Below are 113,781 nucleotides of genomic sequence, written 5' to 3' on the forward strand. Positions count from 1 at the left end.
CTGCGCCGACACGCTCGCGCCTTCGGAGTTCTTGATCTGCGGATCGGTCGCGAAGGCGGCGTCTTCGGCGCGGCGCGCGATTTCGACCGCTTCGTCGGCGGACAGATTCCACGGGTGATACAGATCGAGGTCGCGCGGCGCGGTTTCGAGCAGCTCGGCTTCGGCGAGGCCCGCGCAATCGTCTTCGGCGGTGAAGCGCGCGATGTTGTAGGCGGCAGCGACCGTGTCCTTCAATGCCTGCGGCGAGAAGTCCGAGGTGCTCGCATTGCCGCGTTTGTTGCCGATGAACACCGTCACGCCGACCATCTTGTCGCGGTTGTGCTCGATGGTCTCGACTTCGCCGCGCCGCACGGAGACGGACAGGCCGTCGCCCTCGGAGATCTCGGTCGCGGCGTCGCTGCCGCCGAGCGCTTTCGCGTGACGGAGGATGTCCGAGGCGATTGCCTTCAGCTCATCCTGGGTATGCGGAAAAAAGCGCTGCTTGACGTCCATGTCTGCTGCCATTGTGGTTGCCGTCCTGTTGGGGCCGCGCGGCCCTGATATGCGCACCGTATTCGGTGCGCCACGCGGGTGCGGGATGATTGCATCCCGCGATCATAGCAAGGTACGAGCCGCCGCGGGTCGGGCCGCCGCGGCAAGTTACAATACCGGCATGACACGCAAAACCCGCATTCAACCGATCGAATCCGTCGTCACGGAAGTCGATGAAAACGGCTACGATCGCCCGAGCAAGTCCCAGCTCAAGCGCGACATGCAAGCGCTGCAGGATCTGGGCGCGGCGCTCGTCGCGCTGCCGAAAGACGCGCTCAAGCGCATGCCGATGACCGACAAGCTCGACGATGCGGTGCGCGAAGCGCGCCGCATCACCGACCACGAAGGCAAACGCCGCCAGATCCAATACGTCGGCCGCGTGATGCGCTCGCTGCTCGACAGCGAAACCGCCGCGCTGCGCACCGCGCTCGACACCTACAACGGCGTCAACAAGAGCGAGACGGCGAAGCTCCATTGGATCGAACGCACCCGCGAAAAGCTGCTAGCCGACGACGCCGCGCTGACCGAGTTCATCCGCCAGCACCCGAGCGCGGACCCGCGGCAGGGCCGCACGCTGATCCGCAACGCGCGCAAGGAAGCGGAGCAGAGCAAGCCGCCGCGCTATTTCCGCGAGCTGTTCCAGTGGATCAAGAACGCGGCCGGCACGGACGACGAAGCCGAAGACGCGCATGGCGCCGACCTCGCTGCGGAAGACGACGATGACGACCGCGACGCCTGATCAACCTAAGCCACGTAAGCACCCCGACGAAATCGTGATCGGCCTCGTGTCGATCAGCGACCGTGCGTCGACCGGCGTCTACGAGGACAAGGGCATTCCCGCGCTGCGGGAGTGGCTCGGCGCGGCCTTGACGTCACCGTGGCAGGTCGTCACGCGGCTGATCGCCGACGACGCGCCCACCATTTCGGCGACGCTCATCGAACTGGTCGACGAAGTGGGCTGCGATCTGGTGCTCACGACCGGCGGCACCGGCCCGTCGCGCCGCGACGTGACGCCCGAGGCGACGCTCGCGGTCGCGACGAAGGAGATGCCCGGCTTCGGCGAGCAGATGCGGCAGATCAGCCTGAATTTCGTGCCGACCGCGATCTTGTCGCGCCAGGTCGCGGTGATCCGCGAAACCGAAGGGCACGCGGCGCTGATCATCAACCTGCCCGGCCAGCCGAAATCGATCAGGGAAACGCTGGAAGGCCTGCGCGATGACGGGGTGGTGAAGGTGCCGGGGATTTTCGCCGCGGTGCCCTACTGCATCGACCTGATCGGCGGGCCTTACGTGGAAACCAACGCCGAGGTGGTCAAGGCGTTCCGACCGAAGAGCGCGCAACGCGCACCGCGGCAGGACTGAGGTGCGAGGTTCGGGGCCTGCTCGTGCGGGCCCGCGCGTTTATTGAGCGCTCGCGGCGGCATCCGGCGCCGACGGCACGAGGAAATGCTGGCGGTAGTACTTGAGTTCGTCGATCGACTCGTGGATATCGGCCAGCGCCGTGTGCATCGCGCGCTTCTGGAAGCCCTTGTAGATGACCGGCTGCCAGCGCCGGCACAGTTCCTTCAGCGTGCTCACGTCGAGGTTGCGGTAGTGGAAGAAGCTCTCCAGTTCTGGCATCCAGCGCGCCATGAAGCGGCGGTCCTGACAGATCGAGTTGCCGCACATCGGCGACTTGCCCGGCGGCACGTACTGGCCGAGGAACTCGCGGATCTGCGCGGTCGCGTCAGCCTCGCTCACCGTCGACGCCTTCACGCGCTCGATCAGCCCCGAGCGGCCATGCGTGTTCTGGTTCCACTCGTCCATCTTCGCGAGCGTTTCATCGCTCTGATGAATCGCGAGCACCGGACCTTCGACCATCCTGTCGAGCGTCGAATTCGTCACCACCACCGCGATCTCGATGATGCGGTCGGTATCGGGCTCCAGCCCGGTCATTTCCATGTCCAGCCAGACGAGATTCATGTCGCTGCGCACGAGCGGCGGCTGTTCGGTGGATGCGAGGATGTCAGTCATGAAGGCAATCCTGATGGCCGCGCGGCGGGCTTTGCTCGAAACCCCGCCGCGCGGTTGTGTCCGTTTGGAATCGATTCGCGCGGCTCGAGCCGGGCCGGCCGCGCCGAAGCGCCGCCTGGAACGGTTGCGTTGAACCACTGCGTTAAACCGTATCTCCGCCGCGAGGCGCGAAGAAACATATAATTCTCGCATAGATACCACGGAATCCCGGATGCCTACCCTGTACTTCACCACGCTGTTCGTCATCGCCGTCGTTGCGATGGTCGGCACCAAACTCTGGCTCGCGTCGCGGCAGATCCGCTTCGTCGCCGCCCATCGCGAACAGGTGCCGAGCCAGTTCGCGAACACGATCGCGCTGACCGCACATCAGCGCGCGGCCGACTACACGGTCGAGCGCACGCGGCTCGCGATGGTCGAGATCGTCGTCGGCGCGGCCGTGCTGATCTGGCTTACGCTGCTCGGCGGCGTGCAGATGCTCGATCTCGCGCTCTCCGACTGGCTCGGTCGCGGCTATGTCGGGCAGATCGCGCTCGTTGCCGCAGTGATCGCGATTACCAGCGCGATCGACCTGCCGTTCGAGTACTACCGGCAGTTCGTCGTCGAGCAGCGTTTCGGCTTCAATCGGATGAGCAAAAGCCTGTTCTTCTTCGACCGCCTGAAGGGCGCGCTGCTCGGCATCGCGTTCGGTCTGCCGCTGCTGTTCGTCGTGCTGTGGCTGATGAACCGCGCCGGCAACCTGTGGTGGCTATGGGCGTGGGTCGTGTGGGTCGGGTTCCAGATGTTCGGTCTGCTGATTTTCCCGACCTTCATCGCGCCGCTCTTCAACAAGTTCGAACCGCTGAAGGATGAGGCGCTCGTGACCCGCATCGAGGCGCTGATGCAGCGCTGCGGCTTCGCCGCGAAGGGTCTGTTCGTGATGGACGGCAGCCGCCGTTCGGCGCACGGCAACGCGTACTTCACCGGCTTCGGCGCGAGCAAGCGCATCGTCTTTTTCGACACGCTGCTCGCGCGCCTGTCGGGCCGCGAAATCGAAGCGGTGCTCGCGCACGAGCTCGGCCACTTCAAGCGCCGCCACGTGATGAAGCGCATGCTCGTCACCTTCGCAATCAGCCTCGCGATGCTCGCGCTGCTCGGCTGGCTGACGCAATGCGTGTGGTTCTACGAAGGGCTCGGCGTGCGGCCGTCGCTCGTTGGCGGCAATAGCGGACTCGCGCTCGTGCTGTTCTTCCTGGCGCTGCCGGTGTTCCTGTTCTTCGTTACACCGCTTGGCAGCCTCAGCTCGCGCAAGCACGAGTTCGAAGCCGACGCGTTCGCGGCGACCCAAACCGATGCGCACGATCTCGTCAACGCGCTCGTCAAGCTGTATGAGGACAATGCGTCGACGCTGACGCCCGATCCGCTGTACACCGCGTTCTACTACTCGCATCCGCCGGCCTCGCAGCGGATCGACCGACTGCTGCGGCACGCATGAGCGGCCGCGCTCCCAAGAAGGCGTCGCGCGGCGCGCGCGCCGCCGGGTCCGGCATGCACGGCGCGCGCACGGGCGGCCTCGTCGTCGCCGCGCACGGCCGCCACTATCTGGTCGCTCCCGAAGACGGCGGCGCGCTACTGCAGTGCTTCCCGCGCGGCAAACGCAGCGAGGTCGCGGTCGGCGATCGCGTGATCTACGAGCCGGCTTCGGCGGATCAAGGCGTGATCGTCGAAATCGGCGAGCGACGCAACCTGCTGTATCGCTCGGATCAGTACAAGTCGAAGCTGTTCGCCGCGAACCTCGACCAGTTGCTGATCGTGCTCGCGACCGAGCCGCATTTCAGCGAGGATCTGCTCGGCCGCGCGCTCGTCGCCGCGGAGGCAAACGAGCTCAAGCCGCTGATCGTGCTGAACAAGATCGACGTCACCGATGCTCTGGAGGGCGCACGCCAGCGGCTCGAGCCGTATCGCGCGCTCGGCTATCCGGTGCTCGAAGTGTCGATCCGCATGCAGCCTGAGGCGGCTCGCGCCACGTTGACCGAACATCTGCATGCTCACGCGACGCTGCTACTCGGCCAGTCCGGCATGGGCAAATCGACGCTCGTGAACCTGCTGATTCCCGATGCCGAAGTGGCGACGCGCGAGATCTCGACCGCGTTGAACAGCGGACGCCATACGACGACGTTCACGCGGCTTTATCCTTTGCCGCAGCCGCAGGGTATGACCGGCGCGAATGACATCAACGGCGCGGCCGGCGCGCTGATCGACTCGCCGGGCTTCCAGGAATTCGGCCTGCACCACCTGACCGAAGGACGGCTCGAACGTGCGTTCCCCGAGTTCCGGCCGCTGTTGCCCAATTGCCGCTTCTACAACTGCCATCATTTGCACGAGCCTGGCTGCGCGATTCTCGAAGCGGTCGCCGACGGCCGCATCCGCCGCCAACGGCATGCGCTTTACGCGCAGCTCGTGCACGAGGCGAGCCAGATGGTCCGCTGACATGAAACTGATGCGCGCGCCGAACCTGATCATCGGACAACATTGGGTCAACGTCTTGGAGACCGCGGGCATCGCGTGCGAGTTGCATAACCGTTACTTGAACGGCGCGCTCGGCGAGATTCCGGCCGATCAGTGCGCGCCGGAGCTATGGCTCGTCGATGAACGCGATGAGACGATCGCGCGGCGGCTGATCGAAGCGGCGTCGCGAGGACCGGCGCCCGGTGCGCCGCTATGGCAGTGTCAGCAGTGCGGCGAAAGGCTCGAGGCGCAGTTCACCGTGTGCTGGCAATGCGGGACCGCGCGCGATCCGTTGAAAGGGTAGAGCGCAGTCGGCAATTAAAGAAGCCGGGCAATGCCCGGCTCTTTTGCGCGTTGTTACGCTAAGCGCATGGCCGCGTCACGCGAGCCAGACTGCGATGGTCAGCATCAACAGCAGGATCATCCACAGCACGACCGCGCGCCACACGAGCCCCACCGCCGACTGCAGCGTGCGCGGCGTGCAGTCGTCGCCGACCTGCAGCGGGCCGCCGTCGCCGGTGGCGAGTGCGTCGAGGCTCGACGGCTCCGCGAGGGGTCCGGCCAGGCGTGCGCCGAGCGCGCCGCTGCCCGCGGCGAGTAACACGCCGTCGTTGGTATCGGGCCACTGCCGCGCATGGTTGCGCCATGCGTAAATCGCATCCTCGAAATTGCCGACGATCGCAAAGCCCAGCGAGGTCAGCCGCGCCGGTATCCAGTCGATCACGAAGAACGCGCGCTGCGCGAAACTTGAAAACGCAATGGTGCGGTCGTCGGCCGGCCGCGCCCATGCGCGCGCGAGGTATTCCGCGCAACGGTACAGCACCGCGCCGGCGGGACCGACCGGAATCAGGAACCAGAAGAACACGCCGAACACATGGCGGTGCGACGCGACCACCGCATGGATCAACGTGTGACGCACGATCTCGCCGACCGGCATGTCGACAGTCTCGAGCCCGGTCCATTCGTTCAGAATTTCGCGCGCGCGGGGCACGTCGTCGTTGTTCAATGCAAGATGGATGTCGGTGAAGTAATGGCTGAACTGTCTGAAGCCGAGCGTGAAGTACAACACCACGACGTTCCACAGGAACGCGAGCATGAAATGAATCTGATACAGCACGTAGTAGACGAGCGCGACCGCGAGCGTCCAAGGCACCACCACGACGAGCCACGCGAGCAGACCGTGGCGTTGCTTGCCGGCATCGAATCCGTGCGCCGCCGACTCCGCATGGTATTGAAGCAACGCGGACACCGGATTGTTCGGCGACAGCGCGCGTACCTGTTCAATGATCAGAGCCAGCAATACGGAGAAAAAAGTCATGCGATGCGCCGTGCTTTTTAGGTTTTTACGATTGTCTTATAACGATAGCACAGGGTCGGATGAGTCTGAGCGCGGAGGCTGACAAAGCGCCGACGAGTGCGTCGTTCACGCAACTGCGCATCGTCGACGCATCGATGCGAGTCGTGTCACTCATGCGGCAAGAAAGCGGTACAGGTTGCGCAGCATCGCGGCCGTCGCGCCCCAGATGAAATGATGGCCGCCTTGCGCGGCTGCTGGCGTGGCTGTTCGCGTGCGTTGCCCGCCGCGCTGCTCGGCGGCTTCCGGAGCCACCGTCAATTCGCCGCGCGGATACGGCATCGCGAAGAAGCGGCGCTCGCCGCCCTCGTAGCGCAACAGGCGCTCTTCATGGTTGGCCGGGTCCATCAGAAACGCGAGCGGCACTTCGAACACCTCGGCCACTTCGAGCGTATCGATCTCCAGCGAGAATGGCGGGTGCACAAGCGCGATGATCGGGGACACGCGAAAGCCGGTGCCGGTCAGATAGTCGGGCAAGGCGCCGAGAACTTCGACGCGCGACGCGTCGAGGCCAACCTCTTCATGCGCTTCGCGCAGCGCCGTGGCGGTCGCATCGGCGTCGAACGGTTCCTGGCGGCCGCCGGGGAAACTCACCTGGCCCGCATGATCGTTCAGATGGTCAGCGCGCTGCGTGAGCAATACGGTAAGGCCGCGCGCACGCACGACGAGTGGCACCAGCACTGCGGCCACGCGCGGATCGAGGTCGGTATTGCGCCACGGCGCATCGGCAATTTTCTCTGGCGTCCAGGCGAGCTGCCGTTCGAAGCGGGCTCGCAGCGCATCGGGCGTTAGACGCTCGCCCGCGACCGGTGGCAGATCGGCGCCCGTCGCGATGACAGGCAAAGTTTCGGGCTCAAAGACGGGGCGGATCAATGGGTCTCTCGGATTACGGGGACATGCCGCTATTTTGACCTGGCCAACAAAAAAGCACCCGCGAGGGGTGCTTTTTCTTACAGCATTTACGCTTAGGAAGCAGCGCGGTCCTTGTAGACCAGCTTTTCCTTGATTCGAGCCGACTTGCCCGAACGCTCGCGCAGATAGTACAGCTTCGCACGACGCACATCGCCGCGACGCTTGACGACGATGCTTGCCAGCAGCGGCGAATACGTCTGGAACGTACGCTCGACGCCTTCGCCCGACGAAATCTTGCGGACGATGAACGACGAATTCAGACCACGGTTACGCTTGGCGATCACGACGCCTTCGTAAGCCTGCACACGCTTACGCGTGCCTTCAACCACGTTCACGCTGACGATGACCGTATCGCCCGGACCGAAATCCGGAATGGTCTTTTCGCCGAGAACGCGCGCGATTTCTTCCTGCTCGAGTTTTGCAATCAGATTCATCACTGACTCCTAGATCCATCTTGTCGGCGTTCGTACCTGCCTCACGCGCTTACCGTGTTCGGCTACGGCCCCGACAGAGGATGGGTTCACATCTGGCACCGCACACGCATGTACGGCACCGCCTTGTGTCCGCTCGAAAGACCGGGGCCTCACGCCTTCGGCTCTTCCTTCGCGAGACTTGCGAGCCACGCCTCGTCGGCACGGCTCAGCATTCTGTTCTTTCTGGCCTTCACGATCAGATCGGGCCGTTTGTTCAATGTGTTGCGCAATGCTTCGCGCCGCCGCCACGCTTCGATTTCCGCATGATGGCCGCCGAGCAGCACGTCAGGCACCCGCACGCCCTCGTATTCCTCGGGACGCGTGTAGTGCGGACAATCGAGCACCACGTCCGCGAAACTATCCTGCACCGCCGACTGTGAGTCGTTCAGCACGCCAGGCAACTGACGCACGACCGCATCCATCAACGCCATTGCCGGCAATTCGCCGCCCGACAGCACGAAGTCACCGAGGCTGACTTCTTCGTCGACGACACGGTCGAGGAGACGCTGGTCGACCGCTTCGTAACGCCCACACAACAGGATGAGACCGGGTTCGGCCGCGAACTTCATCACGCGCTCGTGATTCAGAGTGGCGCCTTGCGGTGACATCATCACGACGCGCGAGGCGCCGATGCCCTGCTCCAACTGCGCTGCTTTCGCGGCCCTGATCGCGTCTTCCAGCGGCCGGGCCAACATGACCATCCCGGGGCCGCCGCCGTACGGGCGATCGTCGATTGTGCGGTAGTTGTCGGTCGTGAAATCGCGTGGATTCCACGTACGCAACTCATAGCGCTGCTGCTTCGCGGCCCGGCTGGTGATACCCCAGTCGATCAGCGCGCGAAACATTTCGGGAAAGAGCGTCACGACATCGAACTGCATCGCTCTCCCCATTCAACGAAAGATTTCAAAAGTCAGCTTCCCAGTCGACGACGATCTGCTTTGCCGCCTGGTCCACCGTTTTGACAAAGACGCCGACGAACGGGATCAAGCGCTCGCCAGCGACCGGCTTGCCGTTTTTATCGATAACCGGATATTCGATGCGCAGCACCGACTGCGCGCCGTTGTCGATCATGCTGGCGACCTTGCCAAGGCGGACTCCGGCGAGATTCACCACGTCCAGCCCGATCAGATCGATCCAGTAAAATTCGTCGGCTTCGAGCGTCGGAAACTCGCTACGGCTGATGTACACGCGAGTGCCTCGCAAAGCCAGCGCCGCATCGCGGTCAGCGACGCCACCCAGACGGGCGACCACACTATCGCTATGCGTTTTGGCCTGTAAGGACGCCGCCGATTTGCGCTCCTGGCCTTTCAGCAGCCACCAGCGCTTCGCGCTCAGCAAGGCGTCGCCGCCCCGCCCGGCATCCGCGTGCGCGGCTACCTTGACCCAGCCTTTGAGGCCATAAGCGTCGACGATTGCGCCGACCTCGACCGCATCGGCCGGCCAGCTTGCCGCCGTTTCGATGCGCATTTCTGCCACGTCGGAACCGGCGTTCGCGACGTCGGTTTGCACCTCTTTCGCCTTGCCGTCGGTACGTTCGGCCGGTTTGCGGACGAAAGCGCCGAACGACGCCTGACCAGACGCCTTTGCGTGTGAAGCTGCCTTGGCGCGATCAGAGCTGCTGGAATCACGCTCGGACATCGAATACCCTCGATAACAACTTCGCAGCCTGCGTTGGCGTCTGCTTCAGTAAAACACGTTGCGCATCGCACTGCTCACGCAAACTGCGTGAGCCGCCGGCCGTACCGACGACGATACGCATCCCGGCCGCCATATCAAGCAGCCGGCTGCGCCTTTTGCGCTTCCTTCACGAGACGCTCGACGGTCGGCGACAGTTGTGCGCCAACACCTTGCCAGTACGTCAGGCGGTCCTGAGCGATACGCAGGGATTCGCCCTTCGTAGCGACCGGGTTGTAGAAACCCACGCGCTCGATGAAGCGGCCGTCGCGACGGCTGCGCGAATCGGTGGCGACGATGTTGTAGAACGGGCGCTTCTTGGAGCCGCCACGAGCCAAGCGGATGATGACCATACTAGAATCCTTGAAAACCGGGGTTCGGAACGACTGAAACACGCGATTATAGCGGGAAACTGACGCCATAACAAACACTTACCGGGATAAACTGAGGAACGGGGCTGCGCCGGCCTCCCACGAGAGGTGCGTGAATCCTCCCAAACGCCCGAATCACCTGAAGGAGCGCTTGTGCAACGCCAGCCGAACCTCCCATTCCCATTCGTTCTTTTTATCCTTTTCCGGCGCTTTGCCGGATCTGATCGCCCGGCGCGGAGCCGGATTCTACTGGTGGTGGCGGCCGCGTTGCTCGCCGCGCAGGCGTTAACGGCAAACGCCGCGCTACCCATCGCAAAAATCAAGCTGCCGCCGGGCTTTCACATCGGGGTGTTGTCGGATGACGTGCCCAGCGCGCGGGCGATGACGTTGTCGCCCAAGGGCATTCTCTATGTGGGCAGCCTGGATGGACACGTCTATGCGCTCGAGCTGCAGAGCGGTCGCGCAACGGGCCGCCACGTGATCGCGTCGGGGTTGGAGATGCCGGCCGGCGTCGCATGGCACGACGGCGCGCTGTATGTGTCGGCGGTGTCGAAAATCGTGCGCTTCGATGCGATCGACGCGCATCTGAACGATCCACCCAAAGGCGTCGTCGTCACCGACAAGCTGCCCGCGGACACGCATCACGGCTGGAAATTCATCGCGTTCGGCCCGGATGGCAAGCTCTATGTGCCGCAGGGCGCGCCGTGCAACGTTTGCCAGAAGGATCCGGACCGCTTTGCGCTGATCGCCCGCATGGATCCAGACGGTAGCCACTATCAGGTCGTCGCGCGTGGCATCCGCAATTCGGTCGGCTTCGCGTGGCATCCGGTCACGCACGAACTGTGGTTCACCGACAACGGTCGCGACCTGCTCGGCGATGACATTCCGAGCGACAAGCTCAACCGCGCGCCACGGGTCGGCATGAATTTCGGCTTTCCGTACTGTCACGGCGGCGACACGCCCGACCCCGAATTCGGCAAGGATCATTCGTGCAGCGAATTCACACCGCCGGTGGTCAAGCTCGGCGCGCACGTGGCGGCGCTGGGCATGCGCTTCTACGACGGCCCGATGTTTCCGGCCGACTACCGCAACAATATCTTCATCGCCGAGCACGGCTCGTGGAACCGCAGCAAGAAAGTCGGCTACCGGATCGTGCGCGTCATCACCGATCCGGACGGCAAGCACGCGCGCCAGCAAGTCTTTGCCGAAGGCTGGCTACAACCCGGCGAATCGGTCTGGGGCCGCCCCGCCGACGTGCTGCCGTTGCCAGACGGTTCGCTACTGATCAGCGACGATACTGCCGGCGCGATCTATCGCGTCACGTATGCGGCGCCGTAGCACGTGGATGCATGCGTATTCGGCTGACGTTCAGGCTTACTGTGAGCCAGGTCTGGCGCGTCCCGCCGCCCCCGCCTTCAGCCCGGGCGTCCGCCCTCCACGTGACCACGCGCCGGCCGCAGGCGTAGAATGCGCGTCGGTCCGCGCCCGCGGCGCGCCGCTCCTTTCGACTGCCTGTCACTCTGCCCACGCGTTCATGTCCACCGTCGCCTCGAGTTCCCCGCGCTTCAGATCCAAGACGCTCACCGCCGCGCTGGCGTTCCTGTTCGGCAGCCTCGGCGCCCACCGCTTCTATCTGTACGGCACACGAGACATCTACGGCTGGGCGCACCTGCTCGGCACGCTGATCGGCATTCCCGGCCTGATGCTGCTGATCGCGTCAGAGCGTGCGTCGATCCTCGGCTGGGTGCTCGCGTCGATTGGGGCGGTCTCGTTGTTTGCCGCGTTTCTGGCGGCGCTCGTCTACGGGCTGCGTCCGGATCAGAAATGGGATGCGCAATTCAACGCTCACACAGAACGCAAAAGCCGCTCGGGTTGGACGGTCGTTTTCGTCGTGATTTTTTCGCTGCTGATCGGTGCGTTTCTACTGATGACCAGTCTCGCGTTCGCCTTCCAGACCTACTTCGAAAGTCAGCTTGAAGCGGCCAGGTCGATTTCGCAGTAATTCCCCGTATCGGGACCAGCAGGCGTTCCAGCGCTAGAAAAGCCTAAGTTGCGGATTGTCGCGCGCCTGTGCGCTTGCCTGCTCGGGGCGTGGTGGCCCGATCCGGCGAAAGTGGGACATGTCGAGAATGCCGCGCTCGCGCCCGTTTAGCCCCAAGCGGCACACGGCCTTTTGAAAGCGCTGCCTGAGCAAATCCGCCCATAAGCCCTCCCCCTTCATGCGGGTCGAAAACGACGAGTCGTAATCCTTGCCGCCCCGCATGTCGCGCACACGGCTCATCACGCGCTCGGCCCGTTCCGGAAAATGAGCGCTCAGCCAATCCTTGAATAACGGCGCGACTTCCCACGGCAGCCGCAGCACGATATAGCTCGCATTGCTGGCGCCCGCTTGCGTGCAGGCTTCGAGCACGCGCTCCAGGTCCGGTTCGGTGACGAACGGGATCACCGGCGCGATGCTGACGCCGACCGGAATGCCCGCCTCGCTCAGCGTACGGATCGTTCGCAGCCGGCGCGACGGGGTGGCCGCGCGCGGCTCGAGCGTGCGTGCGATATCGGCGTCCAGCGTGGTGATGGTGATCGCCGCCATGAATTGCCCGCGCTCCGCCATCGGTGCGAGCAAGTCGATGTCGCGCTCGATCAGCGACGATTTGGTGATCGCCGCGAACGGATGGTTGCGCTCGCTGAGCACCTCTATCACCCGACGCGTAAGACGCAGGTCTCGCTCGGCCGGTTGCCATGCGTCGGTCGCGACGCCGAGTGCGATCGGCTCCGGTACGTAGGATTTCTTCGATAGGTCCCGCTCGAGCAGTTCCGGCGCGTTGATCTTCGCGTAGATGCGGCTTTCGAAATCAAGTCCGGGCGACAAGCCCAGATAGCTATGCGTGGGCCGCGCGAAGCAATAGATGCAGCCGTGCTCGCAGCCGCGATACGGATTGAGCGACACGTTGAACGGAATGTCCGGCGACGCATTGCGCGTGAGGATCGTTTTCGCGCGCTCCTCGAACACTTGCGTGCGCAGGACCTTCGGCTCACCGTCTTCGTCGGCTGTCTGCCAGCCGTCGTCGACGGCCTCGCGCTGGTCGACTTCGTAGCGGCCTTGCAGGTTCGTGACCGCGCCGCGCCCCTTGCGAGGCGCCGGCGGCGCGATCGGAAATTCGGGAATGTCAGAGGTGTCGGCGTCATCCACGGCGGGCCACGCAAGCAAAAGCATTGAGGAAGCGCTAAAAAGAAACTGCGTAAATACTGTACAAATATACAGTATTTACGCAGTTTGTCGAGCACTTGGTTTGCTCGCGTAATGCGCGGCTAGCCCGGTCAGCGGGCACGCAGTTACTCGCCCACTGCAATCGTCAGCGTTTCCTTGATTTCCTCCATCACCACGTAGCTCTTCGACTGCACCGCGCCCGGCAGCTGCAGCAGGATGTCGCCGAGCAATTTTCGGTAGTCGGCCATTTCGCCGATGCGCGCCTTGATCAAATAGTCGAAATCGCCCGACACCAGGTGACATTCGAGCACCTCGGGGATCTTCTGCACCTCGCGCCGGAACTGGTCGAACATATTGCCGCTCTTGTGATCGAGCGTTATCTCGACGAACACGAGCAACGCCGCGCCCAACTCGGCCGGGTTCACGCGTGCGTAGTAGCCGGTGATCACGCCGTCGCGCTCCATCCGCTTGACGCGCTCGATGCACGGCGTCACCGACAGTCCCACCCGCTCCGCCAGATCCTTCATCGCCATTCGGCCGTCCTGCTGCAGAAACCGCAGGATCTTGTGATCAAGCTTGTCGAGAGCCCGCACGGGCTGGCGCTGGGTCCGCATAGTCTTTTTTCTGAAAACGATGAAAATACGATAACAAAACCTGCCTCACTGCCAATAGTATAGCCGTTAACACTGGGCAAACGGCATTTCACCTTGCGTTGCAGCTCGTTGAATGGAGTCACATCGAATTCAGCGGCGAGCTCGCTGCCCTCACTCAATTTTCGAATACCTGGAGCAGCTATGCGAGTCGTCGTTTTGGGCAGTGGCGTCGTCGGCGTGACGAGTGCGTATTACCTCGCGCGCGCCGGTCACGAAGTGACCGTCATCGATCGCGAAGCTGGCCCAGCGCTGGAAACCAGCTTCGCCAACGCGGGCCAGATCTCGCCCGGCTATGCGTCGCCGTGGGCCGCGCCGGGCGTGCCTCTGAAGGCGCTCAAGTGGATGTTCCAGAAGCACGCGCCACTCGCGATCCGCCTCGACGGCACCGCGTTCCAGTTGCAATGGATGTGGCAGATGCTGCAGAACTGCACGGCGGCGCGCTATGCGGTCAACAAGGGCCGCATGGTGCGGCTCGCCGAATACAGCCGCGACTGCCTGCAGGCGCTGCGCGCCGACACAGGCATCCGGTACGAAGGCCGCACCGGCGGCACACTGCAGGTGTTCCGCACGCAGCAGCAGTTCGACGGCGCCGCGAAAGACATCGCCGTGCTCCAGGAAGCGAACGTGCCATACGAGCTGCTGACGGCCGACGAACTCGCGAGGGCCGAGCCGGCGCTCGGCGCGGTGTCGCACAAGCTGACCGGTGGGCTGCGCCTGCCCGGCGACGAAACCGGCGACTGCCAGATGTTCACGACGCGCCTCGCGGCGCTCGCCGAAGAGCTGGGCGTCAAGTTCCGCTATAACACGTCGGTCGACGCGCTCGCGATGGCGGGCGGCCGCGTCGCGGGCGTACAGTGCGGCGGCGAGCTGGTGCGCGCGGATTCGTTCGTGGTCGCGCTCGGTTCGTATTCGACGCGCTTCCTCGATGGCATCGTGAAGATCCCGGTCTATCCGCTAAAGGGCTATTCGATCACCGCACCGATCGTCAACGCGGCTGCCGCGCCGGTATCGACCGTGCTCGACGAGACCTACAAGATTGCGATCACGCGCTTCGACGACCGCATTCGCGTCGGCGGCATGGCGGAGATCGTCGGCTTCGACAAGTCGCTGCGCAACGCGCGCCGCGAGACGCTCGAGCTGTCTGTGAACGAGCTTTTCCCGGGCGGCGGCGACACGTCCAAGGCGACGTTCTGGACCGGTCTGCGGCCGATGACACCGGACGGCACGCCGATCGTCGGCCGCACGCCAGTGCCGAACCTGTTCCTGAACACCGGCCATGGCACGCTCGGCTGGACGATGTCGTGCGGCTCGGGTCAACTGCTCGCCGACCTGATGTCGGGCAAGCAGCCGGCGATTCGCGCGGACGATCTGTCGGTGCATCGCTATCTCGGCGAGACCACGGGCGAGCATCGGCCGGCTTATGCGTGAGTTCAAGCGCGTGCGCTGACGCGCCCTTGGCCGCAGCGCGGCCCGCAACAAACAGCTCCAAAAGCAAACGGCGCCTCACGAGGCGCCGTTTGCTTTTCAACGTGCTGCCGCGCTCGCGGCCGGCGTCAACACAGGTTCAGAACTGATCTTCCGACAAAGCCAGCATGCCCTCGCCTCCCTTCGCGCTGACGATCGCCACTTCGAGCGCCGCCGCTTGCGGCAGCACATGCTCGGCGTAAAACCGCGCGGTCGCAATCTTCGCGTCATGAAACGCGGGATCCTCGGCGTGCTTCGTCGCCGCGGCAAGCTGCGCACGCGCCATCTGCCAGCCGCCTAACACGATGCCCGCAAGCTTCAGATAGGGCACACTGCCCGCGAACACCGCATTCGGATCGCTCTTCGCATTCGCGACGACGAAATCGACGACTGCGCCGAGCGCGCGCTGCCCCTGCGCGAGTTGCGTCTTCATCGACGCGAACGCCGCGCCCTGCTCCACGCCAAGCGCTTCGACCGTTTCACCGATGCCGGCAAGCAGCTCCTTCGCGACCTTGCCGCCGTCGCGCAGCGTCTTGCGACCGATCAGGTCGTTGGCCTGAATCGCGGTCGTGCCTTCGTAGATCGGCAGAATGCGCGCGTCGCGGTAGTACTGCGCCGCGCCGGTTTCCTCGATGAAGCCCATGCCGCCATGCACCTGCACGCCGAGGCTCGTGACATCGATCGACAGTTCCGTGCTCCAGCCCTTGACGATCGGCACCAGGTATTCGTAGATCGCCTGATGCTTCGCGCGCGTCGCCCCGTCCGGATGACAATGCGCGACGTCGCAATGCGAGGCCGCGACGTATGCGAGCGCGCGCGACGCCTCGGTGAGGCTGCGCATCGTCGACAGCATGCGGCGCACATCCGGGTGCTGGATGATCGCCACGGACTGCTTCGCGGAGCCATCAACAGGGCGGCTCTGCACGCGCTCCTTCGCATACCCGAGCGCCTTCTGATACGCGCGATCCGAGATCGCGACACCTTGCATGCCGACCGCGAAACGCGCGGCGTTCATCATGATGAACATGTATTCGAGGCCGCGATTCTCTTCGCCGATCAGCTGACCGAGCGCGCCGCCGTGATCGCCGAACTGCAGCACCGCGGTCGGGCTCGCCTTGATGCCGAGCTTGTGCTCGATCGACACGCAATGCACGTCGTTGCGCTCCCCGAGCGAGCCATCCTCGTTGACGAGAAACTTCGGCACGAGAAACAGCGAAATGCCCTTCACGCCTTCGGGCGCGTTCAGTGTGCGCGCCAGTACGAGATGGACGATGTTCTTCGCCATGTCGTGCTCGCCCCACGTAATGAAAATCTTCGTGCCGAACAGCTTGAACGAACCATCGCCCTGGGGCTCGGCGCGCGTGCGCACGAGCGCGAGATCGGAGCCAGCCTGCGGCTCGGTCAGGTTCATCGTGCCCGTCCACTCGCCAGAGATCAGCTTCGGCACAAAGGTCTGTTTCTGCGTTTCGCTGCCGGCGGTCAATAGTGCTTCGATCGCGCCGTCGGTCAGCAAAGGACACAACGCGAACGACAAATTCGACGCATTGAGCATTTCGACGCACGGCGTCGCGATCAGCTTCGGCAGCCCCTGCCCCTCATAGTCGAGCGGATGCTGCACGCCCTGCCAGCCGCCCTCGGCGAACTGGCGGAACGCGTCCCTGAAACCGGGCGTCGCGGTGACGACGCCATCCTTCCAGCTGCTCGGATTGCGATCGCCGTCGACGTTCAGCGGTGCGAGGACTTCGCCGCATAGTTTCGCCGATTCGTCGAGCACGGCTTGCGCCGTGTCGAGGTTCGCGTCTTCGAAGCCGGGCAGCTTCGCGATGTCTTCGAGTCCGGCCAGTTCTTTCATCACGAACAGCATGTCCTTGATGGGCGCCGTATAGCTCATTTCGGTTCTCCTCCCTTGATATGAAAAAAGGGCGCGGGACTCGGTCGGTCCTGCGCCCTTCGCTTGCTGTCGACGACCTCTTTCAGTCGCCGCGGCGCTTAGCCGAGTTCGCTCACGAGTTCCGGCACGAGCGTGAACAGATCGCCAACGAGACCGTAATCCGCGACGCTGAAAATCGGCGCTTCTTCGTCCTTGTTGATCGCGACGATCACCTTCGAATCTTTCATGCCCGCGAGGTGCTGGATCGCACCCGAGATGCCCACCGCGACATACAGTTGCGGCGCGACGATCTTGCCCGTCTGGCCGACCTGATAGTCGTTCGGCACGAAGCCCGCATCGACGGCCGCGCGCGACGCGCCGAGCGCCGCGCCGAGCTTGTCCGCCAGCGGTTCCAGCACCTTCGTGTAGTTCTCGCCGCTGCCCAGACCCCGGCCACCCGACACGATGATCTTCGCACTCGTCAGTTCCGGACGGTCGAGCTTCGTCACTTCGCGGCTCACGAACTGCGAGATGCCTGCGTCGGCTGCCGCCTCGATCTTCTCGACCGCTGCGCTGCCGCCTTCCGCCGCCACTGCGTCGAAACCGGTGGTCCGCACCGTGATGACCTTGATCGGATCAGCCGATTGCACGATCGCGATCGCATTGCCTGCGTAGATCGGACGCTCGAACGTGTCGGCGCTATCCACTGCCGTGATGTCGCTGATCTGCGCGACGTCGAGCTTCGCGGCGATACGCGGCGCGATGTTCTTGCCGTAGGCGGTGGCCGGCGCGAGGATGTGCGTGTAGTGCTTCGCCGCATCCTGCACCAGCGTCAACACCGTCGCTTCGACGTTTTCCGCGAGGCCTTCGGCCAGTTGCAGCGCGTCGGCGAGCAGCACTTTACCGACGCCGGCGATTTTCGCGGCTGCGTCCGCTGCGGCCTGCGCGTTGTGACCTGCGACCAGCACGTGGATATCACCGCCAATCTTCTGTGCCGCCGCGATCGTGTTCAGCGTCGCGGCCTTGATCGACGCGTTGTCGTGTTCTGCTATTACCAGATTCGTCATTTGCCCTGTCTCCCTCACAGCACCTTGGCTTCGCTCTTCAGCTTCTCGACCAGCGTCTTCACGTCCGGCACCTTCACACCGGCGGCGCGCTTCGGCGGCTCGGCGACTTTCAGCGTCTTCAGACGCGGCGTGACATCGACGCCGAGCTCTTCGGGCCTGAGCGTTTCCAGCGGCTTTTTCTTCGCCTTCATGATGTTCGGCAGCGTCACGTAGCGCGGCTCGTTCAGGCGCAGATCGGTGGTGATCACAGCGGGCAGTTTCAGCGATAGCGTCTCGGCGCCGCCGTCCACTTCACGCGACACCGTTGCCTTGCCGTCTGCAACCACCACCTTCGACGCGAAGGTCGCCTGCGGCAGGTTCGCGAGCGCGGCGAGCATCTGACCCGTCTGGTTCGAATCGTCGTCGATCGCCTGCTTGCCGAGGATCACCAGCTGCGGCTGTTCCCTGTCGACCAGCGCCTTGAGCAACTTCGCGACCGCGAGCGGCTGCAGGTCTTCGTTCGACTCGATCAGGATCGCGCGGTCCGCGCCGATGGCGAGCGCGGTGCGCAGCGTTTCCTGCGCCTGCGTCACACCGGCCGACACGGCGATCACTTCGGTCGCCACGCCCGCTTCCTTCAGACGCACGGCTTCTTCCACCGCGATTTCGTCGAACGGGTTCATCGACATTTTCACGTTCGCGATGTCGACGCCCGTGCCGTCCGATTTCACGCGGACCTTCACGTTGTAGTCGACCACTCGCTTGACTGGCACCAGAATTTTCATGCACACGCTCCAAAGTTACGAATACGTCAACCCGACGAACATTATAGCGACTGCCCTGTCACAGCCGTGTCGCGGGCGCTTTGCTGGAGGATAACGCTCCTCAGCGGCGCTGACGGCATTATCGAACGATCGTTCTATTTTAAGCTCCAAAAAACCCGGCAGACAACCCCGGGTTCCGACTCGGACCTCTAATTTCGCATCGCCGTCGTGTTCCGCGAGGTTCGTGGGCCGTTAGCTCACCAGGAGGTGATCACCGAGCCGCCGAATTTGCTGTCGACGAACTGCTTCACTTCCGGCGAGTGGTACGCCCCGACGAGCTTCGCGACCCACGGCTTGTTCTTGTCCGTTGCGCGAATCGCGATCACGTTCACGTACGGGCCCTTCGGGTCTTCGATGGCGATGGCGTCCTGCTTCGGCTTGAGGCCCGCTTCCATCGCAAAGTTGGTATTGATCGCGGCGGCGTCGACGTCGCCCAACGAGCGCGGAATCTGCGCCGCGTCGAGTTCGACGATCTTCAGTTTCTTCGGGTTGTCGACGATATCGAGCGGCGTCGCCTTCAGGCCCGCATCGGCGCGCAGCTTCAGCAAGCCCTGCTTTTGCAGCAACAGAAGCGCGCGGCCGCCGTTGGTCGGATCGTTCGGCACCGCGATCTTCGCGCCGGGCTGCAGTTCGGCGAGCGACTTCACTTTCTTCGAATAGATACCCATCGGGTACGTGACCGTATCGGCGATGCGGATCAGCTTGTAGCCACGATCCTTCACCTGTGCCTGCAAGTACGGGTCGTGCTGGTAGCTGTTCGCGTCCAGATCGCCGCTCGCGAGCGCCGCGTTCGGCTGCACGTAATCGGAGAATTCGACGATCCTGATGTTCAGGCCGTTCTTCGCGGCGACCGTCTTCACGACGTCCATGATCTGCGCGTGCGGGCCGCCGGTGACGCCGACCTTGATCGTGTCGTCGGCATGCGCCGCGGTGGTGGCGAAGAGCGTTGCCGCGCCGAGCACGGCGGCCAGCTTGAGAATGAAGCGACGTTGCATGATGACCTTTTACGAATTTCCATTGGCGGGCTTCCGAACGCCCTTGTTTATTTGTGGCTCAACCGGCGCACGAGCCAATCCCCAAACGACTGCACGAGTTGCACGAACACGATCAAAATCAGCACGACCGCGAGCATCACTTCTGGCAGGAAGCGCTGATAGCCGTAGCGGATACCGAGATCGCCGAGACCGCCGCCGCCGATCGCGCCGGCCATCGCCGAATAGCCGACCAGCGACACGAAGGTGATCGTCAGACCGGCGACCACGCCCGGCAGCGATTCCGGCAGCAGCACCTTGAAGACGATCTGGCTGGTGGTCGCGCCCATCGCCTGGGCCGCCTCGATGAGCCCGCGATCGACCTCGCGCAGCGCCGTCTCGACCAGCCGCGCGATGAACGGCGCGGCGGCGATCGTCAGCGGCACGATCGCGGCCGCCGTGCCGATCGAGGAACCGACGACGAGCCGCGTAAACGGAATCACCGCGACCAGCAGGATGATGAACGGCGTCGAGCGCACCGCATTGACGATCACGCCCATCACCCGATTCACCGCGACGTTTTCGAGCACGCCCTGGCGGTCGGTCAGATACAGCAGCACGCCGAGCGGCACGCCAAGCACAGCGCCAATCAGTCCGGAGATGCCCACCATGATGAGCGTCTCCCAGAAGGACTGGACGAACATATCGAACATTTCACTCAACATGGGAGAGCTCCTCCACGACGACACCCTGCTCGCGCAGAAACGTGATCGCCTGCGCGACTTGGGCCGGATCGCCGCCCGCCAGAACCGCCAGCGAGCCGAACGCCTGCCCCTGGATTTCGTCGATCTGGCCGTGCAGGATGTTGAAGTCGAGCTCGTAGCGGCGAATCGTCTCCGACAGGATCGGCTGATCGACGCCCGAACCGGTGAACGCGAGGCGCAGCAGATGGCCGCTGCCGGTCTTCAGCCGCTGCGCGACGCGCGCCTTCATGGCGGGCGGCAGTTCCTGCGCGATCACGTCGCCGATCAGCGCGCGCGTGACTTCGTGGCGCGGCTGCAGGAACACGTCGATCACCTTGCCCTCTTCGACGACGCGGCCCGCGTCGAGCACCGCGACGCGATCGCAGACCTGCTTGATCACGTCCATCTGGTGCGTGATCAGCACGATCGTCAAATTCAATTCGCGGTTGATGCGCTTGAGCAGATCGAGGATCGCGCGCGTGGTTTCGGGGTCGAGCGCGGAGGTCGCCTCGTCCGACAGCAACACCTTCGGCTTGCTCGCGAGCGCACGCGCGATGCCCACGCGCTGCTTCTGCCCGCCGCTGATCTGCGCGGGATAGCGGTCCTTTTGCGCCGACAGACCGACAAGGTCGAGCAGCGGCAGCACGTTCGCCTCGATTTCGTCGCGCTTCATGCCGGCCAGCTCGAGCGGCAGCGCGACGTTCTCGTACACGGTGCGCGACGACAACAGATTGAAGTGCTGGAAGATCATGCCGATCTCGCGACGTGCGTCGCGCAGTTGCGCGGCCGGCAACGTCGTCAAATCGCGGCCGTTGATGACGATGTTGCCCTCGGATGGGCGCGTCAGCAGATTGATCGTGCGCACGAGCGTGCTCTTGCCCGCGCCGCTGCGGCCGATGATGCCGAACACCTCACCCGCCGGAATCGTCAGATTGACGTTGTGCAGCGCCTCGACCCAGCCCCGGGGCCCGGCGAACCGCTGGGAAACATTGCGTATTTCGATCATGGACAAACGAAAACGGCGGAGGCTGCCGGCGAGCATGTGCTCCCGACAAGCGGCCGCCGTTTATTTAATTGGGATTTGAGGGCGCCATTCTACCGCAGGGCCGACATACGCTTTAATAATCGATTTCGATCTTTTCATAACTGGAGGGCATTAGAGCGGTACCTTTTCTTTCGGGCACGCGGGCCTCGCGCTACTGCGGCTATGATCGGGCCATCCTTGTTCAACGCAGGCCGCCGCCATGCAGACTTCGCCGAGCCACACCGTGCGCGCGAGCGCCGCCGGTCTCAGTAAGGACGCGCCGCAGCGCGCGTCGGTCATGTCCGGCGACGGCATCGCGTTACCGCTATACCGCTGGCGGCCGCGCGGGCCGATACGCGCGACGGTCGCGCTGCTGCACGGCCTCGCCGAGCACGCCGGCCGATACGCCGCGGTCGCAAGCCGGCTCAACGCGTCGGGCATCGAGCTGGTCGCGATCGATCTGCGCGGCCACGGCCACGCGCCCGGTAAACGCGCCTACGTGAAACGCTTCGACGACTACCTGCTCGATGCGCAGGCACTGCTCGACGCCGCCGCGCAAAGCTGTGCGCCGTTATTCCTGATGGGTCAAAGCATGGGTGGGGCGGTGGCGGCGCTGTATGCAATCGAGCGCCTCGACGCGAGTGGCCGGCGCCTCAGTGGGCTGATCCTGTCGAGCCCCGCCCTCGCGCCGGGACGCGACATGCCCAAGTGGATGCTCGCCCTGAGCCAGGTGATCAGCCGGGTCTACCCCGGGTTCCCGGCGATGAAGATCGACCCCGCGCTGCTCTCGCGCCTTCAGCCGGTGGTCAATGCCAACCGCAACGATCCGCTTGTGCATCACGGCGCGATTCCGGCGCGCACGGGCGCCGAGCTGCTGCGCGCGATGGCACGCATCGAACGCGGTCGCGCCGAACTGCGCATGCCGCTGCTGGTGTTTCATGGCACCGACGACAAACTGACCGAGCCCGACGGCAGTCGAGCGTTCGGCGAGCACGCTGGCTCGCCCGACAAGACGCTCACGCTGCATCAGGGCAGCTACCACGAGACGATGAACGACCTCGATCGCGATCGGGCGATCGAGGCGTTGGTCGAGTGGATCGAAAAGCGCGCGGTGGGACGGAGTTGAGGGAGGTGCAGCGCAGGCAGCCGTCGACTATCGCTTCCACTGCGGCGCGCGTTTGTCGATGAAAGCCTGCACGCCTTCGAGTGCCGATTCGTCCATCATGTTGCACGCCATCGTCTGCCCGGCCAGTTGGTACGCGGCTTCGATGCCCATTTCGAGCTGCCGGTAGAACAGGCTCTTGCCCGCGCTGACCGCTTCGACCGGCTTCGCGCAGATGCTCGCGGCAAGCCGCGCGACTTCGTCGTCGAGCGCATCGGCTGGGGCGACGCGGTTCACGAGTCCCTGTTTGCGCGCTTCGGCGGCGTCGATGAAATCGCCGGTCAGCAGCATGTCGAGCGCGGCTTTGCGCGACAGGTTGCGCGACAGCGGCACCGACGGCGTCGCGCAGAACAATCCGAGGCTCACGCCCGACACAGCGAAGCGCGCTGTGTCAGCGGCGACCGCGAGATCGCACATCGCGACAAGCTGGCAGCCGGCCGCCGTCGCGATGCCCTGCACGCGCGCGATCACTGGCTGCGGCATGCGCTGGATCGTCATCATCAGCTTCGTGCAGCGCGCGAACAGCTGCTGGTAGTACGCGAGCGACGGCGCCGCGCGCATTTCCTTCAGGTCGTGCCCCGCGCAGAACGCGCGGCCCGCGCCGGCGATCACGACCACGCGGGCATCGGTCTTCGCGATCTCGGTCAGCGTCTGCTGCAGTTCGTCGAGCAGCGCTTCGGACAGCGCGTTGAACGCATCGGGCCGGTTCATCGTCACGCGCACGACGCCCGCCGCGCGATACGCGTCGTGCTCGATCGTGACCAGCGTTGCGTCGCCGGTGTTGGCGGGGCTGGCGTTCATGATTCGCTCCTCGGTGCGTGAATGTGGGTCTTCGCTCGCTGGCTTGCGAGCCGCTGGCGCCGCGCGTCGGTTGGCGAACTCAGATCTCCGCCAGCGACCGCACGTGCGCGACCACGCTGCGTCCGAGCGCCGACAGGTTGTAGCCGCCCTCGAGACAACTGACGATGCGCCCGCGGGCGTAGCGCCGCGCGATGTCGCGCATCTGGTCGGTGATCCACGCGTAATCGTCTTCGACGAGGCCCATGTTGCCGAGGTCATCCTCGCGGTGCGCGTCGAAGCCGGCGGAGATGAACAGCATTTCCGGCCTGAACTCGTGCAGGCGCGGCAACCACAGCATGTCGACCGCTTCGCGCACGGCCATGCCGTTCGAGCGCGCCGGCATCGGCACGTTGCACATGTTGGACGCCTGGTTGTCGGCGCCGGTAAACGGATAGAACGGGTGCTGGAAGATGCTGCACATCAGCACGCGCGGGTCGCCCGAGAACGCGGCCTCGGTGCCGTTGCCGTGATGCACGTCGAAATCGATGATGGCGACGCGCGCGAGGCCATGCACGTCGAGCGCATGGCGCGCGGCGACCGCGACGTTGTTGAAAAAGCAGAAGCCCATCGCGCGCGCCGGCTCGGCGTGATGGCCCGGTGGCCGTACGCTGCAGAACGCGTTGTCATAACGGCCTTCGATCACCGCGTCGGTGGCGGCGACTGCCGCGCCCGCCGCGCGCAACGCGGCCTGCCACGTGTGCGGGTTCATCGACGTGTCGGGATCGATTTCGGCGACGCCCTCGACGGGCGCGCGGCCACGGATGTAGTCGACGTGCGCCTGCGTGTGCACGCGCAGCAGCGCGGCCTCGTCGACGAGCGGCGGCGACTCGCGCTCGATCAGCGCGTCGATGCGGCTCGCGATCAGCTGATCTTCGATCGCCTGCAGGCGCGCGGGACACTCGGGATGCCACTGTCCCATGTCATGCAGCAGACAGTCGGGATGGGAATAGAAGCCTGTTGCCATAGTTTGTGTTGTGCGTGTTTTCTACGGCGCGGCGCATGGACTGCGCGCGCGGCGTGTCTCCGTCGAGCGGCGCACGCTCGCGCGCGCCAATATTCGTCAAGTTACCACAGGGCGCCGCTGTCGCTCATTCGGCACTGTTTTGCACAAGCCGTCGGGTATACTTCCCCGACCCATTACTCGCCGTTTCATTCCTGCCGCTTTCCGCCTGCTCCCAGCCTTTCACGCATCGCGCTCACTGCTCACCATGACCGTCAAGCTTGCTCTGTCCGCACGATCCCCACGCAACCGGCTTCGCCTCCGCATCTTCGCCGCTTCACTGACCGTCGCATCGTGCATGTTCGTCGCAGCAAGTCACGCGAGCGCGCAAAGCGCCAGGAAGAAAGCCCCGGTGCTGGTCGCGCAGAGCCAGCCGCAGCAGCCGGTACCACAAGGGCAAACGTTCGAGGAAGAGATCATTCCGCAGCGCTACGCGCACAACGCGAACGTCGATGCGTTCATCAACGAGATGGTGGCGCGCTACGATTTCGACGAAGCGGCGCTGCACGCGTTGTTCGCTAGCGTCAGCTATTCGGCGACCGCAGTAAAGCTCGTCACCCCGTCGCCGACGCCTTCGATCAAGAACTGGCGCTCGTATCAGGCGCGCTTCCTTGACCCGGTGCGTGTCAACGCCGGCGTGCAGTTCTGGCGCGAGAACCGGGCCACGCTGCAGCGCGCGTATCAGGAGTTCGGCGTGCCGCCGGAGACGATCGTCGGCATCATCGGCGTCGAGACGATCTACGGTCGCTACATGGGCAACTTCCGCGTGCTCGATGCGCTGACCACGCTCAGCTTCGATTACCCGAACACCGCGAATCGCGCGGACCGCCAGGCAACCTTCCGCAAGAATCTCGAAGACTATCTGGTGTGGACGCGCGACGCGCAGATCGACCCGAACACGGTGCTCGGCTCGTACACGGGCGCGATCGGCATTCCGCAGTTCCTGCCGAGCAGCATCGTCCAGTACGCGGTCGACTACGAGGGCAACAAGCGCGTCGACCTGCGCACGAGCGATGCCGATGCGATCGGCAGCGTCGCGAACTATCTGCGTCAGAATGGCTGGGAAAGCGGCCGGCCGGTGGTGTGGGGAATCGGCTCGGACGCGGGCAGCCTGGGTGTCGCACAGGCGGCCGCCAATGGTCAGCCGGAGCCGCACTGGCCGCTCGACCAGTTGCTGCGCGCCGGGCTCGTGCTGAACGAGCCGAACGTCGATATCGCTTCCGAAGCGGGCACGCCGGTCACGGTGGTCGATCTGCCGACGCCGGGGCGTGGCACCGAGTTCGTACTAGGCTTGAAGAACTTCTACGTACTCACGCGCTACAACCGTAGCTTCTTCTATGCGCTCGCGGTGTATCAGCTGGGCCAGAAGGTCAAGGCGCAGATGGAAGCGATCGACACGGCGAATGCCGCGAAGGCGGCCAACAACGGCAGCGCGCCGCAAGGTCAGCCGGATCAGTCGAACCCTGATTCGCAGTGAGTCGCGCCGCGAGTCGCCATGCGCGTCTCGGTGAAAGGACGTAAAAAAGCGCCGGCTCGACCGGCGCTTTTCATTGGCTCGCACGCCCGCGAAGGCCCCAGCCAACCGCTTACGCGGGAAACACCCCGGTGGACAGATAGCGGTCGCCGCGGTCGCAGACGATGAACACGATGGTCGCGTTCTCGACCTGATGCGCGATGCGCAGCGCCACTTCGCACGCGCCGCCCGACGAAATGCCCGCGAAGATACCTTCGACCGACGCCAGGCGGCGAGCCATCGCCTCGGCCGCGGATTGACCGACGTTCTCCACGCGGTCGACGCGGCTGCGGTCGAAAATCTTCGGCAGATATGCTTCCGGCCATTTGCGAATGCCCGGAATGCGCGAGCCCTCTTCGGGCTGCGCACCGATGATTTCTATCTGCTGGTTCTGCGTTTTGAGATACGTGGACACGCCCATGATCGTGCCGGTCGTGCCCATCGACGACACGAAGTGTGTGATGCGCCCTTCCGTGTCACGCCAGATTTCCGGGCCTGTGCCCTCGATATGCGAGGCCGGATTGTCCGGGTTCGCGAACTGATCGAGGATGATGCCCTTGCCTTCGCGCTGCATCTGCTCGGCCAGATCGCGCGCGTACTCCATGCCGCCTTTGACCGGCGTCAGAACGATTTGCGCGCCGTAGGCGGCCATGCTCTGACGGCGCTCGACCGACAGATCTTCCGGCATGATCAGCACCATCTTGTAGCCACGGACCGCTGCGGCCATCGCAAGCGCGATACCGGTGTTGCCGCTCGTCGATTCGATCAGCGTGTCGCCCGGCTTGATGCGTCCGCGCGCTTCCGCCTTCTTGATCATCGACAACGCCGGGCGGTCCTTCACGGAGCCCGCCGGATTGTTGCCCTCGAGCTTCGCAAGGATCACATTGTTGCGGCTGCGGATCTCGTCGTCGGGAAGCCGGACGAGTTGTACGAGCGGCGTATTGCCGATCGTGTCTTCAATCGTTTTGTATGCCATATGGGGTCTAGCGATCGATGCGCGAAAGAGGGTCTTTAATGCATCGATTCTAAACCACGATGTCCGACGTTGCCCTGCAGCCCTGGTGCGCGCATGGATGCATGCGGGTTGCTACGCAAAAAAACGCCCGCGGCTTCGAGCCGCGGGCAATCGTGTGTATCAATCGAAGGAACGGACCTTCGCGAACCTCGCGCATTGCAAACCGCACGTCAGCATGGCATGCACAAGGCCCGCGACCGCTTACTTCTTCACCGCCACGGCGGCAGCGCCCTTCTGCGCGGCGCCCGCAGCGGCCGTAGCGGCCGGCTCCTTACCCGTTGCAGCTGCCGCAACCTGCGTGCTAGCAGCCGCGCCAGCCGGTCCGATAGCGAGACCCTCCGCCTGCAGGCGCTCGATGGTGTGGCCACCCATGCCCTTGACGCGCTTGCCGAGATCGGCCGCGTCCTTGAATGGGCCGTGCGCATTGCGTTCGTCGAGAATCGCTTTGGCTTTGGAAGGACCGATGCCCTTGATGCCGCGCAGCGCGTCTTCGTTAGCCGTGTTGACGTCGACCGCCGCATAGGCGTGGCCGAAAGCGGCAAGCATCGCCGCGGTAACCAGTACTTTTCGAAACATATTGGAATCTCCCTGTTGCCACTGCCCGGCGACCATCACCGGCCAGGAGATTCCAGTTTAAAGAGGATGCCGTACAAATTACACCTGGCCGAACAGCCAGCGCACGTAACGATCGACACCTTCCTGCACGCTCAGAAACGGCGCGTCGTAGCCGGCCGCGCGCAGCTTCGACTGATCGGCCTGGGTGAAGCACTGATACTTGCCGCGCAGCGCGTCGGGGAACGGAATATAGTCGATGAGCCCGCGTTGCACCTGATCCGCGAGCGACAGCGCCGGCTCGTTGTTCAGCGCGCGCAGCGTGTTGACCACGGTGCTCGCGATGTCGTTGAACGGCTGCGCGCGGCCGGTGCCGAGATTGAAAATGCCCGACTTCTCCGGATGATCGAAGAAGAACAGGTTGACCTTGACGACGTCTTCGACCGAGATGAAATCGCGCGTCTGCTCACCGGCCGCATAACCGTTGTATTCGCCGAACAGTTTGACCTTGCCCTCGGCGCGGAACTGGTTGAAGTTGTGAAACGCGACCGACGCCATGCGCGCCTTATGCGTTTCGCGCGGACCGTACACATTGAAATAACGAAAGCCCGCTATCTGGCTTTTCGCGGTGGGCAGCACGCGGCGGATCACCTGGTCGAACAGGAACTTGGAATAGCCGTATACGTTGAGCGGCTGTTCGACCTCGCGCTCCTCGACGAAGCGGCTCGAGCCGCCATACGTCGCTGCCGACGACGCGTACAGAAACTGGATGTTCTGCGCGAGGCAGACGTCGAGCACGTCGCGGCTATAGCGATAGTTGTTGTCCATCATGTAGCGGCCGTCGGTTTCCATCGTGTCCGAGCAGGCGCCTTCATGGAAGATCGCGCGCACCTTGCCGAAGTCGCCGCGCCGGAAGCGCTCGACGAATTCGGTTTTGTCGAGATAGTCGTCGATTTCGCAGTCGACCAGATTCCTGAACTTGTCCGCGCGCGTCAGGTTATCGACGGCGACGATGCGTTGTTCGCCGCGCTCGTTGAGCGCCTTGACGAGATTGCTGCCGATAAAACCGGCCGCGCCGGTGACGATTACGGTCATGATGATCCTGCGATAGTGAGCTTCGTTCGGTCAACACCGCGCGGGGTGCACTGGCCCGTCAGGACGACGGGGCCCCGCGGGCTGCATCAGGAAAAGAGTTCGTCGTAGTCGACGGTGGCGGTGCCGAGTTTGCCGACCACGATGCCGGCCGCGCGATTCGCGAGCCCGACGGCGTCGACCAACGAAAGACCCGCGCCGAGCATCGCGGCGAGCGTCGCGATCACGGTGTCGCCGGCGCCCGAGACATCATACACTTCGCGCGCAACGGCCGACGCGTGGAGGATGCCGTCGTCTGAGAAGAGCGTCATGCCCTCCTCCGAGCGCGTGAGCAGCAACGCCTTGAACTGAAGTTCGGCGCGCAGCTTCGTGACGCGAGCGATCAAATCTTCCTCGGACTTCCATTGTCCGACGACCTCGCGCAATTCCGCGCGATTCGGCGTGATCAGCGTCGCGCCGCGATAGCGCTCCCAGTCGTCGCCCTTCGGATCGACGAGCACCGGTTTGCCGGCCGCATGCGCCTTCGCGATCATTTGCGTCACGTGCGTGAGGCCGCCCTTCGCGTAGTCGGACATCAGGATCACGTCGTATGTCGGCAGCAGTTCGTCGAAACGCGCGAGGCCCGCGAGCAGCACCTCATGTGCCGGCGAGTTTTCAAAGTCGACGCGCAGCAACTGTTGCTGACGCGACAGCACGCGCAGCTTGATCGTCGTCAGCAAAGCCGGATCGCGTTCGAGATGCGGCGTCACGCCGCTTTCGCCGAGCAGCTGCACGATGCGCTCGCCGGGCTCGTCATGACCGACCACGCACAAAAGCCCCGCCTGGGCGCTGAGCGCGACCGCGTTGCGCGCGACGTTCGCCGCGCCGCCCAGCCGATCTTCCTGGCGCTGCACGTGCACGACCGGCACGGGCGCCTCAGGAGAGATGCGGTTCACGTCGCCGAACCAGTAACGGTCGAGCATCACGTCGCCGACCACCAGCACGCGCGCTGCGTTGAGCTGCGCGCGCGGCACGATCGGGAGCTTCTGCGCCGCCGCGGACGCAGGCGCCGCGGGCATGGACTCAGGCATCGGCCGGAAGTTCAGAGGGTTGGGCATAGGGGCGTCCAATGGCGTGGTAGTCGATACCGAGCTCGGTCATCGCGTCCAGTTCGTACAGATTGCGGCCGTCGAAAATCAGCGGTGTCTTCAGCACCGATTTCAGATGCACGAAATCAGGACTCTTGAACTCTTTCCATTCGGTCACGATCACGAGCGCGTCGGCGCCGATCAGTGTTTCGTCCTGGGTGCTCGCAAACGTGAGGCGCTCGAGCTGCTCGGGCGCCGCCTCGAGATCCATCGCGAATACGCGACGCGCCTCGGTCACGGCGACTGGATCGTACGCGCGCACGTTTGCGCCGCGCGCGAGCAACTCGCCGATCACGCGACGGCTCGGCGCCTCGCGCATGTCGTCGGTATTCGGCTTGAACGCGAGACCCCACACCGCGAACGCACGGCCCCTCAGATCCTCGCCGAGCTTCGCGGTGACCTTGTTCACGAGCACGTCCTTCTGCCGGCCGTTCACCTCCTCGACCGCCTCAAGAATGCGCAGGTTATGGCCGCTTTCACTCGCGGTGCGGATCAACGCCTGCACGTCCTTCGGGAAGCACGAGCCGCCATAGCCGCAGCCCGCATACAGGAAGTGATAGCCGATGCGCGGATCGGAACCGATGCCGCGACGCACCGCTTCGATGTCGGCGCCGACCTTATCGGCGAGATTCGACATCTCGTTCATGAACGAGATGCGCGTCGCGAGCATCGCGTTTGCCGCGTACTTCGTGAATTCGGCCGAGCGTACGTCCATGTACAGTGTGCGCTCGTGATTGCGGTTGAAGGGCGCATACAGACGCTTCATCATTTCGCGCGCGCGCACCCCCGGTTCGTCTTCGTCGATGCCGATCACGATGCGATCGGGGCGCATGAAGTCGTCGACGGCCGCGCCTTCCTTCAGGAACTCGGGGTTCGACACGACCGAGAAGCGATGCTGCGCGCTGCCGGCGAGCCCGCGCTTGGCCAGTTCTTCGTCGATCACCGCGCGCACGCGCTGCGCGGTGCCGACCGGCACCGTCGATTTGTCGACGATCACCTTGAAACCGTTCATCGTACGGCCGATGTTGCGCGCGGCCTCGAGCACGTATTGCAGGTCGGCGGAGCCGTCTTCGTCGGGCGGCGTGCCGACCGCGATGAACTGCACGTCGCCGTGCGCGACGCTCGCCGCAACATCGGTTGAGAACGTAATGCGGCCGGCCGCGCGCGTGCGGGCGATCATCTCCTGCAAGCCCGGTTCGTGAATCGGCACACCGCCTTTGTTGAGGATGTCGATCTTGCGCTGATCGACGTCGAGACAGAAGACGTCGTTGCCGATTTCAGCGAGACACGCGCCGGTGACAAGGCCCACATAGCCGGTGCCGATAATGGTGATTTTCATACGCTTTCCGGTTGAAGGTTCCGGTGATGAATGCCGGTTATGAGACCGGCGATAAATTCGTTGCGAAGGTCACGGGTGGTCGCGCGGCAATCAGGGCCGACGCGGCCAACGCGGCCCGTGCGGCGTCAGTTCGACGCGGTAATCGGCTCGACGCGGCGCGGCGCATAGGTTTCCCAACCGCTGCAACCCGGGCACTGCCAGTAGAAAAGCCGCGCCCTGAAACCGCAATTCTGGCACGTGTAGCGCGGCAGATTCTTGGTGCGCTGGCGGATCAGTGTGCGCATGAGCTCGAGCTCGCTGCGCCGCGGCTCTTCGGCGACGGCCTGTTGTGCTTCGAGCAGGCGCGTCATGCCGGCCAGATTCGGCGACTTCTGCATTTGCGTGCGCGCGAGCGCATGCGCGGCATCGGCGCCGCGCAGCGACGCGACGTGCTGATACGCGACGTCGAGCAGATCGTTGCTCGGATGACGGTCGACCCACGTGGTCAGCAGATCAGCGCCCTCCTGCGCGCGGCCAAGCGCTTCATAAGCCTTCATGATCTTCTCGGCGACGAGCGGCAGATACGCGGGATTCTGCTCCTCGACGCCGCGCCATTGCCCGATCGCCGCTTCCGGCCCGCCGCCGGCCGCGTCGACATCACCGAACAGGATCGTCGCGCGCACGTTGGTGGGGTTAGCCTTCAGCGCGAGCCCGAGCTGATGACGCGCTTCGTCCGGGTTGTTCTGCTGCAGCGCTTCCTGAGCAAGTTCGCAATGGAACTGCGCGATTTCCTTGTCGAGCGACGGTGCGCCCATCGTTTCGAGGTGTCGCGCGGTATCGATCGACTTGACCCAGTCCTTCTCGATCTCGTAGATCGTCAATAGCGCGCGTTGAGCGCCGAGTGCGTAATCGCCCGCCTGCAGCGAGCGGAAGGTTTCTTCGGCACGGTCCAGCAGACCCGCTTTCAGGAAGTCCTGGCCGAGCTCGTACAGCGCGTGATCGCGCTCACTGACAGGCAGGTCCGCGCGGCTCAACAGATTCTGATGCACGCGGATCGCGCGGTCCGTTTCGCCGCGCCGGCGGAACAGATTGCCGAGCGCGAAGTGTAGTTCGACCGTTTCAGGGTCGAGCTTGACGACTTCGATGAATGCGTCGATCGCCTGGTCGGGCTGTTCGTTGAGCAGGAAGTTCAGGCCGCGAAAATACGAACGCGGCAGGTTGGCGCTTTCGGACAGCAGCGTCTTGAGGTCGTAGCGCGCGGCCATCCAGCCGAGCGCGAACGCGACGGGTATGACCAGCAGCCACCAGAAGTCTAGATCCATGCGATTAATGCAAATGTGCCGGAAGCGGAAACGAAAAGCCGCGCTCAGAGCGCGCGGCGCAAGACAGCTCAGATCAGCGGTGGCAGCGGCGGCTGCTCGACGACGGCCGGGGCTTCGCGCGCCACGCGCAGTTCGCGCCTGAGCCGACCATTCTCCATGCGCAGACGCACGACGGCCGGCATCGCCGACACGAGCCCCGCGAGCAAGCCGATCACGAAAAACGCGAGACCGATCAGAATCAGAGGCGCCGACCAGACGTAGCCAGCGAGGAAATTCAGCGTAGCGGGTTGCGTGTTGGAGAGCGCCAGCACAAGCAGCAGCACGAACACCAGCACGCGGATCAGCCAGACGATAAATTTCATGAAGAGGATCTCTTGACGGCAGTTGCGGTGTGACGCCGGCTCGATGACGCGTCGCGCCACGGTGTTGCCCGCGCCGAAGTGACCCGTATTGTAATGGATGCCCTCGCGGCTGGGCAGCGCGTGGCGGGACCAAGCACTTACGGGCGATTCGCGAAATGCAACGGTCGTACCGGAATGCGCCCTGAAACCATGGACAAAAAAAAAAGCGCCCGAAGGCGCTTTTCCTGGTCTTTTGACGACTGGCTTTGGCCGCTGACGCTAGCTATGCCACGCTGCAAGACATACAGCGGAGTCATTAAAGGTCGTCATCCGGCTCGTCGGCCTTCAGCGGTTCCCCCGCGCGACGATCCACCCGCTCGCGCAATTCCTTGCCCGGCTTGAAGTGCGGTACGTACTTCTCGGGTACCAGCACCTTCTCGCCCGACTTCGGATTGCGTCCGACGCGGGAGGGACGGCGGTTGAGGCCGAAGCTGCCGAAGCCACGAATTTCGATGCGGTGACCTTTGGCAAGCGCCTCCGACATCGCATCGAGCATCGTCTTCACCGCGAAATCCGCATCTTTGAGAACCAGTTGCGGAAATCGCGTAGCCAGTTGGGCGACCAATTCCGATTTGGTCATACTGCAGCAGACCTCTCAGGCTTACTGGTTTTGGCCGTCGAGCTTAGCCTTCAGCAACGCACCGAGGTTCGTCGTGCCGGTAGCGGCTGCGCTCGAATCGGAAGCAGCGAGGCCGCGGATGGCTTCCTGCTGCTCAGCCGAATCCTTCGCCTTGATCGACAGGTTGATGCCACGCGATTTGCGATCGATGTTAATGACCATCGCGTTGACTTTGTCGCCTTCCTTCAGCACGTTGCGAGCGTCTTCCACGCGGTCTTGCGCGATTTCCGAAGCACGCAGATAGCCTTCGACTTCACCCGACAGCTGCACAACAGCGCCCTTCGCGTCCACCGACTTGACGGTACCGTCGACGACCGAGCCCTTGTCGTTCATTGCAACGTAGTTGCTGAACGGGTCGCCTTCGAGCTGCTTGATACCCAGCGAAATGCGTTCCTTCTCGACGTCGATGCCGAGAACGATCGCTTCCACTTCGTCGCCCTTCTTGTACTTGCGAACGGCTTCCTCGCCGGTTTCGCTCCACGACAGATCCGACAGGTGAACCAGGCCGTCGATGCCGCCCGGCAGACCGATGAACACGCCGAAGTCGGTGATCGACTTGATAGCGCCGCTGATCTTGTCGCCTTTCTTGAAGTTGCGGCTGAAGTCGTCCCACGGGTTCGGCTTGCATTGCTTCATGCCGAGGCTGATACGACGGCGGTCTTCGTCGATTTCGAGAACCATGACTTCGACTTCGTCGCCCAACTGGACAACTTTCGACGGAGCAACGTTCTTGTTGGTCCAGTCCATTTCCGACACGTGGACAAGGCCTTCGATGCCCGATTCAACTTCGACGAACGCGCCGTAGTCGGTGATGTTGGTGACCTTACCGAACAGACGCGTGCCCGACGGGTAACGGCGCGAGATGCCTTCCCACGGATCGTCGCCCAGTTGCTTGATACCGAGCGAAACGCGGTTCTTTTCCTGGTCGAACTTGAGGATCTTCGCGGTGACTTCCTGGCCAACCGACAGAACTTCGCTCGGGTGACGCACACGACGCCACGCGATGTCGGTGATGTGCAGCAGGCCGTCGATACCGCCGAGGTCCACGAACGCGCCGTAGTCGGTGATGTTCTTGACCACGCCTTCGACGATCGCGCCTTCCTTCAGCGTTTCCAGCAGCTTCGCGCGCTCTTCGCCTTGCGTTGCCTCGATGACGGCGCGGCGCGACAGCACGACGTTGTTACGCTTGCGGTCCAGCTTGATGACGCGGAATTCGAGCGTCTTGCCTTCGTACGGAGTCGTGTCCTTGACCGGACGCGTGTCAACCAGCGAACCCGGCAGGAACGCGCGGATGCCGTTGACCATCACGGTCATGCCACCCTTGACCTTGCCCGTGATCGTGCCGGTCACGAGTTCGTTGTTGTCCAGCGCCTTTTCCAGCGACAGCCACGAAGCCAGACGCTTCGCCTTGTCACGCGACAGGATCGTGTCGCCATAGCCGTTTTCCAGTGCGTCGATCGCGACGGAAACGAAGTCGCCCGCCTGCACTTCTACCTCGCCCGCGTCGTTCAGGAACTCTTCTAGCGGGATGTAGGCTTCGGACTTCAGACCAGCGTTCACGACCACGAAGTTGTGGTCGACACGCACGACTTCGGCGGAGATCACTTCGCCAGCGCGCATGTCCTGCTTGGTCAGCGACTCTTCGAACAGAGCCGCAAAAGATTCGGTATTCGGGGTAGAGGTTTGCAGGTCGGACATAAAAATCAGAGTTTGCATGGTCTTCGCAGCGCCTGGCTCACCGGATCAGCGAGCAACTGCGGCAAATACGCGAATGCCACGCGGGGTTAAAGGGTTAAAAACAACGCTTCGCGACCATCGCGAAGCACGTACCAACAACGGAACTGCCGCTGTCTGGCCGCTGCAGCGTAACCGTTTTCAGTTACGCATGGGGGACCAGCGCTTCATACCATTGCACCACCTGCTCGACCGCCTGGTCGATCGACAATGCCGAGGTATCAAGCAGTTTTGCATCCGCCGCGGGCTTGAGCGGCGCGGCCGCGCGCTGACTGTCACGCTCGTCGCGCTCACGCAAATCCCGGAGCAAGTCATCTATATTAGCAGAAAATCCTTTTTGGATCAATTGCTTATGCCGCCGCGTCGCGCGGGCCTCGACGCTCGCGGTCATGAACACCTTTAGCACGGCGTCCTGGAAGATTACAGTCCCCATGTCGCGACCGTCGGCGACGAGCCCCGGCTCTTTGCGAAAGGCGCGCTGACGCGCCACCAGCGCGGCTCGCACCGGCGCGTGCACGGCGATCGCCGAGGCGCGACTGCCCACTTCCTCGGCGCGAATTTCTGCCGATACGTCGACGCCGTCGAGCTGCGCGAGCCCCTCGCGAAACGTGATATGGAGGTCGTCGATCAGTTCGACAAGTGCGTCGACGTCGTCCGGTGCGATGCCGTAACGCAGACTCGCGAGTGCCGCGAGCCGGTATAGCGCGCCGCTGTCGAGCAGGTGAAAGCCGAGGTTGGCGGCCACCATCGCGGCCACAGTGCCTTTGCCGGAGGCGCTCGGGCCGTCGATCGTAATGACGGGCGTCTGGTGAAAGGGACGGGTCGGTTTCATCGAAAAAGTCGCACGTCAGGCGATTCGCACGCGAATCTGGGTTGAATCAGGGATGCGCGAGCGCGGCGAAGCGCTCGAAATAATCGGGGAACGTCTTGCCGACGCACTTCGGGTCGTTGATGCGCACCGGCACGCCGCCCAGACTCACGAGCGAGAAGCACATCGCCATGCGGTGATCGTCGTAGGTGTCGATCGCGGCATTTGCGATCAGCTTTTCGGGCGGCGTGACGACGAGGAAATCCTCGCCCTCCTGCACCTTCGCGCCGACCTTGCGCAGCTCGGTCGCCATCGCGGCGATGCGGTCGGTTTCCTTCACGCGCCAGCTCCCGATGTTGCGCAGCGTGGTCGTGCCGTCCGCGAACAGCGCGGCGACGGCGATCGTCATCGCCGCGTCGGGGATCAGGTTGAAATCCATGTCGATCGGATCGAGCTTGCCGTGGTCGTTGCCGACACCGCGCACTTCGATCCAGTCGTCGCCCATCTGCAGGTTCGCGCCCATTTTGATGAGCGCATCGGCAAAGCCGACATCGCCCTGGATGCTCGCGCGGCCCACGCCTTCCACTTTCAGAGGCCCGCCGCCGAGCGCACCGGCGGCGAGAAAATACGACGCCGACGACGCATCCCCTTCCACCATGATCGTGCCCGGCGACTGATACCGCTGCCCCGCCGGCACCACGAACTGGTGCCAGCCGTGACGCTCGACCTTGATGCCGAAGCGCTCCATCAGCTTGATCGTGATCTCGATGTACGGCTTGGAGATCAGCTCGCCGTCGACCTGCACGGTGGTGACGCCGCTCGATGTGCGCAACAGCGGCAGTGTCATCAACAGCGAAGTCAGGAACTGGCTCGACACATCGCCACGCACGCGGATCGGCGCGTCGGCCGTGATCTGCGCGGGGCGGATGCGCAGCGGCGGATAGCCGTCGTTCTGCTCGTAGTCGATCTTCGCACCGATCTGGCGCAGACCGTCGACGAGATCGCCGATCGGCCGCTCGTGCATGCGCCGCACGCCGTGGATCCGGTAGTCGCCGCCATTCACGGCGAGCGCCGCGGTCAGCGGGCGCACCGCCGTGCCCGCGTTGCCGAGGAACAGGTCGGCCGTACGCGCGGTGAACGCGCCGCGCGTGCCGCTCACGACGCAGGTGTCGCCGTCGCGCTTCAAGCGTACGCCGAGCTTTTCGAGCGCGTCGAGCATCACGCGGGTGTCGTCGGAATCGAGCAGGTTCGTGATCGTCGTCTCGCCTTCGGCGAGCGCGGCAAGCAGCAGCACGCGGTTCGAGATGCTCTTCGAGCCGGGCAGACGAACCGTGCCGGACGCACGGGAAAAGGGTCCGAGATCGAGGAATTCCATGATGAGTCCAGTTTCCGGTTATTTCGACGCATCGCTGTCGGCCACACCAGCCGCGCGCTGCTCCTGCCACTGACTGCGTGCGACGCGCGAGCGCGCGAACACCGCTTCGAGCGCGGCGCCGTCGCCGGCTTCGATCGCCGCGCGCAGGCGCGCGAGCACCGCGGTGTAGCCGTCAAGTTCGTCGAGCAGCGCCGCACGATTGGCGACACATACGTCGCGCCACATTTCCGGACTCGACGCGGCGATGCGCGTAAAGTCGCGAAATCCGCCCGCCGCGAACGAGAACTTCAACGCGGCGTCGGGCGAACTGAGGATCTGCTCGACGAGCGCGAACGACAGCACGTGCGGCAGATGACTGACGGAGGCGAACACGCGGTCGTGCTGCTGCGGCGTCATGTCCCGCACCAATGCACCGGTGGCGCGCCACATCGCAGCGACGCGCTCGACCGATGCCGGCGTGTTCTCCGGCAGCGGGCACAGCACGACGTTGCGGTTCACGTACAGCTCGGGCAACGCGGCATCGACACCGCTCGACTCGCGGCCGGCGATCGGATGCCCCGGCACGAACTGGCCGATCCGCGCGCCGAGCGCTGCGCGTGCGGCGGCGACCACGTCGGACTTGGTGCTGCCCGCATCGGTGACGATCGTACTGGCGTCGAGATGCGGCGCGATACGCTCGAGCAGCGGCTGCGTCTGCGCGACCGGCGCCGCGAGCAGCGCGAAGTCCGCGCCCGCGAGCGCGTCGCGCAGTGCGACGTCGTCGTGGAGCGCCGCGGCGCCGTCGATCACACCGAGCGCCAACGCGCGTTCGCTCGAGGCGGACGTCCGTCCCACGCCAATTACCGTGCGCGCTCCGCCGGCCTCGCCGCGTTCACGCAACGCGCGCGCGAGCGATCCGCCGATCAGGCCGACACCGAAAATCACCAGCTTGTCAAAAGAAAACGCGGCCACGTCGCTCACACAATACGGACAATAAGCGCGCCGCTCCTGCCGGCCGACGCGCGGGGTCAAGGATCAACGCTTATCCTGCGGCAGGCTCGGCAAGCGCTTTTTGGAGCGCCGCGAGGAACGCCTCGTTTTCCTGCGGCAAGCCGATCGTGACGCGCAGCCACTGCGGCAAGCCGTAGTTGTGGACCGGTCGCACGATCACGGCCTGCTTCAGCAGCGCGAGGTTCACCCGGGCGCCGGCCTCGTCGTCGCTGCCGACGCGCACGAGCACGAAGTTGCCTTCGGATGGCACATATTCGAGGCCCAGTCTGTCGAACGCGTCGATCAGAAGCCGGTAGCCCTGCGCGTTCAGCGCCGCGCTCTTCTGCAGAAACGCGTTGTCGTTCAGCGCCGCAACCGCCGCGGCTTGCGCGAGCGTATTCACGTTGAATGGCTGACGCAAACGGTTCAGCAGATCGGTCAGTTCGGGCTTTGCGATCGCGAAGCCGATGCGCAAGCCAGCGAGACCGAACGCCTTCGAAAAGGTGCGCGACACAAGCAGGTTCGGATAGCGGCGCACCCAGTCGATCGAGTCGTAGCGCTTATGCGCAGACAGATACTCGGTGTACGCCTCGTCGAGCACGACGACCACATGGCGTGGCACCTTGTCGATGAACGCCTCGAGTGTCGGACCATCGACGAACGTGCCGGTCGGATTGTTCGGATTTGCGACGAACACGAGACGTGTGTCGTCGTCGATCGCGGCGCGCATCGCGTCGAGGTCGTGACCATAGCGCACGGCCGGCACGACGATCGCGCGCGCGCCGACGCCTTGCGTCGCGAGCGCATAGACCGCGAACGAGTACTGCGAGAACACGACCGCCTGGCCGTTCTCGACGAACGCGTGCGCGGCGAGTTCGAGGATGTCGTTGCTGCCGTTGCCGAGCGTGATCCACTCGGCCGGCACGCCGTAGCGCGCGGCGAGCGCCGCCTTCAGCTCGAAACCGTTCGAGTCCGGATAGCGGCCGAGATCGGCGATCGCCTGCGCCATCGCGCGCTGCGCGGATTCCGGCATGCCGAGCGGATTCTCGTTCGATGCAAGCTTCACGATGCTCGCCTCTTCGAGACCGAACTCGCGGGCCACTTCCGAGATCGGCTTGCCGGCAATGTACGGCGCGATCGCTCGCACATAGGAAGGGCCGAGAGACGCTGTCATGAAAATCTCCGAACGACGATGAATAGTGAAATATGCGTTCGGGCAACGCACGCGACGCCGCCCGGTCTCCGCTGCCCGCCCTTAGCGGGCGCGCGGATACGAGCCGAGTATCTTCAGGAACGCGGCCTTCTCGCCGAGCCCGGCGAGCGCGGCGGCCACGGCCGGATCGTCGCGATGGCCTTCGACGTCGATATAGAAGTAGTACTCCCACGTGCCGACGCGCGCCGGGCGCGATTCGAAACGCGTCATCGACACGCCGTGGCGCGCGAGCGGCTCGAGCAGCTTGACCATCGCGCCCGGTTCGTTCACGACCGACACGATCAGCGAGGTCTGGTCGTAGCCGCTCGGACCGGTCGGCTGCTTGCCGATCATCACGAAGCGCGTGCGGTTGTGCGGATCGTCCTGAATCAGCGCGTTGGTGACCTGCAGACCGTAGTGGATCGCGGCGCGGTCGCCGGCGATGGCCGCGACGGTCGAATCTTCGGCCGCCATCCGCGCGGCTTGCGCATTGCTCGAGACCGCCTGGCGCTCAAGGTGCGGCGCGTTCGTCGACAGCCAGCGCTGGCACTGCGCGAGCGCCTGCGCATGCGCGCATACGCGCGTGACGCCAGCGAGCCCGTTCTGCGTAAGCAGGTTGTGACGGATCGGCAAAGCGAGTTCGCCGCCGATGGTCAGCTGCGTTTGCAGCAGCAGATCCAGCGTGCGCGATACCGCGCCTTCGGTCGAATTCTCGACGGGCACGACGCCGTAGTCGGCGGCGCCCGCCTCGACGGAGCGGAACACTTCGTCGATTGACGGGCACGGCAGGCCTTCGATCGACTGACCGAAGTACTCGTGCATCGCCTGTTCGCTATAGGTCCCTACCGGCCCGAGGTACGCGGCTTTGATCGCCTTTTCGAGCGCGCGGCTTGCGGCCATGATCTCGCGCCAGATGGCGCTAATGTGTTCATCCGCGAGCGGCCCCGCGTTCATTTCCTGCAGGCGCGCGATCACCTGCATCTCGCGCTCGGGTCGGAACACCGGCGCGTTGAAATGCTTCTTGACCTCGCCGACTTCGAGCGCGACCGACGCACGCTGGTTCAGCAGCGCGATCAGCTGCGCGTCGAGCGCGTCGATGCGATCACGCAGAGGTTTGAGTCGTGTATTGAGTTCGTCGTCCATGCGTAAAACGGCTCTGCCGGGTAACTGCTGGAAAAGATGCGCACACCTGCCGGTCAGTGTGACTCAGGCGCTGCGCTGTTCGAATTCCTTCATGTATTCGACAAGCGCTTTGACGCCTTCGAGCGGGACGGCGTTATAAATCGACGCCCGCATGCCGCCGACGGACTTGTGGCCCTTTAGCTGCACCAATCCCCGCGCTTTCGCGCCGGACAGGAAATCTTCGTTGCGCGACTCATCGGCGAGGAAGAACGGTACGTTCATCCGTGAGCGGGAGCCACGCTCGACCTTGTTCAGATAGAAGCTGCTCGAGTCGATCGTGTCGTACAACAGCTTCGCTTTTTCGAGGTTGCGCGCCTCCATCGCCGTGAGGCCGCCCAGCTTCTTCAACCACTTGAACACGAGCCCGGCGATATAGATTGCATAGGTGGGCGGCGTGTTGTACATCGAATTGTTTTCCGCGACGGTCTTCCATTCAAACGCCGACGGGCAGATCGGCATCGCGCGATCGAGCATGTCCTCGCGCACGATCACGACCGTCACGCCGGCCATGCCGATGTTTTTCTGCGCCCCCCCGAACAGCACACCGTACTTGGCGATGTCCATTGGGCGCGACAGGATATGCGACGACGCGTCCGCGACGAGCGGAATATCGCCGAGGTCGGGAATCTCGAACGTTTCGACGCCGTGAATGGTCTCGTTCGTGCACAGGTGCACGTAGGCCGGATCGTCCGAGAGCTGCCATTCCGAGCGCGCCGGCGCGCGGGTGAAGCCCTCGGCCGTCTGGCCGCTCGCAGCCAGGTGCACGCTGCCGTATTTCTGCGCTTCCTTGAACGACTTCTGCGACCACGAGCCCGTCACGACGAAATCCGCGCGCGGTTTCGAGCCGAGCAGGTTCATGGGCACGATCGCGTTTTCGCCGAGTCCGCCCCCCTGCAGGAACAGAATCCGGTGGCTTGCCGGCACCTGCAGCAGTTCGCGCAGGTCGGTCAGCGCTTCCTCGTGGATCGACATGAACTCCTTGCCGCGATGGCTCATTTCCATCACGCTCATACCACTGCCCTGCCAATTCAGCATCTCGTCGGCTGCCTGGCGCAGCACTTCTTCGGGCATGGCCGCCGGGCCGGCGGCAAAATTAAAGACGCGCATGTGAGGTCCTGGAAGCGGGCGCGAAAAGCAGAGTCGCGCGGGAATCGGCGAAGAGATCTGCGAAATGGCTCGCCGAAAAAGAAAATGGCCGTCTACGCCAGTGCGCAAACAGCCATTATCGCATTGTCGCCGCCAAGCCGCCACGCCGGTTGGCCCGGCGGTGCAGTCACAGGCTGGCTGATCAGCACAGCCTGCGAGCGGATTTACTTGGCAGCCGGCTTGACCGACGCGACTTCCTTATCGGCCTGGTCACGCGTTGCCTTGATCGATTCCGGCATGTACTTCTGCATCAGGCCGTTCACGACATCGCGGCCAACCTGGTCTTGCACCTGGATGAACTTGCGGCCGGTCGGGCTCTTGTAGAACGTGGTCAGATCCTTGATTTCCGACGTGCTGTAGTACTTCGCGTACGCGTCGTACTGAGCTTGCATTGCGTCCTGACGGAAACTGTCAGTTGCGAACACCTGGCCCGCGCTGTCCACCAGCTTCGGCACCGCGTTCTTCTGCAGCGACGGCACGGCGGCCTGCTTCTGCTTGTCCGTCATCGTCTTATTCTCGGTCAGCGCGTCCGACAGGATTGCCGGCACGAGCTGCTTGGCCTGCATCTGCGCGCTGTTGCCGATTGCGCCAACGAGCTTCTGCGCGTCGATGGCGTCGAGCAAGTCCTTGATGGCAGCCTGCTTGGCCGGATCAACCGGTGCTGCTGCGGCAGCAGGAGCCGCGGGCGCCTGGTTCTGCAACGCTTGAGCCATGGCGAAGGTCGGCACAATGGCAGCCAGCAACATCAGTTGTTTGAATCGTTTTTGCATCACTACTCCCTAAGAGAAATTAACTTGGACTGCACGCCGCATGGGAAAGCGTACCGGCCAGATACGCGGTGACCCGCAACGTAGCTTCAACGTATTAACTGAGACTGAAAGCAGCTGGCACGGATCAAGCCGCGCCGCCGCTCTCACCGCCGATATCGCCTTCAGCGGAGCCGTCCGAGTCGCTTTCCGACTCGACCTCGACCTCGGCCTCAGCTACCTGTTGCAGACCCGACAGCTTGGTCCCTTCGTCAAGGCTGATGAGTGTAACACCTTGCGTTGCGCGGCCCATTTCGCGAATTTCCGACACGCGCGTGCGAATCAGCACGCCCGTCGTGGTGATCAGCATGATCTGGGCTTCCTGGTCCACGAGCGTCGCGGCAACCACCTTGCCGTTACGCTCCGAGGTCTGGATAGCGATCATGCCTTTCGTGCCGCGGCCGTGTCGCGTGTACTCGATGATCGGCGTGCGCTTGCCGAAACCGTTCTCGGTCGCGGTGAGCACCGACTGCTGTTCGTCGCCGGCCACCAGCAACGCGATGACGTTCTGTCCGTCCTCGAGCTGCATGCCGCGCACGCCGCGCGCTTCGCGGCCCATCGGACGCACGTCGTTTTCGTCGAAGCGCACTGCCTTGCCCGAATCCGAAAACAACATCACGTCATGCTGGCCATCGGTGATCGCGGCGCCGATCAGGTAATCGCCCTCATCGAGACCGACCGCAATAATACCCTTGCGCAGCGGCCGGCTGAATGCTTCCAGCGGCGTCTTTTTTACCGTTCCTAACGCGGTCGCCATGAACACGAACTTGTCGGCAGAGAATTCCTTGACCGGCAGCACGACCGTGATCTTTTCGCCTTCCTGCAGCGGGAACATATTGACGATCGGACGGCCGCGCGAATTGCGCGAGCCCTGCGGCACTTCGTAGACCTTGACCCAGTACACGCGGCCGCGGTTCGAGAAGCACAAGATGTGGTCATGCGTATTGGCGATGAACAGCGTGTCGATCCAGTCGTCTTCCTTCATGGAAGTGGCCTGCTTGCCGCGACCACCGCGTTTCTGGGCTCGATATTCGGACAGCGGCTGCGATTTTACGTAGCCCGCGTGCGACATCGTCACGACCATTTCCTGCGGCGTGATCAGGTCTTCGGTGTTCAGCTCGGTTGCGTTCAGCTCGATCTTCGAGCGCCGCGCATCGCCGAATTCGGCCTTGATCGACGTCAGTTCGTCGACGATGATGGCCGAAATGCGTTCCGGGCGAGCCAGAATGTCCAGCAGGTCGGCGATCTGCGCCATCACGTCGCGGTATTCGCCGATGATCTTGTCCTGCTCCAGACCAGTGAGGCGCTGCAGACGCATCTGCAGGATTTCCTGCGCCTGGGTATCGGACAGACGATAGAGGCCGTCGGCTTGCATGCCGAACGACGGATTCAGGCCTTCCGGACGGTAAGCTTCGCGGCCGCCGGCCGTCACGTTTTCGGTCTCGGCTCGCGACAGCATTTCGCGCACAAGTGACGAGTCCCACGCGCGCGACATCAGTTCCTGCTTGGCGATAGGCGGCGTCGGCGCGGCCTTGATCAACGCGATGAATTCGTCGATATTCGCGAGCGCAACCGCGAGACCTTCGAGCACATGGCCACGTTCGCGGGCCTTGCGCAGTTCGTAGACCGTGCGCCGCGTCAGCACTTCCCGGCGATGCGACAGGAAGCAGGTCAGCATTTCCTTCAGATTCAGCAGCTTCGGCTGGCCGTCGACAAGCGCGACCATGTTCATGCCGAAGGTGTCCTGAAGCTGGGTCGCCTTGTACAGATTGTTCAGCACGACTTCGGGCACTTCGCCGCGCTTGAGCTCGATCACGACACGCATGCCGCTCTTGTCGGACTCGTCGCGGATGTCGGAAATGCCTTCGAGCTTCTTCTCGTTGACAAGCTCGGCGATGCGCTCGAGCAGCGAGCGCTTGTTCACCTGGTACGGCAACTCGTCGACGATGATCGCCATGCGCTGGCCGCGATCGATTTCCTCGAAATGCGTGAGCGCGCGCATCACGACGCGGCCGCGACCGGTGCGATAGCCATCGCGCACGCCGGCCACGCCGTAGATGATGCCCGCGGTCGGGAAGTCGGGCGCGGGGATGATCTCGATCAGTTCGTCGATCGTCGCTTGTGGGTTTTGCAGCACATGCTGACACGCGTCGACGACTTCGTTGAGGTTGTGCGGCGGGATGTTGGTCGCCATGCCGACCGCGATGCCGGACGAGCCATTGATCAGCAGATTAGGGATGCGCGCGGGCAGGATGGCCGGTTCGTTTTCGCTGCCGTCGTAGTTCGGCACGAAGTCGACCGTCTCTTTGTCGATGTCGGCCAGCAACTCGTGGCCGATCTTCGCCATGCGGATTTCGGTGTAACGCATCGCCGCGGCATTGTCGCCGTCGACCGAACCGAAGTTCCCCTGACCGTCGACGAGCATGTAGCGCAGCGAGAAGTCCTGCGCCATCCGGACGATCGTGTCGTAGACAGCGGTGTCGCCGTGCGGATGGTATTTACCGATAACGTCGCCGACGATACGCGCCGACTTCTTGTAGGCGCGGTTCCAGTCGTTGTTCAGCTCGTGCATCGCGTATAGCACGCGCCGGTGCACCGGCTTCAGGCCATCGCGCACATCGGGAAGCGCTCGCCCTACGATCACGCTCATCGCGTAATCGAGATACGAACGGCGCATTTCCTCCTCAAGGGAGATTGGCAGAGTCTCTTTGGCGAATTGATCCATTATCCGTATCTTTTACGTGCGAAGGCGCGGGTTCGCCGCATCTTCGCGTAAGCATTGCAGGCGCAACGCATCACGCGATTCTAACATGGCGCGCATTCACGCCCAGCGACGGTACGTATACATATTAGAGGCGGACCCCGCCAACACCTCGCCGACAGCCGGAGTTGGGTGCCGTCAGGCGCGATTCGTGCGTCGGGCCGATTCGCCGCTCAGCCACAGCTGGCGGACCATTCACGGAGAAAACATTTGTTGCGCATGCACCACAATTGGAGGGGGATTTGATCGGGGGCGGATTTTTTTTTCGTCGGAAGGGAACGATATGGCAAAATGCCAACGCACAAAGAGTCAGACACTGCTCGAAGTCTACACAGACGGTTTTTGTTCCGCACCAATGTTATACTTCGAGCAATGTATGACTGGTCTTCGTCAACAGGCTCGCAGTAAACCTGCGGTAATCTCAATTTCGAGAGGAGAAATATGAATAAACTTTCAAAGCTCGCGTTCATTGCAGCTACCGCAGTTATGGCTGCATCCGCCATGGCCCAGTCGGTGCCGGCGTCGCGACAGGCTACCAACGATAACTGGGTGAATGGTACTGGCGAATACGTGTGGATGAACGGCACGAACGAGCTTTGCTGGCGCGATGCATTCTGGACGCCCGCAACGGCTAACGCCAAGTGCGACGGCGCCCTCGTTGCTCAAGCTCCGACCCCGCCGGCACCGGTCGCTCCCGCTCCGGCCATCACCAGCCAAAAGATTACGTATCAAGCCGATGCGCTGTTCGATTTCGACAAGGCAATCCTGAAGCCGGCTGGCAAGGAACGTCTGAGCGAACTGGCATCGAAGATCCAGGGCATCAACCTCGAAGTCGTCGTCGCTACGGGTCACACCGACCGCATCGGTTCGGACGCCTACAACGACCGTCTGTCGCTGCGCCGCGCTCAAGCTGTGAAGGCCTTCCTGGTCAGCAAGGGCGTCGAAGCCAACCGTATCTACACGGAAGGCAAGGGCCGTCGCAACCCGGTTACCACCGGTTGCAACCAGAAGAACCGCAAGCAACTCATCGCCTGCCTCGCACCGGACCGTCGCGTGGAAGTCGAAGTTGTCGGCACGCCGAAGCAGTAAGCTGGAAAATTACCGCAGTATCGAAAGCCCCGCTTCGGCGGGGCTTTTTTTATGCGTGGGCGCGCATCAGCACCCGCTAGCCGCCGTGCTTTTGCCGCCCTTTCTCTCGCCCTATATACTCAGGGTTTATCCTCGAGCGTCCGCTCACCGCTTTCATCGAGGCAGCCTTCGCCATGACCAACGCCGATCCCCACGAACTACAGAAATTCAGCGACCTCGCGCATCGTTGGTGGGACCCGAACGCCGAATTCAAACCGCTGCACGAACTGAATCCGATTCGCCTGCGCTGGATCGATGCGCACGCGCATCTTGCCGGCAAAAAGGTGCTCGATATCGGCTGCGGCGGCGGCATCCTGTCGGAATCGATGGCGGGTCTGGGCGCTCAAGTGAAGGGCATCGACCTGTCGACGCAGGCACTCGGTGTCGCCGATCTTCACAGTCTTGAAAGTGGCGTAACCGTCGATTACGAAGAAATCGCCGCCGAGGCGCTGGCCGCGCGCGAACCGGGCACGTATGACGCGGTCACCTGCATGGAGATGCTCGAGCACGTGCCGCGGCCGGCCGCGATCGTCGAGGCCTGCAAGAGTCTTGTCAAGCCGGGTGGCTGGGTGTTTTTCTCCACGCTGAATCGCAACGTGAAGTCGTATCTGTTCGCGGTGATCGGCGCCGAATACATCGCGCGAATGTTGCCGAAGGGCACGCACGACTACGCGCGCTTCATCCGCCCGTCGGAACTCGCCGGCTTCGCGCGCGCCGCGGAGCTGCGCACGGCCGACATCAAGGGCATCGTATACAACCCGGTCAGCAAGCATTTCGCGCTGTCGTCCGACACGAGCGTCAACTATATGCTCGCCTGCCGCCGCGACGCCTGACCTGCCAGAACCGCCCCGCCGCATCCAAAACGAACCAATGAGCGACCCGACTTCCCTGCCGCAACGCGAAGACAACGACGACACGCTCGGCTTTTGCCTCGCCGTGCTTTTTGACCTCGACGGCACGCTTGCCGACACGGCGCCCGACCTCGCCGCCGCCGTCAACAAGATGCGCCACGACCGAGGACTCGAGATGGTGCCGCTCGAAAATCTGCGCCCGCTGGCTTCGGCCGGAGCGCGCGGACTTATCTGCGGCGCGTTCGGCATCGGCCCGGACCATCACGAATTTGCATCGATGCGCGAGGAGTTTCTGGCGAACTACGAAGCGGATCTGTGCATCGAGACGACGCTCTTTCCGGGAATCGCGGAAGTGCTCGACGAACTCGATGCGCGCGGTGTGCGCTGGGGCATCGTCACGAACAAGGTCGCGCGGCTCACCGAGCCGCTTGTGGCGCAACTCGGGCTCGAGGAGCGCGCCGGCTGCGTGGTGAGTGGCGACACGACCCCGCATTCGAAACCGCACCCCGCGCCGCTGCTGCACGCGGCCCGCGAGCTGGACGTCGCGCCCGAGCGCGTCGTCTATATCGGCGACGATCTGCGCGACGTGCAGGCCGGTTTTGCCGCCGGGATGAAGACCGTAGCCGCGGCGTACGGCTATTGCGGCAACGACATTCCGCCGACACGGTGGCACGCGCAGCACGTCGTGGCAACGACGGCCGAGTTGCAGACGCTGCTGCGCGATATCGGCTGACAGATCGACTGAACGGCGCGTCCGACACACTTGCTACCTGGCTGCATCATTAGCGCCGACCCAAGAGGCGCGACGCGGCCCTCGATCTATTGTAAAATCCCCTTTGGCTCATAGATATGAGCAACGAACCGCGGGGGCGACCTGGTTTCGACAGGGGTTGCGAAGCGGCTAGGGCATGTCGAGGACCCGTCACCTCGTTAATCAATGGGAAAAACGTAACTGCAAACGACGATACGTTCGCACTGGCAGCCTAAGGGCCGCCGTCCTCTGCCTAGTTCACTGACGGGCTAGTGTCGCAAGACCGGTAGCAATACCGACAGAGGTCATATACGTCAGTTAAGCCTTGGCGGCGTCACGACGTCCGGGTCGAAAATTTGGTGAATCGCCGTAGCGCAGCGTGTTCGTCCGCGTCGCTGCGGTTAAACCAAAAGACAGAACTAAACATGTAGAACTGGTCGTAGAGGACTTCTGGACGCGGGTTCGATTCCCGCCGCCTCCACCAAACACTCGGGCGTTCGTGATGAACGGCCTGAAAAAACCCCGGTAGCGTAACGCTGCCGGGGTTTTTTATTGTCAGCATCGATCGAGCAAAGCCCGGGCGAACGTTCATTCGTCTTTCGGGCACTGCAGATTGCAGCCATTCGGATCGCCCAGGTCACCGCGCTTGCGCGCATGCGAGCGTTGGCCGTGCTGATACTTGTCCGACGGCGCGGACGCGGCGAACGGCATCTGCGGATGCTCGTTGAGGCGGAATTCATCGTTCAGGATGCCGCCTGGCACGCCCGGGGAGTTTTGCGCGAAGGCCACAGAAACGGTGGCACAAAGCACACCAGCCGCGGCAGCGACGGTACATGCGTGGAGCAGAGCTTTCATGTCGGTTCGGCGCGTCTTGGCGCGCGGCTAGAGCGGATGCGAAGCCAAGAGGGTAGCCGAAACCGGCGCACTTCGCAGCGGCGCGCGCCATCCGCGATCGCTTTTCTGATTACGTGCGCTTACGCCGCCGTTACGCGAGCGCACCGCCGAGCCCCTCGTCCAGATCGACGAGCCTGCCGCAGTCGCGCGGATCATAGCCGTCGAGCTGCTCGACCCGATGGTGAAACGCGCTGCCGCGCAGCAGATCGATCACTGTGGCGAGCGGCGCGCGAGCGAGGTGTGCGCGGTCGCACGCGAAGTAGTAGTCCTCGTCGACGATCGGAATGAAGTCGAGCCCGAAGTGATGCGCGGCCGGCTCCACGCCGAAGCCTATGTCCGCCATGCCGCTCGCGACGAACGCGGCGATCGCCGAGTGCGTCAACTCGGCCGACGCATAGCCGTTGACGCGGTCCGGGTCCACGCCGAGCCGGCGCAGCGCGAGATCTAGCAGCATCCGCGTACCCGAGCCCGGCTGGCGGTTGACGAAGCGGATGTCGTCGCGGGCAAGGTCGCCGAGCCCGCCGATCCGCTTCGGATTGCCCTTGCCGATGAAAAGACCCTGCTTGCGGCGGGTCAGATGCACGAGCACGTGGCGCTGCGGGTCGAGCCAGCGCCGGTAGGTGTCGGCGCACACCGCACGAAACTCGCCGAGCGGCAAATGAAAACCCGCCAGATCGCACTCGCCGCGCGCGAGCGCGCTGACCGCGTCGGCACTGTCGCGGTATTTGATCTCGACCGGCAGATCTTTGGCGACCAGCGCAGTCACGAGCGCGGCCACCGCATAGCCGTGCGACGCGTGGATCCGCACGTCATCTGCGGGGGGCGCGAGCCAGCGATTCAGATCGCTCGCCACTTCGCTCGCGAGCGCCTGCAGATTGCCGTCGAGCCGCTCGCCGCAGAGCCGCTGCCCGCGCAGCACCGCGTGACCGAGCTCGGAGAGCACCGAGCCGCGCCCGCGCTCTTTCGCGATCAACGGACCGCCAAGCCGCCCCTCGATGCTGCGCAGCAACCCCCATGCGTGCCGGTAGGACAAACCCTTAAGCGTCGCGGCTTGCGCAATGCTGCCCGATTCGTTGACGAGCGCAAGCAGCGGCACCACGTCCGACAGGCTGGCCTCGCGGCCATCCGCGCCCTTCACCACCAGTTCAACCTGGCATTCGATCCTGACCATATATGCTTGACTCTTTCCTATTGCACGCGCCGGTTGGGCCGCCTATCTTTCGGCTATACCATATCGAATAAGCGAAGCATACGTGCACGTATTATGAATAACAAGTGCATATATCGCTTTGGAGGAGCCCCCACTTTGGACGATTCTCTCGCCACGGCGCCGGATCAGCTCGTGCAGCGTCACGCGCAGCCGGGCCGTTCGCTCATCACGATCCTGCACGCGATCCAGGACGAACTTGGCTATGTGCCGGCTGCGGCGGTCGAACCGCTCGCCCGCGCGCTGAACCTGTCGCGTGCGGAAGTGCACGGCGTCATCAGCTATTACCATCACTTTCGCACCACGCCGGCCGCGCCCGTCACGGTCCAGCTTTGCCGCGCCGAGGCGTGCCGCAGCATGGGCACCGAGGCGCTCGCACAGCACATCGAGGCGCACACCGGCTGCCGCTTCGACGCCGGTCATCACGACGGCGCAACAGTAGAGCTCGAATCGGTGTACTGCCTCGGCCAATGCGCGCTGTCGCCGGCGCTGATGCTCAACGGCACGCTGCACGCGCGCGTGTCGCCGCAAAAATTCGATGCGCTGCTCGCCGCGGCCCGCAAACGCGTGGAGGTGCCGGCATGACGCGCCTCTATGTTCCGCGAGATTCATCGGCGCTCGCGCTCGGCGCCGATGCCCTGGCTGAAGCCATCGCCAGCGAAGCCGCGCGCCGCGGCGTTGAAATCGAACTGATCCGCAACGGTTCGCGCGGGTTGCTGTGGCTCGAACCGCTCGTCGAAGTCGCGACGCCTGAAGGCCGCATCGGCTATGCGAATGTCGAGGTCGAAGACGTCGCCGCGTTGTTCGACGCGGGCTTCATCGACGGCGGCGAGCATGCGCGGCGCGTCGGCGTGGTCGACGAGATCCCGTATCTGAAGAAGCAGCAGCGCCTGACCTTCGCGCGCATCGGCATCACCGACCCGCTCTCGATCGACGACTACCTCACGCACGGCGGCCTCGAAGGCTTACGCAACGTGCTGCAAACCGACGGCGACAGCGTTTGCGAAGCCTTGATCGAATCGGGTCTGCGCGGCCGCGGCGGCGCGGCATTCCCGGCCGGCATCAAGTGGCGCACGGTGCGCGGCGCGAAGGCTGCGCAGAAGTACATCGTCTGCAATGCCGACGAGGGCGACTCGGGCACCTTCTCCGATCGTCTCGTGATGGAAAGCGATCCATACGTGCTGATCGAAGGCATGATCATCGCGGGCGTCGTGACCGGCGCGAGCGTCGGCTACATCTATGTGCGCAGCGAATACCCGCACTCGATCGCGACGCTCGAAGCGGCCATCGCCCGTGCGCGTCAAGCTGGCTGGCTCGGCGACAGCGTGCTCTCGAGCGGGCAGCGCTTCGAGCTGTTCGTCGCGAAAGGCGCGGGCTCGTATGTGTGCGGCGAGGAAACCGCGCTGCTCGAATCGCTCGAAGGCAAGCGCGGCATCGTCCGCGCGAAACCGCCCGTGCCCGCGCTCGCGGGTCTGTACGGCCAGCCCACCGTGATCAACAACGTGATCACGTTCGCCACGGTGCCGATCATCTTCGCGCGTGGCGCGGCGTTCTATAAGGACTTCGGCATCGGCCGCTCGCGCGGCACGCTGCCGTTCCAGCTGGCCGGCAACATCAAGCGGGGCGGCCTCGTCGAACTCGCGTTCGGCGTGACGCTGCGCGAACTGCTCGACGACTTCGGCGGCGGCACCGCGAGCGGCCGGCCGGCGCGCGCGGTGCAGGTGGGCGGCCCGCTCGGCACCTATCTGCCGCCAAGCCAGTGGGACATTCCAATGGACTACGAAGCCTATGCGGCGGTCGGCGCGGTGATCGGCCACGGCGGTCTGGTCGTGCATGACGACACGTCGAACCTTGCCGAGCTGGCGCAATACGCGATGCACTTCTGCGCGCTCGAATCGTGCGGCAAATGCACGCCGTGCCGGATCGGCTCGACGCGCGGCGTCGAAGTGATCGCGCGGATTCGTAACGGCGACACGTCGACGCGTCAGGTGCAATTGCTGCGCGATCTGTGCGACACGATGGTGTCCGGCTCGCTGTGCGCGATGGGCGGCATGACGCCGTATCCGGTGTTGTCCGCGCTCGATCATTTCCCTGAAGACTTCGGTCTCGCCGCCGATCCCACTGCCGACCACGCCATCAAAGCGACCGCGGCCTGACTCCAGGAGTTCACCATGTCCGACCAGTTCAACTCCCATGCCGGCGCCCCGAAGGAAGTCCCCCTGGGGGGCGGCTGCGGCTCAGGCAACTGCGCATGCAAGTCGCAGGCCGTGGCACGCGCCGCCAAGCCCTTCTCCGACGAAACCGACTACGGTACCCCCGCCCGCCACTCGGACGTCGACGTGACGCTCGAAATCGACGGTCAGGCGGTGACCGTACCGGCCGGCACGTCGGTGATGCGCGCGGCGGCCGAAGCTGGCGTCAACGTGCCGAAGCTGTGCGCGACCGATTCGCTCGAACCGTTCGGCTCGTGCCGCCTGTGTCTCGTCGAAATCGAAGGACGGCGCGGCTACCCGGCCTCGTGCACGACGCCGGTCGAAGCCGGCATGAAGGTGCGCACGCAGACCGACCGTCTGCAGTCGCTGCGTCGCAACGTGATGGAGCTGTACATTTCCGACCATCCGCTCGATTGCCTGACCTGCCCCGCCAACGGCGACTGCGAACTGCAGGACATGGCGGGCGTGACCGGCCTGCGCGAAGTGCGCTACGGCTTCGACGGCGCGAATCATCTGAAGGACCAAAAGGACGAATCGAATCCGTACTTCACCTACGACCCGGCGAAGTGCATCGTCTGCAATCGCTGCGTGCGCGCGTGCGAGGAAACCCAGGGCACGTTCGCGCTGACGATCACCGGACGCGGCTTCGAATCGCGCGTCGCGGCGAGCGAGAACCAGCCGTTCATGGAATCGGAGTGCGTGTCGTGCGGCGCGTGCGTGGCCGCGTGCCCGACCGCGACGTTGCAGGAAAAGACCGTCGTGATGCTCGGCCAGCCCGAGCACTCGGTCGTCACCACTTGCGCGTATTGCGGCGTCGGCTGCTCGTTCAAGGCCGAGATGAAGGGCAACCAGGTCGTGCGGATGGTGCCGCACAAGAACGGCCAGGCCAACGAAGGCCATGCGTGCGTCAAGGGCCGCTTCGCGTGGGGCTACGCGACCCATAAGGACCGCATCACGAAGCCGATGATCCGCGCGAAGATCACCGACCCGTGGCGCGAAGTCAGCTGGGACGAAGCGATCTCGTACGCGGCGTCGGAATTCCGCCGCATCCAGGCCAAGCACGGCCGCGATTCGATCGGCGGCATCACGTCGTCGCGCTGCACGAACGAAGAGACTTACCTCGTGCAGAAGCTGGTGCGCGCCGCGTTCGGCAATAACAACGTCGACACCTGCGCGCGCGTGTGCCATTCGCCGACCGGCTACGGTCTGAAGACGACGATCGGCGAATCGGCGGGCACCCAGACGTTCGCATCGGTCGACAAGGCCGACGTCATCATGGTGATCGGCGCCAATCCGACCGACGGCCACCCGGTGTTCGCCTCACGCCTGAAGCGCCGCGTGCGCGAGGGGGCGAAGCTGATCGTCGTCGATCCGCGCCGGATCGATATCGTCGATACGCCGCACGTCAAGGCGTCGCATCACCTGCAATTGCGGCCCGGCACCAACGTCGCGCTCGTCAACGCGCTCGCGCATGTAATCGTCACCGAGGGTTTGCTCGACGAAGCGTTCGTCGCCGAGCGCTGCGAAACGCGCGCGTTCGAGCAGTGGCGCGATTTCGTCGTGCTGCCGGAGAACTCGCCCGAAGCGACCGAAGCGGCGACCGGCGTGCCCGCGCAACAGGTGCGCGAAGCCGCGCGCATCTACGCGAGCGCCGGCAACGCCGCGATCTACTACGGCCTCGGCGTCACCGAACACGCGCAAGGCTCGACGATGGTGATCGGTATCGCGAACCTCGCGATGGCGACCGGCAACATCGGGCGCGAAGGCGTCGGCGTGAATCCGCTGCGCGGCCAGAACAATGTGCAGGGCTCGTGCGACATGGGCTCGTTCCCGCACGAGCTGCCCGGCTATCGTCACATCGGCGATCCGCTCGTGCGCGCGCAGTTCGAAAACGAGTGGGCTGTCACGCTGCAACCGGAACCGGGCCTGCGCATTCCGAACATGTTCGACGCCGCGCTGCACGGCAGCTTCAAGGGCCTGTACTGCCAGGGCGAGGACATCGTGCAGTCGGACCCGAACACGCATCATGTGGCGGCGGCGCTATCGTCGATGGAATGCATCGTGGTGCAGGACATCTTCCTGAACGAGACCGCCAAGTATGCGCACGTGCTGCTGCCCGGCTCGTCGTTCCTCGAAAAGGACGGCACCTTCACCAATGCCGAGCGCCGCATCTCGCGCGTGCGCAAGGTGATGCCGCCGCTTGGCGGTTACGCGGACTGGGAAGTCACGCTGCTGCTGTCGCGCGCGCTCGGCTACGAGATGGACTACACGCATCCGTCCGAGATCATGGATGAAATCGCGCGGCTCACACCGACCTTCCACGGCGTGTCGTATCAGAAGCTCGACGAAATGGGCAGCATCCAGTGGCCGTGCAACGAGGACGCGCCCGACGGCACGCCGACGATGCACGTCGATACCTTCGTGCGCGGCAAGGGCAAGTTCGTGATCACGAAGTTCTTCGCGTCACCAGAGAAGGTCACGCGCAAGTATCCGCTGCTGCTGACGACCGGCCGCATCCTGTCACAGTACAACGTCGGCGCGCAGACGCGCCGCACCGAGAACTCGCGCTGGCATGACGAAGACCGGCTCGAACTGCATCCGCACGATGCGCAGGAGCGCGGCATCAAAACCGGCGACTGGGTCGGCATCGAATCGCGCGCGGGACAGACCGTGTTGCGCGCCAAGGTGACGGAGCGGATGCAGCCGGGCGTCGTCTATACGACGTTCCACTTCCCCGAATCGGGTGCGAACGTGATCACGACCGACAGCTCCGACTGGGCGACCAACTGCCCGGAATACAAGGTGACCGCGGTGCAGGTGATGCCGGTCGAGCAGCCGTCGCAATGGCAGAAGGAGTATTCGCGCTTCAATAGCGAACAGCTCGAACTGCTGAAGCAGCGCGAGCTGGCCAATGCGGCCGCGGCCGTCACCGCGGGCAAATGAGGCGAGCGATGGACAAACGGAATCTGATCGACATGGCGAACCGGATCGGCGACTTCTTCGAGTCGATGCCCGACCACGAGGAAGCGCTGACCGGCGTCGCCGAGCATATCCGCCGCTCCTGGGAGCCGCGCATGCGGCGCGCGCTGCTCTCGACGCTCGACGAAGCGCCGGACAAGTATGGCATCGCGCTATCGGACTTCACGCGCGAGGCGATCGTCCGGTATCGCGAGAAGTTGACGCCGGCGCAGGCGTCGGCGGCTTAGGCTTTAGGCCGTTCGCTCGATCACCGGGGCGCGACGGCGCCCTCTCCGCCGCGCGCGTGCCTGTGCCCACGGCCACGCAACGGGCAACAGGCGGCTCTGATCACAACGTCGCCTGCTCCGGTATTTCTCCCCCCACCGCAAACCACGCCTCGCAGTGCCGTACGAGACCGTGCAGGTCCGAGCCGGTGCGTCCGCGCGCGCCAATATAGCCGTCCGGCCGCACCAGGTAAAACGACGGCCGCGTGCGCCCATACGATTCGGACAGCGCCGGGCCGCCATCACCGCTCGTATCGGTGACGCGCCAGATGCGTACCGCGTTTGGCAGCAGCCGCTCGACCTCGGCGGCGAGCTTTTCCACCTCGGGGTCCGGCGGCGCCGCATGTTTCGCGGCCGGGTCGAGCGGGGTGCCGTCGACGGCCAGCGGCGGCACCAGCAGAAACAGCGAGAAGAACGCCGGATCGTGCAGATCGAAAATGCAGCCGACGCCCGGCGCGCGACCGAGCGGACCGTCGACGACATGCACCAGCGCATCGGGCGCGCGCTCGCCCGCGCGCGGGCCGCCGTCGAGCACGCGTTCGAGCGTCAGCGGACTGCGCCGGTACTGGATCGACAGCTCGCTGATCGTCGCACGCGCGGCATCGCGCAGCGGACCGAGCGCGGCCAGCACCGGCATCACGCGCTCGCGCAGCAGCTTCAGCGGACCGTGATCGGCCTCGGCCATCTGCGTGATGAATCCTGTTTGCCGCAGCACCTCGCGCTCGATCGGATGCCGTTCGGCGTGGTACGTGTCGAGCAGGCGATCCGGCGCCGCGCCGCCGATCACGCGGGCGAGCTTCCAGCCGAGATTTAGCGCTTCCTGGATGCCGGTATTCATGCCTTGCGCGCCCGCGGGGCTGTGCACGTGCGCGGCATCGCCGGCGAGGAAGACGCGGCCCACGCGCAGCCGATCGACCATCCGGCTGTTCACGTGGAAATACGCCGACCACGCGAGATCCGACACGTCGACGCGCTCGCGCACGCGTCGCGCGATCAGCGCCTTGCATTGTTCGAGCGACGGCGCCGGCGCCGGGTCCAACGGCGGCTCGCCGAGCACCGCGGGGGTCGGCGGCGCGGCGCGGCCGGACGGCTCGACCGCGTGATCGGCGATCAGGCGATGGCGGCCGTGGCCCATCGGGAACAGTGCAACGAGACCGTCTCCGGACGCGAAGATGTGGAACTCGTCGTCGGGCCAGTCGGTTTCGGCGTGCAGGTCGGCGAGCAGGAAGGTCTGTTCGAAGGTCTTGCCCTCGAAGTTCAGGCCGAGCCGGTGGCGAATCGCGCTATGGGCGCCGTCGGCCGCGATCAGATACGACGGGCGCATGGTTTCCGTGTGGCCGTTGGCGCGGCGCAGCGTCGTCTGAATGCTCGCGGAGCCTTGCATGAACGCCATCAGCTCGACGCCGCGCTCGACCGTCACGCCGAGCGTCGCGAGATGCTCGGTCAGGAGCCGCTCGGTCACCGACTGGTCGAGAAACAGCAGATACGGATAGCGCGTGTGCAGCGGATCGAAATCGAGCTGCGCAAGCCGCATGCCGTTCGAAAACAGATTCGCGACGCGCGCGCGATGGCCGAGCTCGAGAAACGGCTCGATCAGCCGATGCTGTTCGAGCAGTTCGAGCGTGCGGGCCTGAATGCCGATCGCGCGCGAGTACGGATTCGGCTGCGGCGCCTTGTCGATCAGACGCACAGGAATGTGAGCGCGCGCGAGACTCATCGCTGCGGCAAGTCCGGTGGGACCGGCCCCGACGATCAGCACCGGCGACGCGTCGTAGGCGGCAGCGTCCATGCGGAACTCCGGAGGCAACAATGTTTTCTAGTGTACGCCGCCGCCCAAGCGGTACGCCCGTCGCAGACGATGCGCCCGCGATCCGCGCAAATCCGGGCCCCGCGCGCAAGTATGGGAAAATGCGGCCTCAGTCTGATTGATCCCAATGCCCTCCCCGTCATGCAACCTGTATTTGACCGCGCGTTCGCGGCACATCGTGACGGCCGCCTCGACGACGCCGAACGCGACTACCGCACCACGCTCGAGCACAACCCCAGCCACGTCGACGCGCTGCATCTGCTCGGCGTGCTGCGCCACCAGCAGGGCCAGCACGCGGAGGCCGCGTCGCTCGTGCGGCGCGCGGTCGACCTGCGCCCTGAAGACGCGGCGCTGCAACTGAACCTTGGCAATGCGCTGAAGGCCCTCGGCCAGATCGACGCCGCGATCGAGCAGTTCCGCAACGCGCTGACGCTCGCGCCGGCCTTCCCGATGGCGCACTACAACCTCGGCAACGCGTACGCGTCGCTCGGCCGTCACGAAGACGCCGCCGATGCGTTCGAACGCTCGCTGCGCCTGCAGCCGGACGACGCGTCATCGCACAACAATCTCGGCAACGCGCTGCACGCGCTCGGCCGTCACGCGGAGGCGATCGCGTCGTTCCGGCGCGCGCTCGAGCTGCGCCCCGGTCACGCGGGCGCGCTGAACAACATGGGCATGTCGCTGAACGCGCTGGATCGGCCGAACGAGGCGGTGCCCTGCTTCGAGGCCGCGCTCGCCGCTGAGCCGCGCTTCGTCGCTGCGCATTTCAATCTCGCGAATACCTTCGATGCGATCGGCCGCCATGCGCAGGCGGTCGCGTCGTTTGAAGCGGCGCTGCGTCTGCAGCCGAACCTGCCGCCCGCGATCTATGGCATGGGCAACGCGCTCGCGGCGCTCGGCCGTGCCGAACAGGCCCTGCCGTATCTGGAGCGCGCGGTCGGGCTCGATCCGCAATTCGCGCTCGCCTGGCTTGCGCTGGGTACCGCGCATCAGGCGCTCGGCGCGCACGCGGCCGCGGTGCGCGCGCTCGATCAGGCGCTGCGGCTGCGTCCTGATCTCGCGTCCGCGCATATGAACCGTGCGCTCGCCTGGCTCGCGATGCGCGACTTCGAGCGCGGGCTGCCCGAATACGAATGGCGCTTGCAGACCGTCGCGCAACCCGCCATCCAGACGCTGCCGCGCTGGCACGGCGAGTCGATCGGCAAGCACACGCTGCTGATCCATGCCGAACAGGGTTTCGGCGACACCTTGCAGTTCGTGCGCTTCGTACCGCTTGCCGCGCAACGCGCCGCGCGCGTCGTGCTCGAAGTACAGCCGCAGTTGGTGCCGCTACTCGCCCCCGCCGCGCAGACGTGGCGCGTGTCGCTGATCGCTCAGGGCCAGCCGCGCCCCGCCGCCGATCTGCAGATTCCGCTGCTGAGTCTGCCGCTCGCGCTCGGCACACGCTACGACACGATCGAGGCGCGCACGCCGTATCTGAACGTGCCGCCTGCCTATCGCCGCAAATGGCGCGGCTCGCTCGGCGGTCAGGCGAAGCGCAAGATCGGGCTCGCGTGGTCGGGGCGCATTCAGCGCAACGAAACTCGCACGATGCCGCTCGCCGTGCTCGAGCCGCTGTTCGCGCTCGATGGCATCGACTGGATCGTGCTGCAGCCCGATCTGTCCGAAGACGAACGCGCGGCGCTCGACGCGCATCCCCGCGCGGGCGCGATCCATCGCTTCGACCACCGCATCGGCGACTTCGCGGATACCGCGGCGATCGTCGAGCGGCTCGACGCGGTGGTGTCGATCGACACATCGATCGCGCACCTCGCGGGCGCGCTGCGCAAACCGCTATGGCTGATGCTGCCGTTCGCGGCCGACTGGCGCTGGTTCGACGACGACCGGCGCAGCCCGTGGTATCCCGGTGCGACGCTCGTGCGTCAGCCGAGGCCGGGCGCGTGGGATGAAGTGGTCGATAGGATCGCCAACGAATTGCGGCACGGCTAATAACGAAAAACCCCGCTTTCGCGGGGTTTTTTGCTTTCAGAAGACGAGGCGAATCCGTCAGGCCGCCCGATACTGGTTGCGCGCCTCCGGCGTGCGGTACAGGAACAGCGTCGCGAGCAGACCGCAGATCGCCGCCGCGCCCAACACCAGACCCGGCGCCGCCTTGTTGCTGGTCACGTGGATCAGCAGCGTGGCGATGGCCGGCGTGAAGCCGCCGATCGTCGTCGCCAGACTGTACGCGAGCGAGAAACCGGCGGTACGCACTTCGACCGGCATCACCTCGGTCAGCGCGACCACCATCGCGCCGTTGTAGGAGCCGTAGAGGAACGATAGCCACAGCTGCACCGCGAGCAGTCGCGCGAACGACGGTTCGGCGACGAGCCATTGCAGCGCCGGATACGCGGTGAGGATCGTCAGGATCGTGAACGCGAGCAGCACCGGGCGGCGGCCGATGCGGTCCGACAGCGCGCCCGCGAGCGGCAGCCAGATCAGGTTCGAGATACCGACGCAGACGGTGACGACGAGCGTGTCGAGTGCCGACAGCTTCAGCACTTCCCTGCCGAAGGTCGGCGTGTAAGCAGTGATCGTGTAGAACGACACCGTCGTCATGATGACCATGCCCATGCCGCCCAGCACGACCGGGTAGTTCGCGAGCATCGACTTCATGATCTCGCCCATGCTCGGACGGTGCTTGCGCTTCGTGAACTCCTCGGTTTCCTGCAGCGAACGGCGGACGATGAACAGGAACGGCACGATCAGGCAGCCGATCAGGAACGGCACGCGCCAGCCCCACGCGAACATCTGGTCGGCGGGCAGCAGCTTGTTGAGCAGCACGCCGATCAGCGCGGCGAACACCACCGCGACCTGCTGGCTGCCCGACTGCCATGAGCAATAGAAGCCCTTGTTACCCTTCGTCGCGATCTCCGACAGGTACACCGACACGCCGCCGAGCTCGACGCCGGCCGAGAAGCCTTGCAGCAGCCGACCGAGCAACACGAGCACCGGCGCCAGGAGCCCGATGGTCGCGTAGCCCGGTATCGCCGCGACGGTCAGCGTGCCGAGCGCCATCAGGCTCAGCGTGAGGATCAGGCCCTTGCGACGGCCGTGATGGTCGATGTAGGCGCCGAGCACGATCGCGCCAAGCGGACGCATCAGGAAGCCCGCGCCGAACACGGACAGCGACAGCATCAGCGACGCGAAATCGCTGCCGCTCGGGAAGTAGGTCTTGGCAATCGCCGAAGCGTAATAGCCGTAGACCATGAAGTCGTACATCTCAAGAAAGTTGCCGCTGACGACGCGGAACACTGTCTTGACCTTGGATTCTTCGGTGGTGGAAGCGGCGTGAGTCGCAGTAGACATGACACTCTCGGATAGGCCCGCCGCCGCGTCGGACGGATCGACGCTGACGCTGACGCACGGGCAATGGGAACGATCCACTGCGTTTGGCAAGCGGATGCCGCGGGCGGGCACGCACGCATCAGCAGAAGCGCACCCGGGGCGCCGCATTGTGTTGTCCCCGGCGTTCGTCTGATACCAGGGTAAACGCTGAGCTTGATGCGAGCCCGATGCCAGGTAATGCTACTGCTGATGAGGTCGCCGCGAAACGCATACAGTTTGCTTACGCGCGACACCGGCGGGCGGAGCGATAGACTGTCCGCGCGAGGCCATTCAGCCGATTACTCCAATGCTCAGCACCTCTGCTCTTTCCGTGCGCCCCGCGATGCTCGAGGACGCCGCGCTGATTGCGTCGATCCACAGCGTCAGCTGGCAGGCGACCTATCGCGGTCTGTTGCCCGACGCGTTCCTCGATGGCGAAGTCACGCGCGAACGCGCCGCCTATTGGGAAGCGCGTCTCGGCGCGCCGGGCGGCGAGCGCCGGATCGTGCTGCTCGCCGAGCTGGCCGGCGCGCCGATCGGCTTCGTGTGCGTCGAGCGTCAGCCCGAGTCCGCGTGGGGGGTGCTGCTCGACAACCTGCATGCGCTGCCCGGTTATCAAGGCATCGGGGTCGGCAAAACGCTGATGCGCGCGGCCGTTGACTGGACCCGCGCGCAGGGCGAGGCACAGCTCTATCTGTACGTGCTCGAGGGCAATACCGCGGCGATCGGCTTTTACGAGCGGCACGGCTGGCAGTTCGTCGGCGCGGAGCCTGACCATATGGGCGGCGTCGACATCACCGCGTTGCGCTATGTGTACCGGTTGAAGCCTTGAGCGCCGCGGCGACGGCGCACGCACGTGATGTCTTCGTTTTCGGAGTCATCTGAAGGGTGGACGACGTGGTTTCGAGGGATCATTTCCTGTTGCCGATGGCTTCAAGAAACCGATGACCAGCACGCCGCTCACCTTGATCGAAGGCGCATTCGCGCTTCCCCGTCTCCGTCCGCTCGACCACTTGCCCGAACCGTTCGGCGGCGATTGGGCGTTGCGGCCCCTCGGTCAGCGCTGGCGGGCTGGACTCGATTCGCTGTATACAGCGCTGCTGCGCAACGTCTGCGTCAGCGATCAGCAGTTGCTGTCGTATGAGCAGTGGGTGTTGCTCGACGGCGTGCTGATCGGCGCGAAGCGCCCGGCAGAGGCGCCGGTCGCGCGGGCCACGCCCCCTGCCTCGGAACCTGCGCATGCCGCCAAGGCGACGCGTCCCGTTACGCAACGGAGCGTGCCTGCGCGTCCAATGCGAATCACGCTCAAGCCCCGCTCGCCGCGAATCGCGCAGCGGCGCACTGTGTGGCATCGGCGTAGGGGCGCGGCGAGCGCCTGTGTAATCGGCTGCGTCGCGCTGCTGGCGTGGTGGATGGCCGATCAGCCTCTGGCACCTCGTCACATCGCGTCTGACATGCTGAAATCGGCGCAAGCTCTGATCGCCCGTCGCGACGCGCCGGCGCCCATCGAAGCGCGTCGTGCGCAGCATCAGCTCGCCAGACCCGAAGCACGCGTGATTGCCGAATCCTTGGCACCGGTTCCCGCGCTCCCTCCATTACCTGCCGACGTGTCCGCCGCACCCGCGCGCATCGCGGCTTCGCCTCAGCGCACCGCCACGCGGCATCAGTCCGCGCCGCGTGAGGCAGTTCATTCGTCTGCCGCGCGTCGTGTGCTCCGCGCGCAAACGCATCAGCTTGGTGCGGATCGACATGCCGCGAATGAGTCGTTGCGTGCGTCGCGCGTGCAAAAAACCCGGTTCGGCGAAGACGAATACGCTGACGTGACGACGGTCGCCACGATGTCTTTGCGCGACGGCGCACCGCTGCCGCGCTCGGCCGTTTCGAACAAGCGGCCGTCGAACAGCACTGAGTGGATGAACCACATGTCGCAGCGTCGCATCACCGAAATCCCGGAACAATTCGCGCCATGAGCGCCGCCGTTATTTCGACGCAGGCAAATCGGCTTCGGCCTGCTGCTGCAAGCGCGTGACCTCGCTGCGAAGGCTGACGCAACTGCGCCTGCGCTTTGTGGCGTTAGCTCGCCGAGAGCCGGCCGCGTGCCCGCCAGCGGCGCGCTCACACTGTCCCGCTGCGCCACTGCGACGCCCGTATGCCACTACGCAGTAGGCACCGGCGAGCAACATCGCGCGCCGAATAATCGAGGAGTACTGCATACCTGTCTGCTCCACGCAAATCCAGAATCGCGTTGGATAATCGCGGGGATTGACCGCGACGCGAAGCGCTTGGCCTCTGCATCGGCAGGCTCGAAATCGAGATAGATCGCGCGACAGGTCCGCAGCCGCGGCAGCGCGGCTCAACCACAACCGTGCACGCCGCGCCGACGCAAACCCGCCACGCCTAAAACCGCGTCTCCCGCGCGACGCGCAGGAATGTATCGAGCAATGGCGTGCAATCGAGCAGCTCCGGCCCGCCCGCGCGATGAAACTCCGGGTGCCACTGCACCCCCATCACGAACGGCGCGCGCCGGTAGCGCACCGCCTCGATGATGCCGTCCGACGCCGAGACCGCCTCGATATTCAGATCGCGGCCCAGCGTCTTCACCGCTTGATGGTGGATCGAGTTGACGATTGCGTCGCGTCGCCCGGGGAACATGTTGGCCAGCGTCGAGCCATCGGGAAAGTGCACGCCGTGCCGGTGCTGATCGTAATTCTCGTTGACGTGCGCGTTCGCGGTCGGCACATCCGTTGCGATGTCCTGATACAGCGTGCCGCCGAACGCGACGTTGATCAGCTGGCAGCCACGGCACACGCCGAGCACCGGCTTGCCCGACTCGATGAACTCGTGCAGCAGCTCGAGCTCGTACATGTCGCGCACGCGGTCGCCGGGCCATTCGTGGCTGTTCGCCGCTTCTGCATAGGTCTGGGGCGACACGTCGGCGCCGCCTTGCAGCAACAGGCCATCGAGGTGCTTTGCATAGTCGCGCAGGCGGATGTTGCTCGGGTGCAGCATGCCCTGATGACCGACGGTCGGGATCATGAACACCAGCACGTCGCGTGACATCACCCAGTGCGCGATCGACTCCTCCAGATACTGCAGCGTCTTGCCGCGTAAGCCCTTCGCACCCGGTTCCGGGTGGAAGATGCGCGCCGACACGCCGATGCGCAGTGTGCGCTGCGTGATTCGCTGCCCGGCGCGATCGAACAGTTGCCGCGCGCGCGCCGCGATGATGCGGCCGAACACGCTCCACGCCGAGTCGCTCTGCTTCAGGTAGCGCGGCGGCGACGGTGGAAGCGCGTTCGGCGGCGGCGGGTTCGTGGCGCTGAAATCGGGTGCCGCGCCGAAACCGGGCGGCGGCGAGCCGGGCGCACGCGTCGTGGCCGCGGCAGCGTGCTCGGTGGCGATTTCGTCGTCGGTCATGAGGTCCGCGGCGGTGACGCCGCCCGCGGGCGGCTCGCCTGCGGTCGCCGTCGGCTTCACAACCGGATCGGGTTTGGCCGTGCTCGCGCCGGCCGTGCTCGCGCCGGCGGTGCGCGTACCGGCGCGCCGCGCTTCGCGCTCGTGCACCGCGGCTTCCTGCCGCGCTGTCGATTCGGCGGCGGCGCTGCGCGCCTCGGCCGCGTCGCGCAGCCGCGCCGTTCGCGGGTCTTCGGGGGTGACCGTCGATGCGCTGATCGGATCGTCGGTCGACGATCTCGCGGCCGCCTGCTCGGCGGCCGGGCTCGTGTCTTTGGCGACCGACTGGGTGGCATCTTCACGCGACGCGGGAAGCGACGCGGCCGGTTCGACCGGCGCGCCGCTCGGCGCGGTTGAGGCCGGCTGCGGACTGCCGGTCGTGCCGGCGTTTTCGGGTTTGTTTTCGCTCATGACTGTCGGATGGGCGCCTACCACGCGAACGAATGAATATGCCCTGATTATCCGTCAGCGCAGCAGGCCCGGCAAACCCGCACACAATTACTCACACTGTTGCGAAGCGTTACACCGGACCCGATGAGTCAAGGATCTGGCTGCTCTTCGAACGTTTCCCGCAACGCAATCTGCATCGATGCGTGAATCTTCACGCACCAGCGCCATACGAGCGCGAGCAGCAGCGCGGCGCATGTGAGCACCGCGACGAGCAGGCCCGTCGGCGGCAGGATGCTGCCCGAGAGCGCCGCCACCAGCAGAAACACGCCGATCATCGACACGATCGGCAAGAGCTCGGCGATCGCGTGACGCAGCGCGCTCGTGAGGCGCCCCGCGGTGGCCCCCTGCACGCTGAGTTCGGCGAACAGCAACGCGAGCGACTTGGTCTTGCGATAGACGGCCACCAGAAACGGCAGCGAGACAACCAGCGCGACACTCCACTGCACGACACGTTGCAGCGGCTCGTCGTCGAGCCAGTGCGAGAGCAGCCGGCCACTATGCGGCGCGCTATACGAGACGGCCAGGAAAATCGCCGCGACGAGCGCAAGATTCAACGCGATCTGCAATACGATGCGCCGCGTCATGCTGATGAGCGTCGGCTCGCTGCGCGCCGTGGTCAGGCCGCGCAGCCATTGCCCGTACATGCCGAACACGTTGGACAACGTGGCGGGCATCGCGTGCGCGATGCGGCGCGTGAGCGGATCGGCGACGCGGATCAGGTACGGCGTCGTCAGCGTGGTCAACGCCGAGACGGCGACCGCGATCGGATACAGAAACCCGCTCGTCACCTTCAATGTCACACCGAGCGTCGCGATAATGAACGAGAACTCGCCGATCTGCGACACGGTCATGCCGACGCGCATCGAGGTGCCCGCGTCCTGCCCCGACAGAAACGTGCCGAGCCCGCACGACACGATCTTGCCGACGATCACCGCCAGCGTGATGACCGCGATCGGCCACCCGTAGTCGAGCATCACGGCCGGGTTCAGCATCAGCCCGATGGTCACGAAGAAGATTGCGGAAAACGCGTCGCGCAGCGGCGCGATCAGATGCTCGATCCGATGCAGATGGCGCGACTCGGCCATGATCGCGCCGATCAGGAACGCGCCGAGCGCAACGCTGTAGTCGAGCTTGAGGACCAGCAGACAGAAGCCGAAACAGAAGCCGAGCACGGACACGAGCATCATCTCGTCGCTACCGGTGCGCGCGACGTAGTTCAGCGCGCGCGGCACGAGCAGCACGCCGACCAGCAGCGACACCGTCATGAACAGCAGCAGCTTGCCGAGCGTCACGGCGGCGAGCCCGGCCGAGAGCTGTCCGGTCTGCGCGATGCCGGCCAGCAGCACGAGCATCGCGATGCCGAGAATATCCTCGACGATCAGAATGCCGAACACGAGCTGCGCGAAGCTTTCGCGTTTGAGCCCGAGGTCGGATAGCGCCTTCACGATGATCGTGGTCGACGAGATCGCGAGGATCGCGCCGAGGAACAGCGAGTCCATCGGGCTCCAGCCTAATGCGCTGCCGATCTCGTAGCCGATCCACAGCATCAGCACGATCTCGGACAGCGCGGCGACGATCGCCGTCGCGCCGACCTTGAACACCTTGCGCAGGCTGAATTCCAGACCCAGCGAAAACATCAGGAACACGACGCCCAGTTCGCCGAGCGTCTGGATCGTCTGTTCGTCGTGGATCAGCTGGAACGGCGGCGTGTACGGCCCGATGATCACGCCAGCCGCGATATAGCCGAGCACCACCGGCTGCTTCAAGCGATGAAACAGCACGGTGACGACGCCGGCCAGCGCCATCACGACGGCCAGATCCTGGATGAAGCCGATGCCATGATGCATGCGCGCCTTCCTTACAAAAAGTAATCTGCGAAAGCGCAGTGTAACAAACGGCCCCACCGTGTTTTCGGCGGATGCGCCCGTCGCGCGGCACCGGCCGCCCCGGGCCGCGCGGCCGCAAAACCTTGCTCTACAATGCGGACGGACCTTTCCCGTTGGCGACACTGCCCCGCTCATGCGCCCGACCGGCGCTCAACCGGATCTACCGACATCATGGCCACTGAATTCGCCCCTTTTCCGCCGCTTGCCCAGCTTGCCGCCGATCTCGCCGCCGGCCGCAGCACGAGCCGCGCGCTCGTCGAAACCGCGCTCGAGCGGATCGCCGACCCCGCGGGCCAAGGCGCCGCCGTCTTCATGCACGTCGACGCCGAGGCCGCGCGCGCCGCCGCCGACGCGCACGACCGCCTGCGCGCGGCCGGCACCGTGCTGTCGCCGCTCGCCGGGATTCCGGTGTCGGTCAAGGACCTGTTCGACATCGAAGGCCAGCCGACCCGCGCGGGCTCCGTCGTACTCGCCGACGCGCCCGCGGCGAAAGCCGATGCGGTCGCGGTCGCGCGTCTGAAGCGGGCCGGCGCCGTGATCGTCGGGCGCACCAACATGAGCGAGTTCGCGTTTTCCGGGCTCGGCCTGAATCCGCACTACGGCCATCCGCTGTCGCCGTACCGGCGCGGCGTGAAGGGCGACGAACGGGTCTCGGGCGGATCGTCATCGGGCGCGGCGGCTTCGGTCGCCGACGGCATGGCCGCGGTCGCGCTCGGCACCGACACCGGCGGGTCGATCCGCATTCCGGCCGCCTTGTGCGGGCTGACCGGCTTCAAGCCGACCGCCGCGCGCATCCCGAAGCAGGGCGGCGTGCCGCTGTCGCCGACGCTCGATTCGTTCGGGCCGATCGGCCTGTCGGTCGCATGCTGCGCGCTGGTCGACCGGATGCTTGCCGGGCTCGAGCCACGCATCCCGGCCGCGCGGCCGCTCGAGGGCGTGCGCCTGGGCGTGCTGACCCACTTCGTGACCGACGGCGTCGAGCCCGAGGTCGCGCGCGCGATCGATACCGCGCTCAAGCATCTGGAAGCGGCCGGCGCGATCGTCAGCGAGGTGCGCTTCGCGCCACTCGACCGCCTGCCGGAAATCAACCGCTTCGGCTTTGCGCCGATCGAAGCGTATGCGTGGCATCGTCCGCTGCTCGACAAGCACCACGACCAGTACGACCCGCGCGTGCTGGTGCGCATCATGAAGGGACAGCCGGCCAGCGCGGCCGACTATCTGGACCTGCTCGCCGAGCGCGAGGCGATGCTCGACGAAGCCGCACGCACGCTGTGGCAGCGTTTCGACGCGGTCGTCGCGCCGACGGTGCCGGTCGTGCCGCCGCGTCTGGCCGACCTGCTGCACGACGACGGCACGTTCGGACGCACCAACGCGCTGATCTTGCGCAACCCGGGCGTGTTCAACTTCCTCGACAGCTGCGCACTCTCGCTGCCGTGCCATCTGCGCGGCGACGCGCCGGTCGGCCTGATGCTGGCGGGCGCCCCGCACGCCGACGACGCGCTGCTTGCGATCGGCCGCGCGGCCGAGGCGGTGCTGAACGCGATCCGGTAAAGCGCGGCGCTGCAATCGTCAGGCAATAAACGGCGCGGCCGGGGTTCGCGCTAGAATCGCGGGCACCCGCCCTTTCGTCTCCAGACCATTCGAAGATCCATGAATAACGACTCCGCGATGCTGCGCCGCGAGCGCACCCTGCTGGTTCTGCTCGGCCTGATTTGCGTCGCCCTCGTGGGCGGTGCGTTGTACCTGCAGTTCGGCCTGCGCGAAGACCCGTGCCCGCTGTGCATCATCCAGCGCTATTTCTTCCTGCTGATCGCGATCTTCGCGTTCCTCGGTGCGCGCTTGAACCACTGGCGTGGCGTGCGCGTGCTCGAAGTAATGGCCGCGCTGTCGGCACTCGCTGGCATCGCGACCGCGGCGCGCCACGTTTACATCCAGGCGAATCCGGGCTTTAGCTGCGGCTTCGACGCGCTGCAGCCGGTGGTGGACAGTTTGCCGCCCGCGCAATGGTTGCCGAGCGTGTTCAAGGTCGCCGGCTTGTGCGAAACCGCCTATCCGCCGATTCTCGGGCTGACGCTGCCGATGTGGTCCGGTGTCGCGTTCATCGTCGCGTTCGTCGCGCTGATGCTGAGCCTCGTGCGCAATCGCCGTCGGGTGGCCTGACGGCGGTGAAGCCCCGCCGAGCGCGCTTCGAACGCCGTCTGAAGCGCCGAGCGACGCCGGACTTCGTGTTGCCCATGCCGGGCAAGCGACGTCCGGCGTTTTTTCTGCGCGGCGCTCGCCGATCGCTCGCCCTGGTTGTCGTTCGCCGCCGCGCGAATCGCGCCAGGATCATGACCGCCGCCGCATAAGCTTCATGCGACGCGGAAAATATTTTGCGGCCCCGGTAGTGCTATCTTCAGGTATGGATGGCGATCTACGTGCGCGAGGCCGGTTTTTGCGACCCCATGCGTAACGCGCGCCCGGTCCGCACTGTCTTCCGATTCGCCATGACAACGCAAACCATCCGCTTCTATCATCAGGGGTCCGTCCGCGAGGTCGCGGGCGTCCCGCCGACGCGCACCGTGCTGCAACACCTGCGCGAGGACTTGCGCTGCACCGGCACCAAGGAAGGCTGCGCGGAAGGCGACTGCGGCGCGTGCACGGTCGTGATCGGCGAACTCGACGCGCGCGGCGAACTCGCGTTGAAGGCGGTCAACGCCTGCATCCAGTTCCTGCCGACGCTCGACGGCCGCGCCCTGTTCACCGTCGAAGACCTGCGCGCCGCGAGCGGCGCACTGCATCCGGTACAGCAGGCGCTGGTCGACTGCCACGGTTCGCAATGCGGCTTCTGCACGCCCGGCTTCGTGATGTCGATGTGGGCGCTCTACGAGAACCAGCCGGCCAGCGCCGGCCTGCCGACCCGCGACGAGATCGGCGCCGCGCTGTCCGGCAATCTGTGCCGCTGCACGGGCTACCGGCCGATCATCGATGCCGCGCAGAAGATGTTCGACTACGCGCAGCATCCGCGTGTCGCGCTCGATCGCGAGACCATCGCGGCCACGCTGCGCACCCTGCGACGCGAAGACACGTTCGAATACAGCGCGCCCGACACCCGCGGCACCGCATTCGGCTCGCCCACCTTCCACGCCCCGCTCACGCTCGACGCGTTCGCGACGCTGCGCGCCCAGCATCCGCACGCGCGCATCGTCGCGGGCAGCACCGACGTCGGCCTGTGGGTCACCAAGCAGTTTCGCGATCTCGGCGAGCTGCTGTACATCGGCAACGTCGCGGCGTTGAAGACCATCGCGCGCGACGCGCAAACGCTGGAGATCGGCGCAGCGGTCACGCTCGAAGACGCGTACGCGGCGCTCACCGCCGACTACCCCGAACTCGCCGAACTGTGGACGCGCTTCGCATCGCTGCCGATCCGCAATGCGGGCACGCTCGGCGGCAACGTCGCGAACGGCTCGCCGATCGGCGATTCGATGCCCGCACTGCTCGCGCTCGGCGCCGAGGTCGTGCTGCGCCGCGATCGCACGACCCGCACGCTGCCGCTCGACGCGTTCTATCTCGGCTATCAGAAGACCGCGCTCGCGGCCGGCGAATTCGTGTGCGCGCTGCGCGTGCCGCGCCCGGCCGGCGCGCTGCGGTTTCGCACGTACAAGGTGGCGAAGCGTTACGATCAGGACATCTCGGCGGTGTGCGCGGCGTTTGCGCTGCACGTCGCGGACGATCGCACGATCCGCGCGGCGCGCGTCGCGTTCGGCGGCATGGCGGCGACACCGAAGCGCGCCGCGCACACCGAAGCCGCGCTCACTGACGCGGCGTGGAACGAACAGACCGTGCGGCGCGCGATGGACGCGCTCGCCGCCGACTACCAGCCGCTCACCGACATGCGCGCGTCGAGCGCGTATCGGCTAAAGGTCGCGCGCAATCTGCTGTGGCGCTTCTACCTCGAAACGCGCGACGACGCGCCGCTCGCGCTGTGCGACGTGAATGCGTTCGCGTTCGAAGCCAACGCAATCGTCGCGAAGGAGCCGCTGTGATGAACCGGACCGATGCCTTTATCGAACGCGCGGGCGAGCGTGCCGATCAACGCGAGGACGCGTCGATCGGTGTGCCGCTGCCGCACGAATCCGCCGCGCTGCACGTGAGCGGCGAAGCGACCTACACCGACGACATCGCCGAGTTGCACGGCACGCTGCACGCGGCGCTCGGTCTGTCGCGCCACGCGCATGCGCGCATCGTGTCGATGGATCTCGACGCGGTGAGACACTCGCCCGGCGTGGTCGCGGTGTTGTGCGCCGACGATATTCCCGGCGAAAACAATTGCGGCCCGGTGCTGCACGACGATCCGATCCTCGCCGACGGCGAAGTGCTCTATCTGGGCCAGCCGGTCTTCGCGGTGATCGCCGAGAGCCACGAGCTGGCACGCCGCGCGGCCGCGCTCGCGAAAAGCGACGACGTGATCCGTTACGAGCCGCTCGACGCGATCCTCACCGCCACCGAGGCGAAAGCCGCGAAGCAGTTCGTGCTGCCGCCGCTGCATCTGCGGCGCGGCGATCCCGACGCGAAGATCGCGGTCGCGCCGCATCGGCTGGCCGGCACATTCGAGGTCGGCGGCCAGGAGCAGTTCTATCTCGAAGGTCAGGTCGCGTACGCGGTGCCGAAGGAAATGGACGGCATGCTCGTCTACAGTTCGACGCAGCATCCGAGCGAGATGCAGCAGGTCGTCGCGCATATGCTCGGCTGGCCCGCGCATAACGTCGTGTGCGAATGCCGGCGCATGGGCGGCGGCTTCGGTGGCAAGGAATCGCAATCGGCGCTGTTCGCGTGCGTGGCCGCGCTCGCCGCGCAGTCCTTGCGTCGGCCGGTCAAGCTGCGCGCCGATCGCGACGACGACTTCCTGATCACCGGCAAGCGCCACGACGCGGTCTACGAATACGAAGCGGGCTTCGACGACAGTGGGCGTCTCACCGGCGTGCGCGTCGAAATCGCGCTGCGTGCCGGCTATTCGGCTGACCTGTCCGGCGCGGTCGCAACGCGCGCGGTGTGCCACTTCGACAATGCGTACTACCTGCCCGACGTCGATATCGTCGCGCTGTGCTGCAAGACCAACACGCAGTCGAACACCGCGTTTCGCGGCTTCGGCGGACCGCAGGGCGCGCTCGTGATGGAGGTGCTCCTCGACGGCATCGCGCGCGAGTTGCGGCTCGATCCCCTCGACGTGCGGCTCGCGAATTACTACGGCATCGGCGAGCGCAATACGACGCCGTACGGACAGCGCGTCGAAGACAACATCATTGCGCCTTTGACCGACGCGCTACTCGATTCGAGCGACTACCGCGCGCGGCGCGCGGCGCTCGCCGAATTCAACGCAACCAGTCCGGTGCTCAAACGCGGCCTCGCGTTTTCACCGGTCAAGTTCGGCATCTCGTTCAACGTGCCGTTCCTGAATCAGGCCGGTGCGCTCGTGCACGTGTACAAGGACGGCTCCGTGCTCGTCAATCACGGCGGCACCGAGATGGGCCAGGGTCTCAACACGAAGGTCGCGCAGGTGGTCGCGAATCAGTTCGGCTTGCCGTTCTCGCGCGTGCGGGTGAGCGCGACCGATACATCGAAGATCGCCAACACCTCGGCGACCGCCGCCTCGACCGGCAGCGATCTGAACGGCATGGCCGCCGAAGCCGCCGCGCAGACGATCCGCGGGCGGCTCGCCGAACTCGCGGCGCGCCAGCTCGGCGGCGACGCGAATGACGTGCAGTTCACGGGCGGCATCGTGTCGGTCAATGGCGGCGCGCTGCCGTTCGACCAGCTCGTCAACGCCGCCTATCTCGCGCGCGTGCAGCTGTGGTCGGACGGCTTCTATGCGACGCCGAAAGTGCATTGGGATGCGCAGACGCTGACCGGTCATCCGTTCTACTACTTCGCGTATGGCGCGGCGGTGTCGGAGGTCGTGGTCGATACGCTGACCGGCGAGTGGAAGCTGGTGCGCACGGACGTGTTGCACGACGCGGGTCAATCGATCAATCCGGCGATCGATCTCGGCCAGATCGAAGGCGGCTTCATTCAGGGCATGGGTTGGCTCACCAGCGAAGAGCTGTGGTGGAACCGCGACGGCCGCCTGATGACGCACGCGCCGTCGACGTACAAGATTCCCGCGGTCAGCGACACACCCGCCGCGTTCCACGTGCGGCTCTACGACCACAGCAACGCGGAGCCGACCGTGTTCCGCTCGAAGGCGGTCGGCGAGCCACCGCTATTGCTGGCGTTCTCCGTGTTTCTCGCGATTCGCGACGCGGTCGCGGCCGCGGTGCCGGGCGCGCGACCTGCTCCGCCGTTGCGCGCGCCGGCGACGCCCGAGGCGATACTCGATGCGTTGGACGCGTTGAACGCGTCGCACGCCGCAGACCCGACCGAACCCGCCGCGCCAACACCTCACGCGGTCCTATACGGAGAATCGCCGGATGCAAGCCTGGCTCACTGACCTGCAACATCTGCTCGCGCATGGCGACGCCGCCGTGCTGGTGACGGTCGCGCGCGTCGAAGGTTCGGCGCCGCGCGAAGCCGGCACGAAGATGATCGTCACGCGCGAGGCGGCCAAACATACGATCGGCGGCGGCCACCTCGAATGGAAGGCGATCGAGACCGCGCGCCAGGTGCTGCGCGACGGCATGCGCGCACCGCACATGCGGCGGCTCGAACGCTTCGCGCTGGGGCCGAGCCTCGGGCAGTGCTGCGGCGGCGCCGTGGTCCTCGCGTTCGAGCGGCTCGACGTCGGCGATCTCGGCTGGATCGCGTCGTTGGCCAAGCGGCTCGCGGCGGGTCAATCGACCGTGCGTAGCGTATCGTTCGGCCCCGCGCCGGACGCCGTGATGCTGTCGGAGCCCGAGCCGGGCATCGACGGCGCCGACTGCCTGTTGTGGGACGGCGCCGGTTTCGACGACAGCAGCGCGCTGCTGACCGAAACCATCGCACCGGGCGAATTCGGCGTCGTGCTGTTCGGCGCCGGTCACGTCGGCGCGGCGCTCGTGCGCGTGCTCGCGACGCTGCCATGCACGGTGCGCTGGGTCGACGAGCGCGACACGCAATTTCCGTCGCTCGACACGCTGCATGCGCCGAATGTGACGATCGACGCGAACGACGCGCCCGACGAAGCGATCGATCAGGCCGCGTCGCACACGTACTTCGTCGTGATGACGCACAACCACACGCGCGATCTCGAACTGGCCGAGCGCATCCTGCGGCGCACCGACTTCGCGTTCTTCGGCATGATCGGCTCGCATACCAAGCGCAAGCAGTTCGAGCACCGGCTCGCGGCGCGCGGCATCGATCCCGCGCAGATCGCGCGGATGAAGTGTCCGCTCGGCGTCGACGGCATCGTCGACAAGTCGCCCGAGGTCATCGCGATCTCGGCGGCAGCCCAGCTGCTGCAGGCGGTCGAGGCGAACGCCGGTGCGCGCCAGTCGACGCAGACGGTTTGATACGCGGCCCGCGCCGCTCGTTACCCCACACACAATTCCAAATCACGATGAATACGACAACCACTACGCCTGTTTCCCTCGTTACGCTCGCCGACAAAACCGCGCGCGCACCGAAGGCCGAACTGCATATCCACATCGAAGGCTCGCTCGAACCCGAGCTGATTTTCGCGCTCGCGCAGCGCAACGGCGTGAAGCTCGCCTACGACTCGGTGGAAGCACTGCGCGCGGCCTATGCGTTCACCGACCTGCAATCGTTCCTCGACATCTACTACGCCGGCGCGAGCGTGCTGCTGCACGAGCAGGACTTCTACGACATGACGATGGCCTACGTCGAGCGCTGTCTCGCCGACAACGTCGTGCATAGCGAAATCTTCTTCGATCCGCAGACGCACACCGAGCGCGGCGTGCGGATCGCGACCGTGGTGGCCGGCATCGAACGCGCGCTCGCCGACGCGGAAAAGCGCGGCATGTCGAGCAAGCTGATCCTGTGCTTCCTGCGCCATCTGTCCGAAGACGATGCGCTCGCGACCTTCGACGAAGCGCTGCCGCTATTCGAGCAATACCAGCATCGGCTGATCGGCGTCGGGCTCGATTCGTCGGAGCGCGGCCATCCGCCGTCGAAGTTCGAGCGCGTGTTCGCCAAGGCGCGCTCGCTCGGTCTGAAGCTCGTCGCCCATGCGGGCGAGGAAGGCCCGCCGTCCTACATCTACGAAGCTCTCGACGTGCTGAAGGTCGACCGCGTCGATCATGGGGTGCGCAGCATCGAAGATCCGGCGCTCGTCACGCGTCTGGCCGACACGCGCGTCGCGCTGACCGTGTGCCCGCTGTCGAACCTGAAACTTTGCGTGTTCGACGACCTGACCAGGCACACGCTGAAAGCGCTGCTCGATCGCGGCGTCGCGGTGACCGTCAACTCCGACGATCCAGCCTATTTCGGCGGCTACGTGAACGCGAACTATCTGGCGACGATCGACGCGCTGAAGCTCGACGACGCCGAGGTCTACACGATCATCCGCAACGGCTTCGAGGCGTCGTTCGTGACGCCCGAGGAACGCGCGATGCTGATCGGCAAGCTCGACGCGCACTGGCAGCAGCACGCTGCGCGCTGATGGACTTCAACTGACGGGCCACGGCTGAAGTCGGCGGCTTGCCTGCAGCTTCTATATTCGGAGACAGTTTTGCCATGACTGAATCGGCTCATCCGGCAGAACCGGCACAAGCGGCGCAAATCGCATTCCGCGCGCCTCTGCTGACGTTTAACGGCGATCCGGCGCACGCGCCGAACGCGGTGGTGTTCCACGAGGACGGTCTGCTGATCGTCGAAGGCGGCCGCGTCGTCGCGGCGGACGCGTATGCGGCGCTGGCGTCGCGGCTCGCGCCCGCCACACAGATCGTCGAGCGGCGCGACAAGCTGATCGTGCCGGGCTTCATCGATACGCACATCCACTATCCGCAAACCGACATGATCGCGTCGCCGGCGCCGGGTCTGCTGCCGTGGCTCGACACCTACACGTTCCCGACCGAGCGCCGCTTCGCCGATATCGCGCGCGCGCGCGACACCGCTAGCTTTTTCCTCGACGAACTGCTCGCGTGCGGCACCACGACCGCGCTCGTGTACTGCACGGTGCACAAGGAATCCGCCGATGCCCTCTTCGCCGAGAGTGAAGCGCGCAACCTGCGCATGGTAGCGGGCAAGGTGCTGATGGACCGCCACTGCCCTGAGTTCCTGCGCGACACCGCACAATCGGGCTACGACGACAGCGCCGAGCTGATCGCCCGCTGGCACGAGCGCGGCCGGCAGATGTACGCGCTGACGCCGCGCTTCGCGCCGACCTCGACCGAGGCGCAACTCGAAGCGTGTGGCGCGCTCGCGCAACGGCATCCGGATGTGTTCATCCAGAGCCACGTCGCGGAAAACACCGATGAAGTCAAATGGGTCGCCGAGCTGTTCCCCGGCCACCGCAGCTATCTCGACGTCTACGATCACTTCGGCTTACTGCGCCGTCGCGCGGTCTACGGCCATTGCATCTACCTCGACGACGAGGACCGCAAGCGCATGGCGCAAACCGGTGCGCTCGCGTCGCACTGCCCGACATCGAACCTGTTCCTCGGCAGCGGCCTGTTCGACTTCGAGAAGGCCGACTCGGCCGGCATGCCGATCGCGCTCGCGACCGATGTCGGCGGCGGCACGTCGTTTTCGATGCTGCAGACGATGAACGAGGCACACAAGGTCGCACGTCTCGGCGGTCATCATCTGACGGCGACGCGCATGTTCTATCTCGCGACCGCCGGCGCGGCCGAAGCGCTCGATCTCGCCGACAAGATCGGCACGCTGAGGGACGGCTCGGAAGCAGACTTCGTCGTGCTCGATCCGCAGGCGACACCGCTGCTCGCGCGCCGTACCGCGCGGCGCGAATCGCTCGAGGAGCTGCTGTTCGCGTTCGCGCTGCTCGGCGACGACCGCGCGGTGTACGAAACCTATGCGGCCGGCAAGCGCGTGCATCGCCGCGACGACGCGCGCCAGCGCGTGCCGGGGCGCGTCGTCGCGCATGAGGTGGGCTGAAGGCTGGCTTCACGCCGAGGCGAACCGGGCCGCGCCTCAGCCCGGCTTGCACACCTCGTGCAACGCGTTGAGCCGCCGCACCGGGTCCGCGACATACGGATTCGACTCGTCCCACGCATAACCGGCGAGCACCGCGCAGATCATGCGACGAATCGTCGGTGTCTGCTCCGGGTAGTAGATGATGTCCTGCAGCTCGCCCGTGTACCAGCGCTCGACGAACGCGCGGAACGTATCGATGCCCTTGCGCAACGGCACGTCGTAATCGGCTGACCAGTCGACCGTGTTGCCGTCGAGCTGCCGGTTCAGCGTGCGCGCCGCCAGATGCGCGGAGCGCAGCGCGATCGTCACGCCCGACGAAAACACCGGGTCGAGAAACTCGCCCGCGTTGCCGAGCAACGCATAGCCCGGCCCATGCAGACTCGCGACGTTCGCCGCATAACCGCCGATCTGCCGCACCTGCATCAGGAACGGCGCCCGCCCGATCAGCCGGTTCAGCGTCGGCTCCTGCTGGATCAGCGCGCGCAGCGTCGCGTCGCGCTGCGCTTGCGGCACATCGAGAAAGCTCGCCTCGGCGACACATCCCACCGAAGCACGGCCGCCTGCGAGCGGAATCATCCAGAACCACACGTCGCGACGCTCGGGATGCGTGGCGATGCAAATCTTGTTGCGATCGATGTCGCCGGGAGCCAGATCATCGCGCACATGCGTGAAGAGCGCGGCGCGCGTCGGCATCCGCGTCGGCGTCTCCAGTTCCAGCAGGCGCGGCAGCACGCGCCCGAAACCGCTCGCATCGAGCACGAAACGCGCTTCGACCTGATACCCGTGCCCCGCTTCGTCGGCGACCTCGAGCAGCGGCGTCGTATCGGTGCGCATCGCGCTCACCGTGTGGCCGAAACGCACGTCGGCGCCCTGCGCGGCCGCGCAGCGAATCAGCACGTCGTCGAACAGCGCGCGCTCGACCTGGTACGTGGTGCCCCAGCCCGGCGAATACTTGTCGCGAAAGTCGAACGACGAGCGCTGGTCGCGATTCACGAAATACGCGCCGTTCTTGTACTGGAAGCCCGCCTCGACGACGGCCTGCAACATGCCGGCCTCTTCGACGTACGCCATGCTTTGCGGCAACAGGCTCTCGCCGATCGAGAAGCGCGGAAAATGCTGACGCTCCAGCACCAGCACCGAGCGGCCTGCTTGACGCAACAGCGCGGCAGCCACCGAACCGGCCGGACCGGCACCGATGATCGCGACATCGACCACGGTCCGCATTGAAGAATCGCTATTCAATTCACTGCTCCAACGGTTTGCATGCGTTGCTGCAACGCATGCGGGGGTTTCATGCAACGCGCCACATCGCGCGATGCAGCGTCTTGTCGATACAATCCTCCCTCCACAGCAACAACGACGTTTCGCCGGGGAGTGCATCGTGCCGTCATCCGAACTGTCCAGTGTGCCCTTTGTGCCGGAGACGGCCTTTGGTACCTGGTTCCTGCGCACGCACACGTGGGAGCACCACGTGTTGCGGGTAGCGATCAACGATCTGAAGCGCCTGATCGATGCGCCATTGCCCGACGCGCCGGTCATCGTCGATGCGGGCTGCGGGCAAGGCGTTTCGTTTCGCCTGCTCGCTGAGGCGTTCCGACCGCGCCGCATCGTCGGCGTCGATTTTCACGCACCGTCGCTGACGCTCGCCGCGCGGGCCGCGCACGCCTGCCGCGAGATGCTCGCCGACATCGAACTGCTGCATGGCGACTGCGCGCAACTGCCGCTGCCCGATGCGAGCGCCGACATCGTGTTCTGCCATCAGACCTTCCATCATCTCGTCGAGCAGGAGCGCGCGCTCGCCGAATTCCACCGCGTGCTCAAACCCGGCGGCGTGCTGCTATTCGCGGAATCGACCGATGCGTACATCAAGTCGTGGGTGATCCGGCTGTTGTTTCGTCATCCCATGCAGGTGCAAAAGAGCGCCGACGGCTATCTCGACATGATCCGCCGCGGCGGCTTCAGCTTCGGCTCTCACCATGTTTCGCTGCCGTACCTGTGGTGGAGCCGCGCGACCGACTTCGGTCTGCTCGAACGACTCGGTTTGTACCGGCCGCAACCCGGCAAGCGTCGCGAGACGCTGGTCAATGTCGCGGCCGTGAAAGCTGGCGAAGCCTGACTCGAAGTCAGCCCGCGTCCAGCACCACCAGTTGGCCGCGCACCGCGATCGCGGCCGCGCTCGGGCTCACGCCGCAGGTGAAGTCGCTCGACGAGTCGGTTTCGGTGCTATGAAAGCGCGTCGACACGTCGATCACCGCATTCGCGTGACGCTCGCGCGCCGCGGCGCGCAGCTTGCCGACCGCTTCGGCGAGCGCCAGGTGGCACGCTTCGTTCGGCTCGGACATCTTGCGCGCAATGCGCACCGAATACGACACTTCGCCGAGCCGCGTCTTCACCGGCTGGTGAGGTTGATCGCCGAAGTACACCGGCACCTCGCCGCGCGATTCGCCACCCGACGCCGCGAACGGCAGCGATTTCACTTCCGTGCCGCAGCCGGCCTGCGTCAATGCCACCACCAACATCGCACCCACCAAAGAAAACCTTTTCATTCTTATCCTCTTCCCTGTCTACGCATTTGCGGCCGCTTGCGCGCGGCGCGGCCAGTGATCGTGGCGAGTCGGTGCAGCTGAGTCAAACGCCTCGCCACGCTTCGAACATCAGGCTCGCGCAACTGCCGCCGAACCCGAATGAAATCGACATCGCCGTGTCGATGCGTGCATCGCGCGCGGTGCGCGCGAGCGGCATGTCGTGCACTTGCGGCTCCAGCGCGTCGAGCTCGGCCGTCCCCGCGATAAAACCGTCGCGCATCATCAACAGCGTATAGATCGCTTCATGCGCGCCGCACGCGCCAAGCGAATGCCCGGTCATGCCCTTGGTCGACGAAAACGCCGGCACCCCTTGGCCCGATGCGCCGAACACGTCGCGCAACGCGTGCAGTTCTTCGAGATCGCCGAGCGGTGTCGACGGCGCATGCGTGTTCACGTAGTCGGGACGGCGGCCCGCCGGTCCGAGCGCACCGCGCATCGCGCGCGCGATGCCGGCCGCGCGCGGCGCGACCATGCCCGCGCGATCCGTGCCATCGCCGAAACCCGTCAGCTCCGCGTAGATGCGCGCGCCGCGCGCGAGCGCATGATCGAGCGCTTCGAGCACCAGCACGCCACCGCCCGACGCAATCACGAAACCGTCGCGCTGCGTGTCGTACGGCCGCGATGCGCGGTGAGGCGTGTCATTGAAGCGGCGCGACAGCGCGCCCATCGCGTCGAACATCAGCGTCATATTGTCGTGTAGCGCTTCGCTGCCGCCCGCGAGCACGATCTGCTGCCGCCCGGTCTGGATCAGTTGCATCGCCTGACCGATCGCGAGCGCCGACGTCGTGCATGCCGACGACGGCGAATAGCTGACGCCTTCGAGCCCGAATGTCTGCGCGACGTTCGCCGACGCGGTGCTGCTCATCGCATGCGGCACCGTGTACGGCGTCACCTTGTCGACGCCGCGCGTTTGCGCGATCGCGAGCGCCGCGTCGTAGCTCGCCATCGCGCCGACGCCCGAGCCGATCACGACGCCCGCGCGCGGCGACTGCAAGGCCGCGACGGCGAGCCCGGCATCGTCGATCGCACGCTGCGCCGCGTGGCACGCGAAGCGCGCGGTGTCGCCCATGAAGCGTTCGCGCTTGCGCTCGAATGGCGCCTCGCGCGCGACCGACGCGACGCCGGCCACCTGCGACGCAAACCCGCGCTCGCGCCACGCATCGATCCGCTCGACGCGCGAGCGCCCAGCGCGCAACGCAGCCGAGACATCGTCGAGCGTATTGCCGAGACACGACACGATGCCCATGCCGGTCACGACCACGCGTTGCAGGCTGACGCTCATCGAACGCGCCGGAAAATCAGCGACGTGTTGATGCCGCCGAACGCGAAGTTGTTGCTCATCACGTACTCGGCGTCGATCTCGCGTGCGCCGCCGACGATGTAGTCGAGCGGCGCGCAGGCCGGATCGACGTTCTCGAGATTCAGCGTCGGCACGTACCAGTTGCGCTTCATCATCTCGATCGTCCACCACGCCTCGATCGCGCCGCACGCGCCGAGCGTGTGGCCGACATAGCTTTTCAGCGAGCTGATCGGCATGCGCGCGCCGAAGGTCCGCGCGGTCGCATGGCTTTCGGCCATGTCGCCGCGATCGGTCGACGTGCCGTGCGCGTTCACATAGGCAATCGCCTCGGGCGGCAATTGAGCGTCGCGCAGCGCCAGTTGCATCGCGAGCGCCATCGTGTCGGCGGTCGGTTGCGTCATGTGCGCGCCGTCCGAGTTGCAGCCGAAGCCGACGACCTCCGCGTGAATCCGTGCGCCGCGCGCCAGCGCGTGCTCGTATTCTTCGAGCACCAGCGTCGCCGCGCCCTCGCCGACCACGAGGCCGTCGCGCGCGGCATCGAACGGACGCGGCGTGAGATGCGGCTCGCCGTTGCGCGTGCTGGTCGCGTACAGTGCGTCGAACACGGCGACCGCCGGGCCCGACAACTCTTCCGCGCCGCCTGCCAGCATCAGCGTCTGCTTGCCGGACTGGATCGCCTCGTACGCGTAGCCGATCGCCTGGCTGCCCGACGCGCATGCACACGAGGTCGGGATGATGCGGCCTTTCAGATCCCAGAACAGGCTCACGTTGACGGCCGTGGTGTGCGGCATCATCTGCACGTAGCTGTTCGACGTGACGTTGCTCATCGAGCCGGTTTCGAGCATCGTGCCGAACGCGCGGATCGGCTGCACGGAACCCGACGACGACCCGTACGCGACGCCCATGCGGCCGTCGGCGATGCTGGTGTCGTCGGCAAGGCCCGCGTCGGCGAGCGCGAGTTCGCTCGCGCGCACCGAGTACAGCGATACCGGGCCCATCGAGCGCACCTTCTTGCGCGGGTAATGCGCGGGGGTGGTGAACTCGGGCAGCGGACACGCGAGCCGCGTATGCAGTGACGCGAAGTAGTCCCACTCGGGCATGCGCCGCACCGCGTTCTCGCCGCGTTTCAGGCGGGTTTCGACCGCGTCCCAGCTATCGCCGAACGCGGTCACGCCGCCCATGCCGGTAATGACGACGCGCTTCATCAGATCATCCCGCCGTTCACGCCGATCACCTGGCGCGTCAGGTACGACGCGCCATCCGACATCAGAAAGCTCACGACCGACGCGACCTCGGCCGGCTGGCCGACCCGGTTCATCGGCACGGTCTTCAGCGCGTGATCGAGCGTCATCTGTTCGAGCATGCCGGTTTCGATCAACCCCGGCGCGACGCAATTGACGGTGATATTGCGCGACGCGAGCTCGACCGCGAGCGCCTTGCTCGCGCCGATGAGTCCGGCCTTCGCCGCGCTGTAGTTGACCTGGCCGCGATTGCCCATGACCCCCGACACCGACGCGATCGTCACGATGCGTCCGCCCTGGCGCGCGCGCACCATCGGCATCGTCAGCGGATGCACGACGTTGTAGAACGCGTCGAGGCCGGTTTCGATCACGACGTCCCAGTCTTCTTCGGTGAGCGCCGGGAACGCGGCGTCGCGCGTGACGCCCGCGCTGCACACGATGCCGTAGTAGGGACCGTGCGCGGCCAGGTCCGCCTCGAGCGCCTCGCGGCACGCGGCGCGCTCGCGCACGTCGAATTGCAGCACCCGCGCGATGCCGCCCTGCGCGGCGATGCCCGTCGCGACCGCATCGGCTTCGCTGCGTCCCGTGCGGCAATGCACGGTCACGGCGAAGCCGTCGGCGGCCAACTTGTACGCAATCGCGCGGCCGATGCCGCGGCTTGCGCCGGTAACGAGAACTCGCCGGCTCATGAACTGACACTCCCTTCGATGAATGACTGAAAATCGGGCGGTTGAAACACCTTGATCACGGCTTCTGCGCAGCGCACGCCGCCGTCGTCGTCGAGCGTGCATTCGTAGGCGCCGTGGCCTGCTTCGCTGCGAAGCAGTTCGCTCACCTGAACGCGCAAACGCGCGCCGCTTCGGAACGCCGGTTGCAGCGCCCGATAGCTGCGCGAGCCGAGCAGCACGCCGGCACGGGCCTGGCCGCCGGCGCGCATCGCGATGAGCGCGACGTGCGCGGCGATCGCTTGCGCCATCACCTCGATGCCGATCCATGCGGGCATCGCGCCGGCGGCATCCGCATACCATGCATGCGGGTCGACGTTGGCGAACGCGCTCAACGTGGTGTCGGCGAAGCTGTCGATCGCATCGAGCAGCAGCATGCTGCCGCGATGCGGGATCATCGCCTCGATCGGTTGCCGCGCGAGTTGCGCGTCGGTCAGCAGAGAAGTCGTCATGCGTGTTACCGGGCCAGAATCAGGCTGACATTGCTGCCGCCGAATGCGAACGAGTTGCTCATTGCGTACTGCGTGGCCGTGCCGCGCGGCAGATAGCGCGCGCCGTCGACGAGGTCGAGCGCGGGCAGCGCGGGATCGACCTCGCCGTCCCACAGATGCGGCGGCAACGTCGCGTTCTCGCGCGCGAGCGTGAGCCACGCGAAGCCCACTTCGGTCGCGCCGGCCGCGCCGAGCTGGTGGCCGGTGAGCGGCTTGGTGCCGCTCGCGGCGACGCCGTCGGGGAATACGCGCGCCATCAGATGCGCTTCCATGTCGTCGTTCTTCTGCGTGGCGGTCGCGTGCAGATTCACATAGCCCACCGCCGACGCCGCGATGCCCGCGTCCGCCAGCGCCTCGCGCAACGCGATTTCGCCGCCGACGCCGTGCGGGTCCGGCGCCGAAATATGATGCGCGTCGCTCGATTCGCCGAGACCCGCGAGCCGCACCGCCGCTTCGTCGCGACTCATCAGGAACACGGCCGCGCCCTCACCGACGTTGATGCCGCAACGGTTGCGGCTCATCGGATTGGTGCGCAAGCGGCTGGTCGATTCGAGCGACGCAAAGCCCTGCACGGTCAACTCGCAGAGCGAATCGACGCCACCGACGACAACCGCATCGCATAACCGCAATTGCAGCAGCCGACGCGCCGACGCAAACGCCTTGGCACTCGACGTGCAGGCGGTCGAAATCGTGAACGCCGGCCCCTGCAGGTCGAGCGCGGCGGCCGCGAATGGCGCGGCGGTGCCGATTTCCATCTGCCGGTAATTGAAGCTGCCCGGCAATTCGCCGGCTTGCGCGTGATAGACGAACGCGGTCTCGGCCGCCTCGATGCCCGACGTGCTGGTGCCAAGCACGACGCCGATGCGCTCAGGGCCGTAGCGCTCGCGCGCGGCTTCGATCGCGGGCGCGATCTGCGCGAGCGCCGCGAGCAGCAGCCGGTTGTTGCGGCAGTCGTAGCGCGCGAGATCGGCGCGCGGCGCGAGATCGAGCGGCGCAAGCACGCTGCCGACAAACGCATCGCCGATGCCGGTATGCACGTTGCCCATGCCGCGCGAGCGCGCGGCCGCGAGCGCCGGCACGATCTCGTCGACGTCGTCGCCGAGCGCGTTGATCATGCCGAGCGCGTGCAAATAAACTGATGGCGCGTTCATGCCGCCCTCCGTGATTCCGATGGCATGCCGATAGGCGCAAGCAGCACCGCGACCGCGATGCCGAGCGCGAGCGTCGTGCCGAAGCTTCTGAGCGCGGGCATCGCGCTGATGCCGAGCATGCCGAACGACAACAACGCGGTGGCCGCCGACAGCAACACGCCGGTCCACACCGCGCCGAGATTCGCATCCGCGCGCGAACAGCCTTCGCGCAGAAACACCGCATAGTTTGCGCCGACGCCGAGCACCAGCATCAGCGCGAGCCAGTTGAACAGATTGAGCGGCACGCCCGCATAACCGAACACCGCCAACGCGACGCCGAGCGCGAGCAGCACGGGCAAAGTCGTCGCGATACCGCCGCGGGCGCCGTAGCGCAGCATCAGCAGCGCGCACACCAGCGCGAGCGCGCCGCCCAACCACCAGCCGGTGTCCACGCGATACGCGCCGAACAGCTTCGACACGCTCGCGGCCTTGTCGACGAACACGATGCCGGGTAAGCCGTGTGCGAGCGCGATCAGCGCGGGCTCGTTGCGCGGCGTCACGCCTTGCGGGATCACAACGGCGGCGTAGCCTGCTGGCGCATGCGCTGGGTTCGCCCGGTCCGATCCCACCGCGCCGAGCCACAGATGCCGATACGGCTGCGACCAGGGCGCCGCGAGCCAGCGCTCGACGGTGAGCGGCGCTGCCGGCTTCGCGAACGCGGCGAGCCACGCATCGGCGACTTCGTCCTTGAAGCCGGCTTGCAGCAGCGTCGCGCGCAACGCGGCCGGATCGTGGAACGCGTGCTGCGCGAGCAGCGCGCGATCGTCGTGCTGACGCTGCGCGGACGGTACGAACTGCGCGACCGACTGATAGCCGCCGACGCTATCCGCGGTGCCGTTCAGCGCATCGAGCTTCGCGCCGAGCGCTTCGGCGCGTTGCAGCACCGCTTCCTGGGTCGCGCCGCGCACGACGAAAAACTGCGCGCTGTTATCGACGCCGACCGCTGCGCGCACCGTGTCTTCCTGCGCGACCAGCGACGCGTCGCGCTGGATCAGCAGATGAACGTCGTCGTCGCTCGTCAAACGCAGCCAGCCGGGCACCGCCGCGATCAGCAGCAGCGCCGCGACCAGCCACGCGCGTTTGCCGCCGAGCGCCTGCTGCCAGCGCGCGAGCAGCCGCGCCGCGCCCGCGAACACGCGTTGCGGGCTGCGCTTGGGCGCGCGCGTGAGCAGCGCGGGCAGCAGCGACAGCACCGACGCGAACGCAGTCGTAATGCCCACCATCGCGAAACACGCGATCTGCTTCAACGCGGGGAACGGCACCCAGATCAGGATCGCGTAGCCGAGCAGACTCGTCGCGAGCGCAACGCTGAGCGCGGGCCGCACCGTGCGCGCGCCGCGCCGCGCCTCCCAGTCGCGGCCCGCGCCGAGGTAGACGACGAAATACTGGATCGAATAGTCGACCGCCTCGCCGATCAGGCTCGCACCGAACACGAGCGTCAGCAGATGCAGCTTGCCGAACACCAGCAGCGTGGCCGCGAGCGCGCAGACGATGCCGAGCGCTGTCGATACGAAGCCAAGCAGCAATAGACGCGGCGAGCGGAACACCCACGTCATCAGCAGCGCGATGCCGCACAGCGACGCGATACCGATGATGTGCACTTCGCGTTCGGATGCGCTGCGCGCGGCCTCGGCATAGAACACGGCGCCGGTGCGCGCCAGCGATACGTCGGGGAACGTCTGACGCAAGCTGCTTTGCGCATCGGCGAGCGCCGCGCGCACCGCCTGCTGCGTCTTCGTTTCGTAGGCGGAGCCGGGCAGCGTCGCGACGATCAGCACGCTGGTCGTGTCGCCCTGCGCGTCGTGACGATGCGACACGAGCAGGCTGTCCTCGACTTCGAGATTCGACGTCGCGAGCGGCAGATTGCCGAGCCAGCGTTCGAGCCAACCGAACGGATCGTCGGCGAGCTGGGTGCTGAGGCCGCCTTGCAGCGGGCTATAGATGCGTCGCGCGAGCAGGTCGTGCAGCGTCGTTGCGCTGGCGCTCGCGAGCGCGCTGCGATCGGCCGGCGCGAGCAGGCCAAAGCGATACGGCAGGTACAGCGCCGCGATCTGTGACAGGTCGAATGGCGGCAACTCGGCCGTCACCGATGCGAATGCGCCGCTCTTTTGCAACGACGCACCCAGTTGCTTCGCGGCCGCTTTCGCGTGTGCATCGTCGCGGCTCGTGACGAGCAACACGGTGCGGTCGCCCAGCGCGCCGGCGAGCGTGTCGACCGCTTTTTCGGCGACCGGGTCCGCTTCGGTTGCGGGCAGCAGTGCGAGCAGATTGGTTTCGAGCGGCGACGCTGCCGCGAAGCGCCAGCCGCAATAGAGCGCCGCCAGCAGCGCGAGCGCGAGCCATGCGGCACGCACGCCCCATGCGCGCTTTGCGGCTTGTTTCGCGGCCTGTTTCGCGGCTCGCTGCTGCGGCACCGCCATCACGGTGCTCCGAACAGGCTGCGCTCGTCCGGCGTCGGCTCGGCGACGGCCGTGCTGTCGGCGAACTCGAGCTTCGTCACGTCGCCGTTCGCGAGCGTGATGCGCAGGCTTTGCAGATAATCGCCGCCGCTCATGTCGAGGCCCTTGATCGACTGCGCGAGCTGCGGTTGATTCGGCGTGAGTCGCATGCGCCATTGCGTGGCGTTGCCTTCGGCGCTCACGTCGAACTGCGAGTACAGCGCCGACAGATCGCCGCCGAGCATCGCGCGCATCATCTTCGACACCTGCGCGACGCCGCGCGTGGCCTGCGCGCTATGCGTGCTGACGCGATGGCCGCTGGCGTCGAGCTGCGCGACGTTAGCGTCGGTGATCACGTAGGTGGCCTTGTAGGGCGTGTCGATCTGCCAGATCACACCGCGCTCGCGGAAGAACAGCAACGTGCCGTTGCTGACGAGCGGCTGCTTCATCGCGGCGAGCGTCTGCGTCTGCGTGAATCGCGCGCGCACGCCCTTGGGTTGCGCGAGATGCGCGGCGATCTGCGAGACCAGCGCGGCGTTGGCGTTGCTGGCGGCACTGTTGGCGGTCTCGTTGGTCGGGGCTGGGTTGCTTGCGGTAGCCGCAGCGGCCGACCCCGCGGGCAATGCGAGCACCCCCATCACGCCGATCACCCGCGCGAGCCGCGACACGACGACTGTCAGCGCACGGCGATTCATCGTCCCCATACACGCCCCAGCTTGTCGAATACGACCGGCGGCGACACGAACTGCAATTCCTCGGTGGCGGCATCGACGGCGACCTGGATCGTATAGCCCTTCGTGAGTCGCGTGCCCGACGCGCAATCGACGATTTCATAGCCTATTTTCAGGCGGTTTTCGTATTCGAGCAGTTGGGCGCGCACTTCGAGCGTCTGTCCGTACACGGCGGGCCGTACGTATTTCAGATGCGCCTCGACGATCGGCCATAGATAGCCGGACGCCCGCATCTCGCGATAGTCGTAGTCGAACGCGCGCAGCAGCGCCGCGCGGCCCATCTCGAAGTACTTCAGATAATTGCCGTGCCAGCACACGTTCATCGCGTCGACGTCGTGAAACGGCACTTCGAGCGTCGCGCTGGCAGTCAGCGCCTGGTTCAGTTTCGCGGCGTCGCTCATGCGTTGGCTCCCTCGCGATAGTCGTCCCTGTCCAGCAGTTCGCACCCGGCAATGCGCGCGGTCAACGCGCGCAACTCGCCTTCGAGCGCGCGGTCCTCGGCGACGAACGGCGAGCGCGCGCCGACGTCGTCGACAAACGCGCGCAGCGGCGCGGGCACCGGTGTCGCACTGTCGATGCGCAAGCGCAAATGCACGGCCTGCACCGTCGCGAGCGTGTGCGCGGCGGCGACCTGCTCCGTCAATTCGAGCACGCGCAGGCAATCGCGCGCGGCGATCGTGCCCATGCTGACCTTGTCCTGATTGTGCGCCTCGGTCGAGCGCGAAAACACGCTCGCGGGCATCGTGTTCTTCAGCGCCTCGGCGGTCCATGCGGACGACGAAATCTGCACGGCCTTGAAGCCGTGATTGATCGCGGCGCGTTCGGGCGCCGCGCCCGACAGATTGCGCGGCAAGCCGTTGTTGAAGTTGACATCGACGAGCAACGCGAGCTGCCGGTCCATCAGATCCGCCAGATTCGCGACGGCGACTTTCAGCGCATCCATCGCGAACGCGATATGGCCGCCATAGAAGTTGCCGCCGTGCAAAATGCGTTCGTTGTCGGGATCGACGAGCGGATTGTCGTTCGCGCTGTTCAGCTCGTTTTCGACGTCGCGGCGCACCCAGCCGAGCGCATCGCGCGCGACGCCGATCACGTGCGGCGCGCAGCGAATCGAATAGCGGTCCTGCAGGCGATGCCCGGGCGTGTCGGCGCGGCCGGCCAGATCGGCGCGGATCCACGCGGCCGCTTCGGCCTGGCCCGCGTGCGGCTTCACCTCGAACAGCGTCGCGTCGAAGTGCGCGGCGCGGCCGTCGAGCGCGACGGTCGACAGCGCGGTCAAACGCGCGGCAAGCCGCGTCAGGTGCTCCGCGCGCACCACCGCGAGACAGGCGAGGCCGGTCATCACGGCCGTGCCGTTCATCAGCGCGAGGCCTTCCTTCGGCGCGAGCGTCAGCGGCTCGACACCCAACTCCGTCCACACGTCGCGCGCCGCGCGCAACCCGCCGGCGTACTGCACGTCGCGCTCGCCCGCGAGCGCGGCCGCCACGTACGACAGCGGCGTCAGATCGCCGCTCGCGCCGACCGAACCCTCGGACGGAATGCGTGGCAACACGCGATGATTGATCAAGGCCGCGAGGCGTTCGAGCAGCACCGTACGCACGCCCGAAAAGCCATAGGCGAGGGAATTGAGGCGCGCGGCGATCACCGCGAGCGTTTGCGCGTCGTCGAGATAGGCGCCCATGCCGCAGCCGTGATACCGCGTCAGTTGCAGCGGCAACGCCTCGACGAGCGCCATCGGCACATCGACCACGCAGGCGTCGCCGTACCCAGTGTTGACGCCGTACACGGTCGCGCCGGCGGCCAACTGGCGGCGCAGGAACGCGGCGCCGCGCTCGATGCGCGCGCGCCATGCGGGATCGTCGCTCAGCGCGACAGAGGCCCGCCGTCGCGCAATCGCGACGACCTCCTCGATCGTCAGCCGGCGTGCACCGACGACGATCGGCGTGCAATCGGCATGAGCGGCGACGTCGGCATTCGCCACACCGCATGCGGGCCGCACATCGTTCAGATCATGTTCGGCCATTCGCGCCTCGCTTGGGGCTGGCCCAGAAATCGAAGAAGTTGAACCATTGATAAGGTGCCTTGCGGCAATAGTGTTCGAGGCGCAGCGCGTAGCGTTGCGCCCACGCGGCCAGATGCTGCGCGCGTTCGCGCCGCGGCAGCTCGATGCGCTCGGCGAACGGCTCAAAGTAGATGCGATAGCCGTCGCGTTCCTTCAGGCAGAAAAACAGGTAGACCGGACAGCCGAGCGCATGTGCGAGCACGTACGGCCCTTGCGCGAACGGCGCGCTCGCGCCGAGAAACTGCGCGTCGGTGGTGCGTCCCGCTTCGCGCGCCGGCACCCGATCGCCGACGATCACCAGCAGCTCGCCCGCATCGATACGCTGCTGCATCAGCACCGCGGTTTCGGGACCGAAGTCGCCGACCTCGAGCAAATGCCGCGCGAAGTCGCGATTCGACGACGCCAGCACGCGATTGAAGCGGCGCGCGTGCTCGGTGTAGACGACCGCCGTGACCTTCGCGTGCTCACCGCGCACGGCGAGCGCGCGCATCATCTCCAGATTGCCGAGGTGCGCGCCGATCACGAGCGCACCGTTGCCGCTCGCGATCAATGCTTCGAACGCCGAAGGATCGTCGAAGGTCACATCGGTTTCGTTGACGCGGCCGCTCCACGCGGCGAGCTTGTCGAAGCCCGACTGCGCGAACGCGAGCATATGGCGATACGCGGACAGCCAGCCCGGACGCGGCGTATCCGCCGACGGCGCCACCGCGTTCAGACGCGCGAAGTAGTTGCCCGACGCGGCGCGCGCGGCGCGGCCCGTCAGCAGAAAATACGCGACGATCGGATGCAGCCACAGCGCGGTGAAGCGGCGCCCGAACAGCTTGCAGCTGAGCGCGAGCAGGCTCATGCCGAGGTGGCTGCCGCGTTCGGCGATACGCCACCATGCCTCGGGCCGGGCTTCATCGGTGTCGTCGGCCACCGCGCCACGGCGCGGCATAACCTTGTGCGCGAGCAGCATCGGCAGGCGCGACAGCATGCCGAACACGAGCCGCGTATGGCTGCGGCTGATGCGCACGTTGTCCCACAGCACGTCGAAATGCGACACGCCGTCGGACGCATAGGTCACGCGCGTCGCGATCGAGCGGAACGCAGCGCGCCGCCAGTACAGACGCACGAGGATCTCGATGTCGAAGTCCATGCGCGTCGGCAGCTGCACGCTGTCGATCAGCTCGCACGCGAGCGCGAGCGGATACAGACGAAAGCCGCACATCGAATCGCGGATCGTCAGCGACAGCGTCTCGATCCACACCCACACGTGGGTCAGATAGCGGCCGTACAGACGTGCCTTCGGCACGCTGTCGTCATAGACCGGACGGCCGAGAATCACCGCAGCGGGGTCAGTGCGCGCCGCATCGATGAAGCGCGGCACGTCAGCCGCGTCGTGCTGGCCGTCGGCGTCGATCTGCAGCGCATGCGTGTAGCCCGCGGCGCGCGCCGCGCGCAGGCCCGCCATCACCGCCGCCCCCTTGCCGCCGTTTTCGGGCAGACGCAGCAGCGTCATCTGTCCGGCGTACTGCCGCGCGAGCCCGGCGAGCACCTGCTGGGTCGGCTCGTCGCTGCCGTCGTCGACGACGAACATCGGCAGGCCGTGCACCGTGAGATGCGCGACGGTCGCGCCGATCGCGTCCTTGTGGTTGTAGATCGGAATGACGATGCAGGGCGCGAACTTGATCATGCGTCCTCCCGATGCACGAGCACACCCGACGCGCATTCGCGTCCGTCGAGCCGGTACGCGAACTGCACGCGCCGACGCTCGAGCTCGTACGCGAGCGCGAGTTCGAGCACCGCACCCGGTAACACCGGCGCCATGAACTTCAAGCGGTCGACCGACGCCACCTCGCGCACCCGCGGCCAATGCCCGGCCGCGAGTCGCGCCGCCCAGTCGACCTGCACGACGCCCGGCAGAATCGGCAGGCCCGGAAAGTGGCCGGCGAAATGCACCAGCGACGGCGGCACGCGCAGCACGTAGTGCAGCGTGTCGCCGTCGCGCGTTTCGGCGAGCACTTCCATGCCCTCGGCGCGCGGCGCGAACGCGGCGGCCACCGCGCTGGCGGGCAGCTTGCCGCGCGCATCGAACGGCAGACCGATGCGAAAACGCCAGTGACGCGGCAGCACGACCGCATCGAAGTAGTCGGCCAGATGCCGGCGCAGCGTTTTCGCGAGCGCGACGCGGCCTTCGTCGCGCAACGCCGCGCTGCCCGCTTCGCTCAGCGCGACCACTGCGCCGACCCGTTCGCGCGATGCGCCGTCGAGCGGCACCAGGGCCGCTTGCGCGACAAACGGATGCAGCGCGAGACGCGCCTCGAGTTCCGGCAGCGATACGCGCTTACCGCCGAGCTTCAGCACGCGGTCGAGGCGCCCTTGCAAACGGAAGCGCCCGTCGGCATCGAACGCGATGCGGTCGCCCGTGCGATGCCAGCCGTCGTGATCGAGATGCGGCGAACGCACGCACAGCGCGCCGTCGTCGTCGCGGCGCAGCTCGGCGCCGGCGACCGGCTGCCACGCGTCGCCCCGATCCTGGCGTCGCCACGCGATTCCGCCGGTTTCCGTGCTGCCGTAGATTTCGAGCGGCGCCGCGCCGTAGCTCGCCGCATAGGGCTGCGCCGCATCGGCCGCGAGCGGACCACCCGACGAAAAGAACGCGCGCGGCGCGGGCGTCAGCGCGGCGAAGCCCGGCAACGCGGGCCAGCGCGATAGTTGCGCGGGTGTCGACACGATCGCCGTCGCGCCGCATTGCGCGATGCGCGCCTGCAGCTGCTGCGGCTCCATGCCGATCGCGCGATCGAACGCGCGGCCGGCCGCGAGCGGCCACAACACCCGAAACAGCAGGCCATAGATGTGGTGATGCGGCACGCTCGCGAGCATGGTCGCGTTGCCGAGCAACCCGCCCCATTGCAGTTCCAGCGTGTGCACTTCGGCGTTGAATTGCGCGAGGGTCTTGCGAATCGGCTTCGGCGTGCCGCTGCTGCCCGACGTGTAGAGCGTGAGCGGCGCGTGCGGGTCGATCAGGTAGGCGGTGCTAGCGGCGGCATGTGCATGCGCCGATGCGACGAACGGCGGCAGATCCGCGTCCGTCAGCATGAAGTCGTAGGCGCCCGCGAGATCGGCGAGATAGCCCGGCGTCGCATTGGCCGGGATCACCGGCTCCTTGCCGCACGCGAGCAGCGCGAACAATGCGCAGGCGAACTCGAACGGATCGTCGATACAGACCGCGCAGCGTGGCGCGTCGTGGGTGCGCACGAGCTCGACCAAGCCCGCGACGCGCGCGCGAAACGCCGAGCGATCGAGCAGCATGGCGCCGTCGCGGCACACCGGTGCGGCAAGCGCATCACCCGCGACGAGCGCGGCGTCGGCCGACAACAGATCGTGCAACGCGATCATCAGGCCGCCTCCGAGCCGGCCCGCGCGGCGCGCGGCAGCATGAAGAGACGCCGCCACACGTACTCGCCGGCAAGCAGCGCGCCGATCAGCCCATACGCGACGGCGCCGTTGTACAGCGACCAGTTCGCGCGGCTCCAATCGAGCGCGGTATAGGCGGAAAACACCCCGTTCAGCGTGAAAAAGCCGCACCACACCTGGGTCACGCGCCGCGTATAGCGCACCGCGCCCGGCGGCAGTTCAGGGCTGCCGAGGCGGGCGAATTTTTCGATCATCGACGGCCCGCGCACGAGCGTCGCGCCGAACGCGATCAGCAAACCGAGATTGACGAGCGACGGATAGAAGCGCAGCAGCAGCTCGCTATCGGTGACGACGATCGCCGCCGACGCGCAGCTCAGCAGCATCATCACGCCCCAGTCGAGCGCGGACAGCTGGCGCAGCGGCATCGCGACCGGACCGCCGCCGGCCCAGCGCTGCAGCCATACAGTCGCGAGCAGCAAGCAGCCGACGAGACGCGGCGCGTCCCAGTGCCATGCGCACAAAATCAGCGCGGGGTAAGCGAGTTTCAGCAGCACCTGCACGGCGGTCCTGCTCCAGTGAAGGCGCGTGCCGGATTCGCTGGCGGCGGGGCGTGGCTTTGACATCTGCGGGCGCGAGCGCGCGGCCGGCATCAGCCTTGCGCCGCGAGCAGCGATTCGACCGCGTCGATCACGTCGCCGACCGTGCGCACGGACTTGAAGTCCTCCGGCTTGATGCGGCGGCCGGTCATTTCCTGCAGCTTGATCGCGAGATCGACCGCGTCGATGCTGTCGAGATCGAGTTCGTCGAACAGGCGAGCGTCGGGTGTCACGCGCTCCGGCTCGATCGCGAAGTTTTCCTTGAAGATCGCGCGGATGCGCTCAAGAATCTCAGTCTCAGACACGGTTAATCCCCCTTCCTTGTGGTTTCGTTCGCAGCGTGCGCCGCTTCGCGCTGACTCTCGACCAACGCGGCGAGCGTGTTGATCGAGCGAAAGTGCTCGCGCGTGCGTTCGTCGTTCGCCGCGATGGTCAGTTGGTATTGTTTGCGCAGCACGATGCCGATCTCGAGCGCGTCGATCGAATCGAGACCGATGCCGTCGGAACCGAACAACGGTGCATCGTCGTCGATATCGGCCGGGCTCAGGTCTTCGAGATCGAGAGCTTCGATCAGAAGCTTTTTAATTTCCAGTTTTAAAGAATCCATAATCGAACAGGTGCTGGGTAATGTGGGCTTCGACGGCATTCGTCACGCTGCGCGCCGCGATGGCCGCGGGGGTGTCGTGCGCGGCCAGTTCGGCGACGCCGAGCGGCGCGAGCACGTTCACGCGCATCCGGAAAGCGCGCGCCGGCACGTCGTACCAGCGCAGCTGCCGCGTGAACGCGGGCGGATCGCAATCCATCAACACGGGCACGATCGGCGCGCCGGCCTTCAGCGCCATATGCGCGAAGCCGCGCGAAAACGCGTGCAGCCGGTTCGGCGCGGGGCTGCGCGTGCCCTCGGGAAAAATGATCATCGTATAGCCGGCCGCGAGCTGCTTCGCGCCCGCGTCGACCAGCGCGGTCGCATCCGCGTTGCTCACGTATTCGGCCGCGCGCACGATGCCCCAGAAACACGGGTTGCGCCAGTGCGCGTGCTTCACGACACAGCACGCGCGCGGCGTCAGCGACAGCAGGACCATGACGTCGAGGTAGGTCGGGTGATTCGCGACGACGATCGCAGGCTCCCCGGCGCGCAACGCCTGTGCGCCGGACACTTCGAGCTCCATCACGCCGAGACCGCGCAGCACCGCGACGAGCGCGCGGAAAAACCAGTGGATCACCGCGCTCACCGCGTGCTGCCGCGACGCGCGATGCGGCCAGAGCCACGCGAACGGGAACACCAGGACCGAAAACAGCACGCCGCACACGCCGAACCCGACGAAGGCAAGGCCGGTTGCGCAAAGACGCCATGCGTAATCAAGCCGCCCGCTCATCCCACCTCCAATGCCATACCGCGCCGGCGCCGTGCCAGCGCGCGGGCGCGCCGGTTTCGAGGCAGTGCAGCAGCGCCTGGCTCTGAGTCGGGAAGCTGGCGGCATCGCTCGAGGCGGTCCGGGACGCGTCCCGGGGGTCGCCCGCAGCCTCGTCGGCGCGGCTCCGCGAGCAGACGATGTGCCCGGCCGACGCATCTTTTTCCAGCAACAGCGCGATCGCGCCGCCCTGCACTTCGTCTTCGATCGTGCCGTACGCGAGATCGGCCGGTTCGTCGGCATACACGAGCAACACCGGCGCATCGGCTTGCGTCGCATATTGCGCGTACGCTTCCAGCAGCGCGTAGCCGAGCGTTTGCGCACCGGCCGACACCGCGCTCGCAGCCGAACGGTCGCCGCGCGCGATGCCGAACACGCCGGTCATCGCGTTCAACACCGACAGGCTGAACGCGGTCGGCGACACCGGCTCGCCCGCGCTGATGCTGCGCAGGATGTCGGTGGTGCGTCGCAGTTCGCCGTGCCGCGAGGCGAATACCACGCGCACCGGCTCCTGCGCCACACAGTCGTGCGCGACCTTGAGCGCCACCTTGGACAGCGTGCTGAGACGCCGCCGCACGATCGGCTCGATAAAGCCGATGTCGGGTGCGGCAGATGCGGCCGCCGGCCAGCTAGACCAGCGACCGACCGGAATGGTCCAGTGCAGATCGGGCATATCGGTGTTCGCGCGTAGAAACGAGGAAAGGACTCAGGCGCCTGACGGAATACGCAGCCGTCACAGCGAGCGGCGCCGCGCGGACCGGAAACTTTCAGCCGGGATCGAGCAGTCTTCTTTGCGGGAAATACAGGATTATCGGCAATCGGCCCCAATCGTTTAGGCCCCGCTGACAATCGGGCGTACGGATTGTGGCTCGGGCTCCTTTTGTGGCCGAAATAATACTGAATATTCTGGATTAAATCAGCCAGGAAAGACGTATCCATCTGTATCCGCGGCCGCGAAACAACGGAATGTCACGCGACTTGACGCCGCCGCCGACAATCGGCGAAACCCTTCATTCGACTTTCAGTGCACCTGTTACAGAGCGGTACGGCGCGATACCGGTGCGCCTGCGCAGGCAATCTTCGCCGCAACGGTCCGTCCGCGCCTGTTATACTCCGGCCCTCATTGGGGAGTAGCCGCCCCGCGGCACGTCCGCACCGCATCGCCGGTGCGTCGCACGTGTGGCTCGCGGGGGCGCCTGTCAACAGACTTGGCCATCACGGCCATGGCAGCCGCAGCCTCTGGCCTGGCGAGACCGATGATCCACACGCGCCGCAACAGGGCCCGGCGTGTCGTGGATCGTCGCTCGTTCATCTTCGGCCCGAGGAATCCATTCAACGTGAACCAAGCTTTTCTCATTTCGACCGGTGCGGTCGCGCTCGCCGAGATCGGCGACAAGACGCAACTGCTGTCGCTCGTGCTGGCCGCGCGCTATCGCAAGCCCGTGCCGATCATTCTCGGCGTGTTCGCGGCGACGCTGATCAATCATGCGGGCGCCGGCGCGCTCGGCGCGTGGCTCGGCTCGATGCTGACGCCGACCGTCATGCGCTGGGCGCTGGCGGCGTCGTTCATCGGCATGGGGCTGTGGATTCTCGTGCCCGACAAACTCGACGACGAGGAAGCCAACACGAACCGCACGCACTTCGGCGTGTTCGGCGCGACGGTCGTCACGTTCTTCCTCGCGGAGATGGGCGACAAGACGCAGATCGCGACGGTCGCCCTCGCCGCGCGCTTTCACGACTTCTTCGGCGTGGTGGCGGGCACGACACTCGGCATGATGATCGCGAACGTACCGGCGATCCTGCTCGGCGACCGCTTCGCGCATCGTCTGCCAACCAAGCTCGTGCACGGCATCGCCGCGGTGTTGTTCGTCGTGCTGGGCGGGTTGGCGTTGTTCGGGGTCGGCGCCTGACTACTGGGCGGCTTTCGGCGCCGACGCCGCGGCCGCGGGCGCCGCCGCCGGCAGCGATACTTCGTTCGCGGCACCGCCGCCGAGCGGAATCTTTACGGTGTGCACGGCGCCGTTGGCCAGCGGGAAGTCAGCCAGCGCGCTCCGCGCCAGATAAGGCATCGCCCGCACCAGCGACGACTCTTCGCCGAAATTGCGCGCCGTCACGTTGTAGACCTCCCGGCCGCTCGCCCGCTCGGTGATCCGGATGCCGAGCAGATGCGTGAACACCGGGTAGCTCTGGTTCACATAGGTCGCCGGGAAAGGCCCCCACGGTCCCCACGGGTCGAACGGCCGGCCCCAGTAAGGGCCGGGCCACGGGTCGTAGTAGACGGGCTGCGCGACGGTCACGATGTCCGAGCGGATGCCGTAGGCCAGCTCCACCAGATAGCGCGCGTCGTTGCGAGCGACTTCACGGAACGCGTGCACGGCGAGTTCGTTCGCGACGATCCGCTCGTACGCGCTCAGCTCGAGGTTGTTCTTTTGACCTTCAGCGCGCGTGAACGCATAGGTGCGGGTCGCGTCGCTGCCGCTCCAGTCCGAGAACGCCGTCACCTGTGTCGTCACGTAGGTCGTGCAGCCGGACAGCAGCGCGGTCAGCGCGACGAACAGCAGGGCGACGCGGCGGGTCCATCGGTCGATATTCATGGTCTGCCTCGTCATGCCTGTGGATTGCATCAGTTCTGCTTCGGTTAAAACCTTGATTCGGCGGCGCTTATTCCGTCGCGCCAGCCGCTGGCCGACTGACGATGCCGCCCCCTCGGCCACGCACGGCGCCCGATAATACGCTGACCTCGCCAGCCGGTAAAAGGTTCTCGCCTTGCCCCCGAAGCCGGCCGCTCTGCTCGGCGCCGAAAGTCGGCCCGCCTTCCCTTCCGCACGATTGCCCGAGGCTTTGTACAATGAGTCGACCAAGCCCGGCTCGCGCGCCGTTTGCGCCCGACCGCTCGAGTACATCACCACAGAACGCCATGGCCGATACCGCAACGCCCAATGTGATCCGCCGCGCCGATTACGCGCCGCCCGCTTTCCTGATCGATACCGTCGCGCTGGAATTTGATCTGCTTGCCGAACGCACCGTCGTCAGGAATACGATGCGGGTGCGCCGCAACCCGGATGCCTCGCGCGCCGCGCATCTCGAGCTGATGGGCGAGCAGCTCGAGTTCGTCAGCGCCGGCATCGACGGCACGCCGTTCCCGAACGCGCATCCGCACAAGCACGGGTTGCGGCTCGATAACGTGCCGGACAGCTTCGAGCTGACGCTCACGAGCATCTGCAATCCCGCGGAGAACACCACGCTGTCGGGCCTGTATGTATCGAGCGGCAACTTCTTCACGCAGTGCGAGGCCGAGGGCTTTCGCCGCATCACTTACTTTCTCGACCGCCCCGACGTGATGGCGAGTTTCACGGTGACGCTGCGCGCGAACAAGGCCGACTATCCGGTGCTGCTGTCGAACGGCAATCTGTTGGAACAAGGCGAGTTGCCCGACGGCCGGCATTTCGCGCGCTGGGAAGATCCGTTCAGGAAGCCGAGCTATCTGTTCGCGCTCGTCGCGGGCAAGCTCGTCGCGCTCGAAGAACGCGTGAAGACCGGCTCGGGCAAAGAGAAGCTGCTACAGGTATGGGTCGAGCCGCACGATCTGGACAAGACCCGTCACGCGATGGATTCGCTGATCCACGCAATCCGCTGGGACGAACAACGCTTCGGGCTCGAACTCGATCTGGACCGCTTCATGATCGTCGCGGTCAGCGACTTCAACATGGGCGCGATGGAGAACAAGGGGCTCAACATCTTCAACACGAAGTACGTGCTCGCGAACCCCGAAACCGCCACCGACACCGACTTCTCGAACATCGAGGCGGTGGTCGGCCACGAGTACTTCCACAACTGGACCGGCAACCGGGTGACCTGCCGCGACTGGTTCCAGCTGAGCCTGAAGGAAGGCCTGACGGTGTTCCGCGACCAGGAGTTTTCGGCCGACATGGCCGGCGGCGCCACCGACCAGGCCGCGCGCGCGACCAAGCGCATCGAGGACGTGCGCGTGCTGCGCCAGATGCAGTTTGCCGAGGACGCGGGCCCGATGGCGCATCCGGTGCGCCCGGAGAGCTACGTCGAGATCAACAACTTCTACACGATGACCGTCTACGAGAAAGGCTCGGAAGTCGTGCGGATGTACCAGACGCTGTTCGGCCGCGACGGCTTTCGCAAGGGCATGGACCTGTACTTCAAGCGCCACGACGGCCAGGCCGTGACCTGCGACGACTTCCGTCACGCGCTCGCCGACGCAAACGGCCGCGACCTCGCGCAGTTCGAGCGCTGGTATAGCCAGGCCGGCACGCCGCGCGTGTCGGTGCGGGCGCGCTACGACGCCGCTCAGCGGCGCTACAGCGTGACGCTGCGCCAAGGCTACGGCGATGCGGCGCCAGCCGCGCGCGAAACGCAGAAGGGACCGCTGCTGATTCCGTTCGCGATCGGTCTGATCGGCAAGGACGGCCGCGATCTGCCGCTGCAGCTCGACGGCGAGGCGAAGGCGTCGGAGTCGACCACGCGCGTGCTCGAATTTACGCAGACCGAGCAGACCTTCACGTTCGTCGACGTCGGGCAGGAACCGCTGCCCTCGCTGCTGCGTAATTTCTCGGCACCGGTGATCGTCGAGTATGACTACACGGCTGAACAGCTCGCGTTCCTGCTCGCGCACGACAGCGATCCGTTCAACCGCTGGGAAGCCGGCCAACGGCTCGCCACGCGCGAGCTGCTCACGCTCGCTGCGCGCGCGGCCACGGGCGCCGCGCTGCAGCTCGACGACTCGGTGGTCGCCGCGTTCGCGCGCGTTCTGACCGACGAGACGCTGTCGCCGGCGTTCCGCGAGCTCGCGCTGATGCTGCCGTCCGAAGCGTATCTGGCCGAGCAGATGGCCGAATCGGATCCGGCCGCGGTGCACGTGGCACGGCAATTCGTGCGCAAGCGCCTCGCCAATGCGCTGCGTGACGACTGGCTCAAGGTCTACGAGCAGCATCGCACGCCGGGTGCTTATGAAGCGACGCCCGAGGCAGCCGGTCATCGCGCGCTGAAGAATCTCGCGCTGTCGTATCTGACCGAGCTTGACGATTGCGCGGAGGCCGTGCGTCTCGCGGCCGCGCAATATGAAGGCGCGAACAACATGACCGACCGCGCGGCCGCGCTGTCGGCACTGCTCAACGCCGCCGCGCCGCAAGGCGGCAGCCCCGAGGCGCAGCGGGCGCTCGACGACTTCTATCGACGCTTCGAGAAGGAGCCGCTCGTCATCGACAAATGGTTCGCGTTGCAGGCCGTCCAGCGCGGAGGCGCACAGCATCCGGTAATCGATACGGTGCGCAGCCTGATGACGCATCCGGCCTTCAACCTGAAGAATCCGAACCGGGCGCGTTCGCTGATTTTCAGCTTCTGCGCGGCGAACCCTGCGCAATTCCACGCGGCAGATGGCTCCGGCTACGCATTCTGGGCCGAGCAGGTGATCGCGCTCGACGCGCTCAATCCGCAGGTGGCCGCGCGCCTCGCGCGTTCGCTCGAACTGTGGCGACGCTTCACACCGGCGCTGCGCGACAGCATGCGCGCGGCGCTCGAGAAGGTGGCCGCACAGGTCAAGTCGCGCGACGTGCGCGAGATCGTCGAGAAGGCGTTGGCGTGATGCCTTGCTGAGTGCTTGACTCGTATCTGGAAAGCCGGCTCGCGTTGCCGGCTTTTTTTCGCGCTGTTTCTGTTCAGGCGCTGCGTTCGCGGCTGCCGTCAGCGGCACCCGTCTCGCTCAGCGCGCGCCGCAAGGCCGGAACCCGGCCGTGCGACCAAAAGCACGGAGCCGACACAACGAGCGGTTAAAATCCCAATACCTTCTAGCCTTCCCGGAGTACAGCAATGTCTTTGCAACGTCGTACCACTCTCACGAAGTACCTGATCGAGCAGCAGCGCGAAACCAACAACCTGCCGGCCGACCTGCGCCTGTTGATCGAAGTCGTCGCGCGCGCGTGCAAGGCGATCAGCTACCACGTCAGCAAGGGCGCGCTCGGCGATGCGCTGGGCTCGGCGGGCAGCGAAAACGTCCAGGGCGAAGTGCAGAAGAAGCTCGACATCCTGTCGAACGAAATCCTGCTCGAGGCGAACGAATGGGGTGGGAACCTCGCGGGCATGGCGTCCGAGGAAATGGAACAGTTCTTCCCGATCCCGGCCAATTATCCGAAGGGCGAGTATCTGCTCGTATTCGATCCGCTCGACGGCTCGTCGAACATCGACGTCAACGTGTCGATCGGCACGATCTTCTCGGTGTTGCGCTGCCCAGACGGCCATCAGGCCACCGAGCAGTCGTTCCTGCAGCCGGGCACCCAGCAGGTCGCCGCAGGCTACGCGGTGTACGGCCCGCAAACGGTGCTCGTGCTGACCACCGGTAACGGCGTCAACTGCTTCACGCTCGACCGCGAACTCGGCTCGTGGGTACTCACGCAAAGCGACATGCGCGTTCCCGTCGAAACGCGCGAGTACGCGATCAACGCGTCCAACGAGCGCCACTGGTATCCGCCGGTTCAGCAATACATCGGCGAACTGAAGGCGGGCAAGGAAGGTTCGCGTCAGGCCGACTTCAACATGCGCTGGATCGCGTCGATGGTCGCGGACGTGCATCGCATCCTGAATCGCGGCGGCATCTTCATGTACCCGGCCGACAAGCGCACGCCGGACAAGCCGGGCAAGCTGCGTCTGATGTACGAGGCCAATCCGATGGCATTCATCGTCGAACAGGCGGGCGGCGGCGCGACCAACGGCGAGAAGCGCATTCTCGACATCCAGCCGAAAAGCCTGCACGAGCGCGTCGCGGTGTTCCTCGGCTCGAAGAACGAGGTCGACCGCGTGACCCGCTATCACCTCGAAGCGAAAACCTGATCGCGAAGTGAAAAAATGCGTCGGGGACTTGCCAAGGCGCTAAAGTAGTCCCTATAATCTCGCTTCTCCTGATGCCGGAATAGCTCAGACGGTAGAGCAGCGCATTCGTAATGCGAAGGTCGGGGGTTCGATTCCTCTTTCCGGCACCATCAAGTTTCCAGCAAAAAGCCCAGTCCTCGTGACTGGGCTTTTTGCTTTGCCGTCGCGCTTTGCTTCGCGATCGCTTGAACCGCGCGCCGCTGGCGAGACACTGCGCCGATCAGGAGACGGGCGCCTTTGGCATCGCCGCGTCGTCCAGCTTCGCTGCGCGGACGCGCCATGCTTGCGCCTTCGCGATGAACGCGCGGCACGCCGGCACCTCGATCAGGTAATAGCCGAGCGCTCCGCCGACCACGACGATGCCCAGTTCGACGAGCAGTATCAGCATGGCGACGATCGGGCTCTGCGGCACATGCAGCTTTCTGGCGACCTGGTTGCAGGCGATCTGCAGAATCGGGTGAATGAGATAAATCGAAAACGAAATCTCGCGGAGAAACACGGAGACACCCGAATACCGCTTTGCCGATCACGCCGCCGCTCGCCAGGCCCGCGATCACCAGCAGGATCGGTGGCAGCAGCATGAACGGCAGCGTGGTCGGCAGGCACATCAGAATCATCAGCGCGACGAGACCGACGCACATCGCGACCTCGCCGACCTCCCACGTCTTGACGAGCCGGAACAGCCAGTATCCGGCCATGAACTGCGGCACGATCCGCAGCACGCCGAATGTGGTCAGCCCGACGTCGCCGTCGTTGTAAAGGAAGCAGTACACGCACAACATCAGCCAGCACGCGAGCACGACTACACCGCAAGTCACTCGCGGCAGCCGGCTCAGCACTTTCGCGCACAGCGGAAACAGAAACAGATAGGCGAACCATTCGGCGCTGATCGACCACGACACGAAGTTCCAGCTCAGCTTGTTTTCGAGGCCCCATGCGTGAAGGAGCAGCAGGTTCTCGACCGCGGTGCGCGCGGTGTAGTCCACGTCGCTGTGCGCGAACTCGTGGCCGATGCGCTTTGCCGCGAAACACAGGCCGACGAATACCAGAAACGTCGCCAGATGCAACGGATACACACGCGCAAACCGTTTGACGATAAACGACCGATACTCGGCCCAGCCGAACACGGTCTCGCGCGATGGCAGATACGTATAGGCAAGGATGAAGCCGCTCAGCACGAAAAAGATGTCGACGCCCCAGACTCAGTTATCGACCAGTTGCACGATGCCGAGCGGCAGCACCCTTCGTTGTCGGCAAAATGATGGACGACCACGAGCAACGCCGCGAACGCACGTAGTCCAGTCAGGTTGTCGGTCTTTTGCATGGAATCTTCCTGGCCATCACGCCGGTGAGCGCGACACGGCGGCGCCCAATACAGGCGCGGCCACGCCCTGCGCGGCTTCCGGCAGCAGATAACCTTGATGCAACGAGGTTGCGAGGCAGAGCTATTCGCCCCGCGCAGCCGGCCGTGATGGACCGGCTATGGCCGGACTGATACGCGCGTGGTCGCCGATTCGCCCGGCAGCGGGTGCAAAGCCGACGGCGGCACGGCAATGCATCGTATAAGTTCGCTGCAAAGCGGTGTGTGCGCTAGCACACCACTTCATGCAAGGTCTCGAGGGTGAGCCGACGGCTTGCCTGAGGCCCGCTAACCGCCGCCGTTGCGCCTTCGACTCAGAGCCAGCCTGGTCGCGAATCGAGCGGATCGTATGACCGCGGCATCGCAAGGTTGCGCGCGACGACGGTATCGCCCCCGGCGATCGGCTGCTGGCGTGCGGCGCCGGAGGCGGCCAACGCTTGCGCGGGCGCCGACGCGAACCACAAGATCCTGCCGGCGCATTCGATGCCAACCTGTCGTCCGTTCCAGTAGACAGCGTTTTCCATCGCGATCCTCCCGAACATGAAGACCGTCATCATCCGCGCCGCTCGTCGTGGGTCCGTCTGCCACCGCACGTGCGGCGATTAGCAGTTGCTTTGACCCTAGGCGGCCATGCGCGCTGCGTTTGACTTGTCATTAAATGACGTGGTTTTGTCACAGCAATGCGTGAATGAGTTTGCCAGCCAACTGTCGGAAAGTGAATTGACGGCCAAAACTTTAAATAGTGTTTGGCGCGGTCAACGCGACGCGGAATGTGCCGTTTACAAAGAATCAGGCGGGAAGCTATGCAATGGGCAAACGACGAGCGCTCAGTCGGAAACGCGAGAATCATGCCGATGCGGCAATGCACAAGACTGTCACATGAAAGCGTTAGTGCAGCACGACGAAAATATCGACCGGTCGTGCTAAAACGCAAGGTGAGCAAGCGACGGAAGGGATTTGCGGAACGCAGCGAGATGCGCTGGCAGATCGAGCGGATTAAGCGAACGGCGAAACCCTATAGGCAGCCAGCCGATAAATTCTATTCAATCCCGCTGCTGACGCGTCGGCTTGTGCCGTTAAAGCAACAGAGACTGTATGACTCACATCGGACGCTGGTGCGATGCGGGGAACGAGGCCGATAATCGGTTCGCAAAGGAGAAAGATCATGGATGCAAAACCACCGAAGATTCCGACCCCGGACAAGGTTTATTACCCGGATCCGGAACCTGTGGCCGTGGAGTTTCTGGGCGCCGAGTTGCCCGAGCATGTTCGCGCTTTCTTCGACGAACAACGCAAGTCGTGCGATCCGAAATAACGGGGGCATTGGTGCGACGCAACGTTCGCGCTCGTTGAATTCCACGCGCGGCACACGACCGCACGCTCATCACGCGTCAAGCTTTCCGTTATGACGCTGTGCCAGTTCGCTCTATCGCAGAAGCAGCGCTGAGCCCCGCGGTTTCACGCCTACTGATGCGCGTGACCTTCTCGCGCCGACCGTTCTGCTCCCCGGCGACCCGTCCGAACTCGCTCGATGCACGCCATTGCGGGGCATCATTTATTCTTCTGGTTTTCCGTCAGCGGCCGCCCGGCCCCGTCCACTTCATGAATCGTTTGCATCGCTTCGGCGCCTCATGCGCGCTCGCCATCGCCGCCAGCTTCGCGTTGTCACCCGCCCCCGCCTTCGCCGATGGCGACGACACCGCACTGACCAACCTGATCGCGCTGGTTTCGCAGCGCCTTGCGCTCGCAGAGCCGGTCGCGCGCTGGAAGTGGGCGAACCACCAGCCGATCACCGATACCCCGCGTGAAAACGCGCTGCTCGCCGAAGTGGCCAAGCGCGCCGCGGCGGCAAACGTCGACCCGGCGTTCGCCCGCGCCTTCTTCCGCGATCAGATCGATGCAAGCAAGGACGTGCAGAACGCGCTGTTCGCGAACTGGCGCCGCACTCAGCCACCGCAAGGGCCGGCGCCCGATCTCGCGACCAGCACGCGACCGCAGCTCGACAAGCTGACCCAAGCGCTGGTGGCGAGTCTCGCGCGCGTGCAGCCACTGCGCGCGGCGGACGATTGTCCATCGCGCGTCGCACAATCGCTGGCTAACTGGAAAGGACTGACGCGCTATGACTCTGGCCATTCGGGCGCGTTGACGCGCGCACTGGGTCACGTGTGCGAGACGGGTGGGGTCGGCGCGACCGGCTGATTCCTGTCACGCCACGGCGCGCTGACGCTGGTCTAAGCGTCACACGACGATGCTCGACTCACGCGCGTCACGCGACACGCTCAACGGCATCACGCGCAGGCCGCGCGCCAGACCGCTTTGCAGGATACGGTACGTCGAGAGTTCGAACGGGCCGGCCATCGTCGACGCGTGCAGCTGGGCGGCCTGAACGAGCGACGGCGCGTGCCCGAGATAGCGCCAGCCGTCGACCACGTGGAAGATTCGCTGCGCGTCCTCGCGCTCCTCAAATACGATGGGTCCCTCGAACGGCCACGGCGCGTTCGCGGGATCGCTCTTCGTCACACGCGGCAACCGATTGTGGCCCGGCCGCAGCGTTGCGATCCACTGCGCTTCCGCGAGCATCGCGCCGAGTTCGCCGCCAGTCGCGCGCCATTCGACGCGTCGCACCAGCTGCGCGAGCCGCAGGTCCTTCGACGACCGCCGCTCGCCGCTCAGATGCGAGCGCAACCGCTGACGCACCCGCACGCTGCGCCCGACGTACAGCGGCACATCGCCTTCGCCATAGAACACATATACGCCACAGCCCGCCGGCGCGGTGTCGAGCAGATCCTCGGTGATATCGCCGGCCAGCCGGTAGCGCCGCGTCGTGCGCTCGATCTGCGCGCGCAGCGCCTCCAGCGGCACGAGCGTCGGCAGCCGCTGCCAGAACTGCCAGATTAAATCGGCGTCGGCGAGGGCACGGTGGCGGTCGGACGGCACCAGCGCATGGCGTTCGACCAGCGCATCGAGACCGTGGCGCTTTTCGCCGGGAAACAGCGCGCGCGATAGCCTCACCGTGCACAGCACGTCTGGGTCGAACGCGATTCCCGCGCGGCGAAATTCGCTGCGCAAAAAACCGCGATCGAAACTCGCGTTGTGCGCGACGAACAGCTTGCCATTCAGGCGCTCGAACAATGCGGGCGCAATCGACTCGAACGTCGGTGCGCCGCGCACCATCTGGTTCGTAATACCGGTCAGTTGCTGGATGAACGACGGAATCGGCTGCTGCGGATCGATCAGGCTGCTCCAGCGCGATACGCCGGCCGGTCCCACTTCGACGACACCGACTTCGGTAATACGGTGCTCGCCAGTGGAGCCGCCGGTCGTTTCGAGGTCGACGAAAACAATGGGTGCATCGAGCGCCGGTTCCGGCGAAAGCAGTTCAGACATGGGACAAGAGATGGGATGCAGGAATTTGCGGCAAGTATGCACCAGTTGGACATCGTGCATCCAGGTCGCGCTGGTGGCGCGCTCGGAAAATACGTCGGCGTGAGCTCCGGATTCTGCGCCGCTACCCCGCGGGACGCTTAAGCCAGACGATTAATCCCGACATCGCTCGATCCGTTTCCACGCATTATCTACCAGGCGATAGTGCGTGTTGTTGAATTCGGCGTTTACCGAACACTCGAGCTTTCAAGTTAGAGGGAGCCGCAAACAAAAACCCTCGCGCGGCGGCGAGGGCTTTTATTCCACACTGCGCGCGCGGCGCGGCCGGCGCAGCGCATTCACAGCGACTGGATGTTGGCCGCCTGTTTGCCCTTGGGGCTGGTCTTGACATCGAACGACACGCGCTGGTTCTCCTTCAGCGACTTGAAGCCCTCGCTGCGGATCTCCGAAAAGTGCGCGAACAGATCCTCGCCGCCCGCGTCCGACGTGATGAAGCCAAAACCTTTAGCATCGTTGAACCATTTGACGACACCAGTTTCCATTTCCTGTTTCCCTCTGTGATTTATCAAAGCGGGCATTGCCCTTGAGTCGATCTAGCCGATTAAATTGGCTATGTCTGATCGGAACGAAATCAGAAACAGCCAATGAGATTCGGCCTTGCCGTTATACGGGGAACGGAGAATGGTCGTCAAGTAAACCTTTTATATGCGTTTAGCGTATAAAAGGATAAGACTTCAAATCACCCCCAATATAATCCGCCCCGTCACTTTTACCGGGAGCAGGTTAATCGAGGTCTGTCAGTGGGAAATTTTGCGCCATGGCGAATTTAAATGTAACAAAATCCATCATTGCGTAAGTGCTTGTCCGAGTTGTTGCGGCGCAGCCCCGCTCGCATGATGCCAATGAGTGGTAGCGATGCTTCGGGAGGTTGCCATGCTGTTCATCCAAATTCGCCGTCTCTTCGCCTGGTTCGTCCATCCTCACAAAAGGGTCATATACGATCAGCCCGCGCGAACCGTGGATTCGTCCACTGTTTTCGACTTCGATCCCATGTGGCACGGAGACCATTGGCAGAATCTGCTGTCCTCGCCGATGGATGCGCGACGTTACGTGATGGAAGACTGGACCGCATCCCCGCTGGAGGGCTGGGACGACGCGGAAGGTACCGCGCCCGCTCACTAGACCAACCCACGAAGGGCTGGGCCAAAAAAAAGCGCGACTGGAAGGTCGCGCTGACAAGGTTTGGAGATCTTTTTCGTCAATGAAAAAGTCTGCTTCGAAAAGCAGAAGTTTAAGTATAGCCGCGGTACGCCGTTTCGATTATTCGCACGATCAACAATCCTCTATTGCCGCGATAACAACAATCGCTTTTTCTCGTTCTATAGCGTTGTTTTTCCGCATCGTTGGGTGTCGCAAATCAGCAACGCACTTCTGGAAAATGCGCACGCCGACTCCTCCGACTGAGACGCAATGCCTTGGTGCATAAGGCTTTGGCGGCAATTGGGGATCGTTTCTGCTCGCGTAATACTTTATTGCGTGAATCGGAACGCCAACTGCCGGAACGGTCTATCTACACTTTGCGTAATCGGAAACCGGCGCGAAAGTAGTCGACGCGCTTCTCACGCGGATTTCGCTTCTCGCAGCGATCGCGTGAAGGTCTCCCAAAGCCAGGGTTTTATACCTCTCTCGCTCTCGGAGTTATATCAATGAAGAAGACACTCATGGTCGCGGCCCTGTCGGGCGTTTTCGTCACGGCAGCGCATGCGCAAAGCAGCGTCACCTTGTATGGCCTGATCGACGCCGGTATCACCTATTCGAACAACCAGCACGGCCATAGTAACTGGCAAATGACGAGCGGCTCGGTGAACGGCAGCCGCTTCGGCCTGCGTGGGGCGGAAGATCTCGGCGGTGGTCTGAAGGCCATCTTCACGTTGGAAAACGGCTTTGGCATTAACGACGGCACGCTCAAGCAGAACAGCCGTCTGTTCGGCCGGCAGGCTTTCGTCGGTCTGTCGAGCAACGAGTTCGGCGCGGTCACGCTCGGCCGTCAATATGACAGTATGGTCGACTACGTCGGCCCGCTCGCGCTGACCGGCACGCAATATGGCGGCACCCAATTCGCACACCCGTTCGACAACGACAATCTGAACAACTCGTTCCGTATCGACAACTCGATCAAGTACCAGAGCGCGAACTATGGCGGCTTCAAGTTCGGCGCGTTGTACGGTTTCTCGAACCAGGCTGCCGGCTTCGCGAACAACCGCGCATACAGCGCCGGCGCGTCGTACAACTGGGGCGGCCTGAACGTCGCTGCCGCTTACATGCAACTGAACGCCAACGGCGCAACCAGCGCGTCCGCGGCATTCAATTCGGGTGGCGCGGTGTCGGGCGACAACACGTTCTTCGCGCAACGTCAGCAAACGTGGGGCGCAGGCGCCAACTACGCGTTCGGCCCGGCGACGGTTGGCCTCGTGTATTCGCAGACGAACCTGCACGGGCTCGCCGGCATCAGCCAGACCGCATCGGGTATCCCGAACGGCGTGGCGTTCCCCACCAACAGCGCCCAGTTCCAGAACTTCGAAGCCAATGCCCGTTACGCTCTGACGCCGGCACTGAGCCTCGCGGCCGCGTACACGTACACCCGCGCGAACCTGTCGAGCTCGCACGTGCACTGGAATCAGGTCAACCTGCAAACCGCCTACGCGCTGTCCAAGCGAACCGACGTGTATCTGCAGGGCGTCTATCAGGCGGCCAACGAAGGTTCGATCGTCGACGCCAATATCAACGGCCTCGGCGCGGCTTCGAGCAACAACAAGCAGGTCGCCGTCACCGCCGGTCTGCGTCACCGCTTCTGAGCACCGCGCAAGAACTGGCAGCACAGAAGGCGCCGTTCGCGGCGCCTTTTTTATGGCCGAGCCGAAGCGGGAATTTGCCCGGCTCCGAGCAAGCTTGCGTGCATGCCCCGGTCTTCGCCGGTGGCCTAGCGCCCGCTATCAGGCGGCGGATACTTGACGTCGAGAATATCGATCGACTGCGGACCGGCCGGAGTGAATAGTGTGACCGTGTCGCCGACTTTGGCCTTCAGCAGCGCGCGCGCAATCGGCGAGATCCAGCTCACGTGCCCGACATCCAGGTCGACCTCGTCGATACCGACGATCGTCACCTTATGCTCTTCGCCGTCCTCAGTGGCATAGTCGACCGTCGCGCCGAAGAACACCTGATCGACGTTTTCCTGCCGGCTGCTATCGACGACCTCGGCCAGATCCAGCCGCTTGGTCAAAAAACGAATACGCCGGTCGATTTCGCGCAGACGGCGTTTGCCGTAAATGTAGTCGCCATTCTCCGAGCGGTCGCCATTCGATGCTGCCCACGAAACCAGCTTGACGACCTCGGGCCGCTCGACATCGATCAGATGCAGCAATTCTTCGCGCATACGCCGATGACCGGCGGGCGTCATATAGTTTTTGGTGCCTGCGGGCACGTCGGGCTGGGCGACGTCGAGATCGTCATCGCTGTCTTCGCTCGACTCTTTGACAAAGGCCTTGTTCATAATGATCCAGTAACTGCTGCTAGCAACAACTTCGTAAAAGGTTACACGATCGAGCCTGCGACACAAATCACCGTGGTGGACTTCCATTTTTAGGATCTGTTGGCTATAATCTCGTTTCTGTGTGCGGCTGTAGCTCAGTTGGATAGAGTACTTGGCTACGAACCAAGGGGTCGTGGGTTCGAATCCTGCCAGCCGCACCACCTCATTCGAGGGTTTCCTGCCGGAAGTTCTCAAATTTCATCGGTTTTTGCAGTAAGCATCAAGGTTTCGCGTGCGGCTGTAGCTCAGTTGGATAGAGTACTTGGCTACGAACCAAGGGGTCGTGGGTTCGAATCCTGCCAGCCGCGCCACCCATGAAGGGCCTTCCAATCGGAAGGCCCTTTGTCTTTTGGCGCACTATACTCGCGCCCACGTGCGAGCAAGTCATCGCGGCGGCGACTGGATATCCCCAATTTGCCCGTCCGGGTGCGGCAAGTCCTCGACGACCCCGCCGACCGTTTGCTCGCTGATCGTCTCGGCCCGCATGCCGGTCAATGTTTGGCGCTCGAACAGCACGCCGTCGACGGTGTCGCCGAAATGGCTCCCGATAAACGCCCGCAGCAAGGCGATCCGTAGCGAGTCGCCCTGCCCTTCCGCGGCTCGATGCCCGTCCCTGAACTCAGCGATGCATACCGCGCCTTTATCGCTCTGCTCACGCACGTCGAGCCGCATCGCACGTTCGAGCACAACGGCTGCCGCCTCCCATGACTCGGAAGGCGTGAACCGCCCGTCCCACGGACGACCACGATCGTTGCCACGGATCGCAACAGTCTCGCCACTATCGGTAAAGTAGATTTCGCGCACGAAGTCGTGCAGGCTGCGCGCCACCCAGTAGTCGAGCGCCACGCCAGTGAGGTCGGACACGTTCATCTGCGTTCTCCCTGGGGTTCAGGTGAGACTTGCCTTCAGTCGTATCCTGAGCCGCACGAAAGATGCCTGACTGGCGTGAAGCGCCGGTCCGCGCCGCGCCGGCGCCCAGTACGAAGCCGCTCAGTAATCTGCGCGCTCACGGTCGATGCGCATGCCACCGTCATGGCGGTGATGCCCCTCTTCGCTCGGCCGCTCACGCGCGATACGCATCACGTCGGGGTTCGTGCGCACGCGCCGCATCACGTTGGCCAGGTGCACGCGGTCGCTGACCTGAATTACGAAGCGCAGAATCGTGGATTCCTGCGACAGATCTTCGTCCATCGCGATATGGACGATGTTCGCGTCCGCCGATGTGATGTCGGCCGCCACGCGCGCGAACACGCCCTTGGTGTTCTTGACCAGCACCTTCACCGCGACATCGAATAGACGCCCCGGCTGCGGCGCCCACGCAACGTCGATCCAGCGACCGGGATCGCGCCGGTGGATACGCTGTGCGACGCGGCAGTCGGTGGTATGGATCGCCATGCCAAGGCCGATGCCGATATAGCCCATGATGTCGTCGCCCGGAATCGGACGGCAGCAGGCGGACAGCTGCACCGACATGCCCTCGGTGCCGGTGATAACGACCGGCGGCGCATGCGGCGTCGACCCGGACTCGGAGCGCGAGCCGTCGTCGTCGGCGTCGCGCCCGCTCATCAGCACTTCGATGCGCTTGGCCATCACCGCGGCGACACGCCGGCCGAGACCGATGTCCGCGAAAATTTCCTGACGGTTCTTGTTGCCCGTCCACTGCACGAGCTTTTCCCACGCTTCCGGCGTCACGTCCGATAGCGCAAGACCATAGCCCTTCAACGCCTGATCGACCAGACGCTCGCCGAGCTGCACCGACTCGTTCAGACGCATCGTTTTCAGATAATGACGGATCGCCGAGCGCGCCTTGCCGCTGCGCACGAAACCGAGCCATGCGGGGTTCGGCTTGGAATACGGCGCCGTGATGACCTCGACGATGTCGCCGCTCTTCAGCTCGGTCCGCAACGGCAGCAGCTCGTTGTTGATCTTCACCGCGACGCACTGGTTGCCGAGGTCGCTGTGGATCGAATACGCGAAGTCGAGCGCGGTGGCGCCGCGCGGCAGCGCCATGATCTTCGACTTCGGCGTGAACACGTAGACCGCGTCCGGGAACAGGTCGATCTTCACGTGCTCGAGGAATTCACTCGAGTCGCCCGCTTCGCTCTGAATGTCGAGCAGCGACTTCAGCCACTGATGCGCGCGCTTCTGCACGTCGTTCAGGTCTGCACTGCCGTTCTTGTAGAGCCAGTGCGCGGCGACGCCCGCCTCGGCGATCTCGTGCATCTTGCGGGTTCGCACCTGAAACTCGATCGGCGCGCCGAACGGGCCGACGAGCGTGGTGTGCAGCGACTGATAGCCGTTTACCTTCGGGATCGCGATGTAATCCTTGAACTTGCCCGGCACCGGTTTAAAGAGCGCATGGAGCGCACCGATGCAGGTATAGCACTCGAGCGCGCTCTCCACGACCACACGAAAACCGTACACGTCGAGCACCTGCGAGAACGACAACTGCTTGTCGCGCATCTTCTTGTAGATGCTGAAGATGGTTTTCTCGCGACCCGTGACTTCGGCGTCGATTTGTGCGTCCGCGATGGCGCGCTGCACCAGTTCGAGAATCTTGCTGACCACCTCGCGACGATTACCGCGCGCAGCCTTGACGGCTTTTTCGAGCGTCGCGTAACGGTGCGGGTTGAAGTTCGCGAAGCTCAGGTCCTGCAGCTCGCGGTAGGTATTGTTCAGGCCGAGCCGATGGGCGATGGGCGCGTAGATGTCGAGCGTTTCGCGCGCCACGCGGCGACGTTTTTCAGCCGGCACGGCGCCGAGCGTACGCATGTTGTGCAGCCGGTCGGCGAGCTTCACGAGGATCACGCGAACGTCGCGCGCCATCGCGAGCAGCATCTTGCGGAAATTCTCCGCCTGCGCTTCCTCGCGATTGCGAAACTCCATCTTGTCCAGCTTGGACAAGCCGTCGACCAGTTCCGCGACCTTCGCGCCGAAGCGCTCGGCGAGCTCCGCCTTGGTCACGCCCTGGTCTTCCATCACGTCGTGCAGGAGCGCCGCCATGATCGCCTGGGCGTCGAGATTCCAGCCCGCGCAGATTTCCGCGACGGCGACTGGATGCGTGATGTAGGGCTCGCCGCTCTGGCGATACTGGCCGAGGTGGGCTTCGTCGCTGAAGTGGAACGCCGCCTTGATGTCCTTGATCTCTTCCGGCTGCAGATAGCCGGACAACGCGGACGTCAGATTGGCGATGGAGACGACGTCATGCCGGCGCGGCTGCTCCGGCGTGGCGGTCGGCCCGAACAGATGGCGAAACGATTGCTCGAGGACCGCGTCGATGTACTTGCGTGCAGACGAGGGCGAGTCGGCGTCGTGGTCCGCTTCCGTGGCGGTGGGCGGGGTAGCACTCATGGTCGCCTCCGGTAGCGGTCAGGATGGACGCAGTTCTGCACGTTGAGCAAGCCGGTTTGGCGAATACCGGGCAAGTCAAAAACGAAAATCCGTGCGCCTTAGACCGGCACCTTCTTCAGCATTTCGACGCCGACCTGACCCGACGCGATTTCACGCAGCGCGAGGACGGTGGGCT

At 65.1% G+C, this 113,781-nt stretch carries 104 protein-coding genes, 3 tRNA genes, 1 other RNA gene and 1 riboswitch (2 of these 109 only partly in view); of the genes, 40 read left to right on the forward strand and 68 right to left on the reverse strand.

The genetic code is table 11. From position 1 onward, the window contains the following. Positions 1-504, reverse strand: partial view of a metalloprotease PmbA gene (pmbA, locus tag BJG93_RS11485; RefSeq protein WP_027198399.1) — the start only. It extends 867 nt beyond the left edge of the window; the window shows 504 of its 1,371 coding nt (coding positions 1-504); the start codon lies at positions 502-504; its stop codon lies off the left edge, out of view. A gap of 148 nt (positions 505-652) precedes the next feature. Between pmbA and yjgA the strand changes: the two genes are divergently transcribed. Both yjgA and mog read left to right on the forward strand, forming a co-directional pair. Continuing rightward, positions 653-1,270 (forward strand): ribosome biogenesis factor YjgA, encoded by a 618-nt coding sequence (gene yjgA, locus BJG93_RS11490; protein ID WP_027198400.1) that lies wholly within the window; start codon positions 653-655, stop codon positions 1,268-1,270. Then, positions 1,251-1,892: a molybdopterin adenylyltransferase gene (mog, locus tag BJG93_RS11495; RefSeq protein ID WP_082194650.1), complete on the forward strand. Its 642-nt coding sequence runs from the start codon at positions 1,251-1,253 to the stop codon at positions 1,890-1,892. The genes yjgA and mog overlap by 20 nt, the downstream gene beginning before the upstream one ends. 39 nt (positions 1,893-1,931) lie before the next feature. Here the strand turns inward: mog and orn are convergent, their stop codons facing one another. Next, complete coding sequence (gene orn / locus BJG93_RS11500; RefSeq protein ID WP_027198402.1) at positions 1,932-2,543, reverse strand: oligoribonuclease; 612 nt, start codon at positions 2,541-2,543, stop codon at positions 1,932-1,934. Here orn and BJG93_RS36055 point away from each other — a divergent pair. The 4 genes from BJG93_RS36055 to BJG93_RS11515 all read left to right on the forward strand — a co-directional run bounded on the left by BJG93_RS36055 (position 2,542) and on the right by BJG93_RS11515 (position 5,331). Continuing rightward, positions 2,542-2,676, forward strand: a complete 135-nt coding sequence (locus tag BJG93_RS36055; protein ID WP_269217452.1) for a hypothetical protein — start codon at positions 2,542-2,544, stop codon at positions 2,674-2,676. The two genes, orn and BJG93_RS36055, sit on opposite strands and share 2 nt — an antisense overlap. A 78-nt stretch (positions 2,677-2,754) precedes the next feature. Continuing rightward, entirely contained in the window at positions 2,755-4,014 is a 1,260-nt protein-coding gene (locus BJG93_RS11505) for a M48 family metallopeptidase (protein WP_027198403.1), read from the forward strand. Next, positions 4,011-5,009 carry a ribosome small subunit-dependent GTPase A gene (gene rsgA, locus BJG93_RS11510; RefSeq protein ID WP_027198404.1) on the forward strand — a complete coding sequence of 333 codons (999 nt, stop codon included), beginning with the start codon at positions 4,011-4,013 and terminating at the stop codon, positions 5,007-5,009. The genes BJG93_RS11505 and rsgA overlap by 4 nt, the downstream gene beginning before the upstream one ends. 1 nt (position 5,010) lies before the next feature. Further along, a complete protein-coding gene (locus BJG93_RS11515; protein ID WP_027198405.1) occupies positions 5,011-5,331 on the forward strand; it encodes a putative signal transducing protein in 321 nt (106 codons plus the stop codon). 75 nt (positions 5,332-5,406) lie between these two features. Here BJG93_RS11515 and BJG93_RS11520 read toward each other — a convergent pair whose 3' ends face one another. The 6 genes from BJG93_RS11520 to rpsP all read right to left on the reverse strand — a co-directional run bounded on the left by BJG93_RS11520 (position 5,407) and on the right by rpsP (position 9,793). Then, on the reverse strand, positions 5,407-6,345 hold the full coding sequence (locus BJG93_RS11520) for a CobD/CbiB family protein (RefSeq protein WP_027198406.1): 939 nt from the start codon (positions 6,343-6,345) through the stop codon (positions 5,407-5,409). A gap of 150 nt (positions 6,346-6,495) precedes the next feature. Next, complete coding sequence (locus tag BJG93_RS11525; protein WP_027198407.1) at positions 6,496-7,254, reverse strand: NUDIX hydrolase; 759 nt, start codon at positions 7,252-7,254, stop codon at positions 6,496-6,498. Between the two features lie 92 nt (positions 7,255-7,346). Beyond that, positions 7,347-7,727, reverse strand: coding sequence for a 50S ribosomal protein L19 (gene rplS, locus BJG93_RS11530; protein ID WP_027198408.1), 381 nt, complete (start codon positions 7,725-7,727; stop codon positions 7,347-7,349). 149 nt (positions 7,728-7,876) lie between these two features. Next, positions 7,877-8,644, reverse strand: a complete 768-nt coding sequence (gene trmD / locus BJG93_RS11535; protein ID WP_027198409.1) for a tRNA (guanosine(37)-N1)-methyltransferase TrmD — start codon at positions 8,642-8,644, stop codon at positions 7,877-7,879. A gap of 25 nt (positions 8,645-8,669) precedes the next feature. Further along, complete coding sequence (rimM, locus tag BJG93_RS11540; RefSeq protein WP_027198410.1) at positions 8,670-9,404, reverse strand: ribosome maturation factor RimM; 735 nt, start codon at positions 9,402-9,404, stop codon at positions 8,670-8,672. Between the two features lie 134 nt (positions 9,405-9,538). Beyond that, entirely contained in the window at positions 9,539-9,793 is a 255-nt protein-coding gene (rpsP, locus tag BJG93_RS11545; protein WP_013090118.1) for a 30S ribosomal protein S16, read from the reverse strand. Positions 9,794-10,006: 213 nt separating this feature from the next. Here rpsP and BJG93_RS11550 point away from each other — a divergent pair, with 213 nt between their 5' ends. Both BJG93_RS11550 and BJG93_RS11555 read left to right on the forward strand, forming a co-directional pair. After that, positions 10,007-11,149 (forward strand): PQQ-dependent sugar dehydrogenase, encoded by a 1,143-nt coding sequence (locus tag BJG93_RS11550; RefSeq protein WP_456095372.1) that lies wholly within the window; start codon positions 10,007-10,009, stop codon positions 11,147-11,149. A 196-nt stretch (positions 11,150-11,345) separates the two neighbouring features. Then, positions 11,346-11,813 (forward strand): NINE protein, encoded by a 468-nt coding sequence (locus BJG93_RS11555; protein WP_027198412.1) that lies wholly within the window; start codon positions 11,346-11,348, stop codon positions 11,811-11,813. A gap of 33 nt (positions 11,814-11,846) precedes the next feature. On the opposite strand, the gene BJG93_RS11560 is transcribed toward BJG93_RS11555, so the two are convergent. Both BJG93_RS11560 and BJG93_RS11565 read right to left on the reverse strand, forming a co-directional pair. Then, entirely contained in the window at positions 11,847-13,022 is a 1,176-nt protein-coding gene (locus BJG93_RS11560; RefSeq protein ID WP_407675277.1) for a PA0069 family radical SAM protein, read from the reverse strand. A 119-nt stretch (positions 13,023-13,141) separates the two neighbouring features. Next, positions 13,142-13,630: an Lrp/AsnC ligand binding domain-containing protein gene (locus BJG93_RS11565; protein WP_027198414.1), complete on the reverse strand. Its 489-nt coding sequence runs from the start codon at positions 13,628-13,630 to the stop codon at positions 13,142-13,144. A gap of 180 nt (positions 13,631-13,810) precedes the next feature. Between BJG93_RS11565 and BJG93_RS11570 the strand changes: the two genes are divergently transcribed. After that, positions 13,811-15,097 carry a D-amino acid dehydrogenase gene (locus BJG93_RS11570; RefSeq protein ID WP_027198415.1) on the forward strand — a complete coding sequence of 429 codons (1,287 nt, stop codon included), beginning with the start codon at positions 13,811-13,813 and terminating at the stop codon, positions 15,095-15,097. Between the two features lie 136 nt (positions 15,098-15,233). Here the strand turns inward: BJG93_RS11570 and BJG93_RS11575 are convergent, their stop codons facing one another. The 6 genes from BJG93_RS11575 to BJG93_RS11600 form a co-directional block, all read right to left on the reverse strand. Next, a complete protein-coding gene (locus tag BJG93_RS11575; RefSeq protein ID WP_027198416.1) occupies positions 15,234-17,024 on the reverse strand; it encodes an acyl-CoA dehydrogenase in 1,791 nt (596 codons plus the stop codon). A gap of 98 nt (positions 17,025-17,122) precedes the next feature. Next, the gene (locus tag BJG93_RS11580; RefSeq protein WP_027198417.1) at positions 17,123-18,070 is read right to left on the reverse strand and encodes an electron transfer flavoprotein subunit alpha/FixB family protein; all 948 of its coding nucleotides are present in this window, start codon (positions 18,068-18,070) and stop codon (positions 17,123-17,125) included. Positions 18,071-18,084: 14 nt separating this feature from the next. Further along, a complete protein-coding gene (locus tag BJG93_RS11585) occupies positions 18,085-18,834 on the reverse strand; it encodes an electron transfer flavoprotein subunit beta/FixA family protein (protein ID WP_027198418.1) in 750 nt (249 codons plus the stop codon). 236 nt (positions 18,835-19,070) lie between these two features. After that, entirely contained in the window at positions 19,071-19,868 is a 798-nt protein-coding gene (locus tag BJG93_RS11590; RefSeq protein WP_027198420.1) for a MetQ/NlpA family ABC transporter substrate-binding protein, read from the reverse strand. 47 nt (positions 19,869-19,915) lie between these two features. Then, positions 19,916-20,569: a methionine ABC transporter permease gene (locus tag BJG93_RS11595; RefSeq protein ID WP_027198421.1), complete on the reverse strand. Its 654-nt coding sequence runs from the start codon at positions 20,567-20,569 to the stop codon at positions 19,916-19,918. Then, positions 20,559-21,593 carry a methionine ABC transporter ATP-binding protein gene (locus tag BJG93_RS11600; protein ID WP_027198422.1) on the reverse strand — a complete coding sequence of 345 codons (1,035 nt, stop codon included), beginning with the start codon at positions 21,591-21,593 and terminating at the stop codon, positions 20,559-20,561. The genes BJG93_RS11595 and BJG93_RS11600 overlap by 11 nt, the downstream gene beginning before the upstream one ends. 238 nt (positions 21,594-21,831) lie before the next feature. Between BJG93_RS11600 and BJG93_RS11605 the strand changes: the two genes are divergently transcribed. Beyond that, on the forward strand, positions 21,832-22,737 hold the full coding sequence (locus tag BJG93_RS11605; RefSeq protein ID WP_027198423.1) for an alpha/beta hydrolase: 906 nt from the start codon (positions 21,832-21,834) through the stop codon (positions 22,735-22,737). A gap of 27 nt (positions 22,738-22,764) precedes the next feature. Here BJG93_RS11605 and BJG93_RS11610 read toward each other — a convergent pair whose 3' ends face one another. After that, positions 22,765-23,574, reverse strand: a complete 810-nt coding sequence (locus BJG93_RS11610; RefSeq protein ID WP_027198424.1) for an enoyl-CoA hydratase — start codon at positions 23,572-23,574, stop codon at positions 22,765-22,767. 79 nt (positions 23,575-23,653) lie between these two features. Then, complete coding sequence (locus BJG93_RS11615) at positions 23,654-24,577, reverse strand: histone deacetylase family protein (RefSeq protein ID WP_027198425.1); 924 nt, start codon at positions 24,575-24,577, stop codon at positions 23,654-23,656. A 334-nt stretch (positions 24,578-24,911) separates the two neighbouring features. On the opposite strand from BJG93_RS11615, the gene mltB reads away from it, so the two are divergent. Beyond that, positions 24,912-26,090, forward strand: coding sequence for a lytic murein transglycosylase B (gene mltB, locus BJG93_RS11620; RefSeq protein ID WP_027198426.1), 1,179 nt, complete (start codon positions 24,912-24,914; stop codon positions 26,088-26,090). 109 nt (positions 26,091-26,199) lie between these two features. On the opposite strand, the gene cysM is transcribed toward mltB, so the two are convergent. The 17 genes from cysM to gyrA form a co-directional block, all read right to left on the reverse strand. Then, a complete protein-coding gene (gene cysM / locus BJG93_RS11625) occupies positions 26,200-27,102 on the reverse strand; it encodes a cysteine synthase CysM (RefSeq protein ID WP_027198427.1) in 903 nt (300 codons plus the stop codon). A 240-nt stretch (positions 27,103-27,342) separates the two neighbouring features. Next, positions 27,343-27,717, reverse strand: a complete 375-nt coding sequence (locus BJG93_RS11630) for a ComEA family DNA-binding protein (protein ID WP_027198428.1) — start codon at positions 27,715-27,717, stop codon at positions 27,343-27,345. A gap of 78 nt (positions 27,718-27,795) precedes the next feature. Beyond that, positions 27,796-28,788 carry an ADP-glyceromanno-heptose 6-epimerase gene (gene rfaD / locus BJG93_RS11635; RefSeq protein WP_027198429.1) on the reverse strand — a complete coding sequence of 331 codons (993 nt, stop codon included), beginning with the start codon at positions 28,786-28,788 and terminating at the stop codon, positions 27,796-27,798. An 86-nt stretch (positions 28,789-28,874) separates the two neighbouring features. After that, positions 28,875-29,882 (reverse strand): D-glycero-beta-D-manno-heptose-7-phosphate kinase, encoded by a 1,008-nt coding sequence (rfaE1, locus tag BJG93_RS11640; protein ID WP_071336508.1) that lies wholly within the window; start codon positions 29,880-29,882, stop codon positions 28,875-28,877. Next, the gene (locus BJG93_RS11645) at positions 29,848-31,251 is read right to left on the reverse strand and encodes a UDP-glucose dehydrogenase family protein (RefSeq protein ID WP_027198430.1); all 1,404 of its coding nucleotides are present in this window, start codon (positions 31,249-31,251) and stop codon (positions 29,848-29,850) included. The genes rfaE1 and BJG93_RS11645 overlap by 35 nt, the downstream gene beginning before the upstream one ends. A gap of 125 nt (positions 31,252-31,376) precedes the next feature. After that, on the reverse strand, positions 31,377-32,552 hold the full coding sequence (gene lapB / locus BJG93_RS11650; protein ID WP_027198431.1) for a lipopolysaccharide assembly protein LapB: 1,176 nt from the start codon (positions 32,550-32,552) through the stop codon (positions 31,377-31,379). Between the two features lie 68 nt (positions 32,553-32,620). Then, positions 32,621-32,914 (reverse strand): LapA family protein, encoded by a 294-nt coding sequence (locus BJG93_RS11655; RefSeq protein ID WP_027198432.1) that lies wholly within the window; start codon positions 32,912-32,914, stop codon positions 32,621-32,623. Between the two features lie 295 nt (positions 32,915-33,209). Then, positions 33,210-33,533 carry an integration host factor subunit beta gene (locus BJG93_RS11660; RefSeq protein ID WP_027198433.1) on the reverse strand — a complete coding sequence of 108 codons (324 nt, stop codon included), beginning with the start codon at positions 33,531-33,533 and terminating at the stop codon, positions 33,210-33,212. A gap of 21 nt (positions 33,534-33,554) precedes the next feature. After that, the gene (rpsA, locus tag BJG93_RS11665) at positions 33,555-35,288 is read right to left on the reverse strand and encodes a 30S ribosomal protein S1 (RefSeq protein ID WP_027198434.1); all 1,734 of its coding nucleotides are present in this window, start codon (positions 35,286-35,288) and stop codon (positions 33,555-33,557) included. 163 nt (positions 35,289-35,451) lie between these two features. Beyond that, positions 35,452-36,138, reverse strand: coding sequence for a (d)CMP kinase (gene cmk, locus BJG93_RS11670; RefSeq protein ID WP_027198435.1), 687 nt, complete (start codon positions 36,136-36,138; stop codon positions 35,452-35,454). 46 nt (positions 36,139-36,184) lie between these two features. Next, positions 36,185-37,489 carry a 3-phosphoshikimate 1-carboxyvinyltransferase gene (aroA, locus tag BJG93_RS11675; protein WP_027198436.1) on the reverse strand — a complete coding sequence of 435 codons (1,305 nt, stop codon included), beginning with the start codon at positions 37,487-37,489 and terminating at the stop codon, positions 36,185-36,187. Positions 37,490-37,507: 18 nt separating this feature from the next. After that, the gene (locus BJG93_RS11680; RefSeq protein WP_027198437.1) at positions 37,508-38,449 is read right to left on the reverse strand and encodes a prephenate dehydrogenase; all 942 of its coding nucleotides are present in this window, start codon (positions 38,447-38,449) and stop codon (positions 37,508-37,510) included. Positions 38,450-38,510: 61 nt separating this feature from the next. Beyond that, on the reverse strand, positions 38,511-39,632 hold the full coding sequence (gene hisC / locus BJG93_RS11685) for a histidinol-phosphate transaminase (RefSeq protein WP_027198438.1): 1,122 nt from the start codon (positions 39,630-39,632) through the stop codon (positions 38,511-38,513). Between the two features lie 81 nt (positions 39,633-39,713). Beyond that, complete coding sequence (pheA, locus tag BJG93_RS11690) at positions 39,714-40,793, reverse strand: prephenate dehydratase (protein ID WP_027198439.1); 1,080 nt, start codon at positions 40,791-40,793, stop codon at positions 39,714-39,716. A 63-nt stretch (positions 40,794-40,856) separates the two neighbouring features. Beyond that, complete coding sequence (serC, locus tag BJG93_RS11695; protein WP_027198440.1) at positions 40,857-41,939, reverse strand: 3-phosphoserine/phosphohydroxythreonine transaminase; 1,083 nt, start codon at positions 41,937-41,939, stop codon at positions 40,857-40,859. A gap of 203 nt (positions 41,940-42,142) precedes the next feature. After that, a complete protein-coding gene (locus BJG93_RS11700) occupies positions 42,143-42,748 on the reverse strand; it encodes a DUF2059 domain-containing protein (RefSeq protein ID WP_027198441.1) in 606 nt (201 codons plus the stop codon). Between the two features lie 124 nt (positions 42,749-42,872). Beyond that, positions 42,873-45,509, reverse strand: a complete 2,637-nt coding sequence (gene gyrA, locus BJG93_RS11705) for a DNA gyrase subunit A (protein ID WP_082194651.1) — start codon at positions 45,507-45,509, stop codon at positions 42,873-42,875. Between the two features lie 477 nt (positions 45,510-45,986). On the opposite strand from gyrA, the gene ompA reads away from it, so the two are divergent. The 4 genes from ompA (at position 45,987) to ssrA (ending at position 48,759) form a co-directional block, all read left to right on the forward strand. Beyond that, positions 45,987-46,634, forward strand: coding sequence for an outer membrane protein OmpA (gene ompA, locus BJG93_RS11710; protein ID WP_027198443.1), 648 nt, complete (start codon positions 45,987-45,989; stop codon positions 46,632-46,634). 173 nt (positions 46,635-46,807) lie between these two features. After that, positions 46,808-47,506: a bifunctional 2-polyprenyl-6-hydroxyphenol methylase/3-demethylubiquinol 3-O-methyltransferase UbiG gene (gene ubiG, locus BJG93_RS11715; protein WP_027198444.1), complete on the forward strand. Its 699-nt coding sequence runs from the start codon at positions 46,808-46,810 to the stop codon at positions 47,504-47,506. A gap of 37 nt (positions 47,507-47,543) precedes the next feature. Continuing rightward, on the forward strand, positions 47,544-48,257 hold the full coding sequence (gene gph, locus BJG93_RS11720) for a phosphoglycolate phosphatase (RefSeq protein WP_027198445.1): 714 nt from the start codon (positions 47,544-47,546) through the stop codon (positions 48,255-48,257). 132 nt (positions 48,258-48,389) lie between these two features. Further along, positions 48,390-48,759: a transfer-messenger RNA gene (gene ssrA / locus BJG93_RS11725) on the forward strand. 104 nt (positions 48,760-48,863) lie between these two features. Here the strand turns inward: ssrA and BJG93_RS11730 are convergent. Together BJG93_RS11730 and BJG93_RS11735 are read right to left on the reverse strand one after the other, a co-directional pair. Beyond that, on the reverse strand, positions 48,864-49,130 hold the full coding sequence (locus BJG93_RS11730; protein ID WP_027198446.1) for a hypothetical protein: 267 nt from the start codon (positions 49,128-49,130) through the stop codon (positions 48,864-48,866). 130 nt (positions 49,131-49,260) lie between these two features. Further along, a complete protein-coding gene (locus BJG93_RS11735) occupies positions 49,261-50,340 on the reverse strand; it encodes a substrate-binding domain-containing protein (protein WP_027198447.1) in 1,080 nt (359 codons plus the stop codon). 135 nt (positions 50,341-50,475) lie between these two features. On the opposite strand from BJG93_RS11735, the gene BJG93_RS11740 reads away from it, so the two are divergent. From BJG93_RS11740 to BJG93_RS11755, 4 genes are read left to right on the forward strand one after another with little or no spacing between them, the layout of a single operon-like run. Then, positions 50,476-50,961 (forward strand): NAD(P)H-dependent oxidoreductase subunit E, encoded by a 486-nt coding sequence (locus BJG93_RS11740; protein ID WP_027198448.1) that lies wholly within the window; start codon positions 50,476-50,478, stop codon positions 50,959-50,961. Beyond that, positions 50,958-52,532: a formate dehydrogenase beta subunit gene (locus tag BJG93_RS11745; protein ID WP_027198449.1), complete on the forward strand. Its 1,575-nt coding sequence runs from the start codon at positions 50,958-50,960 to the stop codon at positions 52,530-52,532. Before BJG93_RS11740 ends, BJG93_RS11745 begins: the two co-directional genes overlap by 4 nt. 15 nt (positions 52,533-52,547) lie before the next feature. Continuing rightward, complete coding sequence (gene fdhF, locus BJG93_RS11750; protein WP_051374422.1) at positions 52,548-55,532, forward strand: formate dehydrogenase subunit alpha; 2,985 nt, start codon at positions 52,548-52,550, stop codon at positions 55,530-55,532. 8 nt (positions 55,533-55,540) lie between these two features. Further along, positions 55,541-55,795: a formate dehydrogenase subunit delta gene (locus BJG93_RS11755; protein WP_027198451.1), complete on the forward strand. Its 255-nt coding sequence runs from the start codon at positions 55,541-55,543 to the stop codon at positions 55,793-55,795. A gap of 100 nt (positions 55,796-55,895) precedes the next feature. Here BJG93_RS11755 and BJG93_RS11760 read toward each other — a convergent pair whose 3' ends face one another. Continuing rightward, on the reverse strand, positions 55,896-57,620 hold the full coding sequence (locus BJG93_RS11760; protein ID WP_027198452.1) for an FAD-dependent monooxygenase: 1,725 nt from the start codon (positions 57,618-57,620) through the stop codon (positions 55,896-55,898). A gap of 159 nt (positions 57,621-57,779) precedes the next feature. Here BJG93_RS11760 and BJG93_RS11765 point away from each other — a divergent pair, with 159 nt between their 5' ends. Further along, positions 57,780-59,627, forward strand: coding sequence for a tetratricopeptide repeat protein (locus BJG93_RS11765; protein WP_027198453.1), 1,848 nt, complete (start codon positions 57,780-57,782; stop codon positions 59,625-59,627). A 57-nt stretch (positions 59,628-59,684) separates the two neighbouring features. Here the strand turns inward: BJG93_RS11765 and tcuC are convergent, their stop codons facing one another. Then, positions 59,685-60,986: an MFS transporter gene (tcuC, locus tag BJG93_RS11770; protein ID WP_027198454.1), complete on the reverse strand. Its 1,302-nt coding sequence runs from the start codon at positions 60,984-60,986 to the stop codon at positions 59,685-59,687. A gap of 325 nt (positions 60,987-61,311) precedes the next feature. Between tcuC and BJG93_RS11775 the strand changes: the two genes are divergently transcribed. Beyond that, a complete protein-coding gene (locus BJG93_RS11775) occupies positions 61,312-61,836 on the forward strand; it encodes a GNAT family N-acetyltransferase (protein ID WP_027198455.1) in 525 nt (174 codons plus the stop codon). 112 nt (positions 61,837-61,948) lie between these two features. Next, entirely contained in the window at positions 61,949-62,974 is a 1,026-nt protein-coding gene (locus tag BJG93_RS11780; protein ID WP_027198456.1) for a hypothetical protein, read from the forward strand. Between the two features lie 427 nt (positions 62,975-63,401). Here BJG93_RS11780 and BJG93_RS11785 read toward each other — a convergent pair whose 3' ends face one another. Continuing rightward, positions 63,402-64,868: a gamma-glutamyl-gamma-aminobutyrate hydrolase family protein gene (locus tag BJG93_RS11785; protein ID WP_027198458.1), complete on the reverse strand. Its 1,467-nt coding sequence runs from the start codon at positions 64,866-64,868 to the stop codon at positions 63,402-63,404. Positions 64,869-64,996: 128 nt separating this feature from the next. Beyond that, positions 64,997-66,754: a cation:proton antiporter gene (locus BJG93_RS11790; protein ID WP_027198459.1), complete on the reverse strand. Its 1,758-nt coding sequence runs from the start codon at positions 66,752-66,754 to the stop codon at positions 64,997-64,999. 210 nt (positions 66,755-66,964) lie between these two features. Here BJG93_RS11790 and BJG93_RS11795 point away from each other — a divergent pair, with 210 nt between their 5' ends. The 7 genes from BJG93_RS11795 (at position 66,965) to guaD (ending at position 76,819) form a co-directional block, all read left to right on the forward strand. Next, the gene (locus BJG93_RS11795; protein WP_027198460.1) at positions 66,965-68,344 is read left to right on the forward strand and encodes an amidase; all 1,380 of its coding nucleotides are present in this window, start codon (positions 66,965-66,967) and stop codon (positions 68,342-68,344) included. Positions 68,345-68,443: 99 nt separating this feature from the next. Further along, on the forward strand, positions 68,444-68,953 hold the full coding sequence (locus BJG93_RS11800) for a disulfide bond formation protein B (RefSeq protein WP_027198461.1): 510 nt from the start codon (positions 68,444-68,446) through the stop codon (positions 68,951-68,953). Positions 68,954-69,279: 326 nt separating this feature from the next. Further along, positions 69,280-70,818: a xanthine dehydrogenase small subunit gene (gene xdhA / locus BJG93_RS11805; RefSeq protein WP_027198463.1), complete on the forward strand. Its 1,539-nt coding sequence runs from the start codon at positions 69,280-69,282 to the stop codon at positions 70,816-70,818. Continuing rightward, the gene (gene xdhB, locus BJG93_RS11810) at positions 70,818-73,259 is read left to right on the forward strand and encodes a xanthine dehydrogenase molybdopterin binding subunit (RefSeq protein WP_027198464.1); all 2,442 of its coding nucleotides are present in this window, start codon (positions 70,818-70,820) and stop codon (positions 73,257-73,259) included. Before xdhA ends, xdhB begins: the two co-directional genes overlap by 1 nt. Beyond that, positions 73,240-74,256 carry a xanthine dehydrogenase accessory protein XdhC gene (xdhC, locus tag BJG93_RS11815; RefSeq protein WP_027198465.1) on the forward strand — a complete coding sequence of 339 codons (1,017 nt, stop codon included), beginning with the start codon at positions 73,240-73,242 and terminating at the stop codon, positions 74,254-74,256. Before xdhB ends, xdhC begins: the two co-directional genes overlap by 20 nt. Positions 74,257-74,303: 47 nt before the next feature. Further along, a complete protein-coding gene (locus BJG93_RS11820) occupies positions 74,304-75,365 on the forward strand; it encodes an adenosine deaminase (protein WP_027198466.1) in 1,062 nt (353 codons plus the stop codon). 74 nt (positions 75,366-75,439) lie between these two features. Next, the gene (gene guaD, locus BJG93_RS11825; RefSeq protein WP_027198467.1) at positions 75,440-76,819 is read left to right on the forward strand and encodes a guanine deaminase; all 1,380 of its coding nucleotides are present in this window, start codon (positions 75,440-75,442) and stop codon (positions 76,817-76,819) included. Positions 76,820-76,855: 36 nt separating this feature from the next. Here guaD and BJG93_RS11830 read toward each other — a convergent pair whose 3' ends face one another. Further along, entirely contained in the window at positions 76,856-78,082 is a 1,227-nt protein-coding gene (locus BJG93_RS11830) for an NAD(P)/FAD-dependent oxidoreductase (RefSeq protein ID WP_407675299.1), read from the reverse strand. Between the two features lie 157 nt (positions 78,083-78,239). Here BJG93_RS11830 and BJG93_RS11835 point away from each other — a divergent pair, with 157 nt between their 5' ends. Continuing rightward, positions 78,240-78,974: a class I SAM-dependent methyltransferase gene (locus tag BJG93_RS11835; protein ID WP_027198469.1), complete on the forward strand. Its 735-nt coding sequence runs from the start codon at positions 78,240-78,242 to the stop codon at positions 78,972-78,974. 7 nt (positions 78,975-78,981) lie between these two features. Here the strand turns inward: BJG93_RS11835 and BJG93_RS11840 are convergent, their stop codons facing one another. The 17 genes from BJG93_RS11840 to BJG93_RS11920 all read right to left on the reverse strand — a co-directional run bounded on the left by BJG93_RS11840 (position 78,982) and on the right by BJG93_RS11920 (position 95,701). After that, entirely contained in the window at positions 78,982-79,404 is a 423-nt protein-coding gene (locus BJG93_RS11840; RefSeq protein WP_027198470.1) for a hypothetical protein, read from the reverse strand. Between the two features lie 82 nt (positions 79,405-79,486). Further along, the gene (locus BJG93_RS11845; RefSeq protein WP_027198471.1) at positions 79,487-80,725 is read right to left on the reverse strand and encodes a beta-ketoacyl synthase N-terminal-like domain-containing protein; all 1,239 of its coding nucleotides are present in this window, start codon (positions 80,723-80,725) and stop codon (positions 79,487-79,489) included. After that, positions 80,722-81,948 carry a beta-ketoacyl-ACP synthase gene (locus BJG93_RS11850; protein WP_027198472.1) on the reverse strand — a complete coding sequence of 409 codons (1,227 nt, stop codon included), beginning with the start codon at positions 81,946-81,948 and terminating at the stop codon, positions 80,722-80,724. The genes BJG93_RS11845 and BJG93_RS11850 overlap by 4 nt, the downstream gene beginning before the upstream one ends. Then, positions 81,948-82,673 carry a 3-ketoacyl-ACP reductase FabG2 gene (locus tag BJG93_RS11855; protein ID WP_027198473.1) on the reverse strand — a complete coding sequence of 242 codons (726 nt, stop codon included), beginning with the start codon at positions 82,671-82,673 and terminating at the stop codon, positions 81,948-81,950. The genes BJG93_RS11850 and BJG93_RS11855 overlap by 1 nt, the downstream gene beginning before the upstream one ends. Further along, positions 82,670-83,161 carry a hotdog family protein gene (locus BJG93_RS11860; RefSeq protein ID WP_027198474.1) on the reverse strand — a complete coding sequence of 164 codons (492 nt, stop codon included), beginning with the start codon at positions 83,159-83,161 and terminating at the stop codon, positions 82,670-82,672. Before BJG93_RS11860 ends, BJG93_RS11855 begins: the two co-directional genes overlap by 4 nt. A gap of 5 nt (positions 83,162-83,166) precedes the next feature. Next, positions 83,167-84,351 (reverse strand): beta-ketoacyl-[acyl-carrier-protein] synthase family protein, encoded by a 1,185-nt coding sequence (locus BJG93_RS11865; RefSeq protein ID WP_027198475.1) that lies wholly within the window; start codon positions 84,349-84,351, stop codon positions 83,167-83,169. Then, positions 84,348-86,810 carry an MMPL family transporter gene (locus BJG93_RS11870; RefSeq protein WP_027198476.1) on the reverse strand — a complete coding sequence of 821 codons (2,463 nt, stop codon included), beginning with the start codon at positions 86,808-86,810 and terminating at the stop codon, positions 84,348-84,350. Before BJG93_RS11870 ends, BJG93_RS11865 begins: the two co-directional genes overlap by 4 nt. Beyond that, positions 86,810-87,532 carry an outer membrane lipoprotein carrier protein LolA gene (locus BJG93_RS11875; RefSeq protein ID WP_027198477.1) on the reverse strand — a complete coding sequence of 241 codons (723 nt, stop codon included), beginning with the start codon at positions 87,530-87,532 and terminating at the stop codon, positions 86,810-86,812. The genes BJG93_RS11870 and BJG93_RS11875 overlap by 1 nt, the downstream gene beginning before the upstream one ends. Further along, positions 87,520-87,960: an acyl-CoA thioesterase gene (locus BJG93_RS11880; RefSeq protein WP_027198478.1), complete on the reverse strand. Its 441-nt coding sequence runs from the start codon at positions 87,958-87,960 to the stop codon at positions 87,520-87,522. The genes BJG93_RS11875 and BJG93_RS11880 overlap by 13 nt, the downstream gene beginning before the upstream one ends. Next, complete coding sequence (locus BJG93_RS11885; RefSeq protein ID WP_027198479.1) at positions 87,957-89,582, reverse strand: HAL/PAL/TAL family ammonia-lyase; 1,626 nt, start codon at positions 89,580-89,582, stop codon at positions 87,957-87,959. The genes BJG93_RS11880 and BJG93_RS11885 overlap by 4 nt, the downstream gene beginning before the upstream one ends. Beyond that, the gene (locus BJG93_RS11890) at positions 89,569-91,296 is read right to left on the reverse strand and encodes a glycosyltransferase family 2 protein (RefSeq protein WP_174566099.1); all 1,728 of its coding nucleotides are present in this window, start codon (positions 91,294-91,296) and stop codon (positions 89,569-89,571) included. The genes BJG93_RS11885 and BJG93_RS11890 overlap by 14 nt, the downstream gene beginning before the upstream one ends. Then, positions 91,293-93,002: an AMP-binding protein gene (locus BJG93_RS11895; protein WP_027198481.1), complete on the reverse strand. Its 1,710-nt coding sequence runs from the start codon at positions 93,000-93,002 to the stop codon at positions 91,293-91,295. The genes BJG93_RS11890 and BJG93_RS11895 overlap by 4 nt, the downstream gene beginning before the upstream one ends. Beyond that, on the reverse strand, positions 93,002-93,670 hold the full coding sequence (locus BJG93_RS11900) for a COG4648 family protein (RefSeq protein ID WP_027198482.1): 669 nt from the start codon (positions 93,668-93,670) through the stop codon (positions 93,002-93,004). Before BJG93_RS11900 ends, BJG93_RS11895 begins: the two co-directional genes overlap by 1 nt. Beyond that, positions 93,670-93,921, reverse strand: a complete 252-nt coding sequence (locus BJG93_RS11905) for an acyl carrier protein (protein ID WP_027198483.1) — start codon at positions 93,919-93,921, stop codon at positions 93,670-93,672. The genes BJG93_RS11900 and BJG93_RS11905 overlap by 1 nt, the downstream gene beginning before the upstream one ends. 2 nt (positions 93,922-93,923) lie before the next feature. After that, positions 93,924-94,223 (reverse strand): phosphopantetheine-binding protein, encoded by a 300-nt coding sequence (locus BJG93_RS11910; RefSeq protein ID WP_018421434.1) that lies wholly within the window; start codon positions 94,221-94,223, stop codon positions 93,924-93,926. Continuing rightward, entirely contained in the window at positions 94,198-94,992 is a 795-nt protein-coding gene (locus BJG93_RS11915) for a lysophospholipid acyltransferase family protein (protein WP_027198484.1), read from the reverse strand. Before BJG93_RS11915 ends, BJG93_RS11910 begins: the two co-directional genes overlap by 26 nt. After that, a complete protein-coding gene (locus BJG93_RS11920) occupies positions 94,976-95,701 on the reverse strand; it encodes a beta-ketoacyl synthase chain length factor (RefSeq protein WP_027198485.1) in 726 nt (241 codons plus the stop codon). Before BJG93_RS11920 ends, BJG93_RS11915 begins: the two co-directional genes overlap by 17 nt. Positions 95,702-96,141: 440 nt before the next feature. Next, positions 96,142-96,355, forward strand: a riboswitch (yybP-ykoY riboswitch). A gap of 10 nt (positions 96,356-96,365) precedes the next feature. On the opposite strand from BJG93_RS11920, the gene BJG93_RS11925 reads away from it, so the two are divergent. Beyond that, entirely contained in the window at positions 96,366-96,938 is a 573-nt protein-coding gene (locus BJG93_RS11925; RefSeq protein WP_027198486.1) for a TMEM165/GDT1 family protein, read from the forward strand. Here BJG93_RS11925 and BJG93_RS11930 read toward each other — a convergent pair whose 3' ends face one another. Next, complete coding sequence (locus BJG93_RS11930) at positions 96,939-97,622, reverse strand: DUF4136 domain-containing protein (RefSeq protein ID WP_027198487.1); 684 nt, start codon at positions 97,620-97,622, stop codon at positions 96,939-96,941. Between the two features lie 323 nt (positions 97,623-97,945). On the opposite strand from BJG93_RS11930, the gene pepN reads away from it, so the two are divergent. From pepN to BJG93_RS11945, 3 genes are all read left to right on the forward strand, one after another. Further along, positions 97,946-100,642 (forward strand): aminopeptidase N, encoded by a 2,697-nt coding sequence (gene pepN, locus BJG93_RS11935; RefSeq protein ID WP_027198488.1) that lies wholly within the window; start codon positions 97,946-97,948, stop codon positions 100,640-100,642. Positions 100,643-100,866: 224 nt separating this feature from the next. Further along, a complete protein-coding gene (locus tag BJG93_RS11940) occupies positions 100,867-101,883 on the forward strand; it encodes a class 1 fructose-bisphosphatase (RefSeq protein ID WP_027198489.1) in 1,017 nt (338 codons plus the stop codon). Between the two features lie 73 nt (positions 101,884-101,956). After that, positions 101,957-102,032, forward strand: a tRNA-Thr gene (locus BJG93_RS11945). On the opposite strand, the gene BJG93_RS11950 is transcribed toward BJG93_RS11945, so the two are convergent. Next, the gene (locus BJG93_RS11950) at positions 102,033-103,100 is read right to left on the reverse strand and encodes an acyltransferase family protein (RefSeq protein WP_027198490.1); all 1,068 of its coding nucleotides are present in this window, start codon (positions 103,098-103,100) and stop codon (positions 102,033-102,035) included. 496 nt (positions 103,101-103,596) lie between these two features. Then, complete coding sequence (locus tag BJG93_RS11955; RefSeq protein ID WP_027198491.1) at positions 103,597-103,806, reverse strand: hypothetical protein; 210 nt, start codon at positions 103,804-103,806, stop codon at positions 103,597-103,599. A gap of 641 nt (positions 103,807-104,447) precedes the next feature. Between BJG93_RS11955 and BJG93_RS11960 the strand changes: the two genes are divergently transcribed. Together BJG93_RS11960 and BJG93_RS11965 are read left to right on the forward strand one after the other, a co-directional pair. After that, complete coding sequence (locus BJG93_RS11960) at positions 104,448-104,597, forward strand: hypothetical protein (RefSeq protein ID WP_027198492.1); 150 nt, start codon at positions 104,448-104,450, stop codon at positions 104,595-104,597. A 287-nt stretch (positions 104,598-104,884) separates the two neighbouring features. Beyond that, positions 104,885-105,481 (forward strand): chorismate mutase, encoded by a 597-nt coding sequence (locus BJG93_RS11965; RefSeq protein WP_027198493.1) that lies wholly within the window; start codon positions 104,885-104,887, stop codon positions 105,479-105,481. Between the two features lie 39 nt (positions 105,482-105,520). On the opposite strand, the gene BJG93_RS11970 is transcribed toward BJG93_RS11965, so the two are convergent. Together BJG93_RS11970 and BJG93_RS11975 are read right to left on the reverse strand one after the other, a co-directional pair. Beyond that, positions 105,521-106,669, reverse strand: coding sequence for an exonuclease domain-containing protein (locus BJG93_RS11970; protein WP_027198494.1), 1,149 nt, complete (start codon positions 106,667-106,669; stop codon positions 105,521-105,523). A 335-nt stretch (positions 106,670-107,004) separates the two neighbouring features. Beyond that, positions 107,005-107,208 carry a cold-shock protein gene (locus tag BJG93_RS11975; RefSeq protein ID WP_027198495.1) on the reverse strand — a complete coding sequence of 68 codons (204 nt, stop codon included), beginning with the start codon at positions 107,206-107,208 and terminating at the stop codon, positions 107,005-107,007. Between the two features lie 391 nt (positions 107,209-107,599). Between BJG93_RS11975 and BJG93_RS11980 the strand changes: the two genes are divergently transcribed. Both BJG93_RS11980 and BJG93_RS11985 read left to right on the forward strand, forming a co-directional pair. Beyond that, the gene (locus BJG93_RS11980; protein ID WP_027198496.1) at positions 107,600-107,848 is read left to right on the forward strand and encodes a hypothetical protein; all 249 of its coding nucleotides are present in this window, start codon (positions 107,600-107,602) and stop codon (positions 107,846-107,848) included. Between the two features lie 524 nt (positions 107,849-108,372). After that, positions 108,373-109,521, forward strand: a complete 1,149-nt coding sequence (locus tag BJG93_RS11985) for a porin (protein ID WP_027198498.1) — start codon at positions 108,373-108,375, stop codon at positions 109,519-109,521. Positions 109,522-109,646: 125 nt separating this feature from the next. Here the strand turns inward: BJG93_RS11985 and greB are convergent, their stop codons facing one another. Further along, a complete protein-coding gene (gene greB, locus BJG93_RS11990; protein WP_027198499.1) occupies positions 109,647-110,216 on the reverse strand; it encodes a transcription elongation factor GreB in 570 nt (189 codons plus the stop codon). A gap of 123 nt (positions 110,217-110,339) precedes the next feature. Between greB and BJG93_RS11995 the strand changes: the two genes are divergently transcribed. Both BJG93_RS11995 and BJG93_RS12000 read left to right on the forward strand, forming a co-directional pair. After that, positions 110,340-110,416 (forward strand) — tRNA-Arg (locus BJG93_RS11995). Positions 110,417-110,489: 73 nt separating this feature from the next. Beyond that, positions 110,490-110,566, forward strand: a tRNA-Arg gene (locus tag BJG93_RS12000). Between the two features lie 73 nt (positions 110,567-110,639). Here the strand turns inward: BJG93_RS12000 and BJG93_RS12005 are convergent. The 3 genes from BJG93_RS12005 to rpoZ form a co-directional block, all read right to left on the reverse strand. Beyond that, the gene (locus BJG93_RS12005) at positions 110,640-111,125 is read right to left on the reverse strand and encodes a phage protein NinX family protein (RefSeq protein ID WP_027198500.1); all 486 of its coding nucleotides are present in this window, start codon (positions 111,123-111,125) and stop codon (positions 110,640-110,642) included. Positions 111,126-111,245: 120 nt separating this feature from the next. After that, positions 111,246-113,606: a RelA/SpoT family protein gene (locus BJG93_RS12010; protein WP_027198501.1), complete on the reverse strand. Its 2,361-nt coding sequence runs from the start codon at positions 113,604-113,606 to the stop codon at positions 111,246-111,248. A gap of 98 nt (positions 113,607-113,704) precedes the next feature. Continuing rightward, on the reverse strand, positions 113,705-113,781 hold the final stretch of the coding sequence (rpoZ, locus tag BJG93_RS12015) for a DNA-directed RNA polymerase subunit omega (protein ID WP_008921215.1). It continues 127 nt past the right edge of the window; only the last 77 of its 204 coding nucleotides appear in the window; its start codon lies off the right edge, out of view; it ends in the stop codon at positions 113,705-113,707.

The organism is Paraburkholderia sprentiae WSM5005, from assembly GCF_001865575.2.
Classification (GTDB): Bacteria; Pseudomonadota; Gammaproteobacteria; order Burkholderiales; family Burkholderiaceae; genus Paraburkholderia; species Paraburkholderia sprentiae.

Excerpts from the sequence above, each read along its gene's own strand:
- yjgA (WP_027198400.1), top strand. The coding sequence starts at position 653 with ATGACACGCAAAACCCGCATTCAACCGATCGAATCCGTCGTCACGGAA.
- mog (WP_082194650.1), top strand. The coding sequence starts at position 1,251 with ATGACGACCGCGACGCCTGATCAACCTAAGCCACGTAAGCACCCCGAC.
- BJG93_RS36055 (WP_269217452.1), top strand. The coding sequence starts at position 2,542 with ATGAAGGCAATCCTGATGGCCGCGCGGCGGGCTTTGCTCGAAACCCCG.
- orn (WP_027198402.1), bottom strand. The coding sequence starts at position 2,543 with ATGACTGACATCCTCGCATCCACCGAACAGCCGCCGCTCGTGCGCAGC.
- BJG93_RS11505 (WP_027198403.1), top strand. The coding sequence starts at position 2,755 with ATGCCTACCCTGTACTTCACCACGCTGTTCGTCATCGCCGTCGTTGCG.
- rsgA (WP_027198404.1), top strand. The coding sequence starts at position 4,011 with ATGAGCGGCCGCGCTCCCAAGAAGGCGTCGCGCGGCGCGCGCGCCGCC.
- BJG93_RS11515 (WP_027198405.1), top strand. The coding sequence starts at position 5,011 with ATGAAACTGATGCGCGCGCCGAACCTGATCATCGGACAACATTGGGTC.
- BJG93_RS11520 (WP_027198406.1), bottom strand. The coding sequence starts at position 6,345 with ATGACTTTTTTCTCCGTATTGCTGGCTCTGATCATTGAACAGGTACGC.
- rplS (WP_027198408.1), bottom strand. The coding sequence starts at position 7,727 with ATGAATCTGATTGCAAAACTCGAGCAGGAAGAAATCGCGCGCGTTCTC.
- trmD (WP_027198409.1), bottom strand. The coding sequence starts at position 8,644 with ATGCAGTTCGATGTCGTGACGCTCTTTCCCGAAATGTTTCGCGCGCTG.
- rimM (WP_027198410.1), bottom strand. The coding sequence starts at position 9,404 with ATGTCCGAGCGTGATTCCAGCAGCTCTGATCGCGCCAAGGCAGCTTCA.
- rpsP (WP_013090118.1), bottom strand. The coding sequence starts at position 9,793 with ATGGTCATCATCCGCTTGGCTCGTGGCGGCTCCAAGAAGCGCCCGTTC.
- BJG93_RS11555 (WP_027198412.1), top strand. The coding sequence starts at position 11,346 with ATGTCCACCGTCGCCTCGAGTTCCCCGCGCTTCAGATCCAAGACGCTC.
- BJG93_RS11560 (WP_407675277.1), bottom strand. The coding sequence starts at position 13,022 with ATGCTTTTGCTTGCGTGGCCCGCCGTGGATGACGCCGACACCTCTGAC.
- BJG93_RS11565 (WP_027198414.1), bottom strand. The coding sequence starts at position 13,630 with ATGCGGACCCAGCGCCAGCCCGTGCGGGCTCTCGACAAGCTTGATCAC.
- BJG93_RS11570 (WP_027198415.1), top strand. The coding sequence starts at position 13,811 with ATGCGAGTCGTCGTTTTGGGCAGTGGCGTCGTCGGCGTGACGAGTGCG.
- BJG93_RS11575 (WP_027198416.1), bottom strand. The coding sequence starts at position 17,024 with ATGAGCTATACGGCGCCCATCAAGGACATGCTGTTCGTGATGAAAGAA.
- BJG93_RS11580 (WP_027198417.1), bottom strand. The coding sequence starts at position 18,070 with ATGACGAATCTGGTAATAGCAGAACACGACAACGCGTCGATCAAGGCC.
- BJG93_RS11585 (WP_027198418.1), bottom strand. The coding sequence starts at position 18,834 with ATGAAAATTCTGGTGCCAGTCAAGCGAGTGGTCGACTACAACGTGAAG.
- BJG93_RS11590 (WP_027198420.1), bottom strand. The coding sequence starts at position 19,868 with ATGCAACGTCGCTTCATTCTCAAGCTGGCCGCCGTGCTCGGCGCGGCA.
- BJG93_RS11595 (WP_027198421.1), bottom strand. The coding sequence starts at position 20,569 with ATGTTGAGTGAAATGTTCGATATGTTCGTCCAGTCCTTCTGGGAGACG.
- BJG93_RS11600 (WP_027198422.1), bottom strand. The coding sequence starts at position 21,593 with ATGATCGAAATACGCAATGTTTCCCAGCGGTTCGCCGGGCCCCGGGGC.
- BJG93_RS11605 (WP_027198423.1), top strand. The coding sequence starts at position 21,832 with ATGCAGACTTCGCCGAGCCACACCGTGCGCGCGAGCGCCGCCGGTCTC.
- BJG93_RS11610 (WP_027198424.1), bottom strand. The coding sequence starts at position 23,574 with ATGAACGCCAGCCCCGCCAACACCGGCGACGCAACGCTGGTCACGATC.
- BJG93_RS11615 (WP_027198425.1), bottom strand. The coding sequence starts at position 24,577 with ATGGCAACAGGCTTCTATTCCCATCCCGACTGTCTGCTGCATGACATG.
- mltB (WP_027198426.1), top strand. The coding sequence starts at position 24,912 with ATGTTCGTCGCAGCAAGTCACGCGAGCGCGCAAAGCGCCAGGAAGAAA.
- cysM (WP_027198427.1), bottom strand. The coding sequence starts at position 27,102 with ATGGCATACAAAACGATTGAAGACACGATCGGCAATACGCCGCTCGTA.
- BJG93_RS11630 (WP_027198428.1), bottom strand. The coding sequence starts at position 27,717 with ATGTTTCGAAAAGTACTGGTTACCGCGGCGATGCTTGCCGCTTTCGGC.
- rfaD (WP_027198429.1), bottom strand. The coding sequence starts at position 28,788 with ATGACCGTAATCGTCACCGGCGCGGCCGGTTTTATCGGCAGCAATCTC.
- rfaE1 (WP_071336508.1), bottom strand. The coding sequence starts at position 29,882 with ATGCCCAACCCTCTGAACTTCCGGCCGATGCCTGAGTCCATGCCCGCG.
- BJG93_RS11645 (WP_027198430.1), bottom strand. The coding sequence starts at position 31,251 with ATGAAAATCACCATTATCGGCACCGGCTATGTGGGCCTTGTCACCGGC.
- lapB (WP_027198431.1), bottom strand. The coding sequence starts at position 32,552 with ATGGATCTAGACTTCTGGTGGCTGCTGGTCATACCCGTCGCGTTCGCG.
- BJG93_RS11655 (WP_027198432.1), bottom strand. The coding sequence starts at position 32,914 with ATGAAATTTATCGTCTGGCTGATCCGCGTGCTGGTGTTCGTGCTGCTG.
- BJG93_RS11660 (WP_027198433.1), bottom strand. The coding sequence starts at position 33,533 with ATGACCAAATCGGAATTGGTCGCCCAACTGGCTACGCGATTTCCGCAA.
- rpsA (WP_027198434.1), bottom strand. The coding sequence starts at position 35,288 with ATGCAAACTCTGATTTTTATGTCCGACCTGCAAACCTCTACCCCGAAT.
- cmk (WP_027198435.1), bottom strand. The coding sequence starts at position 36,138 with ATGAAACCGACCCGTCCCTTTCACCAGACGCCCGTCATTACGATCGAC.
- aroA (WP_027198436.1), bottom strand. The coding sequence starts at position 37,489 with ATGGAATTCCTCGATCTCGGACCCTTTTCCCGTGCGTCCGGCACGGTT.
- hisC (WP_027198438.1), bottom strand. The coding sequence starts at position 39,632 with ATGACAGCGTCTCTCGGCCCTTCCTATGTGCGAGCGATCGCGCCGTAC.
- pheA (WP_027198439.1), bottom strand. The coding sequence starts at position 40,793 with ATGGACGACGAACTCAATACACGACTCAAACCTCTGCGTGATCGCATC.
- serC (WP_027198440.1), bottom strand. The coding sequence starts at position 41,939 with ATGCGCGTCTTTAATTTTGCCGCCGGCCCGGCGGCCATGCCCGAAGAA.
- BJG93_RS11700 (WP_027198441.1), bottom strand. The coding sequence starts at position 42,748 with ATGCAAAAACGATTCAAACAACTGATGTTGCTGGCTGCCATTGTGCCG.
- gyrA (WP_082194651.1), bottom strand. The coding sequence starts at position 45,509 with ATGGATCAATTCGCCAAAGAGACTCTGCCAATCTCCCTTGAGGAGGAA.
- ompA (WP_027198443.1), top strand. The coding sequence starts at position 45,987 with ATGAATAAACTTTCAAAGCTCGCGTTCATTGCAGCTACCGCAGTTATG.
- ubiG (WP_027198444.1), top strand. The coding sequence starts at position 46,808 with ATGACCAACGCCGATCCCCACGAACTACAGAAATTCAGCGACCTCGCG.
- gph (WP_027198445.1), top strand. The coding sequence starts at position 47,544 with ATGAGCGACCCGACTTCCCTGCCGCAACGCGAAGACAACGACGACACG.
- BJG93_RS11730 (WP_027198446.1), bottom strand. The coding sequence starts at position 49,130 with ATGAAAGCTCTGCTCCACGCATGTACCGTCGCTGCCGCGGCTGGTGTG.
- BJG93_RS11735 (WP_027198447.1), bottom strand. The coding sequence starts at position 50,340 with ATGGTCAGGATCGAATGCCAGGTTGAACTGGTGGTGAAGGGCGCGGAT.
- BJG93_RS11745 (WP_027198449.1), top strand. The coding sequence starts at position 50,958 with ATGACGCGCCTCTATGTTCCGCGAGATTCATCGGCGCTCGCGCTCGGC.
- fdhF (WP_051374422.1), top strand. The coding sequence starts at position 52,548 with ATGTCCGACCAGTTCAACTCCCATGCCGGCGCCCCGAAGGAAGTCCCC.
- BJG93_RS11755 (WP_027198451.1), top strand. The coding sequence starts at position 55,541 with ATGGACAAACGGAATCTGATCGACATGGCGAACCGGATCGGCGACTTC.
- BJG93_RS11760 (WP_027198452.1), bottom strand. The coding sequence starts at position 57,620 with ATGGACGCTGCCGCCTACGACGCGTCGCCGGTGCTGATCGTCGGGGCC.
- BJG93_RS11765 (WP_027198453.1), top strand. The coding sequence starts at position 57,780 with ATGCAACCTGTATTTGACCGCGCGTTCGCGGCACATCGTGACGGCCGC.
- tcuC (WP_027198454.1), bottom strand. The coding sequence starts at position 60,986 with ATGTCTACTGCGACTCACGCCGCTTCCACCACCGAAGAATCCAAGGTC.
- BJG93_RS11775 (WP_027198455.1), top strand. The coding sequence starts at position 61,312 with ATGCTCAGCACCTCTGCTCTTTCCGTGCGCCCCGCGATGCTCGAGGAC.
- BJG93_RS11780 (WP_027198456.1), top strand. The coding sequence starts at position 61,949 with ATGACCAGCACGCCGCTCACCTTGATCGAAGGCGCATTCGCGCTTCCC.
- BJG93_RS11785 (WP_027198458.1), bottom strand. The coding sequence starts at position 64,868 with ATGAGCGAAAACAAACCCGAAAACGCCGGCACGACCGGCAGTCCGCAG.
- BJG93_RS11790 (WP_027198459.1), bottom strand. The coding sequence starts at position 66,754 with ATGCATCATGGCATCGGCTTCATCCAGGATCTGGCCGTCGTGATGGCG.
- BJG93_RS11795 (WP_027198460.1), top strand. The coding sequence starts at position 66,965 with ATGGCCACTGAATTCGCCCCTTTTCCGCCGCTTGCCCAGCTTGCCGCC.
- BJG93_RS11800 (WP_027198461.1), top strand. The coding sequence starts at position 68,444 with ATGAATAACGACTCCGCGATGCTGCGCCGCGAGCGCACCCTGCTGGTT.
- xdhA (WP_027198463.1), top strand. The coding sequence starts at position 69,280 with ATGACAACGCAAACCATCCGCTTCTATCATCAGGGGTCCGTCCGCGAG.
- xdhB (WP_027198464.1), top strand. The coding sequence starts at position 70,818 with ATGAACCGGACCGATGCCTTTATCGAACGCGCGGGCGAGCGTGCCGAT.
- xdhC (WP_027198465.1), top strand. The coding sequence starts at position 73,240 with ATGCAAGCCTGGCTCACTGACCTGCAACATCTGCTCGCGCATGGCGAC.
- BJG93_RS11820 (WP_027198466.1), top strand. The coding sequence starts at position 74,304 with ATGAATACGACAACCACTACGCCTGTTTCCCTCGTTACGCTCGCCGAC.
- guaD (WP_027198467.1), top strand. The coding sequence starts at position 75,440 with ATGACTGAATCGGCTCATCCGGCAGAACCGGCACAAGCGGCGCAAATC.
- BJG93_RS11830 (WP_407675299.1), bottom strand. The coding sequence starts at position 78,082 with ATGCGGACCGTGGTCGATGTCGCGATCATCGGTGCCGGTCCGGCCGGT.
- BJG93_RS11840 (WP_027198470.1), bottom strand. The coding sequence starts at position 79,404 with ATGAAAAGGTTTTCTTTGGTGGGTGCGATGTTGGTGGTGGCATTGACG.
- BJG93_RS11845 (WP_027198471.1), bottom strand. The coding sequence starts at position 80,725 with ATGAGCGTCAGCCTGCAACGCGTGGTCGTGACCGGCATGGGCATCGTG.
- BJG93_RS11850 (WP_027198472.1), bottom strand. The coding sequence starts at position 81,948 with ATGAAGCGCGTCGTCATTACCGGCATGGGCGGCGTGACCGCGTTCGGC.
- BJG93_RS11855 (WP_027198473.1), bottom strand. The coding sequence starts at position 82,673 with ATGAGCCGGCGAGTTCTCGTTACCGGCGCAAGCCGCGGCATCGGCCGC.
- BJG93_RS11860 (WP_027198474.1), bottom strand. The coding sequence starts at position 83,161 with ATGACGACTTCTCTGCTGACCGACGCGCAACTCGCGCGGCAACCGATC.
- BJG93_RS11865 (WP_027198475.1), bottom strand. The coding sequence starts at position 84,351 with ATGAACGCGCCATCAGTTTATTTGCACGCGCTCGGCATGATCAACGCG.
- BJG93_RS11870 (WP_027198476.1), bottom strand. The coding sequence starts at position 86,810 with ATGGCGGTGCCGCAGCAGCGAGCCGCGAAACAGGCCGCGAAACAAGCC.
- BJG93_RS11875 (WP_027198477.1), bottom strand. The coding sequence starts at position 87,532 with ATGGGGACGATGAATCGCCGTGCGCTGACAGTCGTCGTGTCGCGGCTC.
- BJG93_RS11880 (WP_027198478.1), bottom strand. The coding sequence starts at position 87,960 with ATGAGCGACGCCGCGAAACTGAACCAGGCGCTGACTGCCAGCGCGACG.
- BJG93_RS11885 (WP_027198479.1), bottom strand. The coding sequence starts at position 89,582 with ATGGCCGAACATGATCTGAACGATGTGCGGCCCGCATGCGGTGTGGCG.
- BJG93_RS11890 (WP_174566099.1), bottom strand. The coding sequence starts at position 91,296 with ATGATCAAGTTCGCGCCCTGCATCGTCATTCCGATCTACAACCACAAG.
- BJG93_RS11895 (WP_027198481.1), bottom strand. The coding sequence starts at position 93,002 with ATGATCGCGTTGCACGATCTGTTGTCGGCCGACGCCGCGCTCGTCGCG.
- BJG93_RS11900 (WP_027198482.1), bottom strand. The coding sequence starts at position 93,670 with ATGCCGGCCGCGCGCTCGCGCCCGCAGATGTCAAAGCCACGCCCCGCC.
- BJG93_RS11910 (WP_018421434.1), bottom strand. The coding sequence starts at position 94,223 with ATGGATTCTTTAAAACTGGAAATTAAAAAGCTTCTGATCGAAGCTCTC.
- BJG93_RS11915 (WP_027198484.1), bottom strand. The coding sequence starts at position 94,992 with ATGAGCGGGCGGCTTGATTACGCATGGCGTCTTTGCGCAACCGGCCTT.
- BJG93_RS11920 (WP_027198485.1), bottom strand. The coding sequence starts at position 95,701 with ATGCCCGATCTGCACTGGACCATTCCGGTCGGTCGCTGGTCTAGCTGG.
- BJG93_RS11930 (WP_027198487.1), bottom strand. The coding sequence starts at position 97,622 with ATGAATATCGACCGATGGACCCGCCGCGTCGCCCTGCTGTTCGTCGCG.
- pepN (WP_027198488.1), top strand. The coding sequence starts at position 97,946 with ATGGCCGATACCGCAACGCCCAATGTGATCCGCCGCGCCGATTACGCG.
- BJG93_RS11940 (WP_027198489.1), top strand. The coding sequence starts at position 100,867 with ATGTCTTTGCAACGTCGTACCACTCTCACGAAGTACCTGATCGAGCAG.
- BJG93_RS11955 (WP_027198491.1), bottom strand. The coding sequence starts at position 103,806 with ATGGAAAACGCTGTCTACTGGAACGGACGACAGGTTGGCATCGAATGC.
- BJG93_RS11960 (WP_027198492.1), top strand. The coding sequence starts at position 104,448 with ATGGATGCAAAACCACCGAAGATTCCGACCCCGGACAAGGTTTATTAC.
- BJG93_RS11965 (WP_027198493.1), top strand. The coding sequence starts at position 104,885 with ATGAATCGTTTGCATCGCTTCGGCGCCTCATGCGCGCTCGCCATCGCC.
- BJG93_RS11970 (WP_027198494.1), bottom strand. The coding sequence starts at position 106,669 with ATGTCTGAACTGCTTTCGCCGGAACCGGCGCTCGATGCACCCATTGTT.
- BJG93_RS11975 (WP_027198495.1), bottom strand. The coding sequence starts at position 107,208 with ATGGAAACTGGTGTCGTCAAATGGTTCAACGATGCTAAAGGTTTTGGC.
- BJG93_RS11980 (WP_027198496.1), top strand. The coding sequence starts at position 107,600 with ATGCTGTTCATCCAAATTCGCCGTCTCTTCGCCTGGTTCGTCCATCCT.
- BJG93_RS11985 (WP_027198498.1), top strand. The coding sequence starts at position 108,373 with ATGAAGAAGACACTCATGGTCGCGGCCCTGTCGGGCGTTTTCGTCACG.
- greB (WP_027198499.1), bottom strand. The coding sequence starts at position 110,216 with ATGAACAAGGCCTTTGTCAAAGAGTCGAGCGAAGACAGCGATGACGAT.
- BJG93_RS12005 (WP_027198500.1), bottom strand. The coding sequence starts at position 111,125 with ATGAACGTGTCCGACCTCACTGGCGTGGCGCTCGACTACTGGGTGGCG.
- BJG93_RS12010 (WP_027198501.1), bottom strand. The coding sequence starts at position 113,606 with ATGAGTGCTACCCCGCCCACCGCCACGGAAGCGGACCACGACGCCGAC.